General features: G+C 62.1%; 112 protein-coding genes, 1 tRNA gene and 1 pseudogene (2 of these 114 only partly in view). 32 read left to right on the top strand and 82 right to left on the bottom strand.

The features are described from left to right. The 3 genes from D0Y60_RS07415 to D0Y60_RS07410 all read right to left on the bottom strand — a co-directional run. Positions 1–308, bottom strand: partial view of a HAMP domain-containing methyl-accepting chemotaxis protein gene (locus D0Y60_RS07415; RefSeq protein WP_117368473.1) — the start only. It extends 2,218 nt beyond the left edge of the window; only the first 308 of its 2,526 coding nucleotides appear in the window; the start codon lies at positions 306–308; its stop codon lies off the left edge, out of view. 241 nt (positions 309–549) lie between these two features. Next, positions 550–687 (bottom strand): hypothetical protein, encoded by a 138-nt coding sequence (locus D0Y60_RS24715; protein WP_158565416.1) that lies wholly within the window; start codon positions 685–687, stop codon positions 550–552. Positions 688–850: 163 nt separating this feature from the next. Next, positions 851–2,032, bottom strand: a complete 1,182-nt coding sequence (locus tag D0Y60_RS07410) for an NAD(P)/FAD-dependent oxidoreductase (RefSeq protein WP_117368269.1) — start codon at positions 2,030–2,032, stop codon at positions 851–853. 167 nt (positions 2,033–2,199) lie between these two features. Between D0Y60_RS07410 and D0Y60_RS07405 the strand changes: the two genes are divergently transcribed. The 5 genes from D0Y60_RS07405 (at position 2,200) to edd (ending at position 9,236) form a co-directional block, all read left to right on the top strand. Further along, complete coding sequence (locus tag D0Y60_RS07405) at positions 2,200–3,639, top strand: glutamine synthetase family protein (protein ID WP_117368267.1); 1,440 nt, start codon at positions 2,200–2,202, stop codon at positions 3,637–3,639. A gap of 97 nt (positions 3,640–3,736) precedes the next feature. After that, entirely contained in the window at positions 3,737–5,020 is a 1,284-nt protein-coding gene (locus D0Y60_RS07400) for an FAD-binding oxidoreductase (protein ID WP_117368265.1), read from the top strand. Between the two features lie 94 nt (positions 5,021–5,114). Further along, positions 5,115–6,587: a glucose-6-phosphate dehydrogenase gene (gene zwf / locus D0Y60_RS07395; RefSeq protein WP_117368263.1), complete on the top strand. Its 1,473-nt coding sequence runs from the start codon at positions 5,115–5,117 to the stop codon at positions 6,585–6,587. Between the two features lie 9 nt (positions 6,588–6,596). Further along, positions 6,597–7,295, top strand: a complete 699-nt coding sequence (gene pgl, locus D0Y60_RS07390) for a 6-phosphogluconolactonase (RefSeq protein WP_117368261.1) — start codon at positions 6,597–6,599, stop codon at positions 7,293–7,295. Between the two features lie 120 nt (positions 7,296–7,415). After that, complete coding sequence (edd, locus tag D0Y60_RS07385; protein ID WP_117368259.1) at positions 7,416–9,236, top strand: phosphogluconate dehydratase; 1,821 nt, start codon at positions 7,416–7,418, stop codon at positions 9,234–9,236. A 195-nt stretch (positions 9,237–9,431) separates the two neighbouring features. Here the strand turns inward: edd and D0Y60_RS07380 are convergent, their stop codons facing one another. The 6 genes from D0Y60_RS07380 to D0Y60_RS07355 form a co-directional block, all read right to left on the bottom strand. Then, positions 9,432–9,836 (bottom strand): hypothetical protein, encoded by a 405-nt coding sequence (locus D0Y60_RS07380; protein ID WP_245409106.1) that lies wholly within the window; start codon positions 9,834–9,836, stop codon positions 9,432–9,434. A gap of 111 nt (positions 9,837–9,947) precedes the next feature. Next, positions 9,948–11,039 (bottom strand): sn-glycerol-3-phosphate ABC transporter ATP-binding protein UgpC, encoded by a 1,092-nt coding sequence (ugpC, locus tag D0Y60_RS07375; protein ID WP_117368255.1) that lies wholly within the window; start codon positions 11,037–11,039, stop codon positions 9,948–9,950. A 30-nt stretch (positions 11,040–11,069) separates the two neighbouring features. Beyond that, positions 11,070–12,725, bottom strand: coding sequence for an alpha-glucosidase (locus D0Y60_RS07370; protein WP_117368253.1), 1,656 nt, complete (start codon positions 12,723–12,725; stop codon positions 11,070–11,072). Positions 12,726–12,753: 28 nt separating this feature from the next. Then, entirely contained in the window at positions 12,754–13,899 is a 1,146-nt protein-coding gene (locus D0Y60_RS07365; RefSeq protein WP_117368251.1) for a carbohydrate ABC transporter permease, read from the bottom strand. Position 13,900: 1 nt separating this feature from the next. Beyond that, positions 13,901–14,908 carry a sugar ABC transporter permease gene (locus D0Y60_RS07360; protein ID WP_117368249.1) on the bottom strand — a complete coding sequence of 336 codons (1,008 nt, stop codon included), beginning with the start codon at positions 14,906–14,908 and terminating at the stop codon, positions 13,901–13,903. A gap of 163 nt (positions 14,909–15,071) precedes the next feature. Beyond that, positions 15,072–16,430: an ABC transporter substrate-binding protein gene (locus tag D0Y60_RS07355; RefSeq protein WP_117368247.1), complete on the bottom strand. Its 1,359-nt coding sequence runs from the start codon at positions 16,428–16,430 to the stop codon at positions 15,072–15,074. 308 nt (positions 16,431–16,738) lie between these two features. On the opposite strand from D0Y60_RS07355, the gene D0Y60_RS07350 reads away from it, so the two are divergent. Further along, entirely contained in the window at positions 16,739–17,767 is a 1,029-nt protein-coding gene (locus tag D0Y60_RS07350) for a substrate-binding domain-containing protein (protein WP_117368245.1), read from the top strand. A 40-nt stretch (positions 17,768–17,807) separates the two neighbouring features. Here D0Y60_RS07350 and folD read toward each other — a convergent pair whose 3' ends face one another. Then, positions 17,808–18,698 (bottom strand): bifunctional methylenetetrahydrofolate dehydrogenase/methenyltetrahydrofolate cyclohydrolase FolD, encoded by an 891-nt coding sequence (gene folD, locus D0Y60_RS07345; RefSeq protein ID WP_117368243.1) that lies wholly within the window; start codon positions 18,696–18,698, stop codon positions 17,808–17,810. Between the two features lie 536 nt (positions 18,699–19,234). Here folD and D0Y60_RS07340 point away from each other — a divergent pair. Continuing rightward, positions 19,235–20,044 (top strand): WecB/TagA/CpsF family glycosyltransferase, encoded by an 810-nt coding sequence (locus D0Y60_RS07340; RefSeq protein WP_117368241.1) that lies wholly within the window; start codon positions 19,235–19,237, stop codon positions 20,042–20,044. A gap of 42 nt (positions 20,045–20,086) precedes the next feature. Here the strand turns inward: D0Y60_RS07340 and D0Y60_RS07335 are convergent, their stop codons facing one another. The 20 genes from D0Y60_RS07335 to D0Y60_RS07240 form a co-directional block, all read right to left on the bottom strand. Next, positions 20,087–20,617 carry a hypothetical protein gene (locus tag D0Y60_RS07335; protein WP_117368239.1) on the bottom strand — a complete coding sequence of 177 codons (531 nt, stop codon included), beginning with the start codon at positions 20,615–20,617 and terminating at the stop codon, positions 20,087–20,089. After that, positions 20,614–20,982, bottom strand: a complete 369-nt coding sequence (locus D0Y60_RS07330) for a hypothetical protein (RefSeq protein ID WP_117368237.1) — start codon at positions 20,980–20,982, stop codon at positions 20,614–20,616. Before D0Y60_RS07330 ends, D0Y60_RS07335 begins: the two co-directional genes overlap by 4 nt. Positions 20,983–20,997: 15 nt before the next feature. Beyond that, the gene (locus tag D0Y60_RS07325) at positions 20,998–21,555 is read right to left on the bottom strand and encodes a rod-binding protein (protein ID WP_117368235.1); all 558 of its coding nucleotides are present in this window, start codon (positions 21,553–21,555) and stop codon (positions 20,998–21,000) included. Between the two features lie 279 nt (positions 21,556–21,834). Then, positions 21,835–22,233, bottom strand: coding sequence for a hypothetical protein (locus tag D0Y60_RS07320; protein WP_117368233.1), 399 nt, complete (start codon positions 22,231–22,233; stop codon positions 21,835–21,837). 2 nt (positions 22,234–22,235) lie between these two features. Continuing rightward, positions 22,236–22,988: a flagellar biosynthetic protein FliR gene (fliR, locus tag D0Y60_RS07315; protein ID WP_117368231.1), complete on the bottom strand. Its 753-nt coding sequence runs from the start codon at positions 22,986–22,988 to the stop codon at positions 22,236–22,238. Further along, the gene (flhA, locus tag D0Y60_RS07310) at positions 22,985–25,072 is read right to left on the bottom strand and encodes a flagellar biosynthesis protein FlhA (protein WP_117368471.1); all 2,088 of its coding nucleotides are present in this window, start codon (positions 25,070–25,072) and stop codon (positions 22,985–22,987) included. Before flhA ends, fliR begins: the two co-directional genes overlap by 4 nt. A gap of 140 nt (positions 25,073–25,212) precedes the next feature. Beyond that, entirely contained in the window at positions 25,213–25,479 is a 267-nt protein-coding gene (gene fliQ / locus D0Y60_RS07305; protein ID WP_117368229.1) for a flagellar biosynthesis protein FliQ, read from the bottom strand. Continuing rightward, positions 25,476–25,904 carry a flagellar hook assembly protein FlgD gene (flgD, locus tag D0Y60_RS07300; protein ID WP_117368227.1) on the bottom strand — a complete coding sequence of 143 codons (429 nt, stop codon included), beginning with the start codon at positions 25,902–25,904 and terminating at the stop codon, positions 25,476–25,478. The genes fliQ and flgD overlap by 4 nt, the downstream gene beginning before the upstream one ends. After that, complete coding sequence (flbT, locus tag D0Y60_RS07295; RefSeq protein WP_117368225.1) at positions 25,898–26,344, bottom strand: flagellar biosynthesis repressor FlbT; 447 nt, start codon at positions 26,342–26,344, stop codon at positions 25,898–25,900. Before flbT ends, flgD begins: the two co-directional genes overlap by 7 nt. Next, entirely contained in the window at positions 26,341–26,691 is a 351-nt protein-coding gene (gene flaF, locus D0Y60_RS07290) for a flagellar biosynthesis regulator FlaF (protein ID WP_117368223.1), read from the bottom strand. Before flaF ends, flbT begins: the two co-directional genes overlap by 4 nt. 38 nt (positions 26,692–26,729) lie before the next feature. Next, a complete protein-coding gene (locus tag D0Y60_RS07285) occupies positions 26,730–27,785 on the bottom strand; it encodes a flagellar hook-associated family protein (protein WP_117368221.1) in 1,056 nt (351 codons plus the stop codon). 3 nt (positions 27,786–27,788) lie between these two features. After that, positions 27,789–29,234, bottom strand: coding sequence for a flagellar hook-associated protein FlgK (gene flgK, locus D0Y60_RS07280; RefSeq protein WP_117368219.1), 1,446 nt, complete (start codon positions 29,232–29,234; stop codon positions 27,789–27,791). A gap of 43 nt (positions 29,235–29,277) precedes the next feature. Further along, positions 29,278–30,477: a flagellar hook protein FlgE gene (locus tag D0Y60_RS07275; RefSeq protein WP_117368217.1), complete on the bottom strand. Its 1,200-nt coding sequence runs from the start codon at positions 30,475–30,477 to the stop codon at positions 29,278–29,280. 110 nt (positions 30,478–30,587) lie between these two features. Then, positions 30,588–31,262 (bottom strand): response regulator transcription factor, encoded by a 675-nt coding sequence (locus tag D0Y60_RS07270; RefSeq protein ID WP_117368215.1) that lies wholly within the window; start codon positions 31,260–31,262, stop codon positions 30,588–30,590. Between the two features lie 280 nt (positions 31,263–31,542). Further along, a complete protein-coding gene (locus tag D0Y60_RS07265; protein ID WP_117368213.1) occupies positions 31,543–32,118 on the bottom strand; it encodes a transglycosylase SLT domain-containing protein in 576 nt (191 codons plus the stop codon). Further along, the gene (locus tag D0Y60_RS07260; RefSeq protein ID WP_117368211.1) at positions 32,042–33,559 is read right to left on the bottom strand and encodes a flagellar hook-length control protein FliK; all 1,518 of its coding nucleotides are present in this window, start codon (positions 33,557–33,559) and stop codon (positions 32,042–32,044) included. Before D0Y60_RS07260 ends, D0Y60_RS07265 begins: the two co-directional genes overlap by 77 nt. Next, positions 33,556–34,887, bottom strand: coding sequence for a chemotaxis protein MotC (gene motC / locus D0Y60_RS07255; RefSeq protein WP_245409104.1), 1,332 nt, complete (start codon positions 34,885–34,887; stop codon positions 33,556–33,558). Before motC ends, D0Y60_RS07260 begins: the two co-directional genes overlap by 4 nt. 3 nt (positions 34,888–34,890) lie before the next feature. Further along, entirely contained in the window at positions 34,891–36,105 is a 1,215-nt protein-coding gene (locus D0Y60_RS07250; RefSeq protein WP_117368209.1) for a MotB family protein, read from the bottom strand. Further along, a complete protein-coding gene (locus D0Y60_RS07245) occupies positions 36,102–36,758 on the bottom strand; it encodes a hypothetical protein (RefSeq protein WP_117368207.1) in 657 nt (218 codons plus the stop codon). The genes D0Y60_RS07250 and D0Y60_RS07245 overlap by 4 nt, the downstream gene beginning before the upstream one ends. A gap of 313 nt (positions 36,759–37,071) precedes the next feature. After that, entirely contained in the window at positions 37,072–38,052 is a 981-nt protein-coding gene (locus D0Y60_RS07240) for a flagellin (protein WP_117368205.1), read from the bottom strand. A gap of 712 nt (positions 38,053–38,764) precedes the next feature. Here D0Y60_RS07240 and D0Y60_RS07235 point away from each other — a divergent pair. The 4 genes from D0Y60_RS07235 (at position 38,765) to glf (ending at position 46,966) form a co-directional block, all read left to right on the top strand. Further along, positions 38,765–42,196, top strand: coding sequence for a hypothetical protein (locus D0Y60_RS07235; RefSeq protein ID WP_147324503.1), 3,432 nt, complete (start codon positions 38,765–38,767; stop codon positions 42,194–42,196). Positions 42,197–42,385: 189 nt separating this feature from the next. After that, on the top strand, positions 42,386–44,431 hold the full coding sequence (locus tag D0Y60_RS07230) for a glycosyl transferase (protein WP_117368467.1): 2,046 nt from the start codon (positions 42,386–42,388) through the stop codon (positions 44,429–44,431). A gap of 51 nt (positions 44,432–44,482) precedes the next feature. Then, positions 44,483–45,769 (top strand): hypothetical protein, encoded by a 1,287-nt coding sequence (locus D0Y60_RS07225; protein ID WP_117368201.1) that lies wholly within the window; start codon positions 44,483–44,485, stop codon positions 45,767–45,769. A 39-nt stretch (positions 45,770–45,808) separates the two neighbouring features. Continuing rightward, on the top strand, positions 45,809–46,966 hold the full coding sequence (glf, locus tag D0Y60_RS07220) for a UDP-galactopyranose mutase (protein ID WP_117368199.1): 1,158 nt from the start codon (positions 45,809–45,811) through the stop codon (positions 46,964–46,966). A gap of 82 nt (positions 46,967–47,048) precedes the next feature. Here glf and D0Y60_RS07215 read toward each other — a convergent pair whose 3' ends face one another. From D0Y60_RS07215 to D0Y60_RS07140, 16 genes are all read right to left on the bottom strand, one after another. Further along, positions 47,049–48,014, bottom strand: coding sequence for a flagellin (locus D0Y60_RS07215; protein WP_117368197.1), 966 nt, complete (start codon positions 48,012–48,014; stop codon positions 47,049–47,051). 256 nt (positions 48,015–48,270) lie between these two features. Beyond that, the gene (locus D0Y60_RS07210) at positions 48,271–49,155 is read right to left on the bottom strand and encodes a flagellin (protein ID WP_117368195.1); all 885 of its coding nucleotides are present in this window, start codon (positions 49,153–49,155) and stop codon (positions 48,271–48,273) included. 237 nt (positions 49,156–49,392) lie between these two features. Then, complete coding sequence (gene fliP / locus D0Y60_RS07205) at positions 49,393–50,139, bottom strand: flagellar type III secretion system pore protein FliP (RefSeq protein WP_117368193.1); 747 nt, start codon at positions 50,137–50,139, stop codon at positions 49,393–49,395. Further along, on the bottom strand, positions 50,136–50,663 hold the full coding sequence (locus D0Y60_RS07200; RefSeq protein ID WP_117368191.1) for a flagellar basal body-associated FliL family protein: 528 nt from the start codon (positions 50,661–50,663) through the stop codon (positions 50,136–50,138). The genes fliP and D0Y60_RS07200 overlap by 4 nt, the downstream gene beginning before the upstream one ends. A gap of 33 nt (positions 50,664–50,696) precedes the next feature. Next, complete coding sequence (gene flgH, locus D0Y60_RS07195; RefSeq protein WP_117368189.1) at positions 50,697–51,407, bottom strand: flagellar basal body L-ring protein FlgH; 711 nt, start codon at positions 51,405–51,407, stop codon at positions 50,697–50,699. After that, positions 51,404–51,934 (bottom strand): MotE family protein, encoded by a 531-nt coding sequence (locus D0Y60_RS07190; RefSeq protein ID WP_117368187.1) that lies wholly within the window; start codon positions 51,932–51,934, stop codon positions 51,404–51,406. Before D0Y60_RS07190 ends, flgH begins: the two co-directional genes overlap by 4 nt. After that, positions 51,931–53,043: a flagellar basal body P-ring protein FlgI gene (locus tag D0Y60_RS07185; protein ID WP_117368465.1), complete on the bottom strand. Its 1,113-nt coding sequence runs from the start codon at positions 53,041–53,043 to the stop codon at positions 51,931–51,933. The genes D0Y60_RS07190 and D0Y60_RS07185 overlap by 4 nt, the downstream gene beginning before the upstream one ends. Beyond that, a complete protein-coding gene (gene flgA, locus D0Y60_RS07180) occupies positions 53,043–53,552 on the bottom strand; it encodes a flagellar basal body P-ring formation chaperone FlgA (RefSeq protein WP_117368185.1) in 510 nt (169 codons plus the stop codon). The genes D0Y60_RS07185 and flgA overlap by 1 nt, the downstream gene beginning before the upstream one ends. A gap of 23 nt (positions 53,553–53,575) precedes the next feature. Further along, positions 53,576–54,358, bottom strand: coding sequence for a flagellar basal-body rod protein FlgG (flgG, locus tag D0Y60_RS07175; RefSeq protein WP_117368183.1), 783 nt, complete (start codon positions 54,356–54,358; stop codon positions 53,576–53,578). A 9-nt stretch (positions 54,359–54,367) separates the two neighbouring features. Next, positions 54,368–54,697, bottom strand: coding sequence for a flagellar hook-basal body complex protein FliE (locus D0Y60_RS07170; RefSeq protein WP_117368181.1), 330 nt, complete (start codon positions 54,695–54,697; stop codon positions 54,368–54,370). Continuing rightward, on the bottom strand, positions 54,694–55,113 hold the full coding sequence (flgC, locus tag D0Y60_RS07165; RefSeq protein ID WP_117368180.1) for a flagellar basal body rod protein FlgC: 420 nt from the start codon (positions 55,111–55,113) through the stop codon (positions 54,694–54,696). The genes D0Y60_RS07170 and flgC overlap by 4 nt, the downstream gene beginning before the upstream one ends. A gap of 3 nt (positions 55,114–55,116) precedes the next feature. After that, positions 55,117–55,497, bottom strand: a complete 381-nt coding sequence (gene flgB, locus D0Y60_RS07160; protein ID WP_117368463.1) for a flagellar basal body rod protein FlgB — start codon at positions 55,495–55,497, stop codon at positions 55,117–55,119. Positions 55,498–55,693: 196 nt separating this feature from the next. Beyond that, positions 55,694–56,260 carry a flagellar protein gene (locus D0Y60_RS07155; protein ID WP_117368178.1) on the bottom strand — a complete coding sequence of 189 codons (567 nt, stop codon included), beginning with the start codon at positions 56,258–56,260 and terminating at the stop codon, positions 55,694–55,696. After that, positions 56,257–57,612, bottom strand: a complete 1,356-nt coding sequence (gene fliI / locus D0Y60_RS07150; RefSeq protein WP_117368462.1) for a flagellar protein export ATPase FliI — start codon at positions 57,610–57,612, stop codon at positions 56,257–56,259. Before fliI ends, D0Y60_RS07155 begins: the two co-directional genes overlap by 4 nt. Before the next feature lie 54 nt (positions 57,613–57,666). After that, positions 57,667–58,392 (bottom strand): flagellar basal-body rod protein FlgF, encoded by a 726-nt coding sequence (gene flgF / locus D0Y60_RS07145; RefSeq protein WP_117368176.1) that lies wholly within the window; start codon positions 58,390–58,392, stop codon positions 57,667–57,669. 1 nt (position 58,393) lies between these two features. Then, positions 58,394–59,173 carry a DUF1217 domain-containing protein gene (locus D0Y60_RS07140; protein ID WP_117368174.1) on the bottom strand — a complete coding sequence of 260 codons (780 nt, stop codon included), beginning with the start codon at positions 59,171–59,173 and terminating at the stop codon, positions 58,394–58,396. Positions 59,174–59,350: 177 nt separating this feature from the next. Here D0Y60_RS07140 and motA point away from each other — a divergent pair, with 177 nt between their 5' ends. From motA to D0Y60_RS07110, 6 genes are all read left to right on the top strand, one after another. After that, the gene (gene motA / locus D0Y60_RS07135; RefSeq protein ID WP_117368172.1) at positions 59,351–60,229 is read left to right on the top strand and encodes a flagellar motor stator protein MotA; all 879 of its coding nucleotides are present in this window, start codon (positions 59,351–59,353) and stop codon (positions 60,227–60,229) included. Between the two features lie 3 nt (positions 60,230–60,232). Continuing rightward, positions 60,233–61,177, top strand: coding sequence for a FliM/FliN family flagellar motor switch protein (locus D0Y60_RS07130; RefSeq protein WP_117368170.1), 945 nt, complete (start codon positions 60,233–60,235; stop codon positions 61,175–61,177). Between the two features lie 62 nt (positions 61,178–61,239). Further along, complete coding sequence (fliN, locus tag D0Y60_RS07125; RefSeq protein ID WP_117368168.1) at positions 61,240–61,827, top strand: flagellar motor switch protein FliN; 588 nt, start codon at positions 61,240–61,242, stop codon at positions 61,825–61,827. A gap of 30 nt (positions 61,828–61,857) precedes the next feature. Then, positions 61,858–62,892 (top strand): flagellar motor switch protein FliG, encoded by a 1,035-nt coding sequence (fliG, locus tag D0Y60_RS07120; protein WP_117368166.1) that lies wholly within the window; start codon positions 61,858–61,860, stop codon positions 62,890–62,892. Positions 62,893–63,004: 112 nt separating this feature from the next. Beyond that, the gene (gene flhB / locus D0Y60_RS07115; protein ID WP_117368164.1) at positions 63,005–64,084 is read left to right on the top strand and encodes a flagellar biosynthesis protein FlhB; all 1,080 of its coding nucleotides are present in this window, start codon (positions 63,005–63,007) and stop codon (positions 64,082–64,084) included. Between the two features lie 5 nt (positions 64,085–64,089). Then, positions 64,090–64,536, top strand: a complete 447-nt coding sequence (locus D0Y60_RS07110; protein WP_117368162.1) for a hypothetical protein — start codon at positions 64,090–64,092, stop codon at positions 64,534–64,536. 58 nt (positions 64,537–64,594) lie between these two features. Here the strand turns inward: D0Y60_RS07110 and D0Y60_RS07105 are convergent, their stop codons facing one another. The 20 genes from D0Y60_RS07105 to D0Y60_RS07010 all read right to left on the bottom strand — a co-directional run bounded on the left by D0Y60_RS07105 (position 64,595) and on the right by D0Y60_RS07010 (position 84,916). Then, entirely contained in the window at positions 64,595–65,338 is a 744-nt protein-coding gene (locus tag D0Y60_RS07105; protein WP_117368160.1) for a helix-turn-helix transcriptional regulator, read from the bottom strand. 68 nt (positions 65,339–65,406) lie between these two features. Then, positions 65,407–66,150, bottom strand: coding sequence for a LuxR C-terminal-related transcriptional regulator (locus D0Y60_RS07100; protein WP_117368159.1), 744 nt, complete (start codon positions 66,148–66,150; stop codon positions 65,407–65,409). Positions 66,151–66,720: 570 nt separating this feature from the next. Further along, on the bottom strand, positions 66,721–68,421 hold the full coding sequence (gene fliF, locus D0Y60_RS07095) for a flagellar basal-body MS-ring/collar protein FliF (RefSeq protein WP_117368157.1): 1,701 nt from the start codon (positions 68,419–68,421) through the stop codon (positions 66,721–66,723). Positions 68,422–68,688: 267 nt separating this feature from the next. Beyond that, on the bottom strand, positions 68,689–69,078 hold the full coding sequence (locus tag D0Y60_RS07090) for a hypothetical protein (RefSeq protein WP_117368155.1): 390 nt from the start codon (positions 69,076–69,078) through the stop codon (positions 68,689–68,691). A gap of 89 nt (positions 69,079–69,167) precedes the next feature. Continuing rightward, positions 69,168–69,722: a chemoreceptor glutamine deamidase CheD gene (gene cheD, locus D0Y60_RS07085; RefSeq protein WP_117368153.1), complete on the bottom strand. Its 555-nt coding sequence runs from the start codon at positions 69,720–69,722 to the stop codon at positions 69,168–69,170. Continuing rightward, positions 69,719–70,108 carry a response regulator gene (locus D0Y60_RS07080; RefSeq protein WP_023514236.1) on the bottom strand — a complete coding sequence of 130 codons (390 nt, stop codon included), beginning with the start codon at positions 70,106–70,108 and terminating at the stop codon, positions 69,719–69,721. Before D0Y60_RS07080 ends, cheD begins: the two co-directional genes overlap by 4 nt. Next, positions 70,108–71,163: a protein-glutamate O-methylesterase CheB gene (cheB, locus tag D0Y60_RS07075; RefSeq protein ID WP_117368151.1), complete on the bottom strand. Its 1,056-nt coding sequence runs from the start codon at positions 71,161–71,163 to the stop codon at positions 70,108–70,110. The genes D0Y60_RS07080 and cheB overlap by 1 nt, the downstream gene beginning before the upstream one ends. Continuing rightward, positions 71,160–72,065 carry a protein-glutamate O-methyltransferase CheR gene (gene cheR / locus D0Y60_RS07070; protein ID WP_117368149.1) on the bottom strand — a complete coding sequence of 302 codons (906 nt, stop codon included), beginning with the start codon at positions 72,063–72,065 and terminating at the stop codon, positions 71,160–71,162. The genes cheB and cheR overlap by 4 nt, the downstream gene beginning before the upstream one ends. Then, on the bottom strand, positions 72,062–72,526 hold the full coding sequence (locus D0Y60_RS07065) for a chemotaxis protein CheW (protein WP_117368147.1): 465 nt from the start codon (positions 72,524–72,526) through the stop codon (positions 72,062–72,064). Before D0Y60_RS07065 ends, cheR begins: the two co-directional genes overlap by 4 nt. A gap of 7 nt (positions 72,527–72,533) precedes the next feature. After that, positions 72,534–74,819 carry a chemotaxis protein CheA gene (locus D0Y60_RS07060; protein ID WP_117368145.1) on the bottom strand — a complete coding sequence of 762 codons (2,286 nt, stop codon included), beginning with the start codon at positions 74,817–74,819 and terminating at the stop codon, positions 72,534–72,536. Positions 74,820–74,842: 23 nt separating this feature from the next. After that, positions 74,843–75,208, bottom strand: coding sequence for a chemotaxis response regulator CheY1 (gene cheY1, locus D0Y60_RS07055; RefSeq protein ID WP_117368143.1), 366 nt, complete (start codon positions 75,206–75,208; stop codon positions 74,843–74,845). After that, positions 75,205–75,504, bottom strand: a complete 300-nt coding sequence (locus D0Y60_RS07050; RefSeq protein WP_117368141.1) for an STAS domain-containing protein — start codon at positions 75,502–75,504, stop codon at positions 75,205–75,207. Before D0Y60_RS07050 ends, cheY1 begins: the two co-directional genes overlap by 4 nt. 144 nt (positions 75,505–75,648) lie before the next feature. Beyond that, on the bottom strand, positions 75,649–77,247 hold the full coding sequence (locus D0Y60_RS07045; protein WP_147324502.1) for a globin-coupled sensor protein: 1,599 nt from the start codon (positions 77,245–77,247) through the stop codon (positions 75,649–75,651). A 522-nt stretch (positions 77,248–77,769) separates the two neighbouring features. After that, positions 77,770–79,131, bottom strand: a complete 1,362-nt coding sequence (locus D0Y60_RS07040; RefSeq protein ID WP_117368139.1) for an FGGY-family carbohydrate kinase — start codon at positions 79,129–79,131, stop codon at positions 77,770–77,772. A 4-nt stretch (positions 79,132–79,135) separates the two neighbouring features. Continuing rightward, a complete protein-coding gene (rhaM, locus tag D0Y60_RS07035) occupies positions 79,136–79,450 on the bottom strand; it encodes an L-rhamnose mutarotase (protein ID WP_117368137.1) in 315 nt (104 codons plus the stop codon). 3 nt (positions 79,451–79,453) lie between these two features. Continuing rightward, a complete protein-coding gene (locus D0Y60_RS07030; RefSeq protein WP_117368135.1) occupies positions 79,454–80,458 on the bottom strand; it encodes an ABC transporter permease in 1,005 nt (334 codons plus the stop codon). Further along, a complete protein-coding gene (locus D0Y60_RS07025; RefSeq protein ID WP_117368133.1) occupies positions 80,451–81,437 on the bottom strand; it encodes an ABC transporter permease in 987 nt (328 codons plus the stop codon). The genes D0Y60_RS07030 and D0Y60_RS07025 overlap by 8 nt, the downstream gene beginning before the upstream one ends. Then, positions 81,434–82,957, bottom strand: a complete 1,524-nt coding sequence (locus D0Y60_RS07020) for a sugar ABC transporter ATP-binding protein (protein ID WP_199564118.1) — start codon at positions 82,955–82,957, stop codon at positions 81,434–81,436. The genes D0Y60_RS07025 and D0Y60_RS07020 overlap by 4 nt, the downstream gene beginning before the upstream one ends. Before the next feature lie 123 nt (positions 82,958–83,080). Continuing rightward, on the bottom strand, positions 83,081–84,067 hold the full coding sequence (gene rhaS, locus D0Y60_RS07015; protein WP_117368131.1) for a rhamnose ABC transporter substrate-binding protein: 987 nt from the start codon (positions 84,065–84,067) through the stop codon (positions 83,081–83,083). 36 nt (positions 84,068–84,103) lie between these two features. Beyond that, positions 84,104–84,916, bottom strand: coding sequence for a DeoR/GlpR family DNA-binding transcription regulator (locus tag D0Y60_RS07010; RefSeq protein ID WP_117368129.1), 813 nt, complete (start codon positions 84,914–84,916; stop codon positions 84,104–84,106). Positions 84,917–85,116: 200 nt separating this feature from the next. Between D0Y60_RS07010 and D0Y60_RS07005 the strand changes: the two genes are divergently transcribed. The 3 genes from D0Y60_RS07005 (at position 85,117) to D0Y60_RS06995 (ending at position 88,866) form a co-directional block, all read left to right on the top strand. Next, entirely contained in the window at positions 85,117–87,216 is a 2,100-nt protein-coding gene (locus tag D0Y60_RS07005) for a bifunctional rhamnulose-1-phosphate aldolase/short-chain dehydrogenase (protein ID WP_117368456.1), read from the top strand. Between the two features lie 10 nt (positions 87,217–87,226). Next, complete coding sequence (gene rhaI / locus D0Y60_RS07000; protein WP_117368127.1) at positions 87,227–88,516, top strand: L-rhamnose catabolism isomerase; 1,290 nt, start codon at positions 87,227–87,229, stop codon at positions 88,514–88,516. A 95-nt stretch (positions 88,517–88,611) separates the two neighbouring features. After that, positions 88,612–88,866: a GlsB/YeaQ/YmgE family stress response membrane protein gene (locus D0Y60_RS06995; protein ID WP_117368125.1), complete on the top strand. Its 255-nt coding sequence runs from the start codon at positions 88,612–88,614 to the stop codon at positions 88,864–88,866. A 56-nt stretch (positions 88,867–88,922) separates the two neighbouring features. On the opposite strand, the gene D0Y60_RS06990 is transcribed toward D0Y60_RS06995, so the two are convergent. Together D0Y60_RS06990 and D0Y60_RS06985 are read right to left on the bottom strand one after the other, a co-directional pair. Continuing rightward, the gene (locus D0Y60_RS06990) at positions 88,923–89,954 is read right to left on the bottom strand and encodes a hydroxyacid dehydrogenase (protein WP_117368123.1); all 1,032 of its coding nucleotides are present in this window, start codon (positions 89,952–89,954) and stop codon (positions 88,923–88,925) included. Between the two features lie 112 nt (positions 89,955–90,066). Next, positions 90,067–90,351, bottom strand: a complete 285-nt coding sequence (locus D0Y60_RS06985) for a hypothetical protein (protein WP_117368121.1) — start codon at positions 90,349–90,351, stop codon at positions 90,067–90,069. Positions 90,352–90,460: 109 nt separating this feature from the next. On the opposite strand from D0Y60_RS06985, the gene D0Y60_RS06980 reads away from it, so the two are divergent. The 3 genes from D0Y60_RS06980 to D0Y60_RS06970 are packed head-to-tail and all read left to right on the top strand — an operon-like array spanning position 90,461 to position 93,273. Continuing rightward, positions 90,461–91,087 (top strand): ribonuclease D, encoded by a 627-nt coding sequence (locus tag D0Y60_RS06980; protein ID WP_117368454.1) that lies wholly within the window; start codon positions 90,461–90,463, stop codon positions 91,085–91,087. A gap of 44 nt (positions 91,088–91,131) precedes the next feature. Continuing rightward, positions 91,132–91,968 carry a DUF817 domain-containing protein gene (locus D0Y60_RS06975; protein ID WP_117368452.1) on the top strand — a complete coding sequence of 279 codons (837 nt, stop codon included), beginning with the start codon at positions 91,132–91,134 and terminating at the stop codon, positions 91,966–91,968. Positions 91,969–92,022: 54 nt separating this feature from the next. Continuing rightward, positions 92,023–93,273: a hypothetical protein gene (locus tag D0Y60_RS06970; protein WP_117368119.1), complete on the top strand. Its 1,251-nt coding sequence runs from the start codon at positions 92,023–92,025 to the stop codon at positions 93,271–93,273. On the opposite strand, the gene D0Y60_RS06965 is transcribed toward D0Y60_RS06970, so the two are convergent. Together D0Y60_RS06965 and D0Y60_RS06960 are read right to left on the bottom strand one after the other, a co-directional pair. Next, on the bottom strand, positions 93,270–93,605 hold the full coding sequence (locus D0Y60_RS06965) for a DUF6665 family protein (RefSeq protein ID WP_117368117.1): 336 nt from the start codon (positions 93,603–93,605) through the stop codon (positions 93,270–93,272). The genes D0Y60_RS06970 and D0Y60_RS06965 overlap by 4 nt on opposite strands. 55 nt (positions 93,606–93,660) lie before the next feature. Then, positions 93,661–95,043, bottom strand: coding sequence for a nicotinate phosphoribosyltransferase (locus D0Y60_RS06960; RefSeq protein ID WP_117368115.1), 1,383 nt, complete (start codon positions 95,041–95,043; stop codon positions 93,661–93,663). A 402-nt stretch (positions 95,044–95,445) separates the two neighbouring features. On the opposite strand from D0Y60_RS06960, the gene D0Y60_RS06955 reads away from it, so the two are divergent. Further along, positions 95,446–97,200, top strand: a complete 1,755-nt coding sequence (locus tag D0Y60_RS06955) for a hypothetical protein (RefSeq protein ID WP_117368113.1) — start codon at positions 95,446–95,448, stop codon at positions 97,198–97,200. Between the two features lie 73 nt (positions 97,201–97,273). Here D0Y60_RS06955 and rpsA read toward each other — a convergent pair whose 3' ends face one another. The 3 genes from rpsA to aroA form a co-directional block, all read right to left on the bottom strand. Continuing rightward, the gene (rpsA, locus tag D0Y60_RS06950) at positions 97,274–98,980 is read right to left on the bottom strand and encodes a 30S ribosomal protein S1 (RefSeq protein WP_117368111.1); all 1,707 of its coding nucleotides are present in this window, start codon (positions 98,978–98,980) and stop codon (positions 97,274–97,276) included. A gap of 113 nt (positions 98,981–99,093) precedes the next feature. Continuing rightward, positions 99,094–99,723, bottom strand: a complete 630-nt coding sequence (gene cmk / locus D0Y60_RS06945) for a (d)CMP kinase (protein WP_117368108.1) — start codon at positions 99,721–99,723, stop codon at positions 99,094–99,096. 69 nt (positions 99,724–99,792) lie between these two features. Then, complete coding sequence (aroA, locus tag D0Y60_RS06940; RefSeq protein WP_117368106.1) at positions 99,793–101,148, bottom strand: 3-phosphoshikimate 1-carboxyvinyltransferase; 1,356 nt, start codon at positions 101,146–101,148, stop codon at positions 99,793–99,795. 267 nt (positions 101,149–101,415) lie between these two features. On the opposite strand from aroA, the gene D0Y60_RS06935 reads away from it, so the two are divergent. Next, complete coding sequence (locus D0Y60_RS06935) at positions 101,416–101,802, top strand: TIGR02300 family protein (protein ID WP_117368104.1); 387 nt, start codon at positions 101,416–101,418, stop codon at positions 101,800–101,802. Positions 101,803–101,949: 147 nt separating this feature from the next. Continuing rightward, positions 101,950–102,025 (top strand) — tRNA-Ala (locus D0Y60_RS06930). A 53-nt stretch (positions 102,026–102,078) separates the two neighbouring features. Here the strand turns inward: D0Y60_RS06930 and D0Y60_RS06925 are convergent. Continuing rightward, a pseudogene (locus D0Y60_RS06925) lies at positions 102,079–102,339 on the bottom strand (DUF2934 domain-containing protein); the annotation flags it as partial. 171 nt (positions 102,340–102,510) lie between these two features. Here D0Y60_RS06925 and D0Y60_RS06920 point away from each other — a divergent pair. Next, on the top strand, positions 102,511–103,695 hold the full coding sequence (locus D0Y60_RS06920) for a TMEM43 family protein (RefSeq protein WP_117368100.1): 1,185 nt from the start codon (positions 102,511–102,513) through the stop codon (positions 103,693–103,695). Between the two features lie 22 nt (positions 103,696–103,717). Further along, entirely contained in the window at positions 103,718–104,509 is a 792-nt protein-coding gene (locus D0Y60_RS06915; RefSeq protein WP_117368098.1) for a YdcF family protein, read from the top strand. Between the two features lie 4 nt (positions 104,510–104,513). On the opposite strand, the gene D0Y60_RS06910 is transcribed toward D0Y60_RS06915, so the two are convergent. Continuing rightward, a complete protein-coding gene (locus D0Y60_RS06910) occupies positions 104,514–104,975 on the bottom strand; it encodes a hypothetical protein (protein WP_147324501.1) in 462 nt (153 codons plus the stop codon). A gap of 137 nt (positions 104,976–105,112) precedes the next feature. On the opposite strand from D0Y60_RS06910, the gene D0Y60_RS06905 reads away from it, so the two are divergent. Beyond that, entirely contained in the window at positions 105,113–105,748 is a 636-nt protein-coding gene (locus D0Y60_RS06905; protein WP_117368094.1) for a trimeric intracellular cation channel family protein, read from the top strand. Positions 105,749–105,754: 6 nt separating this feature from the next. Here D0Y60_RS06905 and irrA read toward each other — a convergent pair whose 3' ends face one another. Then, positions 105,755–106,177, bottom strand: a complete 423-nt coding sequence (gene irrA, locus D0Y60_RS06900; protein WP_117368092.1) for an iron response transcriptional regulator IrrA — start codon at positions 106,175–106,177, stop codon at positions 105,755–105,757. Positions 106,178–106,495: 318 nt separating this feature from the next. Here irrA and fabA point away from each other — a divergent pair, with 318 nt between their 5' ends. The 3 genes from fabA (at position 106,496) to fabI (ending at position 109,127) form a co-directional block, all read left to right on the top strand. Beyond that, positions 106,496–107,011, top strand: coding sequence for a 3-hydroxyacyl-[acyl-carrier-protein] dehydratase FabA (gene fabA / locus D0Y60_RS06895; RefSeq protein WP_117368090.1), 516 nt, complete (start codon positions 106,496–106,498; stop codon positions 107,009–107,011). Positions 107,012–107,091: 80 nt separating this feature from the next. Then, a complete protein-coding gene (gene fabB / locus D0Y60_RS06890) occupies positions 107,092–108,315 on the top strand; it encodes a beta-ketoacyl-ACP synthase I (protein WP_117368088.1) in 1,224 nt (407 codons plus the stop codon). A 5-nt stretch (positions 108,316–108,320) separates the two neighbouring features. Further along, entirely contained in the window at positions 108,321–109,127 is an 807-nt protein-coding gene (gene fabI / locus D0Y60_RS06885; RefSeq protein ID WP_117368450.1) for an enoyl-ACP reductase FabI, read from the top strand. A 41-nt stretch (positions 109,128–109,168) separates the two neighbouring features. Here fabI and D0Y60_RS06880 read toward each other — a convergent pair whose 3' ends face one another. From D0Y60_RS06880 to D0Y60_RS06855, 6 genes are all read right to left on the bottom strand, one after another. Further along, the gene (locus D0Y60_RS06880) at positions 109,169–109,399 is read right to left on the bottom strand and encodes a hypothetical protein (RefSeq protein WP_117368086.1); all 231 of its coding nucleotides are present in this window, start codon (positions 109,397–109,399) and stop codon (positions 109,169–109,171) included. 114 nt (positions 109,400–109,513) lie between these two features. Then, complete coding sequence (locus D0Y60_RS06875; RefSeq protein ID WP_117368084.1) at positions 109,514–110,530, bottom strand: class I SAM-dependent methyltransferase; 1,017 nt, start codon at positions 110,528–110,530, stop codon at positions 109,514–109,516. 106 nt (positions 110,531–110,636) lie between these two features. After that, complete coding sequence (gene pnp, locus D0Y60_RS06870) at positions 110,637–112,778, bottom strand: polyribonucleotide nucleotidyltransferase (RefSeq protein WP_117368082.1); 2,142 nt, start codon at positions 112,776–112,778, stop codon at positions 110,637–110,639. 302 nt (positions 112,779–113,080) lie between these two features. Further along, the gene (gene rpsO / locus D0Y60_RS06865; protein ID WP_112600475.1) at positions 113,081–113,350 is read right to left on the bottom strand and encodes a 30S ribosomal protein S15; all 270 of its coding nucleotides are present in this window, start codon (positions 113,348–113,350) and stop codon (positions 113,081–113,083) included. A 143-nt stretch (positions 113,351–113,493) separates the two neighbouring features. After that, positions 113,494–113,814, bottom strand: coding sequence for an SH3 domain-containing protein (locus D0Y60_RS06860; RefSeq protein WP_117368080.1), 321 nt, complete (start codon positions 113,812–113,814; stop codon positions 113,494–113,496). A gap of 33 nt (positions 113,815–113,847) precedes the next feature. After that, positions 113,848–114,093 carry the 3' portion of a sensor histidine kinase gene (locus tag D0Y60_RS06855; protein WP_245409103.1) on the bottom strand. The gene runs 1,437 nt beyond the window's last position, so 246 of the gene's 1,683 nt are visible here — the last part of the coding sequence; its start codon lies beyond the right edge, outside the window; its stop codon occupies positions 113,848–113,850.

The following is a 114,093-nucleotide window of genomic DNA, read 5'->3' as shown; positions in this document are numbered from 1 at the left end:
TCGACATCGGGCGTCAGGCCGTCCATCGTCTGGCGCAGCAACGCGACCTGGGCCTTCAGCCGCTCGTTGACCGCATCGCGGGTCTCTTCGCTGGTGTTCTGAAGGAACCGGTTCATGCCGGCATAAACGTCCTTGAAGCCGCTCAGCGACTGGAGAACGCTGTTGGAAATTTCCATGCGGCCCTGCAGGAGCCCGGAGGCGTAAAGCCCCGTAAAGCCCACGGCGCAGATCGACATCACGAAGGGCAGAATGAAGACCAAAACCTTGGTCTGGATTTTAAAACGGGCAAGAATACGATCAATAAACATCTGGCGGAACATCCGTTGTCGGCGTGCTCCACCCCTGCCCTTTTATAGGGCCTCCCCAGGATTCGGACGCCGGATTACCGACTTCATGCGGCAGCAATGCCGCGTATCCGGGGGAGCAATCATTGCACGCCGCATGCATCCGTGACGGGACGCGGCTTCCGGAACCCTATGCAGGGATCATCGGCGGCAATCTTTAAAATTCCATCACCAATTTAAACCGATTTATGACGGTTCCAAGTTGTCAAAGTGCGGTGATGGCAAGGACAGCGACAAGCAGGGCGGCAAGCGCGCAGTTCATGCCGATCGCAAAAAGGCGACGGCGGCTTTCTTGAGCGGCGGCAATGGCAATAGCGCGGGCAGGACGGCGGCTTTCAGACATGCGGCGAAACTCCGTTACGCGAGAACAGATACTCCGGGTGATCCGGCCAGCCGGCCTACATCATGTTGTCTCCCGAAGGCGGGAAACGCCGACATGCCGGCAGCATCCGCCGCGAGGTCTTAACGGGCGGTAAAGACCGTATCGCTATTCCCGCGCGGCGGGCTTAGGCATCCAGGCCGGAAGCGTGGCCCGAGGCCCAGGCCCATTGGAAATTGTAACCGCCGAGCCAGCCGGTCACATCCACCGCCTCGCCCACGAAATAGAGTCCCGGCACCGCCTTCGCCGCCATGCTGCGGGAATCGAGCGCTGCCGTATCGACGCCGCCGAGCGTGACCTCCGCCGTGCGATAGCCTTCCGAGCCCGGCGGACGGAAACGCCAGTCGCGCAGTTTCTGCACGAGCGCTTCGATGCGTTTTCCCGATTGCTCGGCCAGCGTCCCGTCGATGCCGAGGTCGCTGACGAGAAGCTGTGCCAGCTTCTTGGGGATATAGTCGGCAAGCACCGTCTGCACCGCCTGCCGGCCGTTCTGCTTGCGAGCGGCGGCGATGATGGCGGCAAAATCGAGATCGGGGCGGATTTGCAGCGAAATCTCCTCGCCTTCGCGCCAATAGGAGGAGATTTGCAGGATGGCGGGGCCACTAAGCCCGCGGTGCGTAAAGAGGGCAGCTTCAGCAAATTCCGTCTTGCCGTGGCGGGCGACGACATCCACGGCGACGCCGGGCAGGCCCTCATGCGCGGCAAGCGTTACCGGATCGAGCATTAGCGGCACGAGACCGGCGCGGGTTTCCGTGACAGCCAGACCGAACTGCTCGGCGACGCGATAGGCGAAGCCCGTCGCGCCCATTTTCGGGATCGACTTGCCGCCGGTGGCGATCACCAGCGAGGCCGCCTCGATCAGGCCATGCTCCGTGGCAACGCGGAAGGAATGGCCATCATGCGAGATATCGGTAATCCCGGTCGAAAGCCGCAGCTCAGCGCCGGCCGCCTTCATCTCCGAGAGCAGCATGGCGATGATGTCCTTCGCCGAGTTGTCGCAGAACAGCTGGCCCAGCGTCTTTTCATGCCACGGGATATGATGGCGCTCAACGAGGTCGAGAAAATCGCGCGGCGTGTAGCGAGCGAGCGCCGACTTGGCGAAATGCGGATTGGCCGACAGAAAATTCTTCGGCCCGGCATGGATATTCGTGAAATTGCAGCGCCCGCCGCCGGAGATGCGGATCTTCTCGCCCGGCGCCTTGGCATGGTCGAGCACCAGCACGCGGCGACCCCGCCTGCCCGCTTCTATGGCGCACATCATGCCTGCCGCACCAGCCCCGATAATGACGACGTCCCGCCGTTCTGCCACGTCAAAAATCCCCGTTCGCCTCTCCTTTCTGCTATCGCGCAAGAAAGTCAATCGGACATAAAAAACAAGAAATACCGCAGAAATCGCGTTTTCTACCCCCCGGGGGGAGCTAGCCAAGGTCTATTCTGTGGTTATGATGGCGCCATCGTCAACAAACCCGGTGTGTCATGCCGTCCAAAAAGAAAGTCGTTACCCCTACCATCGAGAAAGCCGTACGCTCTGGAAAAGTACCTCCCTCCATCAGCGTACCACGAGGGGTAAAGACCTGGAAGGACGCCGCAGACTGGCTTCGGGCCCGCGGTATCGAGGATATCGAATGCATCACGCCTGATCTTGCAGGCGTCCCGCGCGGGAAGATGATGCCGTCGTCGAAATTTACCTCGAACACCTCACTGGCGCTGCCTTCCGCCCTCTACCGCCACACGATTTCGGGCGACTACCCGGAAGAAACCGGCAATTTCCGCTATGAACCGCGCGATAGCGATCTCAAGCTTCTGCCGGATCTTTCAACGCTTTCCGTCGTGCCGTGGGAGACCGATCCGACCGCGCAGGTCATCTGCGACATCGTCGGCTCGACCGGCGAAAGCGTGCCCTATACGCCGCGCAACGTTCTGAAGAACGTTGTGCAGATGTATCGCGACCGCGGCTGGAAGCCGGTCGTCGCGCCGGAAATCGAGTTCTATCTCGTCGCCATGAACGAGGACCCGGACTATCCGCTGCACCCGCCGAAGGGCCGGTCCGGTCGCGCCATCCAGGGCGGCCAGGGCTATTCCATCGCAGGGATCAACGAGTTCGACGAACTGATCGACGACATCTACCACTTCTCGGAAAAGCAGGGCCTCGAAATCGACACCCTGATCCACGAGGAAGGTCCCGCACAGCTCGAGATCAACCTGCGCCACGGCGATCCGGTGGAACTCGCCGACCAGGTGTTCCTTTTCAAGCGCACAATCCGCGAGGCGGCGCTGAAGCACGGTATCTACGCCACCTTCATGGCCAAGCCCATGCAGGGCCAGGCGGGTTCGGCCATGCACATCCACCAGTCGGTGGTGGAGATCGCGACGGGCAAGAACGTCTTCTCCAACCCGGATGGATCGCCCTCGAAGGAGTTCTTCCACTTCATCGGCGGCATGCAGGCCTATGTGCCGAAGACGCTTGTCATGATGGCGCCCTATGTGAACTCCTATCGGCGCCTGACGCCGGAAATGTCCGCACCAGTCAACAATGCCTGGGGCTATGACAATCGCACCACCGCTTTCCGGATCCCGGTTTCGGATGCCGCGGCGCGGCGCGTCGAGAACCGCCTGCCCGGCTCGGATGCCAATCCTTATCTCGCGCTCGCGGCCTCGCTCGGCTGCGGCCTGCTCGGCATCATGAACCAGGTCGAGCCGAGCCCGCCTACGGAAGACACCGCCAATGAAGGGTCGATCGACCTGCCGCGCGGCCTTCTCGAAGCCGTCTCGCTGCTGGAATCGGATCCGGCTTTGGCGGAGGTCCTGAGCGCGGAATTCATCGGGCTCTATGCCGGCGTCAAGCGCGGCGAGTTCGAGACGTTCATGCAGGTGATCAGCCCCTGGGAACGCGAGTTCCTGCTGCTCAACGTCTGAGCGGCCGGCGGTCCGGGCCGCCGCAAGAGACCAGACCTGAGAAGCGGCCGGCGCCCCGGCGCGCCGCCGCACCCTCTTGACCTTATGAGTGTGCGCTATGCCTTGGCAAAGCCCGATTTCCCCCGGCGTCTCCTGGTATGAGGCCAGTGTCGGCGACCGTCCCGAATATGCCCCGCTCGACGGCTCCGTCGAGACCGATGTCGCGATCGTGGGCGGCGGCTTCACCGGCCTGCAGGCCGCCTATAATCTCGCGAAGAAGGGCGTGCGCGTCGTGCTTGTCGAGGCGCATCGCTTCGGCGACGGCGCGTCCGGCCGCAACGGCGGACAGCTCGGCACCGGCCAGCGGGCCGACGCGGAGGCCCTCGAAGCCGAACTCGGCTTCGAGCGCGCCAAGGCGCTGTTCGATCTCGCGGAAAATGCCAAGCAGCATATCCACGATTTCGCCGCCAGCCAGAACCTCGAGATCGACTATGTGCCCGGCCAGCTCAATGTGAGCCATAAGGCAAGCTATGAGAAGGAGTTTCGCGATCATATCGAGATCGCCGCGACGCGCTTCGGCTACAGGCATCTGAGCTATATGGACCGCGCGGAGACAGAACAGCGCGTCGGCTCGAAACGCTTCTTCTTCGGCATGCGCGATACCGGCACCGGCCATATCCACCCGATGAAGCTGCTGGTCGGCGTTGCCAAGGCGGCAAAGGCCGCCGGTGCGAGCCTGCATGAAAAGACCCCTGCCCTGAAGATCGAGCGGGCGGGCGGCAAAGCGGTCATCACCACCGCGAGGGGCACGATCCGCGCCGACAGGGCGCTGATCTGCTGCAACGCCTATATCGGCAATCTCGAACCGAAGACGGCGGCCCATGTCATGCCGATCCGCTCCTTCATCGGCGCGACCGTGCCGCTCGACAAGTTTCCGTCGATCATTCCCGGCGGCGAAGCGATTGCCGACACGCGTTTCGTCGTGCGCTACTTCCGCAAGACCCGCGACGGACGCCTGCTGTTCGGCGGGCGCGAGGCCTATTCGGAAAATCTCGACGACATGACGCCGCCGATCCGCCGGCAGATCGAGGAGGTCTATCCGGAGCTGAAGGGCATCGAGCTCACCCATGCCTGGGGTGGTTCGGTCGGCATCACCATGCCGCGTAAACCCTATGTCCGCGAGGTTATGCCCGGTATTACGACGATCGGCGGTTATTCCGGCCATGGCGTCATGCTGTCAAACTACTGTGGCAAGCTCTATGCCGAGGACGTGACTGGTGGCAGCGCGGAGCTCGACCAGCTGAAAGCCCTGAAAATCCAGGCCTTTCCGGGTGGTTCGAGGTTCCGGTCGCCGCTGCTCTTCCTCGCCATGACGTGGTACGCTCTGCGCGACAGGCTGTGATCGACACGGAAAGATCGATTTGTTGCGTTGCACGCTGGTGTTTTTAAATCGATTAGATTATAACGCCGACAACAGAACGAGATCGAGATTTCCGATGAGCAGCCAGATCATTCCTGTTGAACCCTTCGACTATGTCGTCTTCGGTGGAACCGGCGACCTTGCGGAGCGCAAGCTCCTTCCGGCCCTCTATCACCGGCAGCTCGATGGCCAGCTCTCCGACCCGACGCGCATCATCGGCGCGTCGCGCACCGCATTCACGGATGCGGAATACCGCAAGTTCGCCGTCGATGCGCTGAAGGAGCACCTGAAGCCTGGCGAATTCGAGGATGAGCAGGTCAAGGCTTTTTGCGACCGGCTGTTCTATGTCGCCGTCGACGCCAAGTCCGATGCCGGCTGGGACAAGCTGAAGGACCTGCTCGACGAGGGCAAGGAGCGCGTGCGCGCCTTCTATCTCGCCGTCGCGCCAGCGATCTTCGGCGATATCTCGGAAAAGATCCGCGACCACAAGCTGATCACCAAGCAGACCCGCATCGTCGTCGAGAAGCCGATCGGCCGCGATCTTGCCTCCGCAAACGAATTGAACAACACGATCGGCAAAGTGTTCCGCGAAGAGCAGATTTTCCGCATCGACCACTATCTCGGCAAGGAGACGGTGCAGAACCTGATGGCGCTGCGCTTTGCCAACGCGCTCTACGAGCCGCTGTGGAACTCCGCCCATATCGACCATGTGCAGATCACGGTCGCCGAATCCGTCGGCCTCGAAAGCCGTGCCGGTTACTACGACAAGGCCGGCGCGCTGCGCGACATGGTGCAGAACCACATTCTCCAGCTGCTCTGCCTCGTCGCCATGGAAGTACCCTCCTCCATGGACGCCGAGGCCGTGCGCGACGAGAAGCTGAAGGTGCTGCGCGCGCTGAAACCGATCGACCAATACAATGTCGAGCGCCTGACGGTACGCGGCCAGTACCGCGCCGGTGCTTCGGCCGGCGGCCCGGTAAAGGGCTATCTGGAGGAGCTGGAAGGCGGCGTCTCCAATACGGAAACCTTCGTCGCCATAAAGGCCGAGATCGGCAACTGGCGCTGGGCGGGTGTGCCCTTCTACATCCGGACGGGAAAACGTCTCGCCGCGCGCATGTCGGAGATCGTCATCACCTTCAAGCCGATCCCGCATTCGATTTTCGACCCCTCGGCCGGCCGTATCGAAGCTAACCAGCTCATCATCCGCCTACAGCCGGATGAAGGCGTCAAGCAGTCGCTGATGATCAAGGACCCGGGCCCGGGCGGCATGCGCCTGCGCAACGTTTCGCTCGACATGAGCTTCGCCGAGGCCTTCGATGCCCGCAATGCCGACGCTTACGAGCGCCTGCTGCTCGATGTCATCCGCAATAACCAGACGCTCTTCATGCGCCGCGACGAAGTGGAAGCCGCCTGGCGCTGGGTCGACCCGATCCTGAAGGCGTGGGAAGCGACCGGCCAGCAGGCGCAGGGCTACACCGCCGGCACCTGGGGTCCGAGCCAGTCGATCGCGCTCATCGAGCGCGACGGCCGCACCTGGCACGAAGCGTAAGGAATTGCGATGAGCGCGAGATTGCACGAATTCAACAACGGCGCCGATCTGGCCGAGGGTCTGGCGGACACGGTTGCCGCCGCGCTTGCCGACGCGATCGCGGCCCGCGGCAAGGCGACCATCGCGGTCTCCGGCGGCTCGACTCCAAAGGCTTTCTTCAAGGCACTGTCCAACCGTGATATTGATTGGTCCAAGGTGACGGTGACGCTCGTCGACGAGCGTTTCGTTCCGGCGGATAACCCGCGCTCCAACCATCAGCTGGTTGCCGACAACCTGTTGCAGGACAAGGCGAAGGCCGCGGGCTTTCTTCCGCTCTACCGGGAAGCCGGCAGTCCGGAAGAGGCGGCAAAAATCGTGTCTGCCGATGCCGTTTCGCTTGGCGTGCCGTTCGACGTCGCCATTCTCGGCATGGGAACGGATGGTCATACGGCGTCGTTCTTCCCCGGCGGCAACAATCTCGCCGAAGCCATCTCGGCTGAGACGCCACGCGGCGTGGTCACCATGGAAGCTGAGGGTGCCGGTGAAACCCGCCTTACCTTCACCTTCACCAGCCTTCAGGATGCCCGCCTTCTGGCGCTGCATATCGAAGGTCAGGGCAAGAAAGACGTGCTGGCCGCTGCGGAAGCGGACGGCCCCGAAACCGACATGCCGATCCGCGCCATTCTCCGGCGCGCGGCGACGCCGGTCGATATCTACTGGGCGCCCTAGAGCACTCAGCCGGCTGAAGCCGAACATGCCCGGCGCGTGGCGCCGTTTACCCGCGGATGGCGCAGCACTCCCGCTCGCTTTGCCGTGTCAAATGCAATCGAGGAAGTCAGGATAGCTCCCATGTCCGCCGATAAACGCATCGAAGCCATCACCGCCCGTATCGTCGAACGCTCCAAGCCGCATCGCGAGCCCTATCTCGGCCGCGTCCGTGCTGCCATCTCCAAGGGTGTGCACCGCTCGATCCTTTCCTGCGGGAACCTTGCGCACGGCTTCGCGGTCTGTTCCCCCGCCGAGAAAGACGCGCTCGCCGGCGATCGCGTCCCGAACCTCGGCATCATCACCTCCTATAACGACATGCTCTCGGCCCATCAGCCGTTCGAGACCTATCCGGCCCTCATCCGCGATGCCGCGCGAGAAGCCGGCGGCGTGGCGCAGGTGGCGGGCGGTGTGCCGGCCATGTGCGACGGCGTCACCCAGGGCCAGCCGGGCATGGAACTGTCGCTGTTCTCGCGCGACCTGATCGCCATGGCGGCCGGCGTCGGCCTGTCGCACAACATGTTCGATTCGGTCGTCTATCTCGGCGTCTGCGACAAGATCGTCCCCGGGCTTACGATTGCCGCCTTGACCTTCGGCCACCTGCCGGCCGTCTTCATCCCCGCCGGCCCGATGACCTCTGGCCTGCCGAACGACGAGAAGGCGCGCGTGCGCCAACTCTTCGCCGAGGGCAAGGTCGGCCGCGCGGAGCTGCTCGAAGCCGAGTCCAAGTCCTATCATGGACCCGGCACCTGCACCTTCTACGGCACGGCGAACTCCAACCAGATGCTGATGGAGATCATGGGCTTCCACATGCCCGGTGCCTCCTTCATCAATCCCGGCACGCCGCTGCGAGACGCGCTGACCAGGGAAGCCGCCAAGCGGGCACTGGCGATTACCGCGCAGGGCAACGAATTCACGCCGGCTGGCGAGATGATCGATGAACGTTCCGTCGTCAACGGCGTCGTCGGCCTGCATGCCACGGGTGGTTCGACCAACCACACGCTGCATCTCATCGCCATGGCGCGCGCCGCCGGTATCGTTCTGACCTGGCAGGATATTTCCGAACTGTCCGACATCGTGCCCTTGCTCGCCCGCGTCTATCCGAACGGCCTTGCCGATGTGAACCATTTCCACGCGGCCGGCGGCATGGGCTTCCTTATTCAAGAACTGCTCAAGACCGGCATGCTGCATGACGACGTGCGCACGGTCTATGGCCAGGGCCTCAAGGCCTACACGGTCGATGCCCGGCTCGGCGAGAACGGCGCGGTGGTGCGCGAGCCGTCGCCGAAGGTCAGCCACGACCCGAAGGTGCTCGCCAATATCGAGACGCCCTTCCAGCCGACCGGCGGCCTGAAGATGTTGAGCGGCAATATCGGCAAGGCGGTCATCAAGATCTCCGCCGTCAAGCCGGAGCGCCATGTCATCGAGGCCCCGGCCAAGGTGTTTCACGACCAGCTGGAGCTCAATGCTGCCTTCAAGGCTGGCGAACTGACCGGCGATTTCATCGCCGTCGTGCGCTTCCAGGGGCCGAAATCGAACGGCATGCCGGAACTGCACAAGCTGACCACCGTGCTCGGCATCTTGCAGGATCGCGGCCAGCGCGTGGCGCTGCTCACCGACGGCCGCATGTCCGGCGCTTCCGGCAAGGTGCCGGCCGCCATTCATGTAACGCCCGAAGCCGTCGACAACGGCCCGATCGGCCGCATCCAGAACGGCGACATGATCCGTCTGGACGCCACCCATGGCACGATCGAGGTTCTGGTGGATGCTGCCGAATTCGCCGCGCGCCCGCAGGCCTCGGCCGATCTCTCGGGCAATGAGTTCGGCATGGGCCGCGAGCTCTTCGCCGCCTTCCGCGCCATTGCAGGTCCAGCGGATCACGGCGCAAGTGTGCTGTTCGCGTGAGTGGCGTGTGATTTGGGCAACCCAGCACCACACACGCAACATCATCCTCGGCCTTGAACCGAGGATCCACAGATGCAAGTCGGGCCTGCAGGGTGGATGGATGCTCGGGTCAAGCCGAAGCATGACGGGACAGGCCGTGCCAAGTTCGGGTGACGGCAGAGAGAAAAAGAGAGGCGTTTCGAACCTCTTTTCGTATCAGCTGTAAATATCCAGCGTCCGGTTCTGGTGGTTGCGGTGCGTCGAATAGACGAAGATGCGCTGCAGGTCCTTGTCGGAGAGCAGGCGCAGGAAGCGGGCCTCGACGACATCGTTGGGATAAACGCGCTGCGTCAGGCAGCCGATCATCGGCAGGCGGGCGCTGACGATGTCGAGATAGAAGTTGCGCGGCAGCTGGAACTTCGTCGTCATGGTGATGACGGCGCCGCTGCGCGAGAGCTTGACGATCAGACCACGGCGGGAGACGAGATTGACGAGGCCGCCGTTCTCGGTGAATTCGATGCGCGCCTCGTTACAGGTATCCTCCATCGGGAAACTCTTTTCCCGGTCGTACATGAAGGACTCTTCCTTGTTGAGGTAGTTGTTGCGCGGTGTCTGACCCATGCCCATTGTTGCCTGCCCCCGGCATTCTCGATTTTCCGGGGGAAAGCCTAGGCAACAAGGCTTAATATCGGGTTGAGCGGCAGGTCGAAATCCTGCCGCCCGGGCGAAGAATCAAACGGCGCGATAGCTCTGCCCCGCCGCATTGAAGAGGTGCAGCTTGGTCTTGTCGGCGGTGAAGCGGACCTTCTCGCCACGCTTGATGTCGAGGATGCCGGGGATCTTGGCGATGATCGGCTCGTTGGCAACAAGGCCATCGATATAGAGCAGCGTCACCTCGCCGAGCGCCTCGACGATCGACACCGTGCCTTCGAACAGGAAGTCGTCGCCGCTCGAGATCTGAAGATCCTCCGGCCGCACGCCGAAGCTTGCGGTCTTGCCGACTTCGGAGGCCGCCGTCGCGATATCGACGCTGGAGACGCGGCCGCCCGTCAGTTCGACCGAGGTCGCCGCACCCGCCGCCGTGATCTTCGCCGGAATGATGTTCATGGCCGGCGAGCCGATGAAGCGGGCGACGAAGAGGTTGGCGGGACGCTCGTAGAGCTCCAGCGGCGGGCCGACCTGCTCGATATGACCGGCCGAGAGCACGACGATGCGGTCGGCGAGCGTCATCGCCTCCACCTGGTCATGCGTCACGTAAATCATTGTCGTATCGGCCATTTGCTCGTTGAGCTTGGCGATCTCGATGCGGGTGGCGACACGCAAGGCCGCGTCGAGGTTCGACAGCGGCTCATCGAACAGGAAGACCTTCGGGTTGCGGCAGATGGCGCGGCCGATGGCGACGCGCTGGCGCTGGCCGCCCGAGAGCGCCTTGGGCAGGCGGTCGAGATACTTCGTGAGCTGGAGGATTTCGCCGGCCGAGCGCACGCGGCGGTCGATCTCCTCCTTGCTTTCGCCGGCGATCCGCATGCCGAAGGCCATGTTGTCGTAGACGGTCATGTGGGGGTAGAGCGCGTAGGACTGGAACACCATGGCGATGCCGCGCTTGGAGGGCGGCACGTCGTTGACGCGCTCGCCATCGATCGTCATGTCACCGCCGGTGATCTCCTCGAGACCGGCGATCATGCGCAGCAGCGTCGACTTCCCGCAGCCGGACGGGCCGACGAAGACGATGAACTCGCCCTGCTTGATGTCGAGATCGATGCCGTGGATCACGTCCACCGCACCGTAGGACTTGCGGATATCCTTGAGAACCAGCCCTGTCATGCTCTTACCTCCCCAATAGTTTTTGACCGATCAAGCAAAGCGGGCGAAGAACCCGCTCCAGGCCGGAAGTTCGATATTTTCCTCATGCATGATGCTGCCGAAGCCATGGCCTTCCAGCACCTCCAGCTGGCCTGCCGGAAGATCGGCGAGGCGGGCGATCGGGCTCATGTTGAAGGCGCAGAAGACCTTCTCGTTGCCGTGCGTGCGCACGAAAGAAAGGATGGCACCTTCGGCCGACTGGAAGTCGATCTCACCCTTGACCAGCGCCACGTGCTCCTTGCGGAAGGCGAGGAAGCGGCGGTAATGCGCGAGAACCGAGGCGTCGTCGCCCTCCTGCACGCTGACGGCGCGCTCGAGATGGACGTCCGGGACGGGCAGCCACGGCTTGCCCTGGCTAAAGCCGCCGGATTGCTTGTCGCTTTCCCAGACCATGGGCGTGCGGCAGCCGTCGCGACCCTTGAAATCCGGCCAGAACTGGATGCCATAGGGATCCTGCAGATCCTCATAGGCGAGCTCGGCCTCCGGCAGCGCCAGTTCCTCGCCCTGATAGATGCAGACGGAACCGCGCAGCGACATCAGGAGGCTGGCGAGCAGCTTTGCATGCGCCTCATGGTCGGTGACGGCATTACCCCAGCGGGTGACATGGCGCATCACGTCATGGTTGGAGAAGGCCCAGCAGACCCAGCCTTCGGGTGCTGCCTTTTCCAGCGCGCGCTGGGTATCGGCAACGAAGGCCGGCGTCAGCGGGTCGGGCGCCAGGAATTCGAAGGCGTAGCACATGTGCATCTTGTCGCCGCCGGAGGTGTATTCGCCGGCGATCTCCAGACCGCGCTGGCTGTCGCCCACCTCGCCCACGGCGGCGATTGCCGGAAACTCTTCCATCACGGCGCGAAAGCGCTTCAGGAATTCCAGGTTCTCCGGCTGGTTCTTGTCGTAGATATGTTCCTGGTAGTTATAGGGGTTCACGGCCGGCGCCGTCTGCGCGTTGCGCCGCTCGGGGGCGAGCGACGGGTTGTCGCGCAGCTCCTTGTCGTGGAAGTAGAAGTTGATCGTATCGAGGCGGAAGCCGTCGACGCCGCGCTCCAGCCAGAAGCGGGCGACCGAGAGCAGCGCGTCCTGAACCTCGGGATTGTGCAGGTTCAAGTCCGGCTGCGAGGTCAGAAAGTTGTGCATGTAATATTGCAGGCGCGTCGGGTCCCACTGCCAGGCGGAGCCGCCGAAGATCGACAGCCAGTTGTTCGGCGGCGTGCCATCGGGCTTCGAATCCGCCCAGACATACCAGTCCGCCTTGGGATTGGTGCGGCGCGAGCGGCTTTCGACGAACCACGGATGTTTGTCGGAGGTGTGCGACAGGACGAGGTCGATCATGACGCGGATGTTGAGACGATGCGCCTCGGCGATCAGCGCGTCGAAATCGGCTAGCTCCCCGAAGATCGGGTCTACATCCTGGTAATCCGAGACGTCGTAGCCGAAATCCTTCATCGGTGAGGTGAAGAACGGCGAAATCCAGATCGCATCCGCGCCCAGCGAGGCGACATGGGCAAGCCGCTCGGTGATGCCCTTGAGGTCGCCGATCCCGTCGCCATTCGTGTCCTGGAACGAGCGCGGATAGATCTGGTAGATCACCGCGCCACGCCACCAGTCCTTGTCCGGGATGAGAAGGGTGGAATCCGACGTCGTCGTCATTCTTGCATGTCCTATTATCTGAAAGGCATCAGCCGCCCTTGACCGAACCCGACAGCAGGCCGCGCACGAGATAGCGCTGCAGGCTGAAGAACACGATGAGGGGCACGATGATGGTGATGAAGGCAGAGGCCGTGAGGATTTCCCAGTTGCCGCCGCGCGAACCGAGCAGGTTCACCAGGCGTCCGGTCAGCACCAGCTCGTCATTACCCGTGCCAAGGAAGACCATGGCGACGAGCAGGTCGTTCCAGGTCCACAGGAACTGGAAGATGGAGAACGAGGCAAGTGCCGGGAAGGAGAGCGGCAGGATGATCTTCACGAAGATATCGAAATCGCTGGCGCCATCGACGCGGGCGGATTCCAGGATTTCGCGCGGCAGGCCGGCCATGTAGTTGCGCAGCAGATAGACCGCGAGCGGCAAGCCGAAGCCCATATGGGCGAGCCAGATGCCGACATAGGTTTTCGCAGGCACGCCGAAGAACGCGCCGACGCCGTTATAGAGCTTCAGGAGCGGGATCAGCGACATTTGCAGCGGCACGACGAGCAGGCCGACGATGACGGCGATCAGGATCGCCCGGCCGGGGAACGGCATCCAGGCCAGCGCATAGGCGCAGAAGGCGGCAACGAGGATCGGGATGATCGTCGAGGGGATCGCCACCGTCAGCGAGTTGATGAAGGACGAGCCGATGCCGGCGGCATTCAGCACTTCACGATAATTGTCGAGCGTGAAGCGCGGCGGCACGGACGCCGTGTAGAAGATGCGCTGGCCGCGCGTGCCTTCCATCTTGGTCGGCGAGACGATCTGGTAGCTGCCGTCCTCGTTGACGGTCAATGTCTGGCCGTCGCCCAGATCGGCGGGCTTGCCGGCTTCGAAGGCGGACGGCTGCAAAGGGCGCACGCCGAAGGCCGAGATCTTGGCAGTGTCGCCTTCGAGGAGCTTGCCCTCGATGACGAACTTGCCGTCCTTCTCGACCTGCGCTTCGGGCGAAGCGGCGCGGCCGGTGAGGTTCTGCGAGGAGGTGGAAAGGGCCGTCCACCAGCCGGAGACGGCGAGCTGGTCCTTGTCACGCAGCGACGAGATCAGGAGGCCGGCGGTCGGCAGCGTCCAGAGCGCGACGAGCAGCAGGACGGAAATATGGACGACGATGATGAGCGGCGAACGGGCGGAAGCAATCATCTCAGCGCTCCATTTCCTTGGTGGCGTTGCGGATGTTCCAGATCATGATCGGGATGACCAGGATCATGATGACGACGGCGATGGACGCGCCGCGCCCGAAATCGCCGCCGCCGCGGAACATCCAGTCGAACATCAGGTTCGCCAGAACCTGCGTCTGCCATTGCCCGTTGGTCATGGCGAGCACGATGTCGAAGACCTTGAGGACGAGGATGGTGATCGTCGTCCAGACCACGGCGATCGTGCCCCAGATCTGCGGCACCATGATCTTGAAAAATATCTGCATTCCGTTCGCGCCGTCGATGACCGCCGCCTCGATGGTTTCCTCGGGAATGCCGCGCAGCGCCGCCGACAGGATGACCATGGCGAAGCCGGTCTGGATCCAGATCAGGATGACCATGAGGAAGAAGTTGTTCCAGAAGGGAATGGTCATCCACGCTTCGGGCTGGCCGCCAAACGCGACGACGATGGCATTGAGGATGCCGATCTGCTCGGAACCTTCCGAGCGGTAGTCGTAGACGAATTTCCAGATGACGGCGGCGCCGACGAAGGAGATCGCCATCGGCATGAAGATCAGCGTCTTTGCGATATTACCCCACCAGATGCGATCGGTCAGCGCCGCAATTACAAGGCCGAAGAAGGTGGAAAGCGCCGGCACGACGAGGAGCCAGAGGAAATTGTTGAAGATCGACTGGCGGAACTCGCCGTCGTTGAACATCCAGACGAAATTGCTCAAGCCGACGAATTGCTGGCCGGATCGGTCATGGAAGGCGAGCCGGACGGATTCGAAAACCGGATAGACCAAGTAGATGGCGAGCGCGAACAGCGCCGGCGCCATGAACAGCCAGGGCCTGATGGCATTGGTGATGCGCAGGTTCTGCGATGCCTGCGCGCCCGTCAGCCCCTTGGAGGGGAAAATCCTGTCGAGCAGCCAGTTCGTTCCGAAGAAATAGGCGGCGCAGGCGAGCACGCCCCCCACCATCGTCATAATGGCGAATAACAATTGCTGCATGGCAGTTCCTCCCCAGGAATGCATCCCCTGACGCTCTTCTCCACACGCAAACCGGACCCTGAGAGGCACAAGGGGCGCTCACGCGGCTTGCACCGCATGGTCCGCTGCATGTTGGCATGCTTGGGAAAACCGGCGGGCAAGGACCCGCCGGTTCGCCAGGATGTTACTTGATGGCGTCCCAGGCCTTCTGGACGCCGGCGGCGACATCAGCCGCGGACTTGCCGCCGACGAAGTCGACCATGCCCGTCCAGAACGCGCCCGCGCCGATCTTGCCCGGCATCAGGTCGGAACCGTCAAAGCGGAAGGTCGTGGAATTCAGCAGGATTTCACCCTGCTTCTTCATCGGACCATTGGCATAGGCTTCCTTGTTGGCGCTCTTGTAGGGCGTCAGGAAGCTTGTCTGCGCCATCCAGACTTCATGGGCGATCGGCGTCTTCAGGAATTCGATGAAAGCGCGCGAGGCCGGCGTGTCCTTGGTGATCATGGCAAGCGTGCCGGCACCGAGAACCGGGTTGCCGAGTTCCGGCTTGCTGGCATAGGGCGGCATGTAGAAGAAGTCCGCGTCCTCACCGACGACCGTGCCTTCCGGGAAGAAGGACGGGATGAAGGATGCCTGGTGGTGCAGGTAGCACTTCGGCGGCGACGCGAAGAGGCCCTTCGGGCTGTCGCGGAAGTCGGTGGAGGCAACGGCAGCCGCACCGCCATCGACGAACTTGTCGTTCTTGGCGAACCAGCCGAATTCATCCAGCGCGCCGACGACGGAGGCGTCGGTGAACGGGATCTCATTCTTCACCCACTTGTCGTAGGTTTCGGGAGAGGCCGTGCGCAGCATCAGGTCTTCGACCCAGTCGGTCGCCGGCCAGCCGGTGGCGCCGCCCGAACCGAGGCCGATGCACCACGGCGTGCCGCCATCGGCGACGATCTTCTCCGTCAGCGCCTTCAGGTCTTCCATAGTCTTCGGCACTTCGTAGCCGGCGTCTTCGAAGTTCTCAGGCACGTACCAGACGAGCGACTTCACATCGATCTTGTAGGGGAAGGCATAGAGCGCGGCCGTGCCATCCTTGCCCTTATAGGTCGAGAGATCGACCCAGGACTGGCCGGCGGCGTAGTTGTCGAGAAGCCACTTCTGGGTCTCCTCGCCGAGCGGCGTCAGGTAACCCTTGGACGCGAGGTCGGCGATCAGGCCTGGCTGCGGGAGGATGGCGACATCAGGCGGGCTGCCGGCCTGGGTGTCGATGACGATCTGCTGTTCGTAGTTTTCCGAGGAGGAGTACTTCAGGTCGACGCCCGTCGCTTCGACGAAATAGGCATAGACATTCTTGAAGAGCGCTTCGTCTTCGCCGCGCCAGGGGCCGAAGATGGTCAAGGTCTGGCCCTTGAGGTCATGACCCTTCTTGAAGTCTTCGAAGCTCTGCCAGTTGAATTTCGAATCTTCGCCGGGCTTGAACTTCAAGTCGGCAGCAGCAGCGCCGCCAGCCATCAGAAGTGCCAGCGCAGCCGTCATCAGCAATGTCTTTTTCACGTGATTTGCCTCCCATAGCAAACCCGCCCTCCCAGGGCAGGCATCCTCTAAAATACCCCAAAATTCAAAGCGCTTTGGATTTCCTTTCATCCCATTTCCCCCTCACCCTCGTCAAGTACCCCCAAATCATTTCAAACAAAAACGACGTTTCTGACGCAGTGCAGCGTAGTTTTGCGCCGCAAAATGACCAAATCCGCTTTTCCTGAAGGAATTGCTGATGTTAGATGTCAAAACGCTTTGGGAACAATATGGGGAATATCAACGCACAATCTCCAAAGCGCTTTTAATGTTTCAAGAAAGCTAAGCATGTGAATCTCAAGCAGTTATCGCAATTGCTGGGTCTGTCGCAGACAACCGTCAGCAGGGCGCTGAACGGCTATCCGGAAGTCAATGCCGAGACGCGTCAGCGGGTTCTCGATGCCGTCCGGGAGACAGGCTATCGCCCCAACAGGGCCGCGCAGCGGCTTGCGACCGGCCGCGCCGGTTCGATCGGCCTGGTCATGCCGACCGCCGACGGCATCGAGTCCGACGTGCATTTCGGCGAATTCCTCGCCGGCCTCGGCGACGAGGCGGTCAAGCACGATTTCCACTTCGTCATCAATCCGAGCCATCCGGAGGACGAGGTCGCGACGTGCCGGCGCCTCGTGGCCAGCGGCAATGTCGATGCGCTGTTCCTCGCCTATATGCGCGAAAAGGATCCGCGCATCGCCATGATGAAGTCGCTGAAAACGCCCTTCGTCGTGCATGGCCGCTCGATGGGCATCGCGACGGACTATCCCTATCTCGATATCGACAATACCGGCGCCTTCTACGATGCCGCGCGCCTGCTTGCGCAGCTTGGCCACCGGCACGTCGCCCTCATCAACGGGCCCGACTATCTCACCTTCTCCAAGCGGCGGACAAAGGGCACGGTGCGGGCGCTGGCGGAACACGGCCTCGTGCTGCGCGACGAATGCAATTCCAATTCGCAGATGACCGACGAGCACGGGTTTCGTGCCATGGAACGCTTCCTGCAATTGGAGACCCCACCGACGGCGGTGCTGTGTTCCAGTACGGTTCTGGCGCTCGGCGCGGTGCGGGCGATCAACCAGGCGGAACTCAAGCTCGGCTCGGATATCTCGCTGATCGCCCATGACGACGTGCTGCCGATGCTGAAACCGGAGAATTTCATGGTGCCGCTGACGACGACGCGCTCGTCGCTGCGAGCCGCCGGCCAGCGCATCGCGCGGCGGCTGATCGCCGATATTCTTCAACTGGAGACCCTGCCGCAGCAGGAACTCTGGAAGACCGACCTGATCGTGCGCGCCTCGACCGGCCCTGCCCCCGCGGGCAAATAAAAAGGCGCCCCGCGGGGCGCCTTTTACATTCACGCGATCATCAGAATTTCGGCGGTTTCCTGCCGGCCTTGCGATAGGCGGCGATCACGGTGTTGGCCATCAGCATGGCAATCGTCATCGGACCGACACCGCCGGGAACCGGCGTGATGACGCCGGCGACCTTGGCGGCTTCGTCGAAGGCGACGTCGCCGACGAGGCGGGTCTTGCCTTCCGCCGTCGTGATCCGGTTGATGCCGACATCGATGACGGTGGCGCCAGGCTTCACCCAGTCCGCCTTGACCATTTCTGGGCGGCCAACAGCAGCGACCAAGATATCCGCATTGCGGCAGACACCAGCGAGATCTTTTGTCCGCGAATGGGCGGTCGTCACCGTCGCATTGGCGGCGAGCAGCAGGGCCGACATCGGCTTGCCGAACAGGTTGGAGCGGCCGATCACCACCGCATTGAGACCGGACAGGTCCTCGCCATGGGTGCGGCGCACGAAGACCATGGCGCCGGCCGGTGTGCAGGAGACGAGACCGCCGTCGAGATCGCCGGTCGCCACCTTGCCGGCATTGACGACATGCAGGCCGTCGACATCCTTTTCCGGCCTAATCGACTGGATGATCGGGTCCGAATTCAGGTGCTTGGGCAGCGGCAGCTGGACGAGGATACCGTGGATGGTCTCGTCGGCATTCAGCGTCTCGACGAGCGCGGCAAGCTCTTCCTGCGTCGTCTGCTCCGGCAGGGTATGCTGGATGGAGTTGAAACCGCATTCCTTCGACATGCGGCTCTTGGCGCCGACATAGGCGTGGCTTGCCGGATCATCGCCGACGATGACGACGGCGAGACCAGGCTTGACGCCGGCCTCGTTTTCCAAGGTCACGGTCGCGGCCTTCACGGCGTCGATCACGGAAGCGGCAACCTGCTTCCCATCGATAATGGTGGTCACATTTCTCTCCCTGATGAATTGCGCCCACTTTAGGAGCGCGGCTGCGCGGCGGGATGGCCTCTTAACGCCCTATGCTGTCCAAAACGCATAAATTCAAGCGTCCCGTTTCGCAAACAACCGGCCCAATTCGTTAACATCCGTTTTCCTCTCACTCCTGAAAGGGCTTTTGGGCGGCATGAGAGAGCCAATCAGATGCCCGTATCAGTCTTTTTTTGAAGCACCCGCCGCAAATATTTTTGCCCCGAAAGGGCCGAAAGCGACGGTAGCATCGCATGAAAAGAAAGTCTTTTCAGTGAGATAACATAGGCGGAACGCGCATGGTTAGCAAAGGATAAAAGCACCCCGCCGCCTTCTAACGAATTCCTTAAAAGCCCTTTCAGGCGGGCTTGTTACACCGGCTTCCAGCAGCACAAGCATTGCGGGAGCAGCATGAAGCCCTTTCCCACATTCCCGAAGCATCGAGCCAATTGGCAGGCCATGACGGCCGGCCGGTCCGGTCGCCAGACGTGCGGCGTCACCGCGAGAGGAGCCCTGTCATGAACCTCGTGTCAGGCAATATCGTCACCGCGCAACGCGACATTCTCGGTCTTCCCGTCTGCGAGCTCAGCTGGGCCGACGCCTTTACTTTTGCCGAAGAGGTAGCGACCATGCCCTTCGGCCAGACCGTGATCGCCTTCATCAACGCCAACAATGCGAACCTGATGATGCGTGATCCGGAATACCGCGCCGTGCTTGAGCGCCAGGTCGTCTTCCCCGATGGCCACGGCGTCGATATCGCCTCCATGGTTTTCCACGGCCGCAAATTCCCGGCAAACCTCAACGGCACGGATTTCGTGCCAGCGCTCCTGACCTATATCACCAAGCCGATGCGCGTCGCCCTGATCGGCACGCGCGCCAAGACGCTCCAGCGCGCGACGGAAAATTTCCGCCGCCATGCGCCTTGGCATGAATTCATTCCGATTTCCGACGGTTTCTTCGACCGGGCGAAATCCGACGAGATCATGGAGCAGGTGCGCGAGGCCAATGTCGATATCCTGCTGGTCGCCATGGGCAGCCCCGCACAGGAGAAGTGGATCGACCGCCATGTCGGTCCCGGCCATGCAAGGCTGGTGCTGAGCGTCGGCGCACTGTTCGATTTCGTCGCCGGCGACGTTCGCCGCGCGCCGCTTGGCATCCGCAAACTGCGCCTCGAATGGCTCTACCGGCTGCTTCAGGAACCCTCGCGCCTGTGGCGGCGCTACGTGATCGGCAACCCACTCTTCCTCTACCATGTCATGCGTTACAAGCTGTCGGGCCTGGTGGTGAAGCGCCCGGACGATGAAACGGCAGAAGCCGGCACGCGCTAGGCGGCCGGCTTCTGCAAAAACTGCCTCACCTCAGCGGTGGACCTAGTGTCCGCCGCTTTTTTCTGCCGGCTTCACTTCGGGCACTTCACCCTTCAGAAGCGTGACGCCCTTCTTGGGCGCCGGTTCTTCGAGAGAGGCGGTGGTGATGTAATCGATCTGCTCGACATAGACCTCAGCAATCACGTCTGCACCGAAACGACGATTAAGGCCTTCCTTGATGACACCGCGGAAGGCGTCGAGGTCAAAATCGCCCGCGGCCTTCACGTCGATCATCTTCTTGCCGACGAGCAACGTGTAAAGCTCGTCCGTGATCATCTGCGGCAGTGGTACGACCTGCTTGGCTGCCAGTTCCTTGTTCGCCTTGTAGGCTAGCTTGGTGAGCAAGTAGCCGTTGACCCCATCCTGACCGAGAACGGGGACGGTCGTCGTATAGCCGGTGACGAATTCCATCGCGGCTTCGCGCGCCGCGGCTTCCTCGTCGACCTTTGGGGCCGAGGCCATCTTCAGCGAAAAATACACCGCAGCAAGCGTGACCGCGAGGACCCAGACACCGGTGCCGATGAGCTTTATCATGTACCGTAACCCAGGCGGAACTGTTCCTGCGAATAGGTGCCGTCAGCTTCGAGGTCCTGTACGGCATTCTTCAGGATGGTCACGACCTCCCGCACCGCATCGAGATGGGCCGAGACGCGCTGGGCATTGGTGGCGAGCTTTTCGCGCACACGGCCGAGCTGCGGCGAGAAGCTCTGCGGAACCTCTTCCGGGCGCACGTCGCGCGTCAGCATGGCCAGCTCATAAAGGCAGCGGCTCTTGTGGGCATTCGACGTCGGCAGATCGAAATCGGGATCGTGACCGATATTGTCGTTCTCGTTGTCGATAATGGTTTCAAGCCGACCGAGCACGGAGCGGATTCGGATTTCGTTGCTTGCCTGTTCCATTTTGTTGTTCTCCGCTTATGCCGTTTTCTTGTGTTCTTTGATGCCGGGCGTCAGGTCGGCAAAGGCTTCCCGCTGCAAGGCCTGAACCATGCCGGAAGCGACACGGTCGGGATCGTTGTCCTTGGCGCCTCCCGAAATGCCGCTCTTCTTGGCGAGCGCCTCGGCGATGCCGATGCCGCCGCCCTTGCCGAGCGCCTCGCCCAGCTGGTCGGCCATCATGCCGCGCCACATTTCGCCGGCCGTGCCTTCGCCGTAGATCTGCTCGCTCTCGCTCGGCATCATCGATTTCACGAAGTTCTGCAGAACCATCGTCTCGAACTTGCGCAGATGTTCCGGCACGGCCGCCTTGCCGCCGACGGCGGAAACACCGTTGGACGCCGCGGTCGCGCCAGCGGAATCACGATTGAGAATGGTGCCGACGGCGGCCTGGAATCCGGCGCCTGCTTCGGCAAGACTGGTCGCTTCGAAGGAAGCGCGGTTCGATTTCAGTTTGGCTTGCGCTTCCTGAACCTGGGTGGGATCGGCAGCCCGCACGACATCGAGCACCAGATCACTGGGGGGGGTAATTGCCACGTCTCAAAGCCTTTCAGGTAAATCCTGCGAGCCGGACCCGTCCTCATGGCGGTCCGCCGGCCTCATGACCATCGGGACATCGGCTCACCCGCGCTGCACATCGCAGCTGCTTCGGCAAACTCTTCATCGTCCGTTGAGAGACTATCGCTGCTCAACCTTACGGGAGGCTGGTGGCGGATGACGATGCCGTGACGGCAGTGCATCCGAAATCCAATTTGAGGCAAGCTTGACCTTGCGCGCGCGAAAATGCTGTGTCGTCTCAGAAACTTGCGGACGATCTCAGTCGTCGCCGCCCTTATAGGCGATGTGCTGGTCGATCAGATCGTAGATAGCGTCATCGGCCGCCTCGCGCTCTTCGGCGCTGCGGGCTTCCTTCATGTGGTCTTCCATGCGATCGCCCTTGGTGCGCTCGCGCACCACGCGCATCTCATGCATCTGCTGGACGTTGGCCAGCATCTGGTCCTGCTGTTGCAGCCGGCTGTATTGGCCGGAATAGTGGCGCGAGAAGCTGCGATGCACCGGGTTCAGCGAATTGATCGCGTCGGCGACCGCATCCATGGTTTCGGCGGCTTCCTGGCGCTGGCGCGTGGTGTTGGCGAGATCGATCTCGGCCATCTTCTCGAGATGGCGCTGCACGGTAACGAGACGTTTGAGCTTTTCCGAACGGCTCTGCGCCATGGCTATTCCCCTCTGAAGACCGGAATGAAGCCGCTCGCGAAAATCTCGAGCAGCGACGATATACCGAAATAGAGCAGGAGCAGCCCCCCCGTGATGATGAAGGGCAGCGAGACGAAATAGATCGGGATCTGTGGCGCGAGCTTGTTGATCAGGCCGACGGAGACGTTGAACACCAGGCCGTAAAGAATGAAGGGGCTCGCCAGCCTGAGCATGATCATGAAGGTCTGGCTGAGCGTGTCGGTGAGCGTGATCAGCGCGCTCTGCGGATTGAAGCCCGCACCGATCGGCATGACATTATAGGATTCGATCAGCGCCCGCATGACGACATGGTGGAAATCCAGCATGAACAGCACGAGTAGACCGGCAAAGGACAAGAGGTTTGTCAGCTGGTTTTCCTGGGTATCTTCCAGCACATCGGGTGTCGGCGGCGCGTTGAAGCCCATCATCATGGTCAGCACCGTGCCAGCGAATTGCAGGCCAAGCACGTAGTAGCGGGCGATCAGGCCAATGACCGCCCCCGTCAGCGTCTCGAAGGCGATCATCGAAAGATAACCGTCGAGATCGCCGGTGGAGCGCGGATAGATGACGTCCCACATGATCGGCAGCACACCCATCGAGATCGCGATCGCCAGGAACAGGCGGATCTGGATCGAGATGCGGGCCGAAGAGAAGCCCGGCAAAAGCATGAAACACCCGCCGACACGGCAGAAGGCGGCGAACAGCGCCAGCACCGTGCCCTGCGGGTCGGTTATCATGAAATCGAGCCGAGGATCTTGATCTCGATGCCCTTGGCGAGCTCGACATGCGAGAGAACCGGCAATGTTGCAAACAGGCGTTCGATGATCATGCGCACATAAGAGCGGGATTCGGGCGACGTGACCAGTACAAAGGGTGTGCCGCGGTCGAGAAACTCGCGGATAACCCGGGTCGCCTGTTCGGAAAACTCTTCCAACTGGCGCGGATCGATGTCGAACTCGACGATTTCGCCCTTCGAGTCGCGCTTCAGCGCCTGGTGGAACACCATGTCCCACTTGTTGCCGAGGCGCAGCACCGGCAGCACGCCGTTGTCGGTCAGGTCGCCGCAAATCTGCTGCGCCATGCGGATGCGCACATGCTCAACGATCTGCTCGGTCTTGCGCACATGCGGCGCGAGTTCGGCAACGGCTTCGAGAATGAGATGCAGGTTGCGGATCGAGACGCGCTCGGCAAGCAGCAGCTTCAGCACGGCCTGCAGGCCGGAATAGGACATGTGCGATGAGCAGATTTCGTCGGCGAGCTTGCGGTATTCCGGATCAAGGCGCTCGATCAGCACCTTGACGTCCTTGTAGGACAGAAGCTGCGGCAGGTTGTTGCGGATGACTTCCGAAAGATGTGTCAGCACGACCGAAACGTTGTCGATCGGGTGGAAGCCTTCGCGGCGCAGGTCCTCTGCGAAGGTTTCGAGGATCGACACGGCCGGCATGCCGAAGGCGGGCTCGCGGATCTCGTCACCCGGCACGCTCGGCTTGCGGCCGCCGCCGGTGACGACGAGCACTTCGCCGACGCGCACGATGTTGGACGCGATCGTCGTGCCGTGGATGCGGATCTGGTAGGATTTGTCGGGAATGGCGATGTCGTCGGACACCTTGATTTCCGGAACGACGAAGCCGTATTGCCCGGCGAATTTCTTGCGCATCTTGCCGACGCGGAAGGCCAGTTCCTGGTGCGCGCCGAGCAGGCGGGTGGAGACCTGCTTGCCGAGCAGGAGTTCGATCTCGGCGGTCTTGAGCACCGATTTGACCGAGTCCTTCTCCTGGTCCCGCGTCGCCTGCACCTGCTGGGCTTCCGCGGCACGCTTGACCTGGTTCTCGGCCTCGATGCGGCGCGGAATGATCCAGCCGCCGAAGGCCATCAGACCGCCAAGCACCATGAAGGGCAGGAAAGGCAGACCCGGCATGAGGGCCAGCATGATCATCAGGGCCGCCGCGACCATAAGCGCGCGCGGATAACCGGAGAGCTGGTTGATAACGGCCTGGTCGGTGGAACCGGACGTGCCGCCGCGCGAGACGATGAGGCCTGCGGCGAGCGAAACGATGAGGGCCGGGATCTGCGAGACCAGACCGTCACCGACCGACAGCTTGACGAAGACGTCGGCGGCTTCGCCGAGTTCCATGCCATGGCGGAAATAGCCGATGATAATGCCGCCGAACACGTTGATGGCGGTGATGAGAAGGCCGGCAATCGCGTCGCCGCGCACGAATTTCGACGCACCGTCCATCGAACCGAAGAAGGAGCTTTCCTCTTCCAGCTCGCGGCGACGCAGCTGCGCCTGCTTCTCGTCGATGAGGCCCGCCGAAAGGTCGGCGTCGATCGACATCTGCTTGCCGGGGATCGCATCGAGGGTGAAGCGCGCGCCGACTTCCGCGATACGCGTCGCACCCTTGGTGATGACGATGAAGTTCACCACGATCAGGATCATGAAGACGATGATACCGATGACGAAGTCACCGGACATCACGAGGCTGGCGAAGCCGGCAATCACGCCGCCCGCCGCGTCGTGGCCCTCGTTGCCATGCGAGAGAATGACGCGCGTCGTCGCGATGTTCAGCGACAGGCGCACCATGGTGGCGATGAGGAGAACGGTCGGGAAGGCCGAGAAATCGAGCGGCCGCTGGATCCACAGCGAGACCATCAGGATCAGGACGGAAAAGGCGATCGAGAAGGCCAGGCCTATATCGATCATGAAGGCCGGGATCGGCAGGAAGAGGATCGACAGGATCGTCAGGATGCCCACGGCGAATGCGACATCGCGACCGCTGGGACTGACCTTCGGAAGGTTGATTGCCGGAACTTGCGCCATCTTTATGCTTCCCGTCTCATCATGAGAGGCGGCGACGCGGAACATGCGTCGCCCATTTCACCCGATGACCTACAGGGCGAAGCTTGTGCGAGGATGGGGAAAGCCACGCCGGCGAGGCGTAAAGCGCATCCGGAGGCGCGCTAGAAACCGCTCTGGATGCGGGAGAAGACGAGATCCGTGAAGATGGAGATCTGGGCGCCGATGAAAGGCGCCGAAATGGCGATCGCAACGAAGATCGCCAGGATTTTTGGCACGAAGGTGAGGGTCATTTCCTGCACCTGCGTGAGGGCCTGCACGAAGGCGATTGTGACGCCGACGATCATGGCGGCAAGCACGGCCGGTCCGGAGGCCACGACGACCGTCCAGATGGCTGCCTGCGCTATGTCGAGGGCGTCTGCCTCATTCAAGTCTTGGTTTCGCTTATCTTCACGCCGGGTCCGATGACGAGTTTCTCGCCCGAATCAAGCTTGGCCACGATACCGTCGTTGTATAGCGTCACTTCCTTGACCACACCAGTGATCTTGCCGTCCTCGCTGGTGACGGTGCGGCCGATGACGGAATTGGCTTCCTGCAGCGACGTGCGCTGGAGCAGGCTCTCGAAATTCTTGTTCGTCTTGATGGTCTGCTCGACCTGCGAGAAAGTCGCAAGCTGCGCCATCTGCTGGGCCGAATCCATCGGCTCGGTCGGGTCCTGGTTCTTCATCTGCGCCACGAGCAGCTTCAGGAAGCTCTCATAGTTCAGTGTCGCCGACTTTTCGGCAGTCGTCGCTTCGCTGCCGGACGAGGTCTGGGTAGACGTGGCGCTGCTTGCGGCGCCGACAGGCGTTACCATGGTGCGATCTCCCTGCGGATTTGTTCGATCGTGGCGGGCGCCATTTCCTGGTTGTTGAGAATGCGGTCCTCGATCGGGTAGAGCCCACGGATCGCCTTCAGCGCCTCGAAGGCGCGGCCCTGCGTGACGAGCGCGTCGACGCGCTTCAGCTCGGCCAGCACTTCCTCGTTCTTGAAGCAGGAGAGCAGCATGATGACCGACTTGCGGAACATAGCGATCGACTGCTCGGCGCCTTCCGGGTTTATCAGCGCCATCTGAGCGATGAAATAGAGCTGGCGAAGCGGGGTCGTCGCCTGCTCCGGCTGCAGGACGTGGTTTTCCAGAAGGAAGGTCACGTCGTTCAGGAATTCGACCGCCACCTTGCGATCGACCCTCAGAACGGCGCCGTTGACGAAAATACGTTCCCCAGACTTCAGCGATATACGCAGCGTACTTTTCATTTGATTCCATCCTTGATGATGGTTGTAATGTCGATAATGCCCTGGAAATTGGTGGATTCGCGTTTGCGGATCTTTTCGATTTCCTTGAGAATCCAGATCGCGATCGAGATCAGATTGGCACGCAGTTCGTCGTCGAGTTGGTTTTCCGGATTTCCGAGATCCTCGATGAACCGGATCCAGACGCGACGCGTGTAATAAACGGCTTCCACCGCTTCCTTGCCGTAGGTTCCACCGGCCGCGATTGCCGCTTCCAGGAGCGCAACAGACCGTTCGAGGACCTGCCGTTCCCGATCCTTCGAGACGGCAACGCCCTCCTCCATGATCTCGGCATATGAAAACTGGTACATTCAGACATCCTTCATGTGTGTCCGTATCCTCTGCTTCATCAGAGGTAGTTCAGCAGGCTCAGATTCTGGATCCGCGAGGTTAGCGTGTAGGCGAGCGAAAGCTGCGATTCGAGCGTTGTCACGCGCGTTGCCGCCTCGTAGGTATCGATACCTTCCATATCCTTGATGCTGGTGCTCAGGATGGTGATCTGGGCGTCGAGCGAGGTGTTGGCCTGGGTCACGCGGGATTCGGAAATGCCGAGCTTCGAGCGCTCCCCGTCGATGCCGGAGACGGCCCGACCCATATAGTCGATCGCCGCGTCGCTTACGACCTTACGGGACGCTTCGGAAATGTTAAGTGCGAGCAGCTCCTTGCCGATCACCAGGCCGAGTGCCATGTGACGCATGCCGTCCACATTGGTGTTGGTCGAGCTCTGCACCGTTTCGGAGGCGCTGATGCGGCTGTTCATGTTTTCGCTGGACGCATTCGACCAGTTGTTTTCCCAGTTTACGCCCATGAAGTCTGTTTCGAGCGCGTCGATGAAGGACTGCATGTCGGTGGGATCGATGGTCGAAACGGCCGCATCGGTCTGATCGAAGCCAAAATGCGCCAGGAAGGCCGCGTCGAAAGCGGTCTTGGCATCCGACACGGGCGACGTCTGGTCATAGTCGTTGAACGGCATCACGTCGGAATTGATGCCGGCGAACAGATATTCGCCGCTGAAGGACGTGTTGGCCGCCGCCGTAAAGGTCGACAGCGCATCACCGATATTCCTCTTGGCAAGCTGGAGCTGGTCGGCGGAGGTGATGCCCGACAGCGCGATCAACACGCCCATGGCGTCGTTTGCCGCCGTCGACATCTGGCCGAGCGCTTCCTGGGACGCGGCGAGGCGCTGCGTCGTCAAGGCATTGGTGCTCTTCAGCGATTCCATGCGCTGCAGGTCTCTGTGCAGGTTCAGGGTGCGGGCGGTCTTGGCGCCCAGTTCCGCGCCGACATCCGCATGACGGCCCGTCACGGACTCTTCCTGGACCTTCAGCATCTCCTTTTGCGCGCTCGCAACCGTGATGCGCATCGCGTTCTGGAGGGACATGTTGGAAACGAAAGAAGCCTTCATAGCTTAGCCTGCTGCCTGGAGAAGCGCGGTGATCATTTCATCGACCGCCGACACAAGTTTTGCCGATGCTTTGTAGGACTGTTCGAGGTCGAGCAGCAGCGCAAGCTCCTCGTCGAGGCTGACGGACGTCACGTTCTGCAGCGCTTCCTGCGTGCGGCCGAGCAGCGCCGTCTTGTCGTCGCTTGCCGTCGTTGCCGCGCTGCGCAGCTGTTCAAGCCAACCGACCGAGCCGGTCGAGAAAGCAAGGATCGTTGCCGTCGTGTCGATTGCCGCATCCGTGTCAAAGGTCATCGGCGTTTCGAACGCCGCGGCATAGCTTTTCAGGAGTTCGGAGAAGCTGGCATTGTTACCGGTGTTGAAAGTATCGTTGATACCATCGCGCAGCAGCATGGCGTTACCGCCCTGGCTGGTGATGACGGCGGGATTGACCCCGATCACCGTGGCCAGTCCCGACACGGCCGTATCGACACTGAAGTCATCGCCGACGCCGACGCCGTTGCGGACGAAAAGCCCGTCCACCTGCGTTCCCGAAACGTTTTCGGAGAACATGTTGATCAGGCTGCGCGCCGTCTCGTCAAGCTGCGTCTGGAAGGTTGGGGCCGTATAGTCGCGAATTTGCAGGAGTGCCCCGATGGAGCCCTGTGCGCTCGTGTTGCCCCCGGTGCCCATCTGGACGGCGACACCATCGATGTAAACCTGATTGCCGGTTACGGTCGCCGTATAGGTCGGAGTCGCCGTAAAGGTAACGGCACGTGGCTCCGTTTCGAACAGCACGGTGCCGTCGCTGGTATAGAGCGCCAGATCGTTGTTGGTGCGCTTCAGCGTGCTGACGCCAACGATCTGTGAGATCTGGGTCAGGAGTTTGTCGCGCTGATCGAGAGCGTCGTTGACGTCAGTGCCGGCGGCTGTGCCCTGCTTGACCTGGTCGTTATAGGTCTTGAATTCGGACAGCAGGCGGTTGAGTTCCGTCACGGCGGTGCCGATATCGGCATCTGCCTCTGCACGCATCTTCTGCACGGCAAGCGACGTACCGTTCAGCGAGTTGGCGACATCGGTCGCATCGGCAATGACGGTCTCGGCAAGTGAAACTTCGTTCGGCTTGTCGGCGAAGGCCTGGAGATTGTCGCGTAGCTTGGAAAGATAGGTGGACGGGGCGAGTTCGTAGTCCTCGCCACCGAGCATCATCTTCATATTGGTCAGCCCGGTCAGAAGCGTATTCTGCGCGGACGACTTGGAAATGCTGACGAGGTTCTGCTTCAGCAGCGCCTCGTTCTGGGCCCGTTGCGTTTCGACGACAGAGGCCCCTGTTGCGGCCGTGGCGAGAACCGCCGACCGGCGCGCATAGGATGCATCGCTTGCATTGGCAATGTTCTTCGACGCGACGGCCGATTGCAGGCCTACGTTCGAAAAGCTCGACTGAGCAGTCTTCATTGCTGTTGAAAGCGACATCGGATTTACCTAACTCTCGACTGCGCGCGGGGTTCAGGCCGCATTATCTCTTCAGGTTGACGAGGGTTTCCATGAGTTCCGAACCGGTCTGGAAGACCTTCGAATTCGCCGTGTAGTTACGCTGCGATTCGATCATGCTCGTCAGTTCCTCGGCGATATCGACGTTGGAATCTTCGAGCGCGCCGGAAATGATGCTGCCGTAGCCGTTGGTGCCGGCATAACCCATGACGACAACACCCGAGTCGTTGCTCTGCGAGTAGACGTTGCCCGGCAGCGGCTTGAGGTTGTCTGGGCTCTGCACCGAGGCCATCGCGATACGATACTTCGGTGTCAATTCGCCGTTCGAATATTTCAGCGAAAGCACACCGTCGTCGCTGATCTCGTAACCGGTGACCTTGCTGGCCGCATTGCCGTCGATCTTGCCGTTGGAAACGTCGAAGTCGGAGGCGAGCTGGGTGGAACCGCCGATGCTGATCTCAAGCGAAGCCAGGTTCGCCCCGCCAGTGGCCAGCGCACTCGTCGTGATCGTCGCCGGCGACGGGGTCAGCAGCTTGCCGTCAGTGCCGAAGGTCATGGCGATCGGGCCAGCGATCGACGTGCCGTCATAAACAGCTTCAACGGTCCAGTTGTTGTCCGACACCTTGGTGTAAGTGAATTCGATGAGACGCGAATTGCCCTGGCTGTCATAGGCCTTGAGCGAAGTCTTTTTCTCGTAACCATCGGCGGCATTCGACGGCAGGTTGACGTCGAGTGCGCCTTCGGTCGAGCCCGTGGCGCTGAGTTCACCGGAGGACAGGTTGATCTCTTCCAGGCCGTCGAAGCCGTTAACGACGATGGTCGGGTCTTCGGTCGAAGAGTATTGGTAGCCCATCAGCGTGAAGCCGGCGGAATTCTGCAGCGTGCCGTCATCCATCGGGGTGAAGGCGCCGGCGCGGGTCATGTATTCCTGGCCGTCGCTGCCCTTGACGATGAAGAAGCCCTTGCCGTTGATGGCGAGGTCCGTCGATGACGTCGTGTACGTGAAGGTGCCCTGCGAGGCGATGGAGTAGCGCACGTCAGTGGTTACGCCGCCCGAGTTATAGGCGCCACCGGTGGTGGGCAGAATCAGCGAGGAAAACTGGGTGGAGGCTTTCTTGTAGCCCGTCGTGTTCGCATTCGCGATGTTGTCGGCAACCGTGCTCAGGCGGTTTGCCTGGGCGTTCATGCCGGAAACACCCGTTCTCATCGTACCGTAAAGGCTCATGTCAAATCCCCGTTCATCTCGTCACCAGGACCCTATGGGACGGGCCTTGCGTGAAGCTGGCTGCAACGCGATCCGGCGCGGTCCGCATTCCCCCGCCGGATCGCAAATTTTCAGCCCTGCCAGTCGATGCAGTAGCCAAGGAAGCGCTTGGAATCGATCGGGTCGAAACCGAGCTTCTTGCGCAGCTTTTTGCGCAGCTTGCTGATGTGGCTTTCGACCACGTTCTCTTCGACGTCCTCGTCGAAAATGCCGTAGATCGCATTGAAGATCTGGGTCTTGGAAAGCCGGCGGCCGCGGTTGGCGACCAAATATTCCAGGATGCGACGCTCGCGGCGCGGCAGCGGAAAGATCTCGTCGTTGATTTCGGGATCGCGACCGTCGGAGAAAACCCTGATAGGGCCGATCTCGGTGAAGTTGGTCAGCGCCTTCAGGCGGCGCCGGATGGCCGCCGCACGGGCCAGGATTTCCCGGGGATGAACCGGCTTGCGCACGACGTCGTCGACGCCGCTGTCGAACAGCGCAAGGGTGTTTTCCAGCGAGGGTGTATCGCTGACCGCGATGACCGGAGCCTGCGAACGGTCACGGATCGCCCGCGGCAGTTCCATGCCATGCTGGCCCTGACCGATCAGGAATGCCTCGACCGCATCGATGTCGGAATCGGCGGCGGTATTGACCCACTCGCCGAATTCACGGGGATCGAACCCCGTCGAGGGCACGCCCTCGCGACCAAAAAGAGAAGTATAGCCGTCTTTCACGAGCTCGCGCTCATCAACCACTACGATCATTCGTCCGCCTCCGAATCAGTGTGGTGCCTCGTTCAGGCAGTGGTACGAATCGGGCGAATCACCGGCAACTAGAGAAAGTGACTGGGTGGTTTTAACAGTTGATTAAGAATTGCGTGCCGATTTGGTCTACATATAGTAGGTACGGACGGTTTTCGCCACAATTTTCCGGTGGAAAAGTTAACAAAGGTTAACGCCGCGCCTTGCCATGCCAAAACTGGGCGCATTGCTGCCACATTACGGCACAGACCGTTTGGGCTCGAATATTCAACTTTTAATAGAATTACTGGCAGAACGTTTTCGCGTTCGTCGTCCAGCTTCCATAGCCCGTCGCAACCAGATTGGCGATCACCCGGCAGACATAACGCTTCTGTGCGGGGTCGTTGTTCGGGCCCGCATGGTAGCGGGCAACGGCCATGGTCCAGGTCTCATGCCGGGCGTGGAGACGCGCAAGGAAGGACGCCGCATATTCGACATTCTTGCGCGGGTCGAACATTTCCGCCGGCGACGCGAACTGGTCGCCATGGAAATGGTGGTTGATCTGCATGCAGCCGAGGTCGATCAGCTTGGCGCCGCGTGCCCGCGCCGCTTGGAAGGCCTGCAGCGCCTCCTCCTGGTTCCGGCCGAAATAGGCCTTGCCCTCGATATTCATGGCATAGGGTTGCAACGATCCCTTCCGGCCGGTCTCGGTGAGACCGACGGAATAGAGGATGCCGGCCGGGATATCGTATTTCGCCGCCGCCGCGAGGATTTCACGCTCGCAGCTGCCCGACGTCGCCGCTTCAGAGGTAGACGCCGCCAGAGCGCACAGGCTGGCCGCCAGAGAGGCTAGAAGTGTTTTCCGACGTGTTGCCGTCATGGGAGGTTCCTTCGCCTGCGAAAGTGCGTGTGCCGTCGCCATTGCCGCCCTGGCGGCCGTTGCCGCCCTCACGGGTCTGGGGCTGACTGGAGAACTGCTGTTGTTGCTGGGAGGCCTGTCCGTCGCCCTGCTGCGCGCTGCTGCTGCGGTCGATCGACGACAACTGGACGCTGACCTGGTCGACGGCGAAGCCGTGACCGCGCAGCGCCTTGACGATGGCATCCTGATCGTCGCTGAGCTGGCGGTAGGCTTCGCCCGTCTCCACCTGCAGCGACACGACCAGTGCATCGCCGTGCAGGCGCAGCGTCGCCGTCACCGTGCCGAGATCGATCGGCTTCATCTGGATCTTAAGCGTATTGACGACCTTACCGGTCGCTGCCGCTTCCGAATGGCTGAGGCCGCCGGTGGAGCCGAGCGATGCCGCCCAGTTCGGATCCTGTGCAATGGCGGTCGTCACCGCACCGGCATTGCTGGTCGGTGCCAAGCCAATATAGCGGCGGGAATCGAGCACCGTCACCGTCTCCACCTTGCCGGCAGTGGTCTGGGCGGCATCACGTACGCTCGTCCGCTCGCCGATGCCCGAAATGCTCATATCGAGATCCCGGCCCTTGCCATCGGCGCGGATCAACCGGAAGAGCTGGTCCGTGTCCGATTGGGGGACCTCGCCTGTATCCGCCGCATCAGCGAGTAGCGCGGCATCCGCATTAGAAGCTGGCTTGCCGTCAGCCTTCGCAGCGAGCGCAAGCTCGGCCTTCGCTGACCCCTTCTCGCTCGTTTGCCCCTTCACATCCTGCATGAGGCCGGAAGCTGCCACCTGGACAGCAGCGCCATTGACAAAGGATTGCGGAATGACGGCAGGCGTGCTCAGCATTTCGAGGAGATTGCCCACATCGGTGTCAGCGGGGGCTTCCTCGACGGACTTGGCGTCCTTGGTGCCCTTAACCTCTTTGACGTCCTTGGTGTCGACGTGCACCGCCTGAAGCTCGTCTCCCGCCGCATGCTTTGACTTGGGCTCGCCGTCCTTTTTCGCAACGATTCCGCCCGTCTCATGCTCACCGGCTCGAATCTTGCGAAGCTGAAGCCCGTTCTCATCCGTTTGCGGAGTGAATTGCTCTTCGAGAGGCGTCGTTTCCGTCTTGGCGGATGCGGTAGCGCTCGCTTCCTGCAAAGCCTCGGCAAGTGCAGCAATGTCACGCTGGCCGCTTGTGCGCGTGTCGGTGGCCTGCTCGATCTGGATCTGGCTGCGGCTGGTCTCGGCAATCGCGATACGCCCGCCCTTGCGGCCGCTCTCGCCATCGCCTGCCTTGCCTTGCAGGCTGGCCACCGCGCTGGCGAAGGCGCCCTTCTCCGAGGTGTCCGCCGCCTTGCCTTGAACACTCTTGCCCTTGGAGGACGTTTGTCCTTGCAGGACGCCGCTAATACCGCTGCCGATGGTGCTCAACTGCCTTCTCCTTTCAAGAGCGCGTCGATCGCATCGAGTTTGGAGCGACCGCTCGACACGAAAGTGTCGAAAGCCGGATCCACGCCCGCCTTCCCCTGCTGCTCTTTTTCTTCAGTCCCGGACCCGGCGGCCACGACCGGAGTCTCTCCCGCGCCTGCGCGCGGGTCCATCGTCCGGTCGGCCGTTTCGGCCTCACTCAATCCGTCATAGGAGGGGTCTTCCCCCTCCGCCGGAAGAGCGGCCTGCGTTTGCGGCACGCTCTCTTCCAGTGCGGCCGTCTCCGGCGCGCGCAGCACTTCCTCGGCCACCGCCTTCGCCGCCGCCTTCAGCGCCCGGTCCTTGGGGGAAAGCTTGTCGTCCGGAATGGCGGCGATGGCTTCCATGGCCGTGGCGACATCACCCGAAGGCACTGAGGCCAGCCCCGAATAGAGATCCGCCAGCACCTTGGGCACGCTTTCGCCGTCGTCGGACAGCATCTGCGCGCGCGTGGCGGCGAGCGTCGCCAGCTTGTTCTTGCCGGTGATGGCCGCAAGGCGCGCCATGCGCAGATAGACCTCGCGCTGGCGCGGCACGTCCATGAAGGAGAGAACCTCCAGGATGTCCTCTTCCTTGAGTTCATCGAAATGATCGACGGCCAGCTTCACGAAGAGATCGGCAAACTGGCTGGCATAGGGCGAGCGCAGGTAGCGGCGCGCGTAGCGGTTGGCATAGACCATGCTCTTGTCGGTCCAGCCGGCCTCGCTGGTGATGAAGATGGAGCGGCGCAGCGCCGCTTCCTCGACGATCGTGCCGGGCGCGACGAGCCTCGCCCAGTCGAAATAGGTCAGTGCCAGCGCCGGATCCTTGCGGATGACCGAATTGGCCGAGACGAGCGCGAGATAAGGCCCAACGCGCGACCGCTTGTATTCCGGGAATATCTCCGCGAGCGACTTGACGCTCTGCGTGCCGCGGCCGGAGAGATAGGCGCGGAGCGCATCCGTCAGGCGGGAATCGAAATGGCCGTCGACGTCCTTCTTGATCAGCAGTTCCAGCGTTTCCGGATTGCCGCCGCTCATCGCATAGACAAGGGCTGCATCGACATTGCGCGGATCATCAAAGACGGAGGGCTCGGCCGTACGCAGCCGGTCGTCGATGGTGGTCAGCAGGAAACGCTGCATCTCCATGGCCGAGTGATCGCCGAGCACCACCGTGTCCTGTACATATTGCAGGGACCGGATCATCTTGTAGGGCTCGATGTCCTCGGGGCTGGCTGCACGCGCGGATGCACCGGCGCCGAACGCTGCGCAGAAAACCGTACCCGTCAGGAGAAGGCGGCGGAACAGACCCATCGATCAGCCGCCCTCGGCCTGGATGAGGATTTCGATACGGCGGTTTGCGTCGGCCATCGGATCGGACGGCACCTTCAGGCGCCGGTCGGCAAAGCCCGTGACCTGGCTCACGCGCTTTTCCGCAAGCCCGCCGCGCACCAGCATGTAATAGGCGCTCTGCGCGCGATCCATGGATAGGCGCCAGTTGTCGTTCTTGCCGCCGGCGAAGGGCCGGGCGTCGGTATGGCCGCGGATGGCGATGGCGCCGGGGCGGCTTTCGAGGATTTTTCCAATCTTCTCCATGGCCAGCACCATCTCGCGCTTGGGCAGCGCCGAGCCGATGTTGAACATGGGCGTGTCCATCTGGTCGGTAAGGCTGACGAGCAGGCCGCCTTCGGCCGGCGTAACGGTCAGGCCTTCCGCCAGCTTGCCGAGCGTGCCGATCTGTTCGGTGATCTCGGCCTTCAGCTTGTTGGCGTCGTCATCTTCCTTGGACTTCTTGTCCTCAGCGGCCTTTTCGGCTTCAGCCTTGTCGGTTTCGGCTTTGGCAGCCTCCGCCTTCTCCGCATTGTCCTTGGCAAGCGCCTCCTGCACGGTCTTGTCGCTGGCGACGGCAACCTGCTGGTTGGCCTTGCCTTCGCTGCCGTTGCTGGTCGCCTGGGAAATATCCACCTGCTGCGTCCAGAAATCGGGATCGAACGGGTCGCGATAGGCTTCGCCACCATCCGCGCCGGTCGCGGGACCGGAATTGGCGGCGCCGCCCTCGCCCTTGGCACTTACATTGGCCTGCTGGCCGACTTCCTGTGCGATCTCGGAGAGAACCGAATAGGGGTTCTCGAAATAGTTCGCCTCGGAATACTGCGTCTCCTCGCCCGCGGAGGTGCTTTCGTCCTTGCCGTTTTCGGCGCCATTGCCAGCGGCCTGCTTTTGGCCGGCTTCCTTGGACTTGTCCTGCGTCGCCTCGCCTTCCGCACTGTTGGCGGGCTTCTTCACCGATTTGTCGGCCGGTTTGTCATCGGTCAGCTTGATCGGATTGAAATAGGCGGCCACGGAGGCCTGCGTCTTCTCGTTGGCGGCATTGACGAGCCACATCACGAGGAAGAACGCCATCATGGCCGTCATGAAGTCGGCATAGGCGATCTTCCAGGCAGCCGAATGGTGGTCGCCGTCATGGTCGCCATGGCGCTTGACGATGATGATCTCGTTCTTGCCGTGGTGGTGATTTTCGCCTTCGCTCATGCAAGCACCTTGCGTACGGTGTCAGCCCAGGCCGCCATCCGCGTTACCAGGACGGTTTCGCCATACTCCACCGTCAGATCGACATCCTGCGTCTCGACATGCCGGAAGACCGGCGCGGGGTCGTCGAAACGCGCTTTCAACTGTTCGAAAAGGTTTGCCGGCCCCTTCACCGTGATGGTCACGCCCTCACCGTCTTGCAGCCCTTCAGTGATCATGCGCGCGAGATCACCGACGGCACCCTTGGTCAGGATCTGGTTCATGACGGGTGCCAGCACCTGCGCGGTCTGGGCGGCGACGACATCGGCCACCTCACCCGTCAGCATCGAGAAACGTTCGGCGAGCGCCCTGGCATAATCCTGCTCGTAGCGCAGGCGCAGCGTTTCCAGCTCCGCCTTATGCGCCTCTTTCAAGGCATCCATTTCTGCATCGAACTTTGCGTGCAACTCGGCCTCGGCTTCGGAACGTCCTTCCGCGAAGGCGGTGGCCCGCTCGGCTTCGATATCGACCGGCGGCAAGGCGAGCGGCATGGCGAAGGGTTCGGCAGCTGCAGCACCGCCTTCTTCCGTACCGAAGCTCGGCGGCTGGAAAGTCGGCGTCTTGGCGCGCGAGGGTGCGCCGAAATCCTTCAGGTAGCGGGCAAGTTGTGCGCTCATGCGCCCTCTCCCAGCTCTGCCGCGTGCCCGGCAAACGCAAACGAAGCCCGGCGGATGCTCCGCGGGCTGCTCGAACGCCTGCTCTTAAAAACACTGGAACCTGACAACACCGCTGACCTATCTCCACGGACACAGCGCCTTCCGGGAGGCGAAAGGCACACAATCTTCCTGATCGTGCCGCTGAGCCTAGGCGTTCAAACTTGTGCGAGGATGAAGATGAAGGGTGTTGGGCCGCGCCAGGGCAAGTCGCGCGGCCCAACCGCCCGCCCGGCCGATGACCAGCGGCCGGGTGGATTTCGAAGCCTTTCCGCCCTTACTGGCGGAAGAGCTGGAGGATGTTCTCGGCGCTCGAATTGGCGATCGAGAGCGACTGGATGCCGAGCTGCTGCTGGGTCTGCAGCGCCTTCAGGCGGGTCGATTCCTCGTTCATGTCTGCATCGACCAGGCGGCCGATGCCCTTGTCGATCACGTCGCCGAGGGTGGCGACGAAGCTCTCCTGCATCTCGATGCGCTTGGTGATGGCGCCGAGCGTGGAGGCGGCGTTGGTCAGGTTCTTGATGATCGAGTCCGTGACGCTGATCATGCCGTCGAGTTCGTCATAGCTCGTGTCGTTGTCGATCGCGATCGGGTCGCCGGCATCAGCCGATCCGCCCGAAACGTATTCCGACATGTCGATCAGGTAGTAAGGGCCAACACCGCTCGGCGGATCATCCATGACGTCGGCGACGTCGATGGACCGGGTGAGATAGCCCAGCTCCGGCGCTTCGATGTCGATCAGCACGGAGTTTGCGGTGTCAAAATCGAGCGTGGCGACTCGGACGTTGCCGTCGGCGCTGCGCACGAAGGACGCCACGACAGACTTGATGCCGAGTTCGTCGGTTCCCGTATTATAAAGCCAGTTTTCACCGGAAAACGAGGCCGACTGGGTCGCGGAGACGAGCTGGCTCTTCAGCTCCTTGATTTCGTCGTTGATCTTGGTCTTGTCGACGCCCGGTTCTCGCGCGGCGACCAGCTTCGCCTTGATCTCGCTCATCACGTCGATGACGTTTTCCAGCGAGGTATAGGCAGTATCGACCTTCGCGGCACCGAGGCCCAAGGCATCCGCGACGGTCGAGATCGCGCGGTTGTCGGAGCGCATGGTCGTGGCGATAGACCAATAGGCGGCATTGTCGGCCGCGGTTTCGACGCGCAGGCCGGAGGAAACGCGGGCCTGTGTCGTTTCGAGACTGTTATCGATGGAACGGAGGGTCTGCAGCGCCGCCATGGCGGCGGAGTTGGTCAGAATGCTGGTCATAGGACTTACCCTGAATATGTGTCGGGGGACATGCCGGAGTAAGCGAGGGACCGGTAACGAGGAGAGTGCTCATGCATCCGGCGCCGCTCGTTTGCCCTGGGCGCCAGTCCATCGTTCTTAATGAAGAGTTAACGGCCAATGGTTAACAAATGGTTAACGTCGTTAACGCTTTAGCAAGAAACATAAAAAAAGGATTACCGGCCGACGGCCAGTTCTGGCCTCAAAGGCCTTGCTTTCAACCTATGAGCGATTTCACGCCCCGACGGCCATGCCCGCAAGTGGCACAAAGCCGTACCAAACCGGCAAATTTGCGTATCATTTCCATCCAAAACGTTTCGACGATTGCAAGGATGTGTTGCATCGCGTTAACGTATTTTTAGAACTTGCTGCTTAGAACTTTCATTAGTTGTAAGAGTAATACCCATCTGGGTACTTACGACCCTGGCGTAGGGATCGGAGCCGCGATTAGGCTCCGGAAGCATGATGCCCTTCCGATGCGCTGGCTCGTTCGAGTCATGTTCCAAGTAAACATTGAATCGTCCGTCAGGACACCCGAATTGCTTCGCCAATAGCGGGTCCTATCGGACGTCCAACGCTGCAGCAAGCGCAGGACATGCTGAGTCTTCCGTGAATGGACCGTGCCGGGCCTTTCGCGATGTCGACTCGCAGGGACATGACGTTTGTGGACAGCCAACCAATCAAGGGCGCGTTCATGACTTCAATCGTTACATCTCTTTCGATCAACCAGATCAAGGCGCTTTCGTCGACCGCGATCCAGAACCTCACCACGACCGACATCGCAGCGCTGACGAGCACGCAGATCAAGGCTCTGAGCTCGACGCAAATCGCCGCGTTCGAATCGGACGACATCGCCACGCTGTCTTCCACGCAGCTCAGCGCCGTCACCGCCGCCGCCATTACCGGTCTCACCCTTTCGCAGATGGACGCGCTCAGCGCCACCAACATCGTCGGCCTCACTTCGGCCCAGATCAACGCGCTCAGCACGTCGCAGGTCGCACAGCTCGACAGCGACCAGGTCGACGCCCTGACGTCCACACAGATCGGCGCCCTCAGCGCCGCCGCCATGGGTGTGATGGCTTCGGACGAAATCGCGACCTTCACCTCGGATGAAGTCGCCGCCATCTCCACCAAGGTTCTGGCGCAGATTTCCACTGACGCGATCGCCAATTTCAACAGCGACCAGCTCGGCGCCCTCTCTTCAAAGCAGATCGCCTCGCTGACGTCCGCGCAGGTCGGCGTCCTGACCTCCGACCAGGTCGCGGGCCTGACGAGCGGCCAGGTTTCGGCTCTGACCGTCAAGCAGGTTGCTGCCCTCTCCACCGACGCCGTCAAGGCGCTCGACAGCGACCAGATCGCAGCCCTCTCCGCCAAGCAGGTCGCCGCGCTCTCGACCGACCAGGTCGCCATCCTCGACTCCGACCAGGTTGCCGCCCTTTCGAGCACGCAGATCGCCGCCCTCAGCGCCGCTGCACTCGGCACGATGGCTTCCGATGAAATCGCAACCTTCACGACGGATGAAGTCGCCGCCATCACCACCAAGGTTCTGGCCGCCCTTTCGACCGACGCGATCGCCAACTTCGACAGCACCCAGATCGGCGCCCTGTCTTCCAAGCAGGTTGCTTCGCTCACCACCGCACAGGTTGCCGTTCTGACCTCCGCTCAGATCGACGGCCTGACGACGGCAGGTGTTGCCGCCCTGACGACCAAGCAGGTCGCCGCGATGTCGACGGATGCCGTTGTCTCGCTCGACAGCGACCAGATCGCCGCTCTCTCGGCCAAGCAGATCGCAGCCCTCACCACCGATCAGGTCGAAATCCTGAACTCGGATCAGGTCTCTGCGCTCACCTCCACCCAGATCGCCGCCCTCAGCGCCGCTTCCCTCAACCTGATGGAATCGGACGAGATCGCGACCTTCACGACGGACGAAGTCGCCGCCATCTCCACCAAGGTCCTGGCCGCCCTTTCGACCGACACGATCGCCAACCTCGACAGCGACAAGATCGGCGCCCTGTCTTCCAAGCAGCTCGCAGCTCTCACCACCGACCAGGTGTCGAAGCTGACCTCCGACCAGCTTGCAGGCTTGTCCAGCGCCAACATCACGGCTCTCACAGCCAAGCAGGTCGCCGTCCTCACGACGGATGCCGTCGCAAAGCTCTCGACCGATCAGGTCGCGGCTCTCTCCGCCAAGCAGATCGCAGCCCTCACCACCGATCAGGCCGAAGCCCTGACCTCGGACCAGGCCGGAGCTCTGACGTCGACGCAGATCGCCGCCTTCGGCGCCGTTGCCCTCGACACCATGACTTCGGACGAGATTGCAACCTTCTCGACGGACGAAGTCGCCGCCATCTCCACCAAGGTCCTGGCTGCCCTTTCGACCGACACGATCTCCAAGCTCGACAGCGATAAGATTGCCGCCCTCAGCAGCAAGCAGGTCGCAGCCCTGACGACGGCGCAGCTTGCAACGCTGACGTCCGACCAGGTCGATGGCTTGACGACGGCCAACATCGTCGCGCTCTCCGCCAAGCAGATAGCGGCGATTTCGACCGACGCCATCGTATCGCTCGACAGCGACCAGGTCGCAGCCCTCACGGCCAAGCAGATCGCGGCCATGACCACCGACCAGGTCAAGACCCTGAACTCGGATCAGGTTGCTGCCCTGACCTCGACTCAGATCGCCGCGCTCACCGCCGCCGCCATGGACACGATGGCTTCGGATGAGATCGCGACCTTCACGACGGACGAAATCGCCGCCATCTCCACCAAGGTTCTGGCCGCCCTTTCGACCGACACGATCGCCAACCTCGACAGCGACAAGATTGCCGCCCTCAGCAGCAAGCAGATCGCCGCTCTGACCACCGCTCAGATCGCAACGCTTACCTCGGACCAGGTCGATGGCCTGACCTCCGCCAACATCGTTGCCCTGACGGCGACCCAGATCGTCAAACTCACGACCGATGCCATCGCATCGCTCGACAGCGATCAGATCGCCGCCCTGACGTCCAAGCAGGTCGCAGCCCTCACCACCGACCAGGTCGAAACCCTGACTTCGGATCAGGTCGAAGCCCTCGGCAGTGCGCAGATCGCAGCCCTCAGCGCCGCTGCACTGGGTGTGATGGAATCCGATGAGATCGCCAAGTTCACCACGGATGAAATCGCCGCCATCTCCACCAAGGTCCTGGCTGCCCTCTCCACGGCTGCCCTCGGCAACTTCGGAAGTGACCAGATCGCTGCCCTCAGCACCGCTCAGGTCGCCGCTCTGACCACGGCTCAGGTCGCAAGCCTGATCTCCGACCAGCTCGATGGCCTGAAGACCGACCAGGTCGTGGCTCTGACGGCAAGCCAGGTCGCAGCGCTCACCACCGACGCCGTCGCATCGCTGGAAAGCACCCAGATCGAGGTCCTGACCTCCAAGCAGGTCTCGTCGCTCACCACCGACCAGGTCGCCGTCCTGAACTCCGATCAGGTCGCGGCGCTCACCAGCACACAGATCGCAGCCCTCAGCGCCGCAGCGCTGGGCACCATGGCATCCGACGAGATCGCAACGTTCTCCACGGATGAAGTCGCAGCCATCAGCACCAAGGTTCTGGCCGGCCTGTCGACCGACATCGTGTCCTTCCTCTCGACCGATCAGGTCGGTGCGCTGAGCACCGGTCAGGTCGCCTCGCTGACGACGGCGCAGGTTGCGGTTCTCTCCTCGACCCAGGTCGATGGTCTGAAGAGCGGCCAGATCGCCGCCCTGACGGCAAACCAGATCAAGTCCCTCTCGACCGATGCTCTGGCATCCTTCGACAGCGACCAGATCGTCGCCCTGACCTCGACCCAGATCGCTGCGCTGAGCACCGATCAGGTAGCAACGCTGACGTCCGACCAGATCGAAGCGCTGACCTCGACGCAGATCGCCGCACTCTCCTCCGCCGCCCTCGACGCGATGGACTCGGACGAGATCGCGACCTTCACCAGCGACGAGATCGCAGCGATCAACGTGAAGGCCCTGCCGGGTCTCTCCACGGACGACATCGCCGGTCTGACCTCGGAACAGGCCCAGGCCTTCACGAGCGCACAGATCGCGGCTCTGAGCAGCTCGCAGGTCGAAGCCGTCATCGCAGCCTACAACGACGTCTGATAAGGACGCCAAAGCATCAAAACGAGGCGGCGCGGCTCCAACCGCGCCGTCTTTTCGTTTGGGGCCGAAACACCGGTTTTCCCGCAAAACGATCAGCCCGACGCAAGTCAACTCCGGTAGCAAGGCAGACGAGCTCATTGCGAGTCGTTCAACCGCCCGGCCGAAAGGCCGCCTTGCCGCAGGATGGCCATGACTGTCAGCACCCCCATCGTTCCCGATCCGAACGCAACCCTTGCCAACATTCTCGGCCGCGCCCGCACCCAGCAGCTTTCGCTTGCCGAACTCTTCCAGATGGCGGAGGGATTGTCGGCCGCCGGACAGCCGGTGCATGCCATCGAGCTTTATAAGACGTGGATCGCCTTCAACGACGGCAACCCGCTGCTGCATCTCGCCTATTTCAACTATGCCGTCTCGCTGTCGAAGTCCGGCGACGTCTCCGGCACGCTGAATGCGCTACGCGCCGCGCTGAAAATCAATCCGGATTTCGGCCAGGCCCATGTCAATCTCGGCCGCACGCTCGAGGATTGCGGCCTGACGGGCCAGGCCGTGCTGCAATGGCGCAGCTACGTCGATACGACCAATGACGTCACGCCCGACCGCATCAATCACCGCCATCTCGTGCTCCAGCATATCGGCCGCGTTCTCGAAGGCGCCGGCAAGCTCGAAGAAGCAGAAGCCGCGCTCTGGCAGGCGATGGAACTGCAGCCGCACCGCACCGAGGCCGCGCAGCACTGGATTTCGCTGCGCATGCGCCAGGTCAAGTGGCCGGTCATCACGCCCAACATCCACATTTCGAGCCGGCAGTTCATGGACGCCATGTCCTCCATGACGATCGCCTGCTACGCCGACGACCCGCTCTTCCAGCTCGCCAAGGCGCATCGCTACTGCACCGCCACGGTCGGCCGGCCGGATACGCGCGGCTTCGTGCGCAAGCCGGTGCGCCAGAAATCCGGCACCGGCCAGCGCCTGCGCGTCGGCTATGTCTCCTCGGACCTGCGCCAGCACGCCGTCGGCTTTGCGCTCAGCGAAGTGCTGGAGCTGCATGACAAATCCCAGGTCGAGATCTTCGCCTATTATTGCGGCGATCCGGCCCCGATCGACCATACGCAGGCCCGCATCAAGCAGGCTGTCGATCATTGGCGCGACATCACCAAGGTCAGCGACATCGACGCGGCCCGCCAGATCGTCGCCGACGAGATCGACGTGCTCATCGACGTCAACGGCTATACCAAGCATGCCCGCACGAAGATCTTCGCCTACAGGCCGGCGCCCGTGATCGTGAATTTCTGCGGCTATCCCGGCTCGATGGCGAGCCCGTACCACCAGTACATGATCGCCGACGACTATATCGTGCCGCCGGAAAACGAACTTTATTACACGGAAAAGGTCCTGCGCATCCCCTGCAACCAGCCGGTGGACCGCAAGCGCACCGTCAGTCCGCGCCCGACGCGCGCCTCAGTCGGCCTGCCGGAAGACGCCTTCGTCTTCGCAAGCTTCAACGGCATGCAAAAGATATCGGCCTCCTGCTTCTCGCGCTGGATGGCGATCCTGCTGGCCACGCCGGGCAGCGTTCTCTGGCTGCTCGTTGGGGACGACAGCGTCAACGAGCGCGTCAAGCAGATGGCCCAGCAGGCCGGCGTTTCGCCGGATCGGCTGATCTTCGCCGGCAAGGTGCAGAATCCGGATCATCTGGCCCGCATCGGACTTGCCGATCTCTTCCTCGACACCTTCCCCTATGGCGCCCATTCGACCGCCGCCGACGCGATCACGCAGGGCCTTCCGGTGCTGACCGTGCCAGGCAAGAGCTTCGCCTCGCGCTTCTGCGCCAGCATCGTCTCGGCCGCCGGCGTTCCGGAGCTGATCTGCACCGGGCCGGAAGACTATGTCGGCAAGGCAATCGCCTTCGCCAAGAACCCGGAAAGCCTCGCCGCGATCCGCCAGTCCTTGCAGGACCAGCGCGAAACCTGTGCGCTGCGCGACATGGATGGCCTCGTGCGCCGTCTGGAAGAGTTGTTCTGGCAGATGCAGGGCGACGCCGAGCGCGGCGAAACGCCGGTGCCGGACCTACGCAACCTCAATGTCTATTATGAGGTCGGCGCCGAGCTTGCCGCCGCCGGCATCGAATTCGAAAGCGAACAGGCCTACCGGCAGCGCTATCTCGATCAGCTGAAACTGATGGACGAACACGCGCCGCTGACGCCCGATGCTCGCCTTTGGAAGGGTGCTGCCGGCTGAGGGCCGGAGACCCGATTTGAAACACGAACCGTTCTGAACGACGAGGACCGCATGACCCCAGTTATCCTGGTGACCTTTGCCGGACGGCAGACGAGGATGGAAATCCTCACGCAATATATTCGCCGCGCGCTGGACCTCGGGATCATCGACGAGTGGCACATCTGGGACTTCACCCGCTCGGCCGACGACCATGCCTGGGTGACGCGCGAATTCGGCCCGGCCCGCTATATGGGCTCCAAGGTAGCCTACCAGAGCGCCGGCACGGTCTCGCCGAGCGCCTCGTTCCGCACCAGCGCCCGCATTCGTCACGACCTGCACATCGCCGTCATCCCGAACGATCGCCCACACGACTGCTACGAGATCGCGGTCGGGGGTTGGAAGAACACCCATTCGGTGCTGCGCAAGATCGGCCGCGACCAGCTTTCGCATTTCGACCGCGGCAACGAACAGACGCTCTGGAGCCAGCCGACCCCCGGCATTCTCTCGCCCGGCCGTCCCAACGACGTCACGCTTTCCGTCGATGCGGCCGGTGCGCCGATCCTGCGCATCAACGACGTGACGGTCGGCACCTGGCCGGAGATCAACCTTTCGGCCGGCGCAACCGTGCAGATCCGCGGCGGTTGGGGTGCGGACCTCGAACTCTGCGATGTCGATGCGCGCACGCGCCGCTACATCGGCAATCCGAACGAGCAGCTGCCCTATTATCAGGCCTATGACTACTACGCGAAGCGCTTCGAAGACTTTGAGGACGCTGTCTTCCTGAAATGCGACGACGATATCGTCTATGTCGATATCGACAAGCTCGACGGCTACATCCAGTTCCGCCGCGCCAACCCGCATTACTTCATCGTCTCGGCCAATGTCGTGAACAACGGCGTGTGCGCCTATCTCCAGCAGGCGGCGGGCTCGATCCCGGCATCGGTCGGCGAGTTCGAGCACCCGCCGGGCGGTTTCGGCGGCACGCTCTGGGAAAGCGCCGAACGGGCAGCCAAGCTGCACGGCTACTTCCTGGGCGAAGACGGCCGTACGCTGCCCCTCCCCCAGCCGTCCGTCGACTGGACCGAGCGACAGTCGATCAACTTCATCGCCTGGCTCGGCCGCGACCTTCTGCACATGGCGCTGCCGCAGGGCGACGATGAACATGCGCTCACCATCGGCGTACCGACCTTCCTCGGCCGCCCCTCGGCGATCTATTCCGATTTCACCGTCAGCCATCTGAGCTTCGGCCCGCAGGAACGCGGCTGGGATCCGACGCCACTCATCAAGGCCTATGAAGCCCTGATGCGCTCGCGCCTTTTCCCGGAAACCGAAAAGCCGGCGCTGCGCGCGGCCGGCTAATCGGCGCCCCGGACAGCATATTTCGCAGGGTGGAATAGAATGAGCGTGAAAGAAAAAATCCTCATCGTCGGCGCCGGTCTCTCCGGCGCCGTCATCGGCCGGGAACTGGCACAGGAAGGCTACCAGGTCGATATCCTCGACTCGCGCGACCATATCGGCGGCAATTGCCATACGGTGCGCGACGAGGCGACCGGCGTGATGGTGCATGTCTACGGCCCGCACATCTTCCATACCGACGATGCCGAGGTCTGGGACTATGTGAACGGTTTCACGACCTTCATGCCCTACAAGAACCGGGTGAAGACGACGAGCGGCGGCCAGGTCTTCTCGCTGCCGGTCAACCTGCACACGATCAACCAGTTCTTCGGCAAGACATTTCGGCCCGACGAGGCTCGCGTTTTCCTCGAGGAGCAGGCCGACAAGACCATATCGGATCCGCAGACCTTCGAGGAGCAGGCGCTGCGCTTCGTCGGAAACGATCTCTACGAGGCCTTCTTCAAGGGCTATACCCAGAAGCAATGGGGCTGCTCGCCGACCGAGCTGCCGGCCTCGATCCTGAAGCGCCTGCCCGTGCGCTTCAATTACGACGACAACTATTTCTTCCACAAATTCCAGGGCATGCCGGCAAACGGCTATACCGAGATGATCGAGGGCATTCTCGACCATCCCAACATCCAAGTTTCGCTGGAGACGAGCTTCCGGCGCGACCATGTGGCGGGTTATGCCCATGTCTTCTATTCCGGCCCGCTCGATGGTTACTTCGACTACGAGCTCGGCCGACTGGGCTATCGCACGCTGGATTTCGAGCGCTTCACTTATGACGGCGACTATCAGGGCTGCGCGGTGATGAACTACGGCGACGTCGCCGTGCCCTATACGCGCATCACCGAGCACAAGCACTTCTCGCCGTGGGAAGAGCACAAGGGCTCCGTCTGCTACCGCGAATTTTCGCGCGCCTGCGGTCCCGACGACATTCCCTACTATCCGATCCGCCTCGTCGAGGAAAAGGCGCAGCTGGCCGACTATGTCGGTCGCGCCGAACAGGAGAAGGGCGTCACCTTCGTCGGACGCCTCGGCACCTACCGCTACCTCGACATGGACGTGACGATCCGCGAAGCACTCGACACCGCAAGGCTTTACCTCGCCCGAAAGGACGAGGGAGCGGCCATGTCGGCCTTCCTGCATGCGCCGCTCTAAGCGGCCTATCCTGAATACACGAAGGCCCCGGATAAACCGGGGCCTTGCGAAACCGTCGAAGGATTTGAACCGCTTCTGCCGATTAACGGAAGAGGGTGAGGATGCCCTCGGCCGAGGAGTTGGCGATCGAGAGCGCCTGGATGCCCAGCTGCTGCTGCGTCTGGAGAGCCTTGAGGCGGGTGGACTCTTCGTTCATGTCGGCATCGACGAGGCGGCCGATACCGCTGTCGATTGCGTCGGTCAGTTTGGAAGCGAAATCTTCCTGCAGATCGATGCGCATGGAAATCGAACCGAGCTGCGAGGCAGCCTTCGTCATCAGCTGGATAGCCGCTTCCGTCAGGTTCAGCGCTTCAGCCATTTCGTCGTCGGTGAAGGCCGAGATGTCGAGCGTAACGACCGTGTCTGTGATCGTGTAGGTGTTGCCCGTCGCGTCGATATCGTCACCGGCCGAGCCGAGGATGCCGCCGGTGCTCTGCGTGTAGTCGTCGGTGTCAACGGTGCCGAACAGAACGTTCTGCGAGTCGGCGGTCAGTTCGTCGAGCGTGTAGGTCGTGGTGTTGACCTTGACGGTACCGGAAGCGTCGCGGACGAAGCCCGAAACGATCGTCTTGTCGGCAACGGCGTCGGCAGCGGTGCTGTCGAAAACGAGCCAGTTCTGGCCGTTGAAGGCGGCGCCGGACGAGATCGAAACCAGCTGCTCCTGCAGCTGCTTGATTTCTTCCTGAACCTTGGCCTTGTCGACGCCCTGTTCGGTCGCCGCAGTAACCTTCTTCTTCATTTCCTTGACGACGTCGATGGCGGCTTCCATACCGGCATAGGCGGTGTCCACCTTTGCGGCGCCGAGGCCGAGCGCGTCCTGAACAGCCGAAAGGGCCATGTTGTCGGAACGCATCGTGGTCGCGATCGACCAGTAGGCAGCGTTGTCTGCTGCTTCACCGACGCGCATGCCGGAGGAGACGCGACCCTGCGTCGTTTCCATGTCCGCGCCGATCGAGCGAAGGGTGTTGAGAGCGGACATTGCCGCGACGTTGGTCAGAATGCTGGTCATGTGATGCGTGCCCCTTGAATGGCTGACTGAGGAAGGGCATTCCGGATGTTACCGGTAAACGGTGGTCAGCTTCATGCCTGCTAACCGGTTAAGTTTCTTGGTTAACCCACCGTTTCGATGGGCTTAGAAAACCGCAATAAGGTTAAGGAATTCTTTAACGCGAAAGAAAAACGAAAAAAGGCCGCGCCCGTTTCCGGACGCGACCTTTTTGTAGGATCTGGCGGGGTCAGCCTTCCCGCCGTCTCCCGTCCGTTTATTAACGGAACAGCGAGAGGATGTTCTGCGAGTTGGAGTTCGCGATCGACAGCGACTGGATAGCGAGCTGCTGCTGGGTCTGCAGAGCCTTCAGGCGGGTCGATTCCTCGTTCATGTCGGCGTCGACGAGACGGCCTACACCCTTGTCGAGGGCGTCGGAAAGCTTGTTTGCGAAGTCTTCCTGCAGGCCGATACGCATGGAGAGCGAACCAAGGTTCGAACCGACCGTCGTGAGGTTCGTCAGCGCCGTTTCGATCGTGTCGAGGTGGCCAGCGACTTCATCGTCGGTCGTGGCGTCCGTCAGTTCGATAGCGAGCGTGTCGGCCAGGTAGCCCGAGCTGTCGTCAACTTCGCCGGTGGACGGATCATAGGCGCCGAACAGGGCATTTGCAGCCGAGTCGTAGCTTGCCGTCGTGACCTTAACCGTGCCGTCGTCGCCGCGCACGAAGCCGGTGACAACCGTGCTGTCTGCGCTGCCGCCGGCAAGCCAGTTTTCACCGTTGAACGTCGCCGAAGCGCCGATGCTCTTCAGCTGGTCCTGAAGCTGCTTGATTTCTTCCTGGACCTTGGTCTTGTCAACGCCCTGTTCGGTTGCGGTAACGAGCTTCTGCTTGATCGTCTTGACGACGTCGATGGCGGCTTCGACACCGCTGTAGGCGACGTCGACCTTTGCGGCGCCGAGGCCGAGAGCGTCCTGAACGGCAGAGATGGCTGCATTGTCAGCGCGCATGGTGGTCGCGATCGACCAATAGGCAGCGTTGTCCTTGGCCGCGCCAACGCGCTCGCCGGACGAAATGCGGCCCTGCGTCGTTTCCATGTCGTTGTTGATCGTGCGCAGCGTCTGGAGGGCTGCCATTGCAGAGGTGTTGGTGAGAATGCTCGACATTCTAGTTGTCCCTTTGAACGAAATACTGGTGGGGACATACCGGACTGAAAACTTACCGGTTACGGCGGTTCGGCATCATGCCAACTCGGTTTCTCCAGACATCCAGAGGGATACCAAACCCGTCGTGTGATGCCAAAACTCGCAGCCAATCCTTGCCAACTCCTTAAATCGGACGATGGCATTCAACCCGCTGAAAAACAGGGTTAATGGCGGGTAAGATTGTATGGTTAAGAACGTCTAATTGAAGGATCGGACAAGGCTGCCGACAAGCAGATTCCAGCCGTCGATCAACACGAAGAACAGAATCTTGAAGGGCAGCGAAATCGATGTCGGAGGCAACATCATCATGCCCATGGCCATGGTGATGGTGGCGACGATCATATCGATGACGAGAAAGGGCAGAACGACCAGGAAACCGATCTCGAAGCCGCGCCGAATTTCCGAGATCATGAAGGCCGGGATGACGACGCGCAGGTCCGCGACGTCGTTTTCGACGACCGTCTGGCCGCGCTCTTCGGCAAGCGAGATGAAGAGCTCGATGTCCTTGTCGCGGGTATTGGCGACCATGAACGCGCGGAAGGGTTCGGCGATGCGCTTGGCGGCCTCGGTCTCGTCAATCTGGTTGGCGATAAGCGGCTCGACGCCGTTCTGCCAGGCCCGGTCGAAGGTTGGCGCCATGACGTAGAAGGTCATGAACAGCGCGAGCGACACGAGGATCATGTTTGACGGCGTGGTCGAAAGGCCCATACCGGAGCGCAGGATCGAGAACGCGATTACGAAACGCGGGAAGCTTGTCACCATGATCAGGATGCCGGGGGCAACCGAAAGGATGGTGAGCAGCCCGAAGGTACGGATGATCCAGGAGGCGACCGAGCCGTCGACAGGCGCATTGAGAATATTGCCCGGCAGCTGCAACTGCTGTTGGGCATAGGCCATGCCGGTCATCGCCATGATGGCGACGAAGGTCAGAAGGGCTCGAATCATTCGATCACAAAGGTCCGGAACATGACGTTGGTTACGCGCCCTTCCGACCTGAGGTCAACCCGCTCTTGGAGGTCTTCCCGGAGATATTGGAAACCGCGCGGCCCCTGCACCTGCTGGAGCGTGACGGTGCGCATATACGCCATGATATCCTGGTGGATTTCTTCGGCGATCTTGACGTCGGCGGCCCCCTTGAACATCAGGGCGACTTCGAGCCGGATACGGTTTTCCGACGGATAGGCAAGGTTGCTGGTGATGGGATCGAGCAGCACGATGCCGTTTGCCGGTGTCGAGATATGCGCAACCTCCTCGCCGGCCGCCGCGCTCTTGCCGCCCTCACCGTGTCCACCCGCGGCAGGTTCGGCCTTTGCCACTTCCTCGGCCGGCTTTTCAGCCGGTGGCGGTGCGAGCATGTTGCCCACGAGCCAGCCGCCGCCGCCGGCAAGCAGCGTCAGGACGGCGATGATCGCGATGGTGATGACGATCGACGGCTTTTTCTCAGCGACGACCTGTTCTTCTTCCGCCATGTCTTTCTTCCCGGTTGACTGGGCCTGTCCGCGTCAGATCGGCGAGAACAGGTCTACGGCCTGCTGACCCCATGGCGGCTGCTGCACTTCGGTCAGGCGACCACGGCCGCCGTAGGAGATACGGGCTTCTGCGATCTTCTCGTAGGAAATCTGGTTGTTGGCATCGACATCCTGCGGCCGCACGATGCCGGCGACGTTGAGAATGCGAAGCTCGTGGTTGACGCGCACTTCCTGCGAGCCGCTGATCAGCAGGTTGCCGTTCTCGATGACGCCGGTCACGACGGCAGCGACGAGGAGGTTCAGCTTTTCGGCGCGCTCCGTGGAGCCGTCGCCTTTGCTGCTGGTCGAGGAACCGTAGGTCAGGTCGCCCTTGCCTTCGACGTCGGGCAGGTCGCCACTCATGCCGATGCCGAGGTTCATGCCGCTCTTGTTGGTGCGGGACCGGTCCGTCTTGTTGTCGAAGCTCGCCCGGTCGTTGACACGGATATTGACCGTCATGATGTCGCCGACCTTGAAGGCGCGCGAGTCCTTGAACAGCGCCGACTGCTGATCGCTCCAGATCGAATAGCCTGCTACCGCCGTGCGCGGCTGCTTGGGATACATCGCCATCTGCGGCGTTTCGGCATAGTTGAGGCCGCTGCCGATTGGGCTCATGGCGGGCGCTTTGCCGATCTCGTTGAGGGCCTGGCTGGAGCAGCTCGACAATGCCAGCGCAACGGCGAGTGCAGAGGCGGTCTTCTTCATGACGGGTCCTTTGAGGTGTTCGCATCGCCCGCGGCGGCGATGATGCGGGTAAGAAGCGCAGCCTTGGCAGCCGGCATTTCACCGAGAATGGTGCTGGACTGGCGCGGCGGCAGCTTCATGACGATCGCAGACGCGATTTCCGGATTGAGCTCCGCAAGCTGCGCGGCGGCGGCATCCGGCTTCATCTTCCGGTAGATCTCGACCAGTCCGCCCTCAGCCTGCTTCAGGAAAGCGTTTCGTCGGGTCAGCCAGTCCTCGTATTCCGCGCGGCGCGCCTCGAGCGTCTTGATACGCTCGTCGACGTCCTTCTGGAGGTTTTCCAGCTCCTGCTTCTGCAAGAGATAACGCTGGTCGCGCGCGGCGTCGGCTATGTTGGTGCAGAATTCGCGGATTTCGTCGGCGCTCGCATTCGTGGTCGTGATGACCGGGCGCTCCTCGGCGAAGGCACCGGGAATGGCCATCATGACGAAGCCGGCGAGTGGCAAAACAAGCCTGCGGGCAACGGTGGGGAGGGTCATGTTCGTCATTGCAGCACCAATTCTGCCTGGAGGGCGCCCGCGGTCTTGATGCTTTGCAGGATGGAGATGATGCCGTCAGGCTTGACGCCGATGCTGTTCAACCCTGCCACAAGCGAACGCAGGCTTGAGCCGTCGAGCACGGCGACGTTGCCGCCATTCTGCTGAACGAGGATGTCGGTGTTCGGCTCGACCGCCGTCACGCCCCTGGAAAAGGGTTCCGGCTGCACGACCTTCGGCATTTCGGTGATCTGCACGGTCAAGGTTCCATAACTGACGGCGACCGGTGAGATACGCACGTCCTGGCCGATGACGATCGTACCCGTGCGTTCGTTGATCACCACGCGCGCCGGCACGTCGGTCTCGATGACGAGATTTTCGATATCGGCCATCAAACGCGCAAGATCGGCCATCTTGGGCTTGGCGATATAGACCGACTGCGAATCGCGCGATTCGGCGATCGGATTGCCGTACTGCGCGGCTGCATAGCGGTTGATGGCATCGGCCATGCCAACCGATGTGGAGAAGTCCGGATTGCGCAGCTGCAGCACGAGATCGGACGAATCCTTGAAGCGCGACGGGAGTTCACGCTCGATGATCGCGCCGTTCGGCACGCGGCCGGCGGTTGTCACGCCTTGCTGGACGCTTGCCGCGTCACCGCTGGCGCTGATACCGGTCACGACGATCGAGCCCTGGGCGACGGCGTAAATCTGCCCGTCGGCGCCGGAAAGCGACGTCATGACGAGCGTGCCGCCGCGCAGCGACGCCGCGTCACCCAGCGAGCCGACCGTCACGTCGATACGGCTGCCGGGGCTGGCAAAGGGCGGCAGATTGGCGGTGACCAGCACGGCTGCGATGTTCTTGGCGCGCGTCTGCGTGCCGACCATCGAGATGCCGAGGTTCTGCAGCATGGCGCGCATGGATTGTTCGGTAAATGGCGACGAACGCATGCTGTCGCCGGTGCCCTGGAGACCGACGACGAGGCCATAGCCAATCAGCTGGTTGTCACGACCGGCCTGGAGCGAGGCGACATCCTTGATGCGGGCGGCCGGAAGGGCCGGACCGGCAGCGAGCATGATGCACGCGAGAGCGGCAACGACGCGGCGGAAGAAAAGCTGCATCATCGTGCCACCACATGTACGGTTCCGTCTTGCATGACCGTGCCGGAGACGATCACGCCGGAATCCTTGTTGCGAACCTTGATCAGCTCGCCGACGGCCGCATCCTGAAGCGGTGTGCCGGCCGCCCGCAGCATCAGCGACCCGTTGTCGAAGACAAGCTGGACAGTGGTCCCGCGGGAAACGGCGAAGGGCTCGCGCAGTGCCGAAACAAGAATGACGCGGCCGGCAAGCAGCGTGCGCTTTGTGATCAGGCCATCGACCTGGCCGATACTTTCGGCATAGCCCTTGACGATATTGGGGTTGGTGACCTCGACCTCTTCGAGTTGCCCCGCCTGGACTTCCTCGCCGGGATAGATCGTCCGCTTGGGCACGACGGCCATGCGGGTATCGGCGAGGGCCGCGTCGGCTGCGAAAAGACCGGCGAGCACGGCGCACGCGGCGAATGCCGCGTGGCTCGTGGCCGAAAGGGCCTTTGCTCTGCGAAGGGCTGCTATCAGGCGAAACATCATGTTCCCCGCGTGTCTGTCGGTTGCTATCTCAGGTTCTTGCTGACCACGGCCGCCATTTCGTCGGCCGCCTGGATGATCTTGGAGTTCATCTCGTAGGCGCGCTGGGCCGAGATCAGGTCGGTGATTTCCTTGACCGGATCGACGTTGGAGGCTTCGAGGTAGTTCTGCTGGATATAGGCGAAGCCCGCTTCGTCAGGCGCGCCGACATTGGCCGGACCCGAAGCTGCGGTCTCGCGATAGAGGTTTTCACCGAGCGGCTCGAGGCCGGCCTCGTTGACGAAGTTCGCCAGCGTGATCTGTCCGAGGTCCTGTTGCTGGCCACCGACTGTCGCATAGACCTGGCCGGACTTGCTGACGGTGACTTCGGTGGCATCCTGCGGCACCGTGATGCCCGGCACGACGGTGTAGCCGTCGAGCGTCACGAGCTGGCCATCGGCATTGGTGTTGAACGCACCTGCGCGGGTGTAGAGCGTAGAGCCGTCGGGCGCCTCGATCTGGAACCAGCCGCGGCCGATGAGCGCCATGTCGAAAGAGTTGCCCGTGGAGACGAGGCCGCCCTGCAGATGCAGGTTGCGCACGGCAGCGGTCTTTACGCCGAGACCGATGATGGCGCCTTCCGGCACCACGGCCTGGTTGGCGCGGTTGGGAACGCCGGCAGCGCGCTCGGTCTGGTAGAGAAGGTCGGAGAACTCGGCGCGGGCGCGCTTGAACCCGGTGGTGTTGATGTTCGCGATGTTGTTCGCGATGACTTCGAGGTTGGTCTGCTGCGCGTTCATGCCGGTGGCGGCGATGGCAAGGGCTTTCATGTCCGGTCCTCAGATCTGCATTCTTGCGACTTCGAGATAGGCGGTGACGACCTTGTCGCGGATGGCGATGGCGGTCTGCAGCGTCTGCTCGGCGTTCATGACGGCGTCGACAACTTCGCGGGTCGTCGCCTTGCCCTGGATGGCTTCGAAGGACTTGGTTTCACCAAGCTTCAGCGTGTTGGTCATTTCGGTGGCCATGTCGCCCATGACCTGGGCGAAGCTCATGCCGGTACCGGTTCCCTGCGCGGCGGCAGCCGAAACGCTGCTGGAGGTCTCGTTGACGCCCGAAAGGCCGTGGGTGGAGAAGAGCGATTTGACGCCCGTTACGCTATCGATCATTGCGAGGCCCTCAGGAGGTCGATGGTCGCGGAGATCAGGTCACGCGATTGCTTGATGCTCTGCAGGTTGGCTTCATAGGAGCGGTTTGCTTCCCGCATGTCGGCCATTTCGACCAGCATGTTAACGTTCGGCATCTTGACGATGCCCTTTTCGTCGGCAGCAGGGTTGCCCGGGTCGTATTCGGTCGAGAAATCGCCCTCGTCCTCGCCGAGACGCTCGACCTGGACCAGCGAGGCGCCGGTCGCCCGGTCGAGCTCGGCAGCGAAGGTCACCGTCTTACGGCGGAAGGGATCGGCACCGGGGGTGTCGCCCGTCGAGCGGGCGTTGGCCAGGTTTTCCGAAACGATGCGAATACGGGTGGATTGCGCCTCAAGTCCCGAGGCCGCGACTTTCAGTGAAGCTACGAGCGGATCCATTTTTTACCTTCTGACTGTCATCAGCATCATGCGATGAAAGGCCTTGACGAGGCCGGCATTCAACTCAAAGTCACGCTTGACTTGACCCTCTTTCATGAGTTCTTCGGCAATACCGACCGTGTTGCCGGATTCCTGCACGCCGATCTCTTCGGTGGGTTTGGTCTCGATGACGCGGCTTGCCATTTCGGTTTCGGTGAAATGGCCCGGCTGCGTCGCCGCCATGCGAATGCCCGTCGTCTCGAGCACCGCCTGAAAGGGAGTTACGTCCTTCGCCTTGAACCCGGGGGTGTTGGCGTTGGCGAGGTTGCCAGCAACGACACTCTGGCGGACCGAAAGCCAATCAGCTTGTTTCGTGGCCAGTTCAAACAGTTGTATCGGTTGCATGACAAGCTCCATCCTTGTTCGAGGCGAACCTAAGGAGCCAATCTTGCGTCAGACTTGCACCGCTACGATTAAGCTGCAAGTGCCTGTATTCCCGGGATTATATGTGCTCAAGCTGCAATAATCGCGGCGAGCGGGCGGCAGGTCCGGCAAGCTAGGACCGCCGAATCGGCGCGGGGCGACGTGCGCCCCGCATCCTTTAGTTGCGCTTGATGACGTCGCCGTTCGAGGTCACGATGACCCAGGCGCCGTCGCGCTGTTCCAGCGTCGCAAGGCGGCTGTTGTCGGGCAGAACCGAGCCGACACGCACGATATACATGCCGCGAGCGTCCTCGATCAGCGCCCGGCCGTTTGCCACATGCATCAGCCGGAAGCCGGTGCTGGCCGGCAGCGGCTGGTCAAGACCGTTGTCGATGGGCGCACCGAGCTTCGTCTCGTTGCCCTCATCCGTGGCGCTGGCGGTCGCGACCGGGTCCAGATTCGCACCGGGTCCCGAATCCTTGTCATCATCGACCATGGCGGCCGGCGACACGCTGACCACCTGCTTGGGGCCGGTTTCAGGCAGATCGCGGGTTGTGCCCTCCCAAAGGTTGGGCACGGAGAATTTTTCCGGATTGAGGAAGACATACCAAGGGAAGAAGGCGGCCATCGCCGCGAGCATCACGCCCGTCCCGGCCAGCACCTTATCACCGGTGCTGTAGCCGCGCCGATCTGCCCGCTTGAGTGGCTGGACTGCTTCGTCAGCGTCGAAATCCGTCACTGTCATCCCCTTCGCATACCCGGCGCACCGCCCTGCCCGGCCGCGTTCTTCAGCGCCATGGCAAGATCGGAGAACGAATCGGCAGCGGGCTTTTCACCCGGCGTCTGTTTGAGAACCTCGTAGATGATCGGCACCTGCTTGATCGCCATGTCGAGATCGGCATCGCCACCGGGGCGGTAACCGCCGATGAGACGCAGGTCGCGCGTTTCCTCGAAGCGGTGGATCAGCGCCTTCAAGCGCGACACCAGCTTCTCCTGGTCCGGCGTCCAGGCCTTGCGGGCGAGGCGCGAAATGGAGGCGAGCGGATTGATCGGCGGGTAGCGGCCCTCCTCGGCGAGGCTGCGCTCCATGACGATATGGCCGTCGAGAATGCCGCGCGTCGAATCGGCGATCGGATCGTTGTGGTTATCGCCGTCGACGAGGATCGAGATGATTGCCGTGATGCTGCCCGTCCCCTCGGCGCCCGGGCCAGCGCGCTCCAGAAGGCGCGGCAGCTCGGTAAAGACCGATGCCGGGTAGCCACGGGCGATCGGCGGCTCGCCAGCGGCGGTCGCCACTTCGCGGATGGCATGGGCAAAGCGCGTCACGCTGTCGATGATGAGCAGAACGTTGTCGCCCTGATCGCGGTAGTGCTCTGCAATCGTCACGGCCGTCAGCGGCGCCATCTTGCGCAACATCGGGCTCTCGTCACTGGTGGCAACGACGGCGACGGATTTCGCCAGGTTGTCGCCCAGCGTGTCCTCGATGAATTCGCGAACTTCACGGCCACGTTCGCCGACCAGCGCGATGACGACCTTGTCGAAGGCGTCCGCGCGCGCCAGCATCGAGAGCAGAGTCGACTTGCCCACACCCGAACCGGCAAAGATGCCGAGACGCTGGCCAAGGCAGAGCGGTGCGAAGATATCGATGGCGCGCACGCCTGTCGAAAAGCCCTTCTCGACGCGCTTGCGGGTCATCGAGGGCGGAGCGGAATTGTAGATGGATCGACGGTCGTCGCCCTGCGTCAGCGGACCGAGGCCGTCGATCGGCTCGCCGAGCGCGTTGATCGTGCGACCGCACCAGGAGGCTGCCGGCGCGACGCGGAAGGCGCCCTTACGGATGACCGTATCATGAATGCTGATCGGCTCGCCCGGCTCGATCGGGCAGACTACGACGGAATCCGGCTCGACGCGCACGACCTCGCCGAGATGGATGCCGGCCGGGCTTCTGTGCGCCACGAACTCGCCGAGCCGCACATGGCGCGACAGGCCGCTGACCGTGTAGTTGCCGGCCGAGATGGTCTGCACATGGCCGCCGTGGACGACCGAGAATTCCGGCGAGGAATAGCGTTTTACCACCCCGGCCAGCGCATTCAGCATGCGCCCGCCATCGGGAATGCGTCGCTCGTTGGGTCCCGTTTCCGCCGCCATGGTTTACTTGCTTCCGCCGAGGGTGCGCACCGCTTCGTTCATCGATTCTTCGCTGTCGCGCATCAGAGAGGCGATGCTTTCGAAGGCGCGCGTGACCTGGATGAGCTGGGTCATCTCGCCAATGGCGTTGACGTTGGACTCTTCGACATAGCCTTGCACCACGCCGGCATCGACACGGTCGACCACAGGCTCGGGCGGGATTTTCGAGATGATGCCGCTGTTGCCGGCGCGGGTGAAACCGCCCGAGAGATCGGCCGAGAACAGGCCGAGCGAGGCGACGGGGCGGCCGTTTTGGTTGAGCTGGCCGTCGGCGCTGAGCTGGATCGAGCCATTGGTCGCATCGATCTGGATGGGGCCACCGCCGGCATCGAGCACAGGATAGCCGTTCAACGTCACCAACTCCCCGGCATCCGTCAGCGTGAAGCGGCCGTCGCGGGTCAGCGTCGGGCCTGACGGCGTTTCCACCTGGAACCAGGCATCGCCCTTGATGGCGAAATCCAACGCGCCACCGGTCTCGGTGATGCCGCCGCTGCGCTGGGAGATGAACTCGTCGCCCTGCGAAACGAAGGCGACATCGGCGATCTTCTGATCGCTGACGACTTGGTTGAACTTTACTTCCGTGGCGCGGAAGCCGACAGTGGTCGAGTTCGCGACGTTGTCGGCAAGGGTCGTCAGGCGGCGGTCAAGCGCAAGCTGGGACGAAAGCGATACATAGAGCCCGGTCTGCATCTCAGCGACCTCCGAGTTTCAGGTTGTTGATGGAAAGCAGAAGATCCGTCGAAATGCCGATGAGGCCCGACGGCTGGAATGTAGAAAGCGAATCGACACCGCCCGTGGGATTTTCGAGTTCCCACATCGAGGTGAAACGCTCGAGAAACTTGCCGACCTTCGACGGGTCCTTGAACTCGTCCAGTTTCAGCACATCCTCGTAATAGGCGGCCTGACGGTCGATATCGGTGGCGGCGAATTCGGCGGGAAGCTGCAGCGCGGTGCGCACGACCTGCGCGATCGCGTCGTCGGCGATGATCGAATAGCCCGAGGTGATCGATGGCGCCATACGCTCGAAATAGAGCGCGAGTCGAACGCCGGTATTGTCCTCGCCGGCGCTGATCTCCAGCGTCTGGCGGGTGTACTTGTCGACCATGCCCTTCTGGGCACTTTCCATCAGGGTGGCGACTTCGCCGTGGCGGGCGAAGTTTAGCGATTCCGCCAGTGCCTTGTAGCGCGTGTCGGTCAGCTGGTTGGCGAAGGCATCCTTGTTGTCGACGCCCTCGGTCAGCACCTTGCGCATGAAGGCCTTGGCATAGGCCATATCCTCCAGCCCGTGCGCCTTCATAACGTAGTTATAAAGCCTGGTGTCGGCGAAGAAGTCGTCGATCGATTTCACATCGCCGATCTTCTCGAGGTAATATTCCGTCTCGCGCTTGACGTCCGGCTGCTCCGAAACGCGCTTCAGCGACGTCTGGAGGTCGGAAGAAATCAACTGGTAGCTCGTATAGGTGGTCGTCACGACAGCCCGCCAATCAAGGTGCAAGAGGGCGCGATGGCCCGTTATGAGCCATGATCCTGCGGGTTTTTGCTTGCGCGAACCTGATCGGTAAACCAGCCGTTAGGTACAGCTTCACGCAAGGCTGGAACCGTATTTCCAGAAGGGTCAGATCAGAATTGTGTCGGGACCCCTGCGCTCATGAATATCATCATAGGTCTAATCGTTACGGTCGGTTGCGTCTTGGGCGGCTTCATGGCCATGGGCGGACACCTTGCGGTGCTCAACCAGCCGTTCGAGCTCATGATCATCGGCGGTGCGGGCGTCGGCGGCTTCATCGTCGCCAATACGATGAAGGTCATCAAGGAGACCGGCAAGGCGCTGATGGAGGCCTTCAAGCACAAGGTTCCCAAGGAACGCCACTATCTCGATACGCTCGGCGTGCTCTACAGCCTGATGCGCGACCTGCGCACCAAGTCGCGCAACGAGATCGAAGCGCATATCGACAATCCGGACGAGTCGCCGATCTTCCAGTCGGCCCCGACGGTTCTTGCCAACAAGGAGCTGACGGCCTTCATCTGCGACTACGTCCGCCTCATCATCATCGGCAATGCCCGCAGCCACGAGATCGAGGCGCTGATGGACGAGGAAATCCAGACGATCACGCGCGACAAGATGAAGCCCTACCAGTCGCTCTCCACCATGGGCGACGCCTTCCCGGCCATCGGCATTATCGCCGCCGTTCTCGGGGTCATCAAGGCGATGGGCAAGATCAACGAATCGCCCGAGGTTCTCGGCGGCCTCATCGGCTCGGCGCTCGTCGGCACCATGCTCGGCATCTTCCTGTCCTATTCGATCGTCACGCCGATCGCGACCAACATCAAGGTCGTACGCGAGAAGCAGAACCGCCTCTACATCATCGTTAAGCAGACGCTGCTCGCCTACATGAACGGTTCCGTGCCGCAGGTGGCATTGGAATACGGCCGCAAGACCATCTCTTCCTACGAGCGCCCGTCGATCGACGCGGTCGAGCAGGAAATGATGAATCCGGGCGGCGGCGGCGACACGAAGGCGGCCTAAGCAATGAGTGGAGCGACCGTGACCACAACCCCATCTCTCGACCCGATCGTTCTGGCACGCCTCACCGGCAAGCTTGGCGACACGGCGACCATTTCGAAGCTCTGCGCCAGCCTGGGCGACGTTTTCGCCGAATTCCTGCCGGACATGCTGGAGAGTGAACTCGGCTTCGAGGTCGCGGTCTCCTATGCCGGTTTCGAAACCGGCAAATACGGGCCACTCGTCGAAGGACTCGGCGGCGCCATGGCGATGTGCGACGCGTCGTTGCGCGACTGGTGTGATCGCTTCACGCTGATCTGCGACAGCCCGATGATCATCACGCTCGTCGAGAACATGCTGGGCGCCGTCAGCGACAGCATCGAGGATCCCGAGGCGCGCCCGCTCTCCAAGATCGAACTGGACCTCGCCGCGATGATGTTTGATCGCATCTCCAGCGTGCTGAAGACCGCCGTGTCCGGGGCCAACGGCTACGAGCCCTTCCTCGGCCACGCACATAATGCCGAGACGCGCAAGGCAATCGATGATGGCTCCGAGAATGAACATGTTGCCATGGTCAACATGGCCGTCGGCATCGGTCCTGTTCTCTCGACCTTCCATGTCGTCATTCCGCAGAGCGTTCTGCTGAAATCGAAGATTTCGGCGCCAAAGGCGGCCAATGCGCCTAAGACCCGCGTCGAATGGAGCGAGCGACTCGGCGAACAGGTCCGTCGCTCGAAGGTGACGCTTGAGGCGCGCATCCGGCTCGAAGCACAGACGCTTGACACGATCAGCCGCCTGCAGGCCGGCGACATCATCCCGTTCAACGAATCGGGTGATGTGCGCGTCGAGGTCAACGCCAACGGCCGCAATCTCTATGTCTGCGAATTCGGCCGGTCGGGCGCGCGCTACACGGTCAGGGTCAAGGACACCTACGGATCGGAGGACGATCTCCTCCAGCACATCATCGGATAGTTTACGCATGACGCGTACGGGGCCGCGAGCCTCAGGCAAGTTTCGAATGGAATAGTGGTCATATGGCACCGAAGAAAACACCCATCGCTGACGACATCATGTCCTCCATTAATGCAGGCGACCAGGAATTGGAGCAGGCGATCGACGACCTGCGCGGCGTTCTTCAGAAGGATGCCTCCGGCTCGCTCGGTACCGATCTCGCAGGCGCAGATGATCCGCTCGCGGCTTTCGGCGGTTCGGACTTCGGTGGCTCCGATTTCGGCGGGTCGGCAGCGACCTCCGACTTCGGCGGCGGCGCAAGCTTCGGCGGTTCGGATTTCGGCGGCAACGACTTCGGCGGCGGCAATGATTTCTCCGCCGATCTTGGTGAAGCGCCCCGTCCGGGCAGCGCGATGGAGTCCAACATGGACCTCATCATGGACATCCCGATCGATCTGCAGATCGTGCTCGGCTCGTCCCAGATGCAGGTGTCCAGCCTGATGAATCTCAGCGAGGGTGCGACGATCGCGCTTGATCGCCGCATCGGCGAACCCGTCGAGGTCATGGTCAACGGCCGCATCATCGGCCGTGGCGAAATTACGGTTCTTGAAAACGACGACACCCGTTTCGGGGTGAAGCTGATTGAAGTGAAGAGTACACGCAAGGTCTGACACCCGGTTAAGGGTTCAGGGGGATAATCCATGATGGATTTCGAAAATTTCGGGACGTCCACGGCGCTTGGTTCGCCGCTATCGCCGGTCGAGAAGGCAGCAGCCGTCCTTCTCGCCATGGGCAAGGGCGTGGCCGGCAAGCTGCTCAAATATTTCACGCAAAGCGAGCTTCAGGCGATCATCGCCGCCGCGCAGAACCTGCGCGCCATCCCGCCGCATGAGCTGATCGATCTCGTCAACGAGTTCGAGGACCTCTTCACCGAGGGCGCCGGCCTGATGGACAACGCCAAGATGATGGAAGGCATCCTCGAAGAGGGCCTGACGCCGGACGAAGTGGACGGCCTGCTCGGCCGCCGCGCCGCCTTCCAGGCCTTCGAATCGACGATCTGGGACCGTCTGCAGGACGCCGACCCGGTCTTCGTTTCGAAGTTCCTGCTCAACGAACACCCGCAGACCATCGCCTATATTCTCTCCATGATGCCCTCGGCCTTCGGCGCCAAGGTTCTGGTCGAAATTCCCGAGGCCCAGCGCGCCGACATCATCAACCGAACCGTCAACCTCAAGGACGCGAGCCCCAAGGCAACCGCGATCGTCGAGGCGCGGATCATCGAGATGATCAATGCGCTGGACTCCGAGCGCAATTCGGTCGGTTCCAACAAGGTCGCCGACCTCATGAACGAGCTCGAAAAGTCGCAGGTCGACGAAATGCTGGCCTCGCTCGAAACGGTCTCGACCGAATCGGTCAAGAAGGTCCGTCCGAAGATCTTCCTCTTCGAAGACGTGCTCTACATGCCGCAGAAGAGCCGCGTGTCGCTGTTCAACGACGTTTCGGGCGACATTATCACGGCCGCACTGCGCGGCGCCTCGATGGAACTGCGCGAATCGATCCTCTCCTCGATCGGTGCGCGCCAGCGCCGCATGATCGAATCGGATCTCGCGGTCGTCGACGGCAACCCGCGCGAAGTGGCGATCGCCCGCCGCTCTATCACCCAGGAAGCCATCCGCCTGGCCGCAGCCGGACAAATCCAGTTGAAGGAGAAGGAACAGGAAGCCCAGGCGGCCTGATCCGCCTTGACACGACATCGCCGCAAGCGGAGCGTATCCAGCGGCCCGACTCTCCAGCAGTGGGTGTCGGGCCGTTTGCTTTTGGCTGCTTCTGCCAGCCGCGGGGTGCGCCATGTCGGACGAAGACAAAGACAGTAAAACAGAACTCCCGTCAGAGAAAAAGATCAGGGACGCGATGGAAAAGGGCAATACGCCCTTCTCGCGCGAGATCACCATCTTCGCCTCGACGCTGGCGATCTATCTGTTCCTCGTCTTCTTCCTGCCGGACGGCGTGGCGCGCATGAACGAGACGCTGCGCGACTTCTTCGAACAGCCGGAGGCCTGGAACCTCAAGTCAGGCACCGACGTCATCGCGATCTTCCGCCATCTCGGCTGGGAGGCCGGCGCGTTGCTTCTTCCGATCCTCGCCATGATGATGATCTTCGGCATAGCCTCCTCCGTGTTCCAGAACATGCCGAGCCCGGTTCTGGAGCGTGTACGCCCGCAGATATCGCGCCTCAGCCCGGTCGCGGGCCTCGGTCGCATGTTCGGCAAGCAGGGCATGGTCGAGTTCGGCAAGTCGCTGATCAAGATCATGCTCGTCTCGCTGGTCGTCGGAATCGCCATGCGCGGCAACTATTTTGCCTCGCTCGACACCATGTTCTCCGAGCCGGCGACGCTGATCTACCTGATGACGTCTGACATCAACAAAGTGCTGCTCATCATCCTCTTCGCCACAGCGATCATCGCGGGCATCGACTTTGCCTGGACTCGCTATCACTGGTTCTCCGAACTGATGATGACAAAGCAGGAAGTGAAGGAGGAAATGAAGCAGTCTCAGGGCGACCCGATCGTCAAGGCGCGCATGCGTTCGATCCAGCGCGACCGCGCGCGTCGCCGCATGATCACCGCCGTCCCGCGCGCCACACTCGTCATCGCAAACCCGACTCACTTCGCCGTCGCCCTGCGTTATGTGCGCGAAGAGGGGGATGCGCCCGTCGTCGTCGCCAAGGGGCAGGACCTTGTCGCACTGAAGATCCGCGAAATCGCAGAAGAGAACGGAATTCCCGTTTTCGAAGATCCGCCGCTCGCACGCTCAATGTTTGCGCAAGTCTCGGTGGATAGTGTCATTCCACCGGTGTTCTACAAAGCCGTGGCAGAGCTGATTCACCGGGTTTATGCAGCTTCGCCCCAGACCAGACGGGTAAACTAGATCCGATGAGAAAATGCACCTACTCCGCCGAGCGCGAGAAGATTGTTGCAGAGGCAATCTGCCCGGTCGCCACTGAGCTCAGACTGCTCGATGCTGCCGATCTCGTCTCGCTGTTGCGTTTCGAGTGCTACGGGAACCTGGCCGACCTCGTCTCTTCGGCTGCGGAGCTGTATTTCCTGCCCGGCACGATCAATTTCGGCGCCGGCGGCGACTATCGCCTCGACTGGGATACGGAACCGGAGGTGACGCTGGATATGGAGATCCGCCCGCAGGGCGTGACGGTCTATGCCAAGCTGCTGTTGCAGAAGGACACGGCCGGCGTGGAAGTCACCCATGTCGCCTTCAACGATCCGTCGCCCGATCCGGACGACAACACCGCTTTCCTGCGCAAGAGCCTTGCCGAATCGCGCTATGTGAAATCCAGTCCCGCGGCCTCACAGCACGCCCACTGAGGCCTGCGACCGGGCGCAAAACGAAACGGCCACGCAATGCTTGGCCGTTTTCTTTTTGTCAGGTGATATATCCAAGGCGGATGGCCTTGGCGATGGCCTGGATGCGGTTGACGGCATCGAGCTTGGTTGTCGCCGTGCCGAGATAGGCATTCACCGTATGCACCGAGAGGCCCATTTTTTCCGCGATGGCTTCGGAGATGCAGCCGTCGCCGGCCATCTGCAGGCAGGCAATCTCGCGTTCGCTCAGCGCCTCGGAGGGCATAAGCTTCTTTTCATCGACCGCCAGCATGTCGATCAGGATCTGGCAACTCTTCATATGCAGGTCGACGATGAGGTCGCTCGAGGGCGCGATGAAGGCGCCGGTGAAGATGACATAGCCGTTGCCGTGCGTCCCGAGGCGGACCGGAAAGGCGATGCCCGACCAGGGCAGAAGATAGGCCGGAAGACGCGCAGTGAAGGGCTCCGCGCCGGGTTCGACGAACTGGTTGTCCCCCGCCCCTTCCCAGATCAGCGGCAGCATGGACGCTTCGAGATGAGCAAGCATCGTCAGGCCATAGGCCTCGATCACCGCGCGCGCATTGCCATCGACATCATTTGCCCAGTTGTGCAGCGACAGCGTCAGCTTGCGGGCCGAAGGCAGGCCATGGCCGGCAACTCGCAGCACCGCGAAATGTTCAGCGCCGAGAATGGTCTGCATGACCTGCAGGCGGGAAACGAAATCAGATGCCCGCGCCGCTTTCGGCGGCCGCGCGAGCCTGACTTCTGTTTCCAGGGCAGCGGGGGCGGAAAGCTGGATACCCATGGCGTTCTCCTGTCTGCTGTTGTGCGCAATTCCAAACGCAAACCGCGGCACACTTTGCTGGAATCGCTTTAGACCAGGCTGTTGCGAACGGCCCAGGCGATTGCTTCGGACCGCGTTTTCGTTGCGGTCTTGCGCATCACGCTGGTGATGTAATTGTTGATCGTGTTGCGGGATATACCGAGGATGACGGCGATCTCATCGCTCGTCTTGCCTTCGGCAATCCAGTAGAGGCATTCGATTTCGCGCTCGGTCAGGTCCATCTCGCGGTCCTGCCGGAGGATCGCGCCCCGGCAGCAGACGCTGGCGAAATAGCCGGTCATGACACCGACATCGCGCAGCTTGCTCTGCGAGAGAATGAAGTGCTCCGGGAAGAGCAGCACGAGCGACATGCGCACGCGCCCGACATGAAAGGCGATGGTGCAATATTCGCGGCTCACGCCCGAGGGTACAGCGATCTCATCGCTCAGATGTGCAAAGCAGGGTTTAAGAAGGTTCAGGCACTTGTCCAGCTCGCTCATGCGCGACTGACTGGCGATGATGGCACCGGCAATGGTGCGCACCATGTCGAAGGGCCAGTCCGAAGCGACGACGGCTTCCAGTCCGGCTTCGGGTGATACGTCGTGACGAACAAGAAGATAATGGGAGGCACTGACGTAATCGGTCAGCGCCCGCAATCCCTGGGACAGGCCGGCCCGATCCGCACAGCGTCCGAGATGTTGAACCAGAAGCTCACGCGCACTCTTACGCTCACCAGACTCGGCGGAGAATCCATAGGATTCCCAGGCCGCGACATCCGACCGGATCGTTTCCATGATAGCCCCCTGTTCCGATTCCGAACGGAGAATTCTCGCCTCCTTCCCGTCAGCAATTCGGAACCGTCCGAACTCCTTCCGATCAGGCCGCATCGGCAAGAATCACCAAGCGAATCAGTAACTAAAGTGTACATCGACCACCGCTAAAAACCATCGCCCCCTTCTCGGGATTTACTTTTGGCGGCTTCTATGAGTCGCCGCAATCAAGGTGATTTGCCTTGCCTGCAGAGAACGGAACTGGCGACGACAGACCGCTTAAGATACTGTTAACTATACAATATTTGAAGGACTTCATTACGCTTCTCGAAAAAAGCGGCCGCTCACTCGATTCTGGATTGCAGCGCAACCCGGGCTTTCACAACCCGCCGGGCCGAAAAAAAATTTTCGCGGCTGACTTCGTCGAATCCGCTTCGGCCTTTAGGCGAGTCCAACGGCGAAAAAAATGCTCGAATACGTAGGGTGAGCGTTGCCGAAATGCGACATCAGCTTCGAAAACTGCAAAGCGCCAAATCCTCAAACGAAAGACGCGACCATTGCCGGCCGCGTCTTGATTTTCTTTCCCGGAAGCCCTCAGGCCGCTTCTTTTTCGATGGACCACTTGCGCAGGATCTTGGCAGCGCGTTCTTCGCTGATTTCGACCATGCGGCTGAGGCGGCGCTCCGGGCCTTCCTTGACGCGGCGGTTGAAGGCCCCATCGCTGTCGTCGCCAGCATTGAGCAGGTCATCCGTGCTGTCGAAGCCGAAGTCAGCGCCGAAGCCATCCATGAGCGTCGCACCAGGGCCGCCGATACCACCCGCAGCAGGGGAGAAGTCGGGCAGTTCAAGGCCGGCCGCGTCACTTTCCAGCGCATTGCCCGCAGCCGCGCCACCACCGGTGATCGAGCGGACTGCCGGACGCAGACCGAACCAGACCACCACCACCGCCACACCGAGGAAGGCGAGCGCATTGATGATGCCACCGAGATTGCGCGTCAGGGTTTCGGTGATTCCCGGGCCCGGCACCGCTTCATTAAGCAGCTGATGATCAAGGAATTCCATTGCATTGATCGTGACGACATCGCCGCGCTCGGTATTGAGGCCGGCCGCCGAGGAGACGATCTTCTGCATATCGGCGATATAGGCGTCGATCTTCGCCTGGTCCGCCGGCTCGCCGACCATCGCCGCGACGCGGGCACGGTTGACGACGACGGCGACAGAGAGCTTCTCAACCGCAAAGCCGTTGCGCGTGGTGGCGACGGTCTTGCTGTTGATCTCGTAGTTGGTCTGCTCTTCCTTCTTGTCCGCCTCATCGCTGGACTTCTGGCCGTCGGCCTTGCCCTGGGGGCCGCCCTGCGGAATGTTCTGCTCGACCGTCGCGGCCTTGTTGTCAGCCTGCTGCTGTGACTTCTGCGTTTCCCGCGTTACGCGGACCGAGCGCTCGACGCGCGATTCCGGATCGTAAACGGTTTCCTGGATCTGCTGAGAATCGGTGTTGAGCGAGGCAGTGACGCTGGCGCGGAAATTGTCCATGCCGAGGAAGGGCGCGAGCGCCTTTTCGATATTGCGTTCGACTTCGCCCTGGATGGTCTGGACGGCGGTCAGCGAGCGGTTCACCGCGCCGTTTTCCTCGTCGTCGCCCGAGGCGAGAAGCTGTCCGGCGGAATCGAGGATCGTCACGCCGTCCACTTCCAGGCCCGGAACGGAGGCGGCAACGAGATGGCGGATGGCGGCGGCGGATTCACGGCCGGCCTGCGCGCTGGCGCGGATCATGACGGAAGCGGTCGGCACCTGTTCGGCTTTGCGGAAATTGCCGCGCTCCGGCATCACGATATGGACGCGGGCTGCGGCGATGCCGGAGATCTGCTGGATGGTGCGGGCGATTTCGCCTTCAAGGGCGCGCACACGCGTCACTTCCTGCATGAAGGAGGTGAGGCCGAGCGAGCCGACCTTGTCGAAGAGCTCGTAGCCGGCATTGGCGCTGCTCGGCAGGCCGCGTTCGGCGAGATAGAGGCGCGCCTTGCCGGTCTGGCCGACGGGCACTTCGATACTGTCGCCCGCGGTTCCGGTGTTGAAATCGATGTTGGCTTCAGCGAGCGCCAGGCTGATCTGGTTCACGTCGGACTTTTCCAGTCCGACATAGAGTGTCTCGTAGGCGGGTTTGTTCACCATGATCCCGGCCGCGAGCACGAGGCCGACCGAAACGATGGCGGCACCGGCCAACATCGCAAGCTTCGCCTGCCCCAGCGAAGCCAGGTTCTTGTAGACTTTCGTCAACTGTTCCAACAGATTCATTCTGTTCCCGCACGGACTTGGCGCCTCACCACCTGGCTACATGCCGGCACTTGCAAGACGCATTTTCAATTTCGTGGGACGGAGCCGGCACATTTCCGCACGCACCGATCTGCCCCATGGAATACGCGGACCTAACTGATCCGGCCTGGAGCCTAGACGGCGAAACTTGCGCGAGCATGGCGTGACCATGCGTGCCAAACGGGCGTTCAAACGAAGAACGGCACCGCGAGGGCGCCGTCTTCATGATGGATTGTTGTTTCAGATCAATCAGAAAGCTTCGAAATCACCAGCCGCCTTGCCGAGCGGCTGCGAATGGCCGTGGCGTACACCGTTACTCAGCGCTTTCTGCATGTCGGCAAGCTTCACCAGGTTCAGCGCCGTCGTGATGTCGACGATGCAGCTATCCGGGATGCTCGCAGTGATGGTGTCGATGAATTCGGCGAGCCCACGCGTTTTCTGGACCGCAAGGTCGATGCCTTGCAGAACCATCATGCGCTCGAAGGCATGTTCGGGCACATCACCATGAATGGCCGCGAGCTGCGGCTCGATACGCTCGATGAGATAGGCGACATCGTGCAGTTCGGACACGATGCGCATCAGCACATCCGGAAGGGCTTCCTCCATGGCATTCGCGGCACTCAGATACTCGGCTTGCATGGGTGACCCTTTTTTGTACGAGCCGGCGGATGATGGACCGGCAACGCAATACTGTTCGTACTTTTGCTTCCAGGCGGCGAAACCGCCGCTCAGAAGAATTCGATCGAGCTTTCGACGGGCTTTGCGACAGGTGCGGGCCGCTGTTCCAGCGCCACCGTCTTCTGGGTCTCGACGCCCGTCAGCGCATATTGCCGGGCCCGACCGCTCGATGGCCAGTATTCCAGCTTGCGCCCATGCTCGCCCCCCGTGCTTTCGCCGACGACCTTGATGCCTTCGTCCATCAGGAACTGGCGGGCGAAGAGGGCATTCTGCTCGCCGACATTCGAGAAGCGGGCGATGGTGCGCGCGCCGCCGAAGATCTTGGCCTCCAGCCGGTCGCGCCGCGCGCCCTGCTTCAGAAGGCCGTTTATCAGCAGTTCCATCAGATGCACGCCGTAGCGTGTGGCGTCGCCCCCCGAGGCCAGAGCCTCCGCGGAGCCCGGCAGCAGAAAGTGATTCATGCCGCCGACGCCGATGACCGGGTCACGCATGCAGGCGGCCACACACGATCCGAGAATGGTGGTCAGCACCACATTCGGGTCGTTGATGACCTTATATTCGCCCTGAATGACATGGACGCGGCGCGTCCCGGCATCTGTGATCATTTCAAAGCCCCGAACACGGCTTCGATGGCCGCCTTCATTTTTTCAATAGTGAAGGGCTTGGCGAGGACGTTGTTGGCACCGAGTGCGGCGGCCTTCTGTACCAGCGCACGGTCGCCCTGTGCGGTAAGGATGATGAAGGCCGCCTTCTTGGTGGTCGGGTTCGACCGCACCGCCTGGAGGAATTCAATCCCGTCCATCTTCGGCATGTTAAAGTCGGAGATGACAAGATGATGCGGCTGCTGGGACATGATGGCCATGCCCTGTGCACCGTCACCGGCCGCCGTGATCTGCTTAAAGCCAAGCTGCTGCAGGGCATCACCCAGCAACAGGCGACTGGTCACCTGATCATCGACGATGAGGACTTTGATTTTTTCAGCGATAGACATTATTCGCTCCCTTCTCTACGGGCCGCAGTGATTTTCAAGATTTCCTCCCCAATGGAGGAGAGCGGAAACTGGTGTTCGACTGCACCCAATTCGAAAGCCACTCTCGGCATTCCATATACGACGCAGGTTTTTTCGTTCTGACCGATGGTCCGCGCCCCTGCATGGCGCATTTTCAGAAGACCGCTCGCACCGTCCCGACCCATGCCGGTCAGGATGACGCCGACGGCGTTGCGGCCGGCAAGCTCCGCCACCGAGTCGAACAGCACATCCACCGACGGACGGTGCCCGTTGACCGGGTCGCGTTCGAGCAAGCGGCAGGACGGCGCATGTGGGTTGACGATCTGGAGATGGCGGTCGCCGCCCGGTGCAAGATAGATCTTGCCGATCTCGAGCCGCGCACCATCCGTCGCCTCCTGCACCACCGGCGCGCAGAGACGGTTCAGCCGCTCGGCGAAGCTCTTGGTAAAGGTCGGCGGCATATGCTGGGTGATGACGGTCGGCGGGCAGTTGACCGGGAATTTCTGCAATACCGCGATCAGTGCCTCGACACCACCCGTCGACGAGCCGATGGCGACGACGCGGCGGCCGGGCCGGTAGGCGGCAGCCGGGTTGACATTGGCCGATGTCGGCGCCAGCGGGGGCGGCTCGGCCTGGAAGCGCCGCTGCGAACGGGCGGCCGCCTTCACCTTTTCGGCGAGATCGCCGAACGGGCGGGCATCCCCCGGCTGCGGCTTGCCGACACAATCGAAGGCGCCGATTTCCAGCGCCATCAGCGAGGCCTCGGCGCCGCGATGGGTGAGCGTCGAGACCATAATGACCGGCATGGGCCGGAGCTTCATGATCTTGTCGAGGAATTCGAGCCCGTTCATGTTCGGCATCTCGATATCCAGCGTCACGACGTCGGGATTGAGCTGCTTGATCGCGTTGCGGGCTTCCATGGCGTCGCCGGCCTGGCCGATGACGTTGACGTCGGGATCGGAATTGAGCACGGCCGTGATCAGGCCGCGCATGGTCGGAGAATCGTCGACGACGAGTACGCGCGCCGGTGCCATTATGCGCCCCTCCTATACTTGCCGGTGTAGCGGTAGGTCGTAATGCCGATATTGTCGAACTGGTTCTTCGCCTCGCCCGAGACGCGCTCGGAATGACCGATGTAGAGATGACCGTTATCGCCGAGCATGCCGGCGAAACGCGACCAGATCTTCATCTGCGTCGGCTCGTCGAAATAGATGACGACGTTGCGGCAGAAGATAACGTCAAACGGGCCCTTGAACGGCCACTGGGCCATCAGGTTCAGTTCGTTATAGGTGATGAGCTTCTTCACCCGGTCGTCGACCTGCCACTTCTGACGGCCGCCACCGGCGTCGACCTCGCGGAAAAACTGCTTGCGCATCGCCGGATTGACGGTCTCGAGCGCGTTGGCGTCATAGGCGCCGGCGCGGGCGATTGCCAGGATCTTCGGGTCGATGTCGGTCGCCAGGATACGGAAATCGTAGTCCGCGACATTCGGCATCATCGAGAGCACGGTGAGCGCGATCGAATAGGGCTCCTGTCCGTCCGAACAGGCGGCCGACCAGATGCGCACGCGGCCGCCGTTGCGGGCACGCGCCAGAAGGTCCGGTAGAACGTCGCTCTTCAAGTGGTCGAAGTGATGGTTTTCGCGGAAGAAGCGCGTGAAATTCGTCGTCAGATGCGACAGCATCTCCTTGCGGGGGCCGGCGCCGGCGGGCGACGAGACGAGCGCGCAATATTCGCGAAAACCCTTCAGGCCGAGCTGGCGGATATGTTTCGATAGGCGCGAATAGACCAGCGAGGCCTTGGTCTCGTTGAGATAGATTCCGGCATCGGCGTAGATCATGGCCGCAATCTCGGAGAGGTCCCTGCGGGTCAGCGGGTATTCGCCGCTGGCAAGGCACTCGTCCGGAGACTGTCTGCTATCGAAGGCCGGATGGGTCATGCAGCTTCGCTTTCCGAATGCGGGAACAGGGCATCGAGTTCGATATTGCAGATCATCCGCCCTTCGAGGGCGAAGATACCGCGGGCATAGGCCTTTGCCACTTCATTGGCGATGTCGGGCGTCGGTTGCATGTTGTCGTCGGTCACGGTCAGGATGTCGGACACCGCGTCGACAAGCAGGCCGACCACCTTCGGCCCGACCTGGGCGACGATGATGACATGGCGCACCGTCGGCTCGGCCGGCTTCATACCGAGCCGGAGCGACAGGTCAACGATCGGCAGCACGGCGCCGCGCAGGTTGATGATGCCGAGCACGTAAGGCGGCGCATGCGGCATCGACGTGGCCGGCGTCCAGCCGCGGATCTCCCGGACCGACATGATGTTCACGCAGAACTCCTGATCGCCGATCCTGAAGGCGATCAGTTCGCGTCCGTGACTGTGATTGTTGACCGCGTACGACATTGGATAATCAACCCGTGGCAGCAAGCGAGACGTCTTGTTTCAGGGACTGGCCGCGCGAGGCGGCAACCACCGCATCGACGTCCAGGATGAGTGCCACGCGGCCGTCGCCGAGAATGGTCGCGGCAGCGATTCCCGGTACGTGGGTATAGTTTGCTTCCAGGCTCTTGATCACGACCTGACGCTGACCCTGGATTGCATCGACCATAAGGGCACGCTGGCCGCCGCCTTCCGATTCGACGAGGAGGGCGACACCCTCGATCGGATTGGCCTGCGTGGCGCGGAAATTGAGAATCCGGCCGACATCCACCAGCGGGCAGAACGAATTGCGGATCGAAATGAGCCGCTGCGAAGCGCCGAAGGAGTGAATGGCGGAGGCTTCCGGCTGCAGCGTCTCGACAATGGCCGTCAGCGGCACGACGAGCGTCTGACCGGCGACCGTGACCACCATGCCGTCGAGAACGGCGAGCGTCAGCGGCAGGCTCATGGTGAAGACGGAGCCCTGGCCGGGCTTCGAGGAGATCGAGATGCGGCCGCCGAGCGCCTGGATCGAGCGCTTGACGACGTCCATGCCCACCCCGCGGCCGGACAGGTCCGAAACCTTGTCGGCGGTCGAGAAGCCGGCATGGAAGATCAGGTTGTCTATTTCCTCGTCCGACAGGTTGGCGTCGGCCGCGATCAGGTCATTGTCGATAGCCTTCTGGCGCACCTTCTCGCGGTTGATACCGGCGCCGTCGTCGGCCAGTTCGATGACGATACGGCCCGAACGATGCTTCGCCGTCAGGCGAACCGTGCCTTCTGGGTTCTTGCCGAGGGCTTCACGCTTCTCCGGCATTTCGAGGCCATGGTCCACCGCGTTTCGGATCATATGAGTCAGCGGTTCGGCGAGCTTGTCGATGACCGTCTTGTCGACTTCGGTGTTTTCGCCCTCGGTGATGAGGCGGACCGACTTGCCGGTGATATCGGCGATTTCGCGGACGGTACGGGCCATGCGCTGGAAGACGGGCTTTACCGGCTGCGCGCGGATGGCCATGACCGAATCCTGGATCTCGCGGGTGAGCTGCTGGAGCTCCTCGAGACCCATATTGATCGAGGATGTGCCGTTGGTGTCATTCTCGACGACGCTCTGCGAGAGCATCGCCTGGTTGATCACGAGTTCGCCTACGAGGTTGATCAGGCGGTCGACGCGGTCGAGGTCGACGCGGATCGTCTGGCCTGCGGCAGCGGCCTGGTTGGCCTGGGCAGCACTTGCGGCTGAGGCAGCAGCGGAGGCCGCTTTATTGTCGGCAGCGCGGCTCGCGGCCTGCGCGACCTTGGTGGCGGTTTCGGCAGCGGCGACGGCGGCGGCCGCGTCGCTTTCCATAACAGCCGGCTCGTCGCTGGCAACGGACGCGCCTTCATCGAGCATCGATAGGTCGAAGGGCACCGGCTGCATCGGCTGCTCTTCGTTTTCCGTCACCTCGCCGACGACGTCTTCCTCGATGGTCTGGATATCGAGATCGCAATCCCACTCGGCGAATTCGAAGACGGAGCGCACGCCGTCCTCGCCCTTTTCGGTGGTGACCGAGATCTTCCAGGAGAAATAGGCTTCCTCCGGGTTCATCTTGTCGAGCGTCGGCAGGGCATCCATGTCACAGTAGACGCTCATCTCGCCGAGGCGGGAGACGTCGCGCAGCAGGAGAACCGCTTCATTGCCCTTGGCGTAGAGGTCTTTCTTCGGCTTGAAGGCGATCTGGACGGTCGGCACGTAATGAGTTGCCGGCTCGTCGTCGAAATCACCGAAGGAGAAGGGAATGGGCTGGAAGCCTTCGTCGTTCACGGCAGGCTTTTCAACCACGACCGGCGCCGGGGCGGCCGCCTTGGGAGCTGCGGCTGCGGGCTTCGGGGCCGGGGCTTCGGCCGCGGCCGGAACCTCGCCATGGGCGAGCGCCTCAAGTTCGCGGATCAGGGTGCGGCTGCGCGCTTCGTCGACGCTTCCGCCGTCGCGTGCCGCATTTGTCAGGTCGGCCAAGACGTCGGCCGACTTGAGCATGACCTTCAGGACATCCTGGGTCGGCTCCAGCTTGTTGGATCGAACGCAATCCAGTGTCGTCTCGAACACGTGGGCGAAGGAGACGAGGTCATCGAGGCCGAATGCACCGGCACCGCCTTTGATCGAATGCACGGCACGGAACACGGCGTTGACCGTTTCCGGGTCGCGATCCCCGTCATTCAACTTCAAGAGACCGGATTCCAGTTCGGCGAGCTGCTCCTCGCATTCCTGGAAAAAGATCTCTTTGATTTCGTTCATATCCATCGGGAATAATCCTGGCTGAGGGATTAGGCGGTTACGCGCTCGATTGCGTCGATCAGCTTGGTCGGATCGAAGGGCTTGACGATCCAGCCCGTCGCACCGGCCTGGCGGGCGCGGTTCTTCTTCTCGGCATCGCTTTCGGTGGTCAGAACGAGGATCGGGATGGCCCGAAACTTCTCGTTGCGGCGCACGCCCTCAATGAAGCCGAAGCCGTCGAGGCGCGGCATGTTGATGTCGGTGACGATGACGTCAGGATTGGCATTCTCGAGAACTTCAAGGCCTTCAACGCCGTCTTCCGCCTGGATCGTCTCGAAACCCGCATTGTTGAGGGTCACGAGAAGCATGTTCCGGATCGTTCTGGAATCATCCACGGTCAAAACTTTTTTCTTCATTGCCCAGCCTCCTGTGCCAGCAAGTGATCAATATTCACGCCAATAAGTTGCATTGTCTTCATGAAAGGATCGGAAACCTTGCCGAAGGTGAAAGGCTTGCCTTCCTCCTCCCAGCTCTTGGCGCCGGCCATCAGAACCTGGACACAGAGCGCGCCGACCCGCTCGACCGCTGAGGCGTCGATGACGAGCGGATTGCCCTTGAGGCCCATGAGCTGCTGGTGCAGCGCCGTCGCCTCGTTGAGATCGAGCACGGGGGCAAGGCTTAAACTTTTCTGAGCGGCTTTCTTGCTCGCCATTACCGGGTTCCTTGTGTGAGCCAGTTTCTGGGGCTGCGTCTGTCTGAGGTCATCGTTCCCCCGTTCGGCGCGGGCGGCAGGCCGTCTTCCGAGGCGAGGCTGCGCGTCGTGGAGAACCAGTGTCTGGGTTGCCGCTTCGCCATCTCACCCTCCAAAGCCAACGGCCCGCGCCGTCAGGAAGTCGAGGGGAGCGGCATCCGCCGCCATGGGCTCTACAGCGGCGGGCGCCGTGACCGGGGCCGGGCGGACCGGGCGGGCATCGCGCTGTGCCGAAACGCGGAATTCGCGGATCGTACGGCCGAGTTCGAGGATGACAGTGTGAAGGTCCTGACCTTCGGAACCGATGCGGCCGGCATCCGATGCATCGGCCTCCAGCGCGCGGCTGGTGCGGCCGATCTCGGCCGTGACGCCGTCGAGCCCTTCGGCATCAACGGCGCTCTCACGCACGATGCCGGTGATCGCGTCATTGATACCCTCGACCTGGCGCACGATGTTGCCGATCGCATCCTGCGTGCGGTGTACATGCTCGACGCCGGTCTCGACCTGTGACTTGGTGCTGGTGACGAGCTGCTTGATCTCGCGCGCCGCGTCCGCAGAGCGCTGGGCGAGCGCGCGCACTTCCTGCGCGACGACGGCGAAGCCGCGACCACTGTCGCCGGCGCGGGCCGCCTCGATGCCGGCGTTTAGCGCCAGGAGGTTGGTCTGGAAGGCGATCTCGTCGATGACGCCGATGATCTGGCCGATCTTTTCCGCCGACGCCTCAATATCGGCCATCGCCGACATGGCCTCGCCGACGATATTGCCGCTCCGCGTCACCGAATCCTGCGTTGCGAGCGCAGCGGACTGGGCCTTGCGGGTCTCGTCAAGCGTCTGGCGCACGCGCCCGACAATGGCACCGAGCGCGTTGGCTGTTTCGATGAGGCTTGCCGATTGCTCGGCCGAACGGGCCGAAAGGCTGCCTGCCCCGGAAGCAAGCGCGCCGACGAGGCGGACGCTTTCCGTGGCACGGTCTCCGGCGGAAACCAGGTGCTTTTGGATCTCGTCCAGCGCGCCGTTCAGCGTATCGGCCATGTCACGCCACGCCTCGGGCATCTCGCCGGAAACGCGGGCAGAAAAATCGAGGGTCGAGAGGCTGCGGATCGTTTCGCCGAAGACGCGGTCGAGTTCGGCGCGATCTTCGCGACGCTGTTCGGTGAGCGCCCTTCCATGAGCGTGACGCAGTTCGTTGAAGCGCAGCGAAACGCCGATTTCCGCATCGACCATGGCGGTGCGGATGAAGGCGGAGACGAGTTCGGTCAGTTCCTTGCGGCGGGCCTTGCCGGCGCCGGGCAGGATGGATTTCGGCCAGTATTCCTCGATCAGGCCGGAGACGACCGTTTCGAGAACGACCGAATGGCCGGCAATGCGCCAGCGCGGGTCGAGGCCCATCTGGCTTTCGCTGTCGGAGAGGACTTTCACCCGCTCGGCATAGAGGCCGTCGAAACGCGCGTCGGTCAGGACGCTCCAGTGGGAGCTCTGGAGGTCGTGCAGGCGGTCGATCTGCCGCTCGCTCTGGAAATGGCGGGCGGCATCGGGAAAAGTCTGGAAGCGCTGGAAGAGATCGCGAAGGGCCGTTTCGACATGCCGTTCGAGCGTCTGGCGGTGGCGGCGGAGCGTTTCGCCCTGGGCTGCTTCGACGCCGGCAAAGCGCAAACGGTCGCGCAGGCTGGCTGCCTGTCCCGTTCGAGCGTTTTCTGACGGCATTTCCTGCACCAGTATGCTCCCAAACCAACGATGCCCGGTTGCGCTTGTGAGCGAACCGACCGAATTCTCGCATGGCGGAAAGGTTGCAAACCAAACGTGCTCTCAAAGCACGGGGCACCCGTCGATCCATGATCAAATTCTGTGAAACTCGAATACCGGCTTTGGTCCGGTACGGCGGGTCGGCATCATGCCTGGGTGAGAAATGGCGAATTTCCCATTCCGACGTGTAGAACCATGTTTATGGTTAATTCCTTGCCTGAAGGTTAATGCTTTATGGCTTGCTTCGGGGATCGCTAAAATTAAACATACCGCCTTAACGTCAGGCACACGCAAGCTCGCGCGCGTAGGGTGTCTCTATGTACTGACAATGATGTCAGGGGGAACGGACAATGATTGTTCTGGCATTGGGCGCCACGGTGATTGCAGCGGTAACGTTGGCCGCCATCACGCTTCTTCTCGATATCGACGCCGGCCGCGCCCCGGCCAAGGCCCGGGTTTTCTAAAACCCGCCAGCAAACATCCTCACGCCTCGTCGGCGAGCGCGCGCCAGCACGCCGCATAGCCGGCCGCGCCTGGCGGCAGATCTTGCGTCACCGAAACCAGCGCCGGCTCCGGTGCGCGTCCCGCTGCAAGGCAGGCGGCGCCGATGCTCGTGCCCGTCGCGCTGCCACCGGCCAGCACGTCCCGGCCCGTCGCCGCTCCCAGCATCATCAGGAAGGCCCTGTTGGCCGCAAACGGTCCCTCGACGATGACGGGGCCATCGGCACCGATGAGATCGAGGCAGGTCGTCGTCATCAGCGCGAGGTGGAAGGCAATCACGGCCTGCGCCTCGCCTTCGCTCAAGGCTTCGCGCGCAAAGGTCCAGCGCGCCTTTTGCCCGGGATAGGGTCCCGACTCCTCCGGCATCGACGGCAGCAGCATCGCGCCACGCTCCAGCACGGACGCAATGGCGGCGGTCGGCAGGTCGCCGGACTTGCCGCCGAGCGTCGAAAAGGCACGGCCGCCCATGAAGCGGGAGGACGGCACGGGATCGCCGAGCGCGTTAACGTTGATGAGCGTATCGCGCGCCTCGTCCAACACGACGGGCCGTGCGCCGATCGCCATGACCACGACCCAGGTGCCGGTAGAGACGACCGCATAGGGCGCCTTTCGCGTCAGCACGTAGGGCAGCAGCGAGGCGTTGGAATCGTGGATGCCGCAATGGACGGACACGTCGGGTCTGAGCCCCGTCGCCGCCGCGATTTCGGTTAGGATCTGCCCGAGCGTATCGCCTGCCTTGCGCGCCGGCGGCATCAGGCCCGTCCAGCCCTCGTCTTTCACAAGACTGGAGAAGCGGCCGTTGCGCGGTTCCCAGAGATCGGCATGGCAGCCAAGAGAGGTCACTTCGCTGGCGGCGACGCCGGTCAGACGGAAAGACCAGTATTGTGCATACATCAGGATGTGGCGCGTTCTGGCGAAGGCTTCTGGAAAACGCTTTGACTGCCAGTAAATCTGCAAGCCGGCATTGAGGCCCATAGGCATGATCGGCGTCCCGCTCTCCGCGAAGGACGGACGGATCTTTCGATAGGCCTCCGCAGCCTCCTGCGGGCCTTCATGCTCGTAGTCCAAGACGGGCAGGACAAGGTTGCCATCCTCTCCGACCAGGGCTGCGGTCGCACCGTGCGTCGTGACGGAGATAGCGTCGATCGGGCGCTCTCGGTTCAGCGCGGCAAGGCTTTCGACGATGAAGGCCCAAAGCTTTTCCGTGTCGAAATGCGGATAGGGCGCGGCGTTGACCACGCCATTCGGCATGGTGCGGGCGGCGACCTCGCGAAAAGTCTCGCCATCGACCAGCACGACCTTGGCATTCGTCTTGCCGATATCGACAACGGCAATGGTCTTCATCGGCTCAATCCATATGGAAGACGGTGACGAGCGGCACGGCGACGGGCTCATTGTCCGGCTTCGTCTGCATGATATCGGCCATATGCGCCCACCAGCGCTTCATGACGGGATGGTTCGGCAGGTCCGCCATCGTGTGGTTGTCGCGCCGCCAGAGCACGCCGAAGAGCAGATTCGTCTCCTCGTCGAGATGGATGGAATAATCGGAGACGCCGGCCTCCTTCAAAAGCGCCGAAAGCTCCGGCCAGATCGCATCGTGCCGCGCCTTATATTCGGCCGCGCAGCCGGGATTGAGCCGCATGCGAAACGCATATTTCTCCATGGCTCAATGGCTCCTGCGGCCGCGGAAACGGCGATAGAGGATCGGAAGCGCGATCACGGAGATCAGAAGCAAGCCGATGAAGATCGACATCACGATGCCAGGCACGTTGAGCAATCCGAAGCCGAACGTCACCATGCCCATGATGAGGGCCGCCAGCACGACGCCGGGAATGGTGCCGGAGCCACCGAGAATGTTGACCCCGCCGAGCACGACCATCGTCACCACTTCCAGCTCCCAGCCGAGCGCGATGGAGGGGCGCGTCGAGCCGAGGCGGGCCGTCAGGCAGATCGAGGCGATGGCCGCCATCAGGCCGGTCAGCAGGAACAGCACGAATTTCACCCGGCCGACACGCACGCCGGAGAACAGCGCGGCGGTCTGGTTGTTGCCGATGGCATAGACGGCGCGGCCGAAATTCGTCTTGTGCAGCACGACGCCGTAGATCACCGCAAGTGCTGCGAAGAGGCAGAATTCGAAGGAGAAGACCCACCAAACATAGCCCTGGCCGAACCAGGAGAAGCTTGCCGGATAGCCGGTGAAGGCCTGGTCGCCGAGGATGAGGAAGGACAGGCCCCGGAAGAGGCTCATCGTGCCGATGGTGACGACGATGGAAGGCAGGCCAAGGCCGGTGACCAGCAGGCCGTTGAAGGCGCCGCAGAGGAGACCGGTGGCAAGGCCGATCATGACGAGCGCGGGCGTATCGAAGCCGAGTTGCACGGCATAGCCCATCACCGTCGAGGTGAGCGCGATGATCGAGGCGACGGAGAGATCGATTTCGCCCGATATGATGACCAGCGCCATGGCAAAGGCGATCATCGCCTTTTCGGTGAAGTTAAACGTCGCGTCCGACAGGTTCCATGGATCGAGGAAATAGGGCGAGGCGAAGGAGTTCACCAGGAAGATCGCCAGCGCCACGGCGACCAGCAGCGTCTCCCAGCTCTTGATGAGGCGCGCGCCGCGGCTTTCCAGCCGGTCGGGAATGTGGCGCGCAATCGTCTGGACGTCAGCCATGGGCGGCCTCCGCTTTCCTGAGAATGACCCGGCCCTTGCGCTTTTCGGCGCGCGCATTGACGGCGACGGCGATGATGATGACCGCGCCTGAGATCGCCATCTGGGCGAAGGGCGAGATGTTGATGACGGGCAGCGCATTCTTGATGACGCCGAGGAACAGTGCGCCGAGCACCGCGCCGCCGACCGAGCCGATGCCACCGGCAATCGACACGCCGCCGATGACACAGGCCGCGATGATATCGAGCTCGAAGCCGGCCGCGATATCGACATAGGCGACCGCATAGCGCGAGACCCAGAGATAACCCGAAAGGCCGGCGAGCGTGCCCGAAAGACAATAGGCGAGAAAGCGCGTGCGGCCGACATCGATGCCGGTATAGACCGCCGCATGGGGATTGCCGCCGAGCGCGAAGAAGGCGCGGCCGAGCGGCGTGCGGCGCATCACGACGACCATGATGGCGATGATGACCAGCGACAGCCAGGAGAGTAGCGGGAAGCCGAGGATGCTGGTGCGTGGCAGGGCCTTAAAGGCATCACTCATTTGGTGCGCATTGATCCAGGCGCCGCCAGACAGAAGGAAGATTAAGCCGCGATAGATGGTGAGCGTGCCGAGCGTTACGACGATCGGCGGAATATCGAGCTTCCAGACGAGCAGGCCGTTGATCGAGCCGAGAGCCGCGCCGAGGGCGACGGCAGTGAGGATGATCAGGGGCACCGGCAGGCCGGGGAAGGCCGCGTTCAGCATCGCCGCAGCCATGCCCGACAGCGCGAGATTGGCGGCCATGGAGAGATCGATACAGCGTGTCAGGATGACGGCCATCTGGCCGAGTGCTAGGATGATCAGGATCGACGTGTCATTATAGACATTGGCGAGATTGCCGGGCGCCACGAAGGGCGGGAAGCGCATAGCGATCAGCGCCAGCAGCGCGATAATCGCGACGACCAGCAGCATCTCGCGATTCTTGAGAAGAAGCTTCATCACGCGGCCTCCTGAATGCCGGCGGCGGCGCGCACGAGTTTTTCGGCCGTCAGCTCCGTCCGCTCAAAGCGGCCGGCGATGCGGCCCTCGCGCATGACGATGACGCGGTCGGCCATGCCCATGATCTCCGGGATTTCCGATGAGACCATGATGACGCTGAGGCCCGAGGCGGCAAGCTCGCTCATGAAGGCGTGCACGGCAGCCTTGGAGCCGATATCGATGCCCTTGGTCGGTTCATCGAGGATGATGACCTTCGGCCGCGTCGCCAGCCATTTGGCGATGACGACCTTCTGCTGGTTGCCGCCCGAGAGCGTGCCGACATCCTGATCCAGCGAGGCGGCGCGCAGATCGAGCCGCGCCGTATATTCCCGCGCCAGTGCGAACTCTTCCGCCATGCGCAGAAAACCGGAGCGCGAGGTGCGCGACAGCGAGGGTAGCGTGACGTTCTGGAAGATCGGCAGGCCGATGATCGCACCCTGCCGGCCACGCTCTTCCGGCACATAGACGATGCCGGCTTCGATGGCTTCGGCCGGCGAGCGGATGACCTTGATCTCGCCATCCAGCCGGATTGCGCCGGCGGACGGTTTGGTGATGCCGATCAGCGACTGCATGAATTCCGAGCGACCGGCGCCGACAAGGCCGTAGAAGCCGAGGATTTCGCCGCGGCGCAGTTCGAAATTGATATCCTCGAATTCCGTCGGGTGGCGATAGCCCGAGACGGTGAGAACAGGTTCGCCGATGGCGACCTCCTGCTTGGGAAAGACCTGCCCGACATCGCGGCCGACCATCTGGCGCACCAGATCGTCCTGAGTGGTCTCCGAGATCAGCCCCTCGCCCACCATGCGCCCGTCACGGAAGACGGTGTAGCGGTCGGCGATGCGGAAAATCTCGTCGAACTTGTGGGAGATGAAAAGGATCGCCTTGCCGTCGGCCTTCAGCCGATCGACCAGTTCGTAGAGCTCGTGGATTTCCTTGTGCGACAGCGCTGCCGTCGGCTCGTCCATGATGACGACGCGGGCATCGATGGAGAGCGCGCGGGCGATGGCGACGAGATGCTTGTTCGCGATGCCGAGATCGCGCAGGCGTACCGACGGGTCGAGATCGGCGCCGACGCGCGACAGGAGCGCACGCGCATCCGCATTCATCTTTTTCCAGTCGATCAGGCCAAAACTGCCGCGCGGCGCATGGCCGAGAAAGATGTTTTCGGCGACCGAGAGCTCGTCGAACAGCACGGTCTCCTGGTGGATCGCCGTCACGCCGGCCTTGGCGGCGGCATTGGCGGTCGGGAAATGGGTCTCTGCGCCATCGACGCGGATGGTGCCCTCGTCGGGCTGGTAGATGCCGGTGAGAATTTTCACCAGCGTCGACTTGCCGGCCCCGTTTTCGCCGACCAGCGCCGTCACCGAGCCGGGATAGAGCGAAAGCGAAACGTCCGACAGCGCGCGGACGCCGGGAAAGGACTTCGAGATCCCCTCGAGCGCGACGGCGGGCCTGGTCCGCGATATGGTCGTGTCCTGTAGCAAATCTCGGTCCGCCGGAATTTCGGTTGCAATTGCCCGGCCACCGGCATGGCCGGTTTGGGCAGGATCAGCATGTCACGGAGAATGCCCCTCCCCCAGCGGGGAAGGGGCGGATTTCTGGCAAGATCAGAAGATCTTGGCGAATTCCTCGACGTTCTTGGCATCGTAGATGAACGGATCGGCCATGGCGCCTTCGTTCTTGTCGTCGAGCTTGACGGTGCCCATGCGGCCCATCTTCAGTTCGGCGCCGGGCTTTGCTTCCGCGCCGCCGATCAGGTCGTTGGCGATCATCGTGGCTGAGTAGCCGAGGTCGATCGGGTTCCAGATCGCGAAGGACTTGGAGGCGCCCGACTTCACGTGGCCGGCCATTTCCGAGGGAAGGCCGAGGCCGGTGACGTTGATCTGGCCGATCTTGCCGGCGTCGGTGACGGCCTGCGCGGCCGCGACGATGCCGACGGAGGTCGGTGCGATGATCGCCTTCAGGTTCGGATGCGACTGGATGAGGCCCTGCGTCTCGCGGTAGGACTTGTCGGCAAGGTCGTCGCCATAGACGGTCGCCACGACATTGATGCCCTTGTAGTTCGGCAGCACCTTGTTCATTTCCTCGATCCAGACGTTCTGGTTGGTCGAGGTGGCCGTGGCCGAGAGCACCGCGACGTCGCCGCCATCAGGCAGATTGTCGGCGGCGAGCTTGATGATCATGTTGCCGATAAGCGGGTTCGACGACGGGTTGAGATGCATCAGGCGGCCTTCAGGAGCGACGCCCGAATCCCAGGAGATGACCTTGATGCCGCGGTCCATGGCCTTCTTCAGGGCCGGTACCAGCGCATTGGTGTCGTTTGCTGAAACGGCGATGGCGTCGACCTTCTGGGCGATCAGCGAGTTGATGACCTCAATCTGGCCTTCGGCGGTCGTCGTCGTCGGGCCGGTATAGATGACCTCGACATCGCCGAGCTCCTTGGCGGCTTCCTGCGCGCCCTTGTTGGCGGCCTCGAAGAAGCCGATGCCGAGCGCCTTCACGACAAGCGCGATCTTCTTGGTTTCCGCCTGCGCGGTCGCCATCATCGCGACCGAAACGGCCGCCGTCACGAGCAAGGTTTTCAGAATTTTCACGTCATTTCCTCCCAGTGAAAAATCAACCCTCCGGCCTCATGCCGATGAGGATGCAGTCTCCGATCTGGTGCTCGCCTGAACGTTCGCGACGATCAGGTTGACACCGGCCTCCTCCAGCATCGCGGCGTCCCTGTCCTCGATGCCCGAATCCGTGATGATGGTGGCAATGCGCTTCAGGCCGCAGAGAATGAGGCTGGAGCGCTTGCGGAATTTGGTGGAATCGACCAGCACGACGAGCTCGTCGGCCTGGTCGATCAGCTTCTGTTCGGCCTGAATGAGCAGCGGATCGGCCTCCATCAGGCCGAGCGGGCCGATGCCCTGCGCGCCCATGAACATGCGGCGCGCATAGAAATTGCGCGTCACGTCATTGTCGAAGGGGCTGAGCACGATGTTCTGCTCGCGATAGATCGTGCCGCCGGACAGCATGATCGTGTTTTTCGAATGCTTCAGCAGGTGCTCGGCGATGTTGAACGAATTGGTGAAGACCTGCATGCGGCGGTTGGTCAGGAAATGCACCATCTGGAAGGTGGTCGTGCCACCATTGATGATGATCGGATCGCCATCCTCGCAGAGCGCCACTGCCTCCTTGGCGATCGCCTGCTTCTGGCGGGTGTTCAGCGTCTCGTTGACTGTGAAGGGCCGACCGGCAAGACCGACGAATTGCGGCGGATGCAACGCTTCCGCCCCGCCGCGCACCCGGCGCAGCTTCTTCTGCACGTGCAACGCCGCAATATCGCGCCGGATCGTCGCCTCGGAACTGTCCGTCAGGTCCACAAGCTCGGGCACGGTCACGACCGGCTTCTCCTGAACCGCGGACAGAATGATCCGGTGTCTTTCCTTCTCGTGCATGGCTCCTCCAGTGCTCGCAATGCTTCCATCAGGATCGCGCATTGTCAATCACAATCAATCATATTTTTTCATTGTGCAGTGCAGTATGATTGTTTTTGATCGTTTCTGATTGACATCGGCAAAAATCCCGTGTGATCTGAAAGCATGCCGTCGAGCGCCGCGATAGGTGCTGCCACGAGAAATACCGGGAGGAAATGCCGATGCTGGACAAGAACCAGGGCGCACGCCTTGCAAACCTGTGGGATGACGCCAAGGCGTCCGCCATGAGCGAGCCCGAGCGCCTGCTCTATCGCTCCAACCTGCTCGGTTCCGACAAGCGCATCACCAATTACGGCGGCGGCAACACCTCGGCGAAAGTCATCGAGAAGGATCCGCTCGGCGCGGGCAATGTCGAAGTGCTCTGGGTCAAGGGTTCGGGCGGCGATGTCGGCACGATCAGGATGGACGGCTTCGCCACGCTCTACATGGACAAGCTGAACGCCCTGAAGGGCCTCTATCGCGGCCTTGAGCATGAGGACGAGATGGTGGGTTATCTGCCCCACTGCACCTTCAACCTCAACCCCCGCGCCGCCTCCATCGACACGCCGCTGCATGCCTATGTGCCGAAGAAGCATGTCGACCACATGCATCCCGACGCGATCATCGCGATTGCCGCCGCGAAGAATTCCCGCGAGCTGACCCAGCAGATTTTCGGCGACGATATCGGCTGGCTGCCCTGGAAGCGCCCCGGCTACGAACTGGGCCTGTGGCTCGAAAAATTCTGCCTGGAAAACCCCAATGCGCGCGGCCTCGTGCTGGAGAGCCACGGCCTCTTCACCTGGGGTGACACGGCCAAGGAATGCTACGAAACGACCGTCGAGATCATCAACAAGGCGATTGCCTGGTTCGAGAGCAACAACACGGCCCCAGCCTTCGGTGGTGCGGTGAAGCCAGTTCTGGCGCCGGCCGAGCGCCGCGCGGTCGCGGAAAAGCTGATGCCGGTCATTCGCGGCATGATCAGCAAGGACGAGAAGAAGGTCGGCCATTTCGACGACGGCAGCGCGGTGCTGGATTTCGTTACGGCAAAGGACCTTGCCCCGCTCGCGGCGCTGGGCACCAGCTGCCCGGACCACTTCCTGCGCACGAAAATCCGGCCTTTGGTCGTCGATTTCGATCCGGCCAATCCTGATGTCGACAAGACGCTGGCCGGTTTGGACGATGCGGTCGCTGCCTATCGCGCCGACTATGCCGCCTATTACGAGCGCTGCAAGCGCGCCAACAGCCCCGCCATGCGTGACCCCAATGCGGTTGTCTATCTCGTGCCGGGCGTCGGCATGATCACCTTCGCCAAGGACAAGGCGACGGCGCGCATTTCCGGCGAGTTCTACGTCAACGCCATCAATGTCATGCGCGGCGCGTCGGGCGTTTCGGAGTATGTCGGCCTGCCGGAACAGGAAGCCTTCGACATCGAGTACTGGCTGCTGGAGGAAGCGAAGCTCCAGCGTATGCCGAAGCCCAAGAGCCTCGCCGGCCGCATCGCGCTCGTCACGGGAGGCGCCGGCGGCATTGGCAAGGCGACGGCGAACCGGCTGATGGCGGAGGGCGCCTGCGTGGTGCTGGCCGATATCGACGAGGCCGCACTTGCCGAGGCGCAGAGCGAGCTTGCCGGCCGCTACGGCAAGGATGTCGTGCGCGCGGTCACCATGAACGTCACCGACGAGGCGCTGGTCGCCAAAAGCTTTGCCGATACGCTGGTCGAATTCGGCGGCCTCGACATTCTCGTCTCCAATGCGGGCCTTGCCTCCTCCGCCGTCATCGAGGACACGACGCTCGAACTCTGGAACAAGAATATCGGCATCCTCGCGACGGGCTATTTCCTCGTCTCGCGCGAAGCCTTCCGCATTTTCCGCCGGCAGAAGGCGGGCGGCAATGTCGTCTTCGTCGCCTCCAAGAACGGCCTTGCCGCCTCCCCCGGCGCATCGGCCTATTGCACGGCCAAGGCCGCCGAAATCCACCTCGCCCGGTGCCTCGCGCTCGAAGGCGCCTCCGAGCAGATCCGCGTCAACGTGGTGAATCCGGATGCCGTGCTGCGCGGCTCGAAGATCTGGACCGGCGAGTGGAAGGAACAGCGCGCGGCGATCTACAAGACCGATACAGAAGGCCTGGAGGCGCTCTACCGCGAGCGCTCGATGCTGAAGCTCTCGGTCTTCCCGGAGGATATCGCCGAGGCCATATACTTCCTCGCCTCCGACATGTCGGCGAAATCGACCGGCAACATCGTCAATGTCGACGCGGGCAATGCCCAGTCGTTCACACGCTGAGGAATTTTCCATGACGATGATTTCCAAGGATGTGGTGGCGCGCGAGAACGACAAGCGTCTCGCTGACCTGAAAAGCGACTACGAGCATCTCGGTGCGCAGCTCGCCCGCCGGGGTGTCGATATCGACGCTGTAAAGACCAAGGTCGCGGCCTATAGGGTCGCGGTACCCTCCTGGGGTGTTGGCACCGGCGGCACGCGCTTTGCCCGCTTCCCCGGCGATGGCGAGCCGCGCAACATCTATGACAAGCTGGAGGACTGCGCCGTCATTCAGGAACTGACGCGCGCGACGCCGACCGTTTCGCTGCATATTCCCTGGGACAAGGTATCGGACCTCAAGGAACTGAGGGAACGCGGCGCGGCGCTTGGCCTCGGCTTCGACGCGATGAACTCCAACACCTTCTCCGACGCACCGCAGCAGGAGCATTCCTACAAATACGGCTCGCTCTCTCATGCCAATGCCGGCACGCGCCAGCAGGCCGTCGAGCACAATCTGGAATGCATCGCCATCGGCAACGCGCTCGGCTCCAAGGCGCTGACGGTGTGGATCGGCGACGGCACGAACTTTCCGGGCCAGGCGAATTTCACGAAAAGCTTCGAGCGCTATCTCGATGCGATGAAGGCGATCTACAAGGGCCTGCCGGACGACTGGCGGGTCTTCACCGAGCACAAAATGTATGAGCCGGCCTTCTATTCCACGGTCGTGCAGGACTGGGGCACCAATTACCTGATCGCCCAGGAACTCGGCCCCAAGGCCTATTGCCTCGTCGATCTCGGCCACCATGCGCCGAACGTCAATATCGAGATGATCGTCGCCCGCCTCATCCAGTTCAAGAAACTCGGCGGCTTCCATTTCAACGATTCGAAATATGGCGATGACGACCTCGATACCGGTTCGATAGATCCCTATCGCCTGTTCCTCGTCTTCAACGAGCTGGTCGATGCGGAAGTGCGCGAGGCCGAGGGCTTTGCGCCAGCGCATATGCTCGACCAGAGCCATAATGTGACGGACCCGATCGAAAGCCTTATGCGCAGCGCCACGGAAGTCTGCCGCGCCTATGCGCAGGGCCTCATCGTCGACCGCACCGCGCTTGCCGGCTACCAGGACGGCAACGATGCGCTGATGGCGTCTGAAACGCTGAAGGTCGGCTTCCGCACCGATGTCGAACCGATTCTTGCCATGGCACGACTGGAAGCCGGCGGCGCGATCGACCCGGTCGCAACCTACCGGGCAGCGGGCTACCGCGCCAAGGTCGCGGGTGAGCGTCCGGCGGTGGCGAGCGGGGGTGGCGGCATCGTCTGAGCCGTCACAAGATGCTTTCAATATTCTCTTGCTTTCCCGAAAACGGCTGCCACATTCAGCTTTGACAGAATGAGACTGTCACAAGGGAGCACATTATGGGCATTGAAAGCATTCTCGTTTTCCTCATCGTCGGCGCCATCGCAGGCTGGCTTGCGGGCCTCATCGTTTCGGGCTTCGGCTTCGGCCTCATCGGCAATATCGTCGTCGGCATCGTCGGCGCCTTCATTGCCGGATATCTCTTCCCCGCCATGGGCGTCAGCCTGGGCAGCGGCATTATCGCCGCGATCCTCCATGCCACGATCGGCGCGGTGATCCTGCTCGTGCTCATCAAGGTCATCAAACGCGCCTGATCCCCATCGCATCAAAACCGAAAGGCCATGGCGATCTCCGCCACGGCCTTTTCGTTTCAGTTGACGCTGACCGGCTTGGAACGCATGCGCGAAACCGTTTCGCGCTCCGCCCGCTTGCAGCGCATCGGCGGCAGGCCGCGATCCATCAGCGCCATGTCTTCCAGCACCATCTCGCCCATCTTCTTGAAGGCACTGTCGAGCGCGCCGGCGCGGTGGGCCGAGCGGACGAAACCATCCAGCTTACGCACCGGGTGATCGGCCGGCAGCGGCTCCTCGGGATAGACATCGCTCGCCGCAACGATATGACCGCGCTCCACCGCCGCCATCAGTGCCGGGAAATCAACGACATCGGCCCGGCTGAGCAGAATGAAGGCGGCCCCCCTGCGCATGGAGGCAAGTGCCTTGGCACCGAGAAAGCCCTTGTTCTCGCTCGTCACCGATGCGACCACGAAGACGAAATCGCTCATGGCAAGCACGTCGGAGAGCGAGGCCGGTTCGACGCCCGCCTCACGCAGGATCGACGGCGGCAGCCAGGGATCGAAAACCCGGATTTTTGCCCGGAAGCCAGAGAGGACGCGGTTCAGCGCCCGGCCCAGATCACCGAAGCCGATAATGCCGATCTCCGAGCCGGACAGGAGGCGCGCGGAAGCATTGCCATCGCCGCCCCAGAGTTCACGGCCTTCGCGGAAGGCGACATCCGCGTCGATCACGCCGCGCGCAAGGTTCAGCGCCATGGCAAGACCAAGCTCGGCGACCGGCTCGGCGAAAACCTGCCCCGTCGTCACGACATGAATGCCGCGGGCAAAAAGGATCTCGTATGGCATGTTGTTGATGAGATTGCTCTCGACATTCAGGATGGCGCGCAGATTGGGCATGCGGCCGAGCGTTTCCGCCGAAAGCGGCGGCTGGCCGATGATATAGCGGGCCTCTGACAGTACGGCATCACCGAGGCCGGCGATGTTTTCCGGATCGGCCTCGACGAGGCGGTAGGTGCGGCGCAGTTCCGCGTCAGCCTGCGGCGTGAAGATGAGATCGAGCGTTCGCGGCTCGGGCGCGCTGATCACCAGGGGCAATACATTGTCGGTCATGGCTCCTCCGGATTTGTATCCATGCTGTGGTAGCACGGGCGTAAGGAGCGTGCGACCTGGGTGCTTCCGCAATTCCGGACGCAAAACCGCTGCGCACTTCCGCAGGACTTGCTTAATATCCCAGTCCGCGCAGCGCACGCACGCTGGACGGCGGAAGCGCCGTGCCGCTTGCGGTTATGCCATTCTGTTCGCAGACATACATGTTGCGCGGCATCCAGCGGAAATCGCGGTCGCGCGCATACCCCACCGTCGGCTCGCAGGCCACCTGCCCCTTGCTCTTATACTCATCGGTGGCATCGCTCGGCGTCACGCCGGGCAGGTCCTTGAACACCTGCGCCTGGCCGCCGGCGGCGGACAGGAGGAGAACCAGAAGGGCAAGGGTGGCTCGTGTCTTCATCGTTCCATCCGTCTGAGGCCGGCCTTTCGCAATCCACAAAGAGATACCGCCGGCCGACGACATGCGCTATAGGCCTGCGAGCATTCCAATTGGTTAGATGGGGTTTTTCATGGCAAGTGCAATCCGGTATCACGAAGGTGACATCTCGGCGGCCGATGCGGCCCGTTATACCGGGGCGATTGCCATCGATACGGAAACACTCGGCCTCATTCCGCGCCGCGACCGACTCTGCGTCGTCCAGCTCTCGTCCGGTGACGGCTCCGCCGATGTCATCCGCATCGCCGCCGGCCAGAAGGAGGCCCCGAACCTTATCGCCATGCTGGAAGACCCGAGCCGCCAGAAGATCTTCCACTACGGCCGTTTCGACATCGCGGTGCTGTTCCACACCTTCGGCGTCACCACGACGCCGGTCTTCTGCACCAAGATCGCCTCGCGCCTGACGCGCACCTATACCGACCGCCACGGCCTGAAGGAAAATCTCAAGGAAATGCTCGACGTCGACATTTCCAAGCAGCAGCAGTCGTCCGACTGGGCGGCCGAGACCCTGTCGCAGGCACAGCTCGAATACGCCGCCTCCGACGTGCTGCATCTGCACGCCCTGCGCGACAAGCTCATGGCCCGCCTCGTGCGCGACGGCCGGCTTGCCCATGCCGAAGCCTGCTTCACCTTCCTGCCGACGCGCGCCAAGCTGGACCTGATCGGTTGGGAAGAGACCGACATCTTCGCCCATAGCTGAGCTCTCCCGTGCAGAACGGACAACAGCACCAGACCGGCCCGACGCTGGAGCCGCTCCGGCGGCTCATTCGCCGCCGGCTCGCCGCCTTGCCGCCGGGTCTCTCGGAATTCATCCTGTTCGGCTTGAAACAGGCCTGGGCCTGCCTGTTCGGCGGGCTGATGCTCGGGCTGATCATCCTCACCAAGCTCGTCTGGCAGCCCGACTGGCCGCTTCATCGCTATGACGCCCTCTTCCTGATGGCGCTCGCCATTCAGGTCACGTTCCTGTGCCTGAAGATGGAGACGCTCGAGGAAGCGAAGGTCATTCTCATCTACCATGTCGTCGGCACCGTCATGGAGATCTTCAAGGTCCATATGGGCTCCTGGACCTATCCGGAGGAGGCGCTGATCCGCATCGGCGGCGTGCCACTGTTTTCCGGCTTCATGTATGCCTCGGTCGGCAGCTACATGGCGCGCGCCATCCGCATCTTCGACATGCGCTTCACGCACTATCCGCCCTTCTGGACGACGGCGGTGCTGGCGATCGCCATCTACGCCAATTTCTACGCGCACCACTACCTGCCCGATATCCGCATCCTGCTCTTCGCCGCCACCGTGCTGCTCTTCGGGCGGGTGCGCATCTATTATACGGTGGAGACGAAGCCGCGCTGGATGCCGCTGGTTCTCGCCGCCTTCCTCACCAGCATCTTCCTCTGGATCGCTGAAAACATCGGCACGGCGACGGGTGTGTGGCTCTATCCCGGCCAGCATGTCTGGCACATGGTGTCCCTCAGCAAACTCGGCTCGTGGTACCTGCTGCTCTATGTCAGCTTCGTGCTGGTGACCATCGTCTGCCGACCGCAACCGCCAGAGACCCCTCAAATCCGGCTGTCGCAGACTTAACGTCCGGTTAACGGGCAGACAGCTATCCTTCAGGCGATTCTGGAGGTTGCCATCATGTTGACACCCCTGCAGAGCGCGCAGTCCACCGCGGCCGTTTCGGCACTGCAATCGATCGTCACGACGATCGAGGACCGCCAGCGCGAGGAAGCGGAAAAGGCCAGCGGCCGCAAGAAGGACGACCTCGTCCAACCGGCGCATCTGCGCCCTGACGCTGCCGCGCGCCAGGCCAATGCCCGCATCAACGAGCATTTCTTCGGCAACAGCATTCAAGACGGCGACACGCTCGCCAAGCTGATCTCCCGCTTTTCCGACGCGCTCGGCATAACCCAGCAGGAGGGCGAGACCGCCCGCAATTTCGCCCAGCGCCTTGCCGACCAGCTGACCCTCGTCGATGCCGTCGGGCTTCCCTCGAAGGGCAGCGAGCTCAATGTTTCGCTGCGGGCGCTCGGCACGACGCTCGATGCCGTCAAGCAGGCGATGAGCGGTCCCTCGGACGATGCCGGCGCCAATCTCGTCGCGCGTCTGGCGCTTGCGACCGGTGTTGCGCAGGGCGACGGCGAGGCCGACGCCGACTACGAACAGCGCCTTTCGGCCATGCTTGCCCGCCAGCGCGGCGAGCTGCCAGCCGATACGGCGACGATCGAAAAGAAGACCGGCCTGACCGATCTCGGCCTGCGCGCCAGCGATCTCGTGGCGGCGATCCGCAATCCCTATGGCGAGGAAGCCGGGCGCGTGAAGGATGCGCTGGCGGAAAAGGCCAAGGACGAAAAGGCGCTGACGCCGGAAATGCAGAAGGTGCTCGCGCGTCTGGAAGATGCTGCGAACCCCAAGACGATCGAGGAGCTGAAGCTCGAACGCACCAAGCGCGATCCGACCCGCATCGAGGATGCCGAAACGCGCAAGGAGCGCGAGGAGACGATCCGGAAACTCGAGGCTGGCAAAAAGCTCGAAGACGTCAAAGACTTGCAGGACGCGATCGGCCGCGCCCATGAGGACGCCGCCAAGGGCAAGACGGACGGCAAGAGCGGGAGAAGACCGTCACAGGATGCCGTCGATACGATCCAGCTTCTCGCGTCCGGCGCGGAGGCAACCAAGGCCGTTGAAAAGGCGTCGGGAAAACCCGATGACACGCTTCTCCAGCATAAGGACGCACCTGCGGAAACGACGGGCGAGGCCGTGCGCAACCTCGATGCCGCCGGCACGAAGGAGAAGGACGAGCGGGAGGACGCCAAGAAGGAAATCTTTGCCCTGCGCATCGACGATAACGGCATCTACGACCTCATCACACGCCAGCTCGTCGCCTAAACCTTCTTCCTGACGATGCCGAGCCTTGCGATCACCTCCGGCGGAATGCCGTAGCGGCGGATCGCGTCCTTCTGGCTGCGCAGGCCGCACATTTCGCGCTGGATGAAAAAGGCCCAGACCTTGTCGGCCGCGTCGTTCAGCAGGTCTTCACGCTCCGCCTCGCCGCAGCCCGCAGCAAGACGCTCCGAGAGCAAAGCAATCGCCTTCTCGACCTTCAACCCGTGCCGGCCAAGCGAATCCGCCCGCTCCGACATCAGCTCGTATTCGAGGATATTGAGCCCCGTCTCCTTGGTGAAGGAGGGGGCAAGCGCCTGTGGTGGGCGTACCGTCATCTTTCGTCTCCGTCAGGACCTCAAGATGGCGCGGCAAAGCCGCAACGGCAAGACCTCACACCGCGCGGGCACGCACCTCTTCGAAATGCCAGTCGACGAGCAGCTTGCCGTCGCGCCAGACCGGCTGCAACAGGTTGCGGCGGCCGGCGAGTTGATCGACGCGGGCGCCTTCAAGCCCGATATAACCCTCCACCACCGCCTGGCGGCCGGCCTTGGAAGCTTTCAGATTCATCGTCGCCGGGCGCTTATAGACGTCATGCCAGACGCCGGCGGAATCCTGCCTTGCATTGGCCTTCATGGCGAAGGAATAGGTGTCGCGGTTGACGCGCTGGAGCAGGCCCGCGCCCATGCCGAAGGCGATGTTTTCCGCCGAGAAGCCGAAGGCCTCCAGCCGGCCGAGAATGAGGCCGATATCGGCGGGCGAGATGCCGTCGCCCTGGATGACGCGCACGCTGTTGTCGAGCACCTTGTAGCCCTTGCCGTTCAGATGCGTGCCGAAGGCATAGGCAAGCTGGCGCAGCACCTGCACAGGGGTTTCCACCGGGTCGCCGCTGTCGGGCCGCACGACGAGCGTGCCGCCGGCCGCCTGCACGCGGTCCTTCAGCTGCTTGCCCCAGATTTCCGAGACCGCATTGTTGATGTCGTAGCTGTCGGAGACGACGGCATAGAGGCCCTTGCCGCCGAACTTGTCGATCATGTTGCCATAGGCCTCGGCTTCATGCTCCTGGCCCCAGGAGGTCATGGTCGAGTGCTCGGAGGCGGGAATGGAATAGCCAGCCATGTCGGCACCATAGTAGCGGCGCGCATAGAGCACGGCGCTGACCGTGTCCGTACCCATGAAATTGACGAGATGCGCAGCACCGCCGATGCCGGCCTGCTCGAAACTCGTCGTACCGCGCGCGCCAAAATCATGCAGGCGGAAGGGCAGGACGCTCGCCGGATCGTCGCAGGTTTTTTCCAGGAACGGCTGGATGATCTGCTTCACCTTGCGCGAATTGGAGGCGACCGTGCTCGGATACCATATGGCACGCAGGAAAGCCGTCTCGATATAGGAGGTCAGCCAGTAGCAGGCCGGATCCGTGTTGACGACCTGCGCAACCGGCACGCCGCGGCGCACCAGCGTGCCCTCCGGCAGGGCCTCGATCAGCAGCGGTAGGTAACCGCCATGTTTGTTGACGATATGCGTCCAGCCCTCACGGTTGAACGGCAGGCCATGCGCCGTGACGATCGCTTCTGCCTCATCGATATCCTGCATCGTCACCGGTTTCGACAGATATTCCTTGAGGAATACCTGGAGGCCGAAGAACAGCACTTCCGCATGGTCCGAATGGCCGCGCGCCCCGACATAGGACGAGATGGCACGGGTTTCCGGCGGATATTGCAGATAGTGGCTGAACTTGTAACTGTCGGTGTTGAGGATGATGTTGGTGAGGTTCATCGAAAAGTCTCCGCCGCATCCGCGGCCCGCTTCACCGGCGGCCAACAGTGCGGGCAAGATTTACTTGAGCTGAGCATAAGGGGCAAGTGCCGTCGAGCAGGACAATCCGGGTAAGTTTGCTGCGGCTGCGAAGGTTCTTTCGGTCCGTTAGGAATTCGTTAACCATAAAATGCCAAATGTAGGAGCCAGTAGTTGTTCGGAAGTTCGGGAATACCCCTCCGGCACAATCAAGCGGTTCAGTGCCTTCAGGTTTACCCGTCGCCTCCGCGTAAAGAGCCTGGTTCGTCCGGGCCGAAGCATCCCTCGCAGCGTCGCGCATGATGCGCCATCCGACGGACGATGGAACATTGGCAAGACCTTGCGAATGCTGTGCATCGGCAAGGTGGCGAACAGGAGGCAGGCATGCTGCCGCGCGTGGCACCAACGACCGGGACGACCCAGCCTACCCCAGCCCTTACGGCCGGGGCCTCGGTCGATGCCGCCGCCAAGCCTCCGCTTTCCGCTGCCGCTCTTGCCAATCTGCGCGCCGAAGTCGTACTGCGCCTCATCGAGACGCTGCTGAAGCACATGCCGCGCACCGGCGAGGCAAGCCCCAACCGCGACCTGCTCGAAACCTTGCTGACCGTCCTGAAGACACTGCCGGGTCGAGAGGGGGAAAGCGGCCGCAAGCTCGCCGACCTTCTTGCCAAACTGCCGCCCGAAATGCGCCCGGCCGTGGAAAAACTGATCAGCACCGTTCTCATGGCCGCGCCGACGCGCACCCTGGTGGAGATCGTTCGCAATCCAAACGGCCCGGAGGCGCAGAAACTCGCCATCCTGCTGGCCACGAACCTGACAGCCGAAGACCGCCACACCACCGAAGGCCACACTTCCAGCGCCCAGAAGCCTGCTGCGCTGACGGCGCAGCAACTGGCCGTTGTTGGCCGACACAGCCTGCAGCAGGCCACCCAGATGGCGCAACTGCTGAGTGGTGATGCCCGCACTCTGCAGGCAATGCTGAAACGCGTCTTCGACTTCGACGGCGGCAGCAAGCCGCGCGGCGTGACCGACCAGCCGGCGGGCGCGACGGCAGCCACGGCAAAGACCGAGAAAGCGGCAGCGTTTCTAAAAGCCGAAAGCGCGCTGAAGACGGAAGCGGCGGCGATAACGGCAAAAGCGGTAACAGCCGGCAAGGCGGAAATACACCCGACAACGACGGCACGAACCGAGCTTGCCGGCACTATCCGGCAGCCGAACGAAACGCCCGTCACTCAGCGAGCGCTCGAGGGACGCCCGGTCGCGGCCGCGCCCGTCCCGGTGGTTGCAGACGATCCCCCCCTGGTGGACACCCTCGAGAGTGTCAAGCCTCAACAGGTCGATAGCCAGGAGCCCGAGCATAGCAATTCAGCGACGATCAAACGTGAGGAGCCTCCGGTTCGGCAGCCGATCGCCACCAGCGCCGGCCAGGCGCTGGCGCGTAGCGTGCTGCAAGCAGTGGCCCGCGACCTGCCGCCTGCCCTTCTGACCGCAGCAGTCATTCACCTCGTCGAAAACCTCTCGCCCGAGGAGGCGACGTTCCTGCGCACGCTTCTTGAGCGTCCGCTCGACTTCGTGTTGCCGCCGGATGTCGACTTGACAGAGAACGGGCTACCGCCTGTCGTCGAGCCTGAAGCGGAGGCTATCACAGCCGCTGAACAGGGCGCGGACATGGTGGATGCCGACATATCGGAGGAAACTGCGCGCCTTCGGCACGATCCGACGCAAACGGCAGCCGTGCCGGCACGAGCGGCACCTGTCCTGACCGACGAGGCCCGCCCTGCTCAACGCCTTGCGGAAAACGCCGCTGCCCCGGCACAGGCCGCCACCCAGCTCGATCTTCCGCTAGCGACCATGGTCGCCCGCGAGGGAATTCCGCTCGCTTTCGTACCCTATCTGCCGGCCGAGGACGATCTTGAATGGTCGGAAGCCCAGGAAGCGGAAAAGGATGAGGACGCCGACGAAGATGGCTCTGCCGGAGAACAGGGCAGCGGCGAGGAAAATGCGCACGATACGGCCGAAGACGGCGAGGAATCGGAGACGCCGGATATAGCGCGCCGGCGCGAAAAAATGGCCGAGATGGTCGGCGTCATCGAACCCGGCCTCGTCTTCTACCAGAAGCTCGGCGACTACTCGACCTGAACGACCAACATCCCAAAACAAAAAAGCCCGCGGAGATCGCTCTCCGCGGGCTCTTCATTTCGTAAGCGAAGGCTTATTCGGCGTTGCCGCGGTTCTTCAGAGCCGCGCCGAGGATGTCGCCGAGCGAAGCGCCCGAGTCGGAGGAACCGAACTGTGCGACGGCTTCCTTCTCTTCAGCGATTTCCAGAGCCTTGATCGAAAGCTGGATCTTGCGATCCTTCTTCGAGAAGCTCAGGACGCGGGCGTCGACGGTCTGGCCGACCGAGAAACGCTCCGGACGCTGTTCGTCACGGTCGCGCGACAGGTCGCCACGGCGGATGAACGAGGTGAGGTCTTCGTGGTTGACGAGCTTCACTTCGATGCCGCCATCGTTGATCGCGATGACTTCAGCCGAAACGACGGCGTTCTTGCGCAGGTCGCCGGACGTGGCGGCATCGCCGACCGAGTCCTTGCCGAGCTGCTTGATGCCGAGCGAGATGCGCTCCTTGTCGACGTCAACATCCAGAACGACAGCCTTGACGACGTCGCCCTTGTTGTATTCCTCGATAACCTGCTCGCCCGGACGGTTCCAGTCGAGGTCGGAGAGGTGCACCATGCCGTCCACGTCGCCGTCGAGGCCGATGAACAGACCGAATTCGGTCTTGTTCTTGACTTCGCCTTCGACTTCCGTGCCAGCCGGGTGGCTGTGCGCGAAGGCCTGCCACGGGTTCTCGAGGGTCTGCTTGAGACCGAGCGAGATGCGGCGCTTCGTCGGGTCGACTTCGAGAACGACCACGTCGACTTCCTGGCTCGTGGACAGGATCTTGCCGGGGTGAACGTTCTTCTTCGTCCAGGACATTTCGGAGATGTGGATCAGGCCTTCGATGCCCGGCTCCAGCTCAACGAACGCACCGTAGTCGGTGATGTTCGTAACCGTACCGGAAATCTTCTTGCCGGTCGGGTACTTGGTGCCGATGCCATCCCACGGATCCGACTCGAGCTGCTTCATGCCGAGCGAGATGCGGTGGGTTTCCTGGTTGATGCGGATGATCTGAACCTTGACCTGCTGGCCAATGGACAGGATCTCCGACGGATGGTTGACGCGGCGCCAGGCCATGTCGGTGACGTGCAGCAGGCCGTCGATGCCGCCGAGGTCGACGAACGCACCGTAATCGGTGATGTTCTTGACGACGCCGTCAACAACCTGGCCTTCTTCGAGGTTCTGAACGATTTCAGAACGCTGCTCGGCGCGCGACTCTTCAAGAACCGTACGGCGCGAGACAACGATGTTGCCGCGACGCTTGTCCATCTTGAGGATTTCGAAGGGCTGCGGGTTGTGCATGAGCGGGGTGACGTCGCGGATCGGACGGATGTCGACCTGCGAACGCGGCAGGAAGGCAACGGCGCCGTCGAGATCGACGGTGAAGCCACCCTTGACCTGGTTGAAGATGACGCCTTCGACGCGCTCGCCAGCTTCGAACTTGACTTCGAGCTTGGCCCAGCTTTCTTCGCGGCGAGCCTTTTCGCGCGACAGAACAGCTTCGCCCAGCGCGTTTTCGATGCGCTCGACGTAAACTTCGACTTCGTCACCAACCTTCAGCGTGCCGTCCTTGGACTTGGCACCGAATTCCTTGAGCGGTACGCGACCTTCGACCTTGAGGCCGACGTCGACGATGGCGACGTCCTTCTCGATGGCCGTAACGATGCCCTTGGCGACGTAGCCTTCGGCGAGATCGTTAGACGCAAAGGATTCCTGCAGAAGGGCTGCGAAATCTTCGCGCGTGGGGTTTGCTTGAGACATTGAAACTCCTGATGTGCCAAAGGCACGGGCGCCGGGGGTTAGCGTTGACGAGGAACAAAACGATGCCCGCTGCCTTGAACGGCAGCAAATCCGGCGCGGGGGCAGGCTTTGTCCTATTGCTTAAGAGCAGCGTCGATGAACGACCGTGCTGCCGAAAACGCCGCCTCTATACTCATTTCCGAGGTGTCGAGCAAGTGCGCATCGTCGGCGGGCTTCAAAGGACTGTCCACGCGGCCCATGTCGCGCTCATCACGACGGCGAATATCCTCGAGGATCGTCTCATAATCGGCCACCCCGCCGCCGGCGAGGATCTCGTCATAACGGCGTTTCGCACGGACCTCCGCCGAGGCGGTGACGTAAAGCTTCACCGGCGCATCCGGGCAGACGACCGTGCCGATATCACGACCATCCAGGACCGTGCCCGGTTCACGCACGGCAAAGGCGCGCTGCGCCTCGACCAGCGCCCGGCGCACCGAGGGCATGACCGCGATCTTCGAAGCCGCTTCACCGATCGCGTGGGCCGACAGCACCGAACGATCGAGCCCGGCGAGATCGAGATTGCGTGCGACATCAGCGGCAACCGCCTCGTCGTCGAGCGGTAGGCCACGGTCTAGCAATGCCTTCGCGGTCGCGCGGTATGTCAGTCCGGTATCGAGATGATGAAAGCCATAGACGTCAGCAATCCGGCGCGAGAGTGTTCCCTTGCCGGCAGCGGCGGGACCGTCGATGGCGATCGTTTTCATGGCGTATCCGTGTGCATCACAGGCTCGTCATCAAGCGTTAGCGGAAGAAGGGGGGCGATGCCAAGGGCTTTACGCGCCTAGCTCGATCTTCGCGCCCAGTCCCGCCATCAGGTCCATGAATTCCGGGAAGCTCGTGGCGATCATCGTCGCGTCGTCCACCGTCACGGGGTTTTCCGAGACGAGGCCCATGACGAGGAAGCTCATGGCGATACGGTGGTCGAGGTGGGTGGCGACGGCAGCACCCGCAGCGTTGCCGAGGCCCTTGCCATCCGGACGGCCGCGCACGATGAGCGAGGTTTCACCCTCGTCGCAATCCACGCCGTTGAGCTTGAGCCCGTTGGCGACGGCCGAGAGGCGGTCGCTTTCCTTGACGCGGAGTTCTTCCAGGCCGTTCATAACCGTAGCGCCTTCGGCAAAAGCGGCGGCGACGGCGAGAACCGGGTATTCGTCGATCATCGACGGGGCGCGGTCTTCCGGCACTGTCACGCCCTTGAGCGTGGAGGAGCGGACGCGCAGGTCCGCCACGTCCTCGCCCCCGGCAAGGCGCGGGTTGATGACTTCGATATCGGCGCCCATTTCCTGCAGCGTCAGGATCAGGCCGGTGCGGGTCGGGTTCATCAGCACGTTGAGGATGGTGACGTCGGAGCCCGGAACGAGCAGGGCAGCCACCAGCGGGAAGGCCGTCGAGGACGGGTCGCCCGGCACGTCGATGACCTGGCCGGTCAGCTTGCCTCGGCCTTCCAGCCGGATCGTGCGCACGCCGTCGGCATCCGTCTCGACGGTGAGGTTGGCGCCAAAACCCTGCAGCATCTTTTCGGTATGGTCGCGCGTCATGATCGGCTCGATGACGGTCGTGATGCCGGGCGTGTTGAGGCCGGCGAGCAGCACGGCGGACTTCACCTGGGCGGAAGCCATTGGCACGCGATAGGTGATCGGCGTCGGGGTCTTCGGGCCGCGCAAGGTCACGGGAAGACGGTCGCCGTCCTCCGATTTCACCTGCACGCCCATTTCGCGAAGCGGGTTCAGCACGCGGCCCATCGGGCGCTTGGTGAGCGAAGCATCGCCAATGAAGGTGCTGTCGAAATCATAGACGCCGACGAGGCCCATGGTGAGGCGGCAGCCGGTGCCGGCATTGCCGAAATCGAGCGGCGCTTCAGGGGCCAGCAGGCCGCCATTGCCGACGCCGTTGATGATCCAGGTGTCGCGTTCCTTGCGGATCTTGGCGCCCATGGCCTGCATGGCCTTGCCGGTATTGATGACGTCCTCGCCCTCGAGCAGGCCGGTGATGCGGGTCTCGCCGCTGGCCAGGCCGCCGAACATGAAGGAGCGATGGGAGATCGACTTGTCGCCGGGAATGCGAACGGTTCCGGTGAGGCCGGAGGATTTGCGGGCGGTTGCGGGCCGGGCATTGGCGCCGTGCGACATGGGCGTCTTCCTTGATCGACAGAGGCTTCCCGGAAAGAGTGCCGGGGAGAACGCGGGCTAGCTATCACAAACGATTTAAATCGTCATCCTCCTGCCAGAAAACATTCGTCACGCGGCGCGGGCCAGCTTGCCTTGGAGTCAGGCCCCAAAGTTAGGCTTTGACAGGATTGCGCAAGACGATTAAGGGGACCGGCTAATCAATTTACCGTTCAACGCGCCGGACAACCGGCCCCGCCGGAAACATTCGGCACTCAGAAGGCTTTGACTGTGGCAAAAGCGGAACTCGGAACCAAACGCATCGACCCGGAAACGGGCAAGAAGTTCTACGACCTCAATCGCGACCCGATCGTTTCCCCCTATACCGGCAAGTCCTATCCGCTGTCCTTCTTCGAAGAGACCTCTGCGGCTGCCGTTCTTGAAAAGGAAGAGGACGAGGACGCCAACGAAGTCGATACCGAGAACACCGAAGTCGAACTCGTTTCGCTCGAGGACGCCGACGACGATGCAGCAGGCGGCGACGACCTGCCGGATCTCGGCGACGACGATGTCGAAATCGATGGCGACGACGACGACACCTTCCTGGAGCAGGAAGAGGACGACGATGACGACATGACCGGCATCATCGGTGTCGGCGGCGACGACGACGAAGCGTAAGATTTTGATTTACCGGCCGGTTTTAAAAAAAATCGGCCGGTTTTCATTTTTCGGCTTGCCATCTTTCCAGACGGGAAGTAATAAGCCGCCACACCGAACGGCAGCGCCGCTTCGGTTCCCGGAAACCGGCTTTGCCGGACCCGTTATGGGGCTATAGCTCAGCTGGGAGAGCGCTTGCATGGCATGCAAGAGGTCAGCGGTTCGATCCCGCTTAGCTCCACCAAACCTTTCATAAGATAGATATGCACAACATGGCAGTTCAGGGCGTTTGCGCTTTCAAGGTTGTTCGCGCATGCCCGGCGTCGCTTCGCGTTGATCGGCGTCTTCCAGATCTGTCTTCACGATGAACGTGTCATTGTGCTGGCGGGCGGCCTCGCGCAAGGCGGCAAGATTGGGAACGTCGTCGCCTTCGACTTCACTCGTACCGCTTTGGTCGATTTCGCGTTCGGCCTGATACCAGTGATCATCCGGCTTTCCGTCCGGCTGGCCTTGCTGCAGCCAGAGTTCGTGCGCGCGTTTGCGGATTTTGTCTTCGCGGTCGTCGGTCATGATGGGCTCCCTTCCTGTTCGATGAAAAACGGGCGGCGAGGCAGGATGTTCCCTTCCCGACGCGTCGCCGGAACGACTTTGCTTGCGTCATTCATGGAGCAAGAATAAGCATGATCCGCCAGGCGTCTAGGGATCGACGCAGCCTTGTCGGGGGACATCATGAGTTTTACGGAAACGACGACCACCTCCTGGTTTTCCAGACTGAAGGGGGCGCTGATCAAGATCGTGGTCGGCTTCATCCTTCTTATTGCCTGCATCTGGCTTCTCTTCTGGAATGAGGGCCGCTCGGTCAAAACCTATCGATCGCTCGTCGAGGGCGCCGGCCTTGTCGTTTCAGTCGATAACGGCAGCGTCGACCCGGCGAACGAGGGCAAGCTCGTGCACATATCGGGACCGGTCAAGCCGGTCGGCGTGCCTGAAGATGCCCAGCTGGGCATTTCAGCCGAGGGCGCGGTCGGCCTCGACCGTGTCGTCGAGATGTACCAGTGGGTCGAGGACTCGAAGTCGGAAACGCGCAAGCAGCTCGGCGGTAGCGAGGAAACGGTCACCACCTATTCCTACCGCAAGGAATGGAACCATCGCGAAATCAGCTCCGGCAGCTTCCGCCAGCCGGGCCATGACAATCCGCAGAAGCCGATCGACGATGAAAGCTTTGCGGTCGATTCGGCCAATATCGGCGCCTTCAGCGTTGATGGCCGCACGGCAGCCAGCCTCGGCGGCGACAGACCAATTCCGCTGACCGCCCTCGACGCCACCCGCGTCGGCGAGGCTGCAACGCTCGGCAAGCCGGTTTCGGCCCTCGGTGGCCAGGCCGTCTTCTCCTTCGATCCGCAGAACCCGCAAATCGGCGATATAAGGATTTCCTTCAAGCGGTCTGATCTGTCCGAGGCAAGCTTTGTCGGCGCGCAACGCGGCACGCGGCTTACGCCCTACAAGACGACCAATGGGCGCGAGCTTCTGCTCAGCGAGGCCGGGATCCACGATGCGGCGGCGATGTTCGAGACTGCGCAAAGTGAAAACACGATCATCACCTGGATCGTGCGCGTCGGCGGGCTCGTCGGCATCTTCATCGGTTTTGCCTTCATCTTCTCGATCCTCGGCGTGATCGGCGACGTCGTGCCGTTCGTCGGCTCCATCGTCAATTTCGGCACATCCATGATCGCACTGATCCTGACGCTGCTGATCGGGCCCGCGGTGATCGCCATCGCATGGATCGCCTACCGCCCGTTCGTCGCCATCGCGGTTCTCGTGATCGGCGTTGCGCTGGCTGCTGGTATCCTCTACCTGCGCAAGAACAAGACAGCTTCCGCGCCGGTCACCACCGGAGCTCTGGGGAGACAATAGCCGCAACAGGAGTGGGCGACGCGTGACTTTCTACATTTCGAAGATCTTCTGGCTCGTCGCCCAACCGCTCTCCCTCGCCTTCCTGCTCCTGCTCACCGGCCTCCTTGCTGGCCTGTTGAAATGGAGCCGCATTCGGACATGGGCGAGCATTGCGGCCGCTCTCATTCTCTTCGTCACGCTCTTCACCTCGATCGGCGCCGTATTGCTGCAACAGCTGGAGAACCGTTTTGCCCGTGCCGATCTGCCCGCAGGCGGGCCGAGCTGCATCATCACGCTCGGCGGCGGCTTCGAATCGGAGATCGTGAGCGCGCGCGGCGGGTTTGAAATGACGCAGGCCGGCGACCGATTCGTCGAAACGCTCCGGCTGGCACGAGATTTCCCGGCATCGCGCATTCTTGTTTCCGGTGGTGACGGCTCACTGAGCGGCGCCTACGAGGGAGATGCCGTCATCGCCGAGCGCTTCTTCTCCGCCTTCGGCATTTCCGCAGACCGGCTGATCCGCGAGACGCAATCGCGCGATACCTTCGAGAATGCCGCCAACACGGAAACGCTTCTGGCTTCGAACGGGCTGGAAAACTGCCTGCTGGTCACCTCGGCCTTTCATATGCCGCGCTCGATAGGCCTCTTCCGCAAGCGCGGCCTGACCGTGCTGCCCTGGCCCACGGATTATCGCACGACGGGTACGGCGAGCCTCGGGTTCGACTTCACGCAGCCTTCCGCCAACAGCCAGCTGATGGCGACGGCGGTTCGCGAATGGACGGGGTTGCTGTTCTATTATCTCGCGGGGCGCACCTCGTCGCTTGTCCCGCAATAGCCGCTTATTTCTTGGAAATCGTCTCGAAATCGGCACCGCGCACGCGCACCGTCATCGTGCAATATTCACTGTCGTCGCGTCCGCAGCTTGCGGCATTGGCTTTGAGTTCGAATACCATGTTTCCGAAGCGCTTCTTCATCGTATAGCCGTAGAGATCGGCATTGGCGGCAAGGAAGTATCCGCCTTCCGCAACATGGATATAGAATTGGTGCGGGCAGCCGACCTCACCGCAGAGGCCGCCCGGCACGCCGTCGCAGTTGACAGCACCGAGATTGAAGATCGCATCGACGAGCGTGTCGTTGTTGAAATCGATATTGTCGGCAAAGTCATCGCCATAGATCGGCGCCTTGCAGCGCTTGGCCACCTCGGCCTGCACCGTCGCCAGCGGGTCCTGCACGATTTCGGCCGCTCGGGCCTGCGCGCTGGTCGAAAGCAGCGCGATGGAAAGGAGCGCGAGGATTCTCATGCGGATGGCCATCTCTCAAACCTTTCCATGGCAGGCGATTCGGTCATTATGCGCTCGGGAGCGCGCGATTTGATTCTGTCGCGCGCGACTTTACCGTTGCCAAGCTGTCGCGAGGCTTGGCCGGAGGGGAGAGACACGTGACGATCCTGGAACTGCTCGACTACACCGGCGTCGCGGTCTTTGCCGCCACCGGCGCGCTTTCGGCCTCGCGAAAACAGCTCGACATCATCGGCTTCCTGTTTCTGGCGGCGGCTACCGGTATCGGCGGCGGCACGTTCCGTGACGTAATCCTTGGGGCCACACCGGTCTTCTGGGTCGTCAACCCGACCTATCTCATCGTCTGCGTCGCCGTCGCGCTCCTGGTCTTCGTGCTCGCGCACCGCATCGAGTCGCGCTATCGGCTGCTGCTCTGGCTCGATGCCATGGGCGTATCGGCCTATTGCGTGATGGGAGCTGCCAAGGGCTATGCCGCGACCAATTCGCCGACGGTGGCCATCACCACGGGCGTGTTGACCGCAAGCTTCGGCGGGGTCATCCGCGATCTCCTGGCAAACGAGCCCTCCGTCCTGCTGCGGCCAGAGGTCTATGTGACGGCGGCATTGGTCGGTGCCGCCGGTTTCACGGCGGCAACGGTTGCCGGTGCACCGCTCTGGCTCGCCTCAGCCATTGGCATTGCCGCAGCCTTCGCCGTGCGCGGCGGTGCGCTGCGCTTCGGCTGGCGCTTTCCGATCTACCGGCCCCGGCCAGGACGGCATCCCGACGATGTGATGTGAAAAGCCTCAGTCCTTCCCGCAGGGACGCAGGCGGATGATGACGTCGACATTGGCGATTTCCATACCTTCCGGCGGCTCCGGCAGGTTGCCGATCGCAATGTTGCTGACGGGAATGTCGAGAACGCGGTTCTCACCCTCGATGAAGAAATGATGGTGATCCGAGATATTGGTGTCGAAATAGGTCTTCGAGCTTTCCACGGCAAGGACGCGGATCAGACCCGCCTCAGTGAACTGGTGCAGCGTATTGTAGACAGTGGCGAGCGACACCGGCACGCCGGCCGTCACAGCCTCTTCATGCAGTTCCTCGACGGTCAGGTGACGGTCACCCTTGGCAAAAAGCAAATCAGCGAGTGCCACGCGCTGGCGCGTCGGGCGCAGGCCGGAATGGCGCAGGCGCGTTTCGATGGGCATCTCGTTTGCATGCGTCATGGGCGACGGGTCCGCTTGGCTTGGCCTTGAATAACAATCTTGAACTTTCGATATAACTTTAGCGGAAGCGGGATTCAATAGGAATGCGGCATCCGCAAGGCGCGCAACATGCGGAAAAACCGGGGCCTTTGCTTCGGCTCGGCCACTTTGCACTGGCTGTCACCGCCGGCATCATGTATGCGGACAGCGGAATAGACGTCTCATCCGCACTGGATGAGCTAGAAAAAACGAGGCGGGCGGGATGCTTCAAATCGCATCCGTCCTCCGCTAAATCTAACGCTGAGCAAGCGTGAACACGACCGGGGATGAAACATTCAGATGACGACCAGGCAATCCAGCTACAACTATGAGGAAATTCTGTCCTGCGGCCGCGGCGAGCTTTTCGGCCCTGGCAATGCGCAGCTTCCTCTGCCGCCGATGCTCATGGTCCACCGCATCACCGATATTTCCGAAACCGGCGGCGCCTTCGACAAGGGCTATATCCGCGCGGCCTATGACGTGAAGCCTGACGACTGGTATTTCCCGTGCCACTTCCAGGGCAACCCGATCATGCCCGGCTGCCTCGGCCTCGACGGCATGTGGCAACTCACCGGCTTCTTCCTCGGCTGGCTCGGCGAGCCCGGCCGCGGCATGGCGCTGTCCACCGGTGAAGTGAAGTTCAAGGGCATGGTCCGTCCCAACACCAAGCTTCTCGAATATGGCATCGATTTCAAGCGCGTCATGCGCGGCCGCCTCGTGCTCGGCACGGCAGACGGCTGGCTGAAGGCCGATGGCGAGACCATCTATCAGGCAACCGACCTGCGCGTCGGCCTGTCGAAGGACAAAGACGCTTAAGGACGGCCTTTGCCGTAAAAAGCCGGAGGGCGGCGCCTTAGCCGTCCCCAAGACAAGACGTTCTAAAAAAGGGCAGGAATATGAGACGGGTAGTTGTCACGGGTCTGGGGATCGTATCCTCCATCGGGAACAACGCGGACGAAGTGACGGCGTCGCTGCGCGACGCGCGCTCCGGCATCAGCTTCAGCCAGGATTTCGCCGACCATGGCTTCAAGTGCCAGGTCTGGGGTTCGCCCAATATCGACACGACGGATCTCGTCGACCGCCGCGCAGCCCGCTTCCTCTCGCAGGGCGGCTCGTGGAATCACGTCGCCATGAAGCAGGCGATCGCCGATTCCGGCCTGGAAGAGTCCGATTACGCTGCCAACGAGCGCACCGGCATCATCATGGGTTCGGGCGGTCCGTCCACCCGCACGCTGATCGAAGCGGCCGAGATTACGCTCAAGAACAATTCGCCCAAGCGCATCGGCCCGTTCGCCGTGCCGAAGGCGATGTCCTCGACGGCGTCCGCCACGCTCGCCACCTGGTTCAAGATCCACGGCGTCAATTACTCGATCTCCTCGGCCTGCTCGACCTCCGCGCACTGCATCGGCAATGCCGCCGAGATGATCCAGTGGGGCAAGCAGGACATCATGTTCGCCGGCGGCCATGAAGATCTCGACTGGACCATGTCGAACCTGTTCGACGCCATGGGCGCCATGTCCTCCAAGTATAACGACACGCCATCCACCGCCTCGCGCGCCTATGACGTCAGCCGCGACGGTTTCGTCATTGCCGGCGGCGCGGGCGTTCTGGTTCTTGAGGAGCTGGAGCATGCCAAGGCACGCGGCGCAAAGATCTATGCCGAAATTGTCGGCTACGGTGCGACCTCCGACGGCTACGACATGGTGGCCCCTTCGGGCGAAGGCGCGATCCGCTGCATGCGCCAGGCGCTTGCCACCGTGAAGGGCGATGTCGATTACATCAACACGCACGGCACCTCGACGCCGGTGGGCGATTCGAAGGAGATCGGCGCAATCCGCGAAGTCTTCGGCGACAAGATCCCACATATCCAGTCGACCAAGTCGCTGACCGGCCATTCGCTGGGTGCAGCCGGCGTGCAGGAATCGATCTACGGCCTGCTGATGATGCAGGCCGGCTTCATCGGCGAAAGCGCGCATATCACCGAACTTGATCCGGAATTCGACGGCGTGCCGATCGTGCGCAAGCGCATCGACAATGCCAAGATCGACACGGTTCTCTCGAACTCCTTCGGCTTCGGCGGCACGAACGCCACGCTGGTCTTCCAGCGCCACAACGGATGAACGGCATGACGGGTATCATGAACGGCAAGCGCGGCCTCATCATGGGGGTCGCGAACAATCACTCCATCGCCTGGGGCATCGCGCAGAAGCTCGCCGGCGCGGGCGCGGAGCTCGCCTTTACCTACCAGGGAGAAGCGCTCGGCAAGCGCGTGAAGCCGCTTGCCGCCGAGCTTGGTTCCGACTTCGTCATTCCCTGCGATGTCGAGGACATCGCCTCGGTGGATGCGACGATTGATGCGATCAAGGAAAAATGGGGTAGGCTCGACTTCGTCGTGCATGCCATCGGCTTCTCCGACAAAAACGAGCTGAAGGGTCTATATGCCGACACCTCGCGCGACAACTTTTCGCGTACCATGGTGATCTCGTGCTTCTCCTTCACAGAAATCGCCAAGCGCGCTGCGAACCTGATGACCGATGGCGGCGCGATGCTGACGCTGACCTATGGCGGCTCCACGCGCCTCATGCCGAACTACAACGTCATGGGCGTCGCCAAGGCGGCCCTCGAAGCCTCCGTGCGTTACCTCGCCGGCGACTACGGCCCGCAGGGCATCCGCGTCAACGCGATCTCGGCCGGCCCGATCCGTACGCTGGCCGGCGCCGGCATCTCGGACGCCCGCGCCATGCTGTCCTGGCAGCAGAAGAACGCACCGCTGCGCCGCACCGTCACCATTGAGGACGTGGGCAATTCGGCGCTCTACCTGCTCTCCGATATGTCGAGCGGCGTCACTGGCGAGATCCACTATGTGGACTCAGGCTACAATATCACCTCCATGCCGACGCTGGAGCGCCTGGCCAAGGCCGACAGCGAGTAGCAGAACGGCGCGGAGCTCCTGAACTTCGCGCCGTTTTCCTTTTACGAGCGCAGCATCAGCACCACGATCAGCAGGATCAGCGCCGCAAGTATACCGAGGAAGACCATCCTCACCCGGCTGTTCATTTCCAGCGGCTTGCCATCGGCGCCGCGCCTTAAAAAGGCGAGCGGCACCTCGGAGGTCGGCGTATGCCCCTCCCCTTGCTTCACATCTTTCGCGATAACATCCGCCACATCTTCCGTGATCGGCGGCCTGGCAGGTCCAAAAGCCATTACGGGTCTCCTGAACGGGAACGGTCCGGCGATGGTGGACCCGTTTCGGGAAAATGGCAATCGGCTGCGGCAATCGGCGTCAGCGATAGCTGACGCCTGCCAAAACCTTGGGCTTTAGCGCCTGCCGAAGAGCACCTTGAAGCGGGCGTTGCGGCAGACTTCGCCGCTTTCCTTGAAGGCTTCCTTCAGCACCGGCTCGTAGGGCAGGCCGCGGTTGGCGACCATCAGCAGGCGGCCGCCCGATTTGAGCGACTTGGCGGCCATGCGGATCATACCGGCACCCAGCGAATGGTCGGCAGCATGGCCTTCATGGAAGGGCGGATTCATGACGATAAGGTCATAGTGGTCGCGCGGCGTTTCCGCCGTCAGGTCGAACCAGAAGAAGCGCGCCGGAATGTTCGGGCAATTCTCCGCCATGTTCTCCTTCGCGGCTTCCAGCGCCTCGTAATGCGCCTCGAAGATATCGATGCCCTTCACCTGCGGCGCGCGGCCGCCGAGCATGACCGAGAGATAGCCCCAGCCCGCGCCGAAATCGGCGGCGTGGCCGTGGAAATCCTCCGGAATGCGGGTGGCGAGCAGTTCGGAACCCTCGTCGATGCGGTCATGCGAGAACATGCCGGGTGCCGCCGTGAAACGGCCGACGATGCGCACCGGCTTTGCGGCCAGCTTGGCAATCGCATCGGCCGGATCTTCCGGGCGGGCGAACCAGATGGCGAGGCCGTGATACTTCGGCATGTAGTCGCCGGTAAGGCCGAGCTGGTCGAGGCGCTTGCGCATGGACTGCACGCCGTCTTCCTTGCTGCCGGCAACGACGATCAGGCCGCCCGTGCGCACGAGGCGCAGCGCTTCGGCGATACGGTTCTCGTTCTCACCCTTGTGCTTGGTCATCAGGATGAGCGCGCCGTCGAAATCCTCGCCCTCGATGACCGGCTTTGCCGGTGCACGAACGGCCTCCAGCCCGCGATAGAGCGCGCGCTGCGGCTGCACGGCCTCCAGCGTGGCGCCAAAGCCTTCCGGCGGGCGCTGGCCGGCCTCCGCGCCGAGGAAGAGATAACGTTCGCCCTCGCCGGGCATGCCGAGCGTGCCGGAGGCAAAGGGATGGAACAGGGTCTTCAGGGCGTCGCGGGTCATGGTCGGCTTTCAGCGGTGGATACGGGCAGCGGAGGATAACGGATGGTCAAAGCAAAGGGGCGCGGAACGTACCGCTCCGCGCCCCCTCCATACAGGTAGAGTAGGCTTACTCGGCGGCTTCGCCGTCGCCCTTCTTCTCGGCAGCGACTTCCTTGCCGGTTGCCTGGTCAACAACCTTCATGGAGAGGCGAACCTTGCCGCGCTCGTCGAAGCCCATCAGCTTGACCCAAACCTTGTCGCCTTCCTTGACGACGTCGGAGGTCTTGGCAACGCGCTCCTGAGCGAGCTGCGAGATGTGCACGAGGCCGTCACGCGGGCCGAAGAAGTTGACGAATGCGCCGAAGTCGGCGGTCTTCACGACCGTGCCTTCGTAGATCATGCCGACTTCCGGTTCTGCGACGATCGAGTGGATCCACTTGCGGGCCGCTTCGATTTCCTTGCCGGAGGACGATGCGATCTTGATCGTGCCGTCGTCTTCGATGTTGATCTTGGCGCCGGTCTTTTCGACGATTTCGCGAATGACCTTGCCGCCCGTGCCGATGACTTCACGGATCTTGTCGACCGGGATGTTCATGACTTCGATGCGGGGCGCGAATTCGCCGAGCTGCGAGCGGCCTTCGGTGATGGCATTGGCCATTTCGCCGAGGATGTGCTTGCGGCCGCCCTGTGCCTGGCTGAGCGCGACCTTCATGATCTCTTCGGTGATACCGGCGATCTTGATGTCCATCTGCAGCGAGGTGATGCCGTCGGCGGTACCGGCGACCTTGAAGTCCATGTCGCCGAGGTGGTCTTCGTCACCGAGAATGTCGGAAAGCACAGCGAAGCGGTCGCCTTCCAGGATCAGGCCCATGGCGATACCGGCAACCGGCTTGGCCAGCGGAACGCCGGCGTCCATGAGAGCAAGCGAGGTGCCGCAGACCGTGGCCATCGAGGACGAGCCGTTCGACTCGGTGATCTCGGAGACGACGCGCAGCGTGTAGGGGAACTGTTCCGCTGTCGGCAGCATCGGGCGGATGGCGCGCCAGGCGAGCTTGCCGTGGCCGATTTCGCGGCGGCCCGGGGAGCCCATGCGGCCCGTTTCACCGACCGAGTAGGGCGGGAAGTTATAGTGCAGCAGGAAACGTTCCTTGTACATGCCGGTCAGGCTGTCGACATACTGCTCGTCTTCGCCGGTGCCGAGCGTGGCAACGACCACGGCCTGGGTTTCACCACGGGTGAAGAGAGCCGAGCCGTGCGTGCGCGGCAGAATACCGACTTCCGATACGATGGCGCGAACGGTTTCGAGGTCCCGGCCGTCGATGCGGCTCTTGGTGTCGAGAATGTTCCAGCGAACGATCTTGGCCTGGAGGTGCTTGAAGACGGCGCCGATAACTTCGGCGGTGTACTTCGGCTCAACGCCTTCCGGGAAGAAGTGGGCCTTCACCTTGGCCTTGACGGCGTCGACGGCAGCGTAGCGGTCGGCCTTCTGGGTGATCTTGTAGGCGGCGCGCAGTTCGGTTTCCGCGATGCCGAGCATTTCGGCTTCGAGTTCGGAATGATCTTCCGGCTGGAAGTCGCGCGGCTCCTTGGCAGCCACTTCGGCGAGCTTGATGATCGCGTCGATGACCGGCTGGAAGCCCTTGTGGCCGAACATGACGGCGCCGAGCATGATCTCTTCGTTGAGTTCCTTGGCTTCGGACTCAACCATCAGGACGGCATCCTGCGTACCGGCGACAACGAGGTCGAGAACCGACTCGTCCATCTCGTCGAGATGCGGGTTCAGGACGTATTCGCCGTTGATGTAACCGACGCGTGCGCCGCCGACCGGGCCCATGAAGGGAACGCCGGAGATCGTCAGAGCAGCCGAAGCAGCGACCATCGAGAGAACGTCGGGATTGTTCTCGAGGTCATGCTGAACGACGGTGACGACGACCTGGGTGTCGTTCTTGTAGCCTTCCGGGAAGAGCGGGCGGATCGGGCGGTCGATCAGGCGGGAAACGAGCGTTTCGTTTTCCGACGGACGGCCTTCACGCTTGAAGTAGCCACCCGGAATCTTGCCGGCGGCGTAGGTCTTTTCCTGGTAGTTGACGGTGAGCGGGAAGAAATCCTGGCCCGGCTTCGGCGCCTTGGCGGAAACAACGGTGGCGAGAACGACCGTTTCGCCGTAGGTCGCGAGAACCGCGCCGTCAGCCTGACGAGCGATCTTGCCGGTTTCCAGCTTGAGCGGACGGCCCGCCCATTCGATTTCAACCGTATGGGTATCGAACATGTCTTGTCCTTCTTGACGGATACGCGCACCGCCGCCTGAAGGCGCAGGTGGTCTATCCGATTTATGACACATCATGGGCAAGACAACGGGAGGCTTCCGAAGAATGGCTCGCGAGCCTGAAGCGTCCTGCAATCCTGCCCCATGACAGGTCATCGGTTGGTTCCGCAGGGCCGGCGCATCCGGCCTGCTGGAAGATCCGTTTCACGAGGCGGCCTCAACCGGCACTGGCGAAACGGTACGTCGAGGCTTACGCCCCGGAAATGAATGCGGCGGGCGCTCGTAAGAACGCCCGCCGAAAGTGCTTAGCGGCGAATACCGAGAGCAGCAATCAGCTTGCTGTAACGGGCTTCGTCCTTCTTCTTGAGGTAGTCAAGAAGCGAGCGGCGGCTGGAAACCATCGTCAGAAGGCCACGACGGGAGTGGTTGTCCTTCTTGTGACCCTTGAAGTGTTCCGTCAGGTTGTTGATGCGCTCGGTCAGGATCGCAACCTGGACTTCCGGCGAACCGGTGTCGCCTTCGACGGTTGCGTATTCCTTGATCAGCGCAGCCTTGCGCTCAGCAGTGATCGACATCGTATGTCCTTTCATGAATGGAGAACTAAAAGGTCGCCAAAAGCCGGGATGTCGTCCAGCGATGGCCGTGAAGGCAAGGAGGCCAAAGCCCCGCATTGCTGGCGGTGCCTATAAACCATTCCCTCATGAAAGGGAAGGGTGTTCTAACGCTGCTCCGCCGGCTGGCTGGGGGCCGCCTCTGCCGCGCCGCCGGCTTTGGGACAGACGACATAGGCGCCGAAGATCCAGCCGAGCTGCCGGCCATCCAGCGACACGAGCAGCCAACGTTTCGTGCCGAGTTTGCGTTCCTCGAGCACGGTGACGCTCATGCCGTTCTGCAGTGTCGTCAGGATCGTGCCGTTCGGCTCGGCGCGCACATTGAGCGGCGTCCCCGTGGGGTCATCGACCAGGCATTTGTCGAGGGCGAAGGCAGGCGCTGCAATGAAGAGGCCGGCAAGAACGGCAGCACGCAAAAGAACCGACATGAAATCACCCTGCGAAGAGAAATGCGAAAGTCGTCAATATACGGCCTCCTGCTGTGCATCCTCATCGCGCAGGCGGGCAAGCGGGATCGTTACGCGCCATTCGATACCGTCATCATGCACGATGAATTCCAGCGTAGCATCTAGTGCCATGCCAAGCATGCGCTCCAGTACCACGCTGCCAAAACCCTTGCGGCGGGTTGCGATGGCCTCCCGGTCGATCGATGCCTTGCTTTCACGCCAGACGAGCGCGAGGTTTTCGTCTGACGTCACCCAGCTCAA

This window comes from Shinella sp. WSJ-2, from assembly GCF_003432075.1.
Lineage (GTDB): Bacteria > Pseudomonadota > Alphaproteobacteria > Rhizobiales > Rhizobiaceae > Shinella.
This window is presented reverse-complemented; position numbering and strand designations above follow the sequence as displayed.

Bases quoted from the DNA above. Each gene is read 5' to 3' on its own strand.
- motC (WP_245409104.1), bottom strand. From the start codon at position 34,887: ATGGGTCTGTTCCGCCGCCTTCTCCTGACGGGTACGGTTTTCTGCGCA.
- D0Y60_RS07370 (WP_117368253.1), bottom strand. From the start codon at position 12,725: ATGACGACGACGTCGGATTCCACCCTTCTCATCCCGGACAAGGACTGG.
- D0Y60_RS07265 (WP_117368213.1), bottom strand. From the start codon at position 32,118: ATGACGGCAACACGTCGGAAAACACTTCTAGCCTCTCTGGCGGCCAGC.
- motA (WP_117368172.1), top strand. From the start codon at position 59,351: ATGAATATCATCATAGGTCTAATCGTTACGGTCGGTTGCGTCTTGGGC.
- D0Y60_RS07360 (WP_117368249.1), bottom strand. From the start codon at position 14,908: ATGCAGCAATTGTTATTCGCCATTATGACGATGGTGGGGGGCGTGCTC.
- D0Y60_RS07225 (WP_117368201.1), top strand. From the start codon at position 44,483: ATGACCCCAGTTATCCTGGTGACCTTTGCCGGACGGCAGACGAGGATG.
- rpsA (WP_117368111.1), bottom strand. From the start codon at position 98,980: ATGTCTCAAGCAAACCCCACGCGCGAAGATTTCGCAGCCCTTCTGCAG.
- pgl (WP_117368261.1), top strand. From the start codon at position 6,597: ATGAGCGCGAGATTGCACGAATTCAACAACGGCGCCGATCTGGCCGAG.
- flgA (WP_117368185.1), bottom strand. From the start codon at position 53,552: ATGATGTTTCGCCTGATAGCAGCCCTTCGCAGAGCAAAGGCCCTTTCG.
- D0Y60_RS07060 (WP_117368145.1), bottom strand. From the start codon at position 74,819: ATGGATATGAACGAAATCAAAGAGATCTTTTTCCAGGAATGCGAGGAG.
- D0Y60_RS07330 (WP_117368237.1), bottom strand. From the start codon at position 20,982: ATGGAACAGGCAAGCAACGAAATCCGAATCCGCTCCGTGCTCGGTCGG.
- D0Y60_RS06985 (WP_117368121.1), bottom strand. From the start codon at position 90,351: ATGAAGACACGAGCCACCCTTGCCCTTCTGGTTCTCCTCCTGTCCGCC.
- cheY1 (WP_117368143.1), bottom strand. From the start codon at position 75,208: ATGAAGAAAAAAGTTTTGACCGTGGATGATTCCAGAACGATCCGGAAC.
- fabA (WP_117368090.1), top strand. From the start codon at position 106,496: ATGACGACCAGGCAATCCAGCTACAACTATGAGGAAATTCTGTCCTGC.
- D0Y60_RS07275 (WP_117368217.1), bottom strand. From the start codon at position 30,477: ATGAGCCTTTACGGTACGATGAGAACGGGTGTTTCCGGCATGAACGCC.
- D0Y60_RS07230 (WP_117368467.1), top strand. From the start codon at position 42,386: ATGACTGTCAGCACCCCCATCGTTCCCGATCCGAACGCAACCCTTGCC.
- D0Y60_RS07040 (WP_117368139.1), bottom strand. From the start codon at position 79,131: ATGAAGACCATTGCCGTTGTCGATATCGGCAAGACGAATGCCAAGGTC.
- glf (WP_117368199.1), top strand. From the start codon at position 45,809: ATGAGCGTGAAAGAAAAAATCCTCATCGTCGGCGCCGGTCTCTCCGGC.
- fabI (WP_117368450.1), top strand. From the start codon at position 108,321: ATGACGGGTATCATGAACGGCAAGCGCGGCCTCATCATGGGGGTCGCG.
- D0Y60_RS07240 (WP_117368205.1), bottom strand. From the start codon at position 38,052: ATGACCAGCATTCTGACCAACTCCGCCGCCATGGCGGCGCTGCAGACC.
- D0Y60_RS07335 (WP_117368239.1), bottom strand. From the start codon at position 20,617: ATGATAAAGCTCATCGGCACCGGTGTCTGGGTCCTCGCGGTCACGCTT.
- D0Y60_RS07235 (WP_147324503.1), top strand. From the start codon at position 38,765: ATGACTTCAATCGTTACATCTCTTTCGATCAACCAGATCAAGGCGCTT.
- cheR (WP_117368149.1), bottom strand. From the start codon at position 72,065: ATGACCCATCCGGCCTTCGATAGCAGACAGTCTCCGGACGAGTGCCTT.
- D0Y60_RS06990 (WP_117368123.1), bottom strand. From the start codon at position 89,954: ATGACCGACAATGTATTGCCCCTGGTGATCAGCGCGCCCGAGCCGCGA.
- D0Y60_RS06955 (WP_117368113.1), top strand. From the start codon at position 95,446: ATGCTGCCGCGCGTGGCACCAACGACCGGGACGACCCAGCCTACCCCA.
- D0Y60_RS06880 (WP_117368086.1), bottom strand. From the start codon at position 109,399: ATGGCTTTTGGACCTGCCAGGCCGCCGATCACGGAAGATGTGGCGGAT.
- D0Y60_RS06960 (WP_117368115.1), bottom strand. From the start codon at position 95,043: ATGAACCTCACCAACATCATCCTCAACACCGACAGTTACAAGTTCAGC.
- fliN (WP_117368168.1), top strand. From the start codon at position 61,240: ATGGCACCGAAGAAAACACCCATCGCTGACGACATCATGTCCTCCATT.
- edd (WP_117368259.1), top strand. From the start codon at position 7,416: ATGTCCGCCGATAAACGCATCGAAGCCATCACCGCCCGTATCGTCGAA.
- irrA (WP_117368092.1), bottom strand. From the start codon at position 106,177: ATGACGCATGCAAACGAGATGCCCATCGAAACGCGCCTGCGCCATTCC.
- aroA (WP_117368106.1), bottom strand. From the start codon at position 101,148: ATGTCGCACGGCGCCAATGCCCGGCCCGCAACCGCCCGCAAATCCTCC.
- fliR (WP_117368231.1), bottom strand. From the start codon at position 22,988: ATGATAACCGACCCGCAGGGCACGGTGCTGGCGCTGTTCGCCGCCTTC.
- rpsO (WP_112600475.1), bottom strand. From the start codon at position 113,350: ATGTCGATCACTGCTGAGCGCAAGGCTGCGCTGATCAAGGAATACGCA.
- D0Y60_RS07365 (WP_117368251.1), bottom strand. From the start codon at position 13,899: ATGATTGCTTCCGCCCGTTCGCCGCTCATCATCGTCGTCCATATTTCC.
- pnp (WP_117368082.1), bottom strand. From the start codon at position 112,778: ATGTTCGATACCCATACGGTTGAAATCGAATGGGCGGGCCGTCCGCTC.
- D0Y60_RS07215 (WP_117368197.1), bottom strand. From the start codon at position 48,014: ATGACCAGCATTCTGACCAACGTCGCGGCAATGTCCGCTCTCAACACC.
- fabB (WP_117368088.1), top strand. From the start codon at position 107,092: ATGAGACGGGTAGTTGTCACGGGTCTGGGGATCGTATCCTCCATCGGG.
- D0Y60_RS07050 (WP_117368141.1), bottom strand. From the start codon at position 75,504: ATGGCGAGCAAGAAAGCCGCTCAGAAAAGTTTAAGCCTTGCCCCCGTG.
- flhB (WP_117368164.1), top strand. From the start codon at position 63,005: ATGTCGGACGAAGACAAAGACAGTAAAACAGAACTCCCGTCAGAGAAA.
- cheD (WP_117368153.1), bottom strand. From the start codon at position 69,722: ATGATCACAGATGCCGGGACGCGCCGCGTCCATGTCATTCAGGGCGAA.
- flgH (WP_117368189.1), bottom strand. From the start codon at position 51,407: ATGAAGAAGACCGCCTCTGCACTCGCCGTTGCGCTGGCATTGTCGAGC.
- D0Y60_RS07170 (WP_117368181.1), bottom strand. From the start codon at position 54,697: ATGATCGATAGCGTAACGGGCGTCAAATCGCTCTTCTCCACCCACGGC.
- flgK (WP_117368219.1), bottom strand. From the start codon at position 29,234: ATGTCGCTTTCAACAGCAATGAAGACTGCTCAGTCGAGCTTTTCGAAC.
- ugpC (WP_117368255.1), bottom strand. From the start codon at position 11,039: ATGACAGGGCTGGTTCTCAAGGATATCCGCAAGTCCTACGGTGCGGTG.
- D0Y60_RS07285 (WP_117368221.1), bottom strand. From the start codon at position 27,785: ATGAAGGCTTCTTTCGTTTCCAACATGTCCCTCCAGAACGCGATGCGC.
- D0Y60_RS07030 (WP_117368135.1), bottom strand. From the start codon at position 80,458: ATGGCTGACGTCCAGACGATTGCGCGCCACATTCCCGACCGGCTGGAA.
- D0Y60_RS06965 (WP_117368117.1), bottom strand. From the start codon at position 93,605: ATGACGGTACGCCCACCACAGGCGCTTGCCCCCTCCTTCACCAAGGAG.
- D0Y60_RS06970 (WP_117368119.1), top strand. From the start codon at position 92,023: ATGTTGACACCCCTGCAGAGCGCGCAGTCCACCGCGGCCGTTTCGGCA.
- D0Y60_RS07190 (WP_117368187.1), bottom strand. From the start codon at position 51,934: ATGACGAACATGACCCTCCCCACCGTTGCCCGCAGGCTTGTTTTGCCA.
- D0Y60_RS07100 (WP_117368159.1), bottom strand. From the start codon at position 66,150: ATGGAAACGATCCGGTCGGATGTCGCGGCCTGGGAATCCTATGGATTC.
- D0Y60_RS07200 (WP_117368191.1), bottom strand. From the start codon at position 50,663: ATGGCGGAAGAAGAACAGGTCGTCGCTGAGAAAAAGCCGTCGATCGTC.
- D0Y60_RS07105 (WP_117368160.1), bottom strand. From the start codon at position 65,338: ATGGGTATCCAGCTTTCCGCCCCCGCTGCCCTGGAAACAGAAGTCAGG.
- flbT (WP_117368225.1), bottom strand. From the start codon at position 26,344: ATGAAAAGTACGCTGCGTATATCGCTGAAGTCTGGGGAACGTATTTTC.
- D0Y60_RS06860 (WP_117368080.1), bottom strand. From the start codon at position 113,814: ATGTCGGTTCTTTTGCGTGCTGCCGTTCTTGCCGGCCTCTTCATTGCA.
- D0Y60_RS07340 (WP_117368241.1), top strand. From the start codon at position 19,235: ATGAACCTCGTGTCAGGCAATATCGTCACCGCGCAACGCGACATTCTC.
- fliI (WP_117368462.1), bottom strand. From the start codon at position 57,612: ATGCTGAATGCGCTGGCCGGGGTGGTAAAACGCTATTCCTCGCCGGAA.
- fliF (WP_117368157.1), bottom strand. From the start codon at position 68,421: ATGAATCTGTTGGAACAGTTGACGAAAGTCTACAAGAACCTGGCTTCG.
- flgB (WP_117368463.1), bottom strand. From the start codon at position 55,497: ATGCAACCGATACAACTGTTTGAACTGGCCACGAAACAAGCTGATTGG.
- D0Y60_RS07155 (WP_117368178.1), bottom strand. From the start codon at position 56,260: ATGACAGTGACGGATTTCGACGCTGACGAAGCAGTCCAGCCACTCAAG.
- D0Y60_RS07110 (WP_117368162.1), top strand. From the start codon at position 64,090: ATGAGAAAATGCACCTACTCCGCCGAGCGCGAGAAGATTGTTGCAGAG.
- flgC (WP_117368180.1), bottom strand. From the start codon at position 55,113: ATGGATCCGCTCGTAGCTTCACTGAAAGTCGCGGCCTCGGGACTTGAG.
- D0Y60_RS07270 (WP_117368215.1), bottom strand. From the start codon at position 31,262: ATGATCGTAGTGGTTGATGAGCGCGAGCTCGTGAAAGACGGCTATACT.
- rhaM (WP_117368137.1), bottom strand. From the start codon at position 79,450: ATGGAGAAATATGCGTTTCGCATGCGGCTCAATCCCGGCTGCGCGGCC.
- D0Y60_RS07130 (WP_117368170.1), top strand. From the start codon at position 60,233: ATGAGTGGAGCGACCGTGACCACAACCCCATCTCTCGACCCGATCGTT.
- fliP (WP_117368193.1), bottom strand. From the start codon at position 50,139: ATGATTCGAGCCCTTCTGACCTTCGTCGCCATCATGGCGATGACCGGC.
- D0Y60_RS07210 (WP_117368195.1), bottom strand. From the start codon at position 49,155: ATGTCGAGCATTCTCACCAACACCTCTGCAATGGCAGCCCTCCAGACG.
- zwf (WP_117368263.1), top strand. From the start codon at position 5,115: ATGAGCAGCCAGATCATTCCTGTTGAACCCTTCGACTATGTCGTCTTC.
- D0Y60_RS07080 (WP_023514236.1), bottom strand. From the start codon at position 70,108: ATGTCTATCGCTGAAAAAATCAAAGTCCTCATCGTCGATGATCAGGTG.
- D0Y60_RS07400 (WP_117368265.1), top strand. From the start codon at position 3,737: ATGCCTTGGCAAAGCCCGATTTCCCCCGGCGTCTCCTGGTATGAGGCC.
- D0Y60_RS06910 (WP_147324501.1), bottom strand. From the start codon at position 104,975: ATGAGAATCCTCGCGCTCCTTTCCATCGCGCTGCTTTCGACCAGCGCG.
- D0Y60_RS06980 (WP_117368454.1), top strand. From the start codon at position 90,461: ATGGCAAGTGCAATCCGGTATCACGAAGGTGACATCTCGGCGGCCGAT.
- D0Y60_RS07005 (WP_117368456.1), top strand. From the start codon at position 85,117: ATGCTGGACAAGAACCAGGGCGCACGCCTTGCAAACCTGTGGGATGAC.
- D0Y60_RS07320 (WP_117368233.1), bottom strand. From the start codon at position 22,233: ATGGCGCAGAGCCGTTCGGAAAAGCTCAAACGTCTCGTTACCGTGCAG.
- D0Y60_RS07405 (WP_117368267.1), top strand. From the start codon at position 2,200: ATGCCGTCCAAAAAGAAAGTCGTTACCCCTACCATCGAGAAAGCCGTA.
- flaF (WP_117368223.1), bottom strand. From the start codon at position 26,691: ATGTACCAGTTTTCATATGCCGAGATCATGGAGGAGGGCGTTGCCGTC.
- flgF (WP_117368176.1), bottom strand. From the start codon at position 58,392: ATGCAGACCGGGCTCTATGTATCGCTTTCGTCCCAGCTTGCGCTTGAC.
- D0Y60_RS24715 (WP_158565416.1), bottom strand. From the start codon at position 687: ATGTCTGAAAGCCGCCGTCCTGCCCGCGCTATTGCCATTGCCGCCGCT.
- D0Y60_RS07045 (WP_147324502.1), bottom strand. From the start codon at position 77,247: ATGCCGTCAGAAAACGCTCGAACGGGACAGGCAGCCAGCCTGCGCGAC.
- rhaI (WP_117368127.1), top strand. From the start codon at position 87,227: ATGACGATGATTTCCAAGGATGTGGTGGCGCGCGAGAACGACAAGCGT.
- D0Y60_RS07065 (WP_117368147.1), bottom strand. From the start codon at position 72,526: ATGTCGTACGCGGTCAACAATCACAGTCACGGACGCGAACTGATCGCC.
- D0Y60_RS06875 (WP_117368084.1), bottom strand. From the start codon at position 110,530: ATGACCCGCGACGCCCTGAAGACCCTGTTCCATCCCTTTGCCTCCGGC.
- cmk (WP_117368108.1), bottom strand. From the start codon at position 99,723: ATGAAAACGATCGCCATCGACGGTCCCGCCGCTGCCGGCAAGGGAACA.
- D0Y60_RS07250 (WP_117368209.1), bottom strand. From the start codon at position 36,105: ATGAGCGAAGGCGAAAATCACCACCACGGCAAGAACGAGATCATCATC.
- flgG (WP_117368183.1), bottom strand. From the start codon at position 54,358: ATGAAAGCCCTTGCCATCGCCGCCACCGGCATGAACGCGCAGCAGACC.
- D0Y60_RS07010 (WP_117368129.1), bottom strand. From the start codon at position 84,916: ATGCACGAGAAGGAAAGACACCGGATCATTCTGTCCGCGGTTCAGGAG.
- D0Y60_RS07380 (WP_245409106.1), bottom strand. From the start codon at position 9,836: ATGGGTCAGACACCGCGCAACAACTACCTCAACAAGGAAGAGTCCTTC.
- D0Y60_RS07185 (WP_117368465.1), bottom strand. From the start codon at position 53,043: ATGCAGCTTTTCTTCCGCCGCGTCGTTGCCGCTCTCGCGTGCATCATG.
- fliG (WP_117368166.1), top strand. From the start codon at position 61,858: ATGATGGATTTCGAAAATTTCGGGACGTCCACGGCGCTTGGTTCGCCG.
- D0Y60_RS06920 (WP_117368100.1), top strand. From the start codon at position 102,511: ATGAGTTTTACGGAAACGACGACCACCTCCTGGTTTTCCAGACTGAAG.
- flgD (WP_117368227.1), bottom strand. From the start codon at position 25,904: ATGGTAACGCCTGTCGGCGCCGCAAGCAGCGCCACGTCTACCCAGACC.
- D0Y60_RS07245 (WP_117368207.1), bottom strand. From the start codon at position 36,758: ATGAGCGCACAACTTGCCCGCTACCTGAAGGATTTCGGCGCACCCTCG.
- D0Y60_RS07090 (WP_117368155.1), bottom strand. From the start codon at position 69,078: ATGCAAGCCGAGTATCTGAGTGCCGCGAATGCCATGGAGGAAGCCCTT.
- flhA (WP_117368471.1), bottom strand. From the start codon at position 25,072: ATGGCGCAAGTTCCGGCAATCAACCTTCCGAAGGTCAGTCCCAGCGGT.
- D0Y60_RS06995 (WP_117368125.1), top strand. From the start codon at position 88,612: ATGGGCATTGAAAGCATTCTCGTTTTCCTCATCGTCGGCGCCATCGCA.